General features: G+C 64.3%; 100 protein-coding genes and 4 pseudogenes (2 of these 104 only partly in view). 46 read left to right on the top strand and 58 right to left on the bottom strand.

The annotated features are described in order from the left end of the window. The 4 genes and pseudogenes from O7A60_RS02480 to O7A60_RS02465 form a co-directional block, all read right to left on the bottom strand. A protein-coding gene (locus O7A60_RS02480; RefSeq protein WP_337104851.1) for a hypothetical protein crosses the window boundary here: on the bottom strand, positions 1-1,469 show its 5' portion. The gene continues 874 nt to the left of window position 1, outside the view; only the first 1,469 of its 2,343 coding nucleotides appear in the window; its start codon is at positions 1,467-1,469; its stop codon lies off the left edge, out of view. A 215-nt stretch (positions 1,470-1,684) separates the two neighbouring features. After that, a pseudogene (locus tag O7A60_RS02475) lies at positions 1,685-2,326 on the bottom strand (magnesium chelatase domain-containing protein); the annotation flags it as partial. 252 nt (positions 2,327-2,578) lie between these two features. Further along, entirely contained in the window at positions 2,579-3,187 is a 609-nt protein-coding gene (locus O7A60_RS02470; protein ID WP_337104850.1) for a class I SAM-dependent DNA methyltransferase, read from the bottom strand. Between the two features lie 33 nt (positions 3,188-3,220). Then, on the bottom strand, positions 3,221-3,391 hold the full coding sequence (locus O7A60_RS02465) for a hypothetical protein (protein WP_337104849.1): 171 nt from the start codon (positions 3,389-3,391) through the stop codon (positions 3,221-3,223). 103 nt (positions 3,392-3,494) lie between these two features. On the opposite strand from O7A60_RS02465, the gene O7A60_RS02460 reads away from it, so the two are divergent. Beyond that, complete coding sequence (locus O7A60_RS02460; protein ID WP_337104890.1) at positions 3,495-4,406, top strand: LysR substrate-binding domain-containing protein; 912 nt, start codon at positions 3,495-3,497, stop codon at positions 4,404-4,406. Between the two features lie 110 nt (positions 4,407-4,516). Here the strand turns inward: O7A60_RS02460 and gshB are convergent, their stop codons facing one another. From gshB to O7A60_RS02445, 3 genes are all read right to left on the bottom strand, one after another. Continuing rightward, on the bottom strand, positions 4,517-5,458 hold the full coding sequence (gene gshB / locus O7A60_RS02455; RefSeq protein WP_337104848.1) for a glutathione synthase: 942 nt from the start codon (positions 5,456-5,458) through the stop codon (positions 4,517-4,519). Positions 5,459-5,529: 71 nt separating this feature from the next. After that, entirely contained in the window at positions 5,530-5,904 is a 375-nt protein-coding gene (locus O7A60_RS02450; RefSeq protein ID WP_337104847.1) for a GtrA family protein, read from the bottom strand. 3 nt (positions 5,905-5,907) lie between these two features. Next, on the bottom strand, positions 5,908-6,909 hold the full coding sequence (locus O7A60_RS02445; protein WP_140715629.1) for a glycosyltransferase: 1,002 nt from the start codon (positions 6,907-6,909) through the stop codon (positions 5,908-5,910). A gap of 122 nt (positions 6,910-7,031) precedes the next feature. Here O7A60_RS02445 and O7A60_RS02440 point away from each other — a divergent pair, with 122 nt between their 5' ends. Then, positions 7,032-8,867, top strand: coding sequence for a GtrA family protein (locus O7A60_RS02440; RefSeq protein WP_337104846.1), 1,836 nt, complete (start codon positions 7,032-7,034; stop codon positions 8,865-8,867). A 15-nt stretch (positions 8,868-8,882) separates the two neighbouring features. Here O7A60_RS02440 and O7A60_RS02435 read toward each other — a convergent pair. Next, positions 8,883-9,192 (bottom strand): annotated as a pseudogene (locus O7A60_RS02435) (Atu4866 domain-containing protein); the annotation flags it as partial. A 157-nt stretch (positions 9,193-9,349) separates the two neighbouring features. Here O7A60_RS02435 and O7A60_RS02430 point away from each other — a divergent pair. The 6 genes from O7A60_RS02430 to O7A60_RS02405 all read left to right on the top strand — a co-directional run bounded on the left by O7A60_RS02430 (position 9,350) and on the right by O7A60_RS02405 (position 15,296). After that, the gene (locus O7A60_RS02430) at positions 9,350-10,699 is read left to right on the top strand and encodes a putative bifunctional diguanylate cyclase/phosphodiesterase (RefSeq protein ID WP_337104845.1); all 1,350 of its coding nucleotides are present in this window, start codon (positions 9,350-9,352) and stop codon (positions 10,697-10,699) included. Positions 10,700-10,867: 168 nt separating this feature from the next. Continuing rightward, positions 10,868-11,635, top strand: coding sequence for an SDR family NAD(P)-dependent oxidoreductase (locus O7A60_RS02425; RefSeq protein WP_337104844.1), 768 nt, complete (start codon positions 10,868-10,870; stop codon positions 11,633-11,635). After that, positions 11,632-12,591: a 2-dehydro-3-deoxygalactonokinase gene (locus tag O7A60_RS02420; protein ID WP_337104843.1), complete on the top strand. Its 960-nt coding sequence runs from the start codon at positions 11,632-11,634 to the stop codon at positions 12,589-12,591. The genes O7A60_RS02425 and O7A60_RS02420 overlap by 4 nt, the downstream gene beginning before the upstream one ends. After that, positions 12,588-13,226, top strand: coding sequence for a 2-dehydro-3-deoxy-6-phosphogalactonate aldolase (locus tag O7A60_RS02415; RefSeq protein ID WP_337104842.1), 639 nt, complete (start codon positions 12,588-12,590; stop codon positions 13,224-13,226). The genes O7A60_RS02420 and O7A60_RS02415 overlap by 4 nt, the downstream gene beginning before the upstream one ends. Then, positions 13,226-14,101 carry an SMP-30/gluconolactonase/LRE family protein gene (locus O7A60_RS02410; protein ID WP_337104841.1) on the top strand — a complete coding sequence of 292 codons (876 nt, stop codon included), beginning with the start codon at positions 13,226-13,228 and terminating at the stop codon, positions 14,099-14,101. Before O7A60_RS02415 ends, O7A60_RS02410 begins: the two co-directional genes overlap by 1 nt. 136 nt (positions 14,102-14,237) lie before the next feature. After that, positions 14,238-15,296: a D-alanine--D-alanine ligase family protein gene (locus O7A60_RS02405; protein ID WP_337104840.1), complete on the top strand. Its 1,059-nt coding sequence runs from the start codon at positions 14,238-14,240 to the stop codon at positions 15,294-15,296. Here the strand turns inward: O7A60_RS02405 and O7A60_RS02400 are convergent. The 6 genes from O7A60_RS02400 to dnaK all read right to left on the bottom strand — a co-directional run bounded on the left by O7A60_RS02400 (position 15,293) and on the right by dnaK (position 21,239). After that, positions 15,293-15,580: a DUF1330 domain-containing protein gene (locus O7A60_RS02400; protein WP_027142512.1), complete on the bottom strand. Its 288-nt coding sequence runs from the start codon at positions 15,578-15,580 to the stop codon at positions 15,293-15,295. The genes O7A60_RS02405 and O7A60_RS02400 overlap by 4 nt on opposite strands. 18 nt (positions 15,581-15,598) lie before the next feature. Then, positions 15,599-16,312: an orotidine-5'-phosphate decarboxylase gene (pyrF, locus tag O7A60_RS02395; protein WP_181165994.1), complete on the bottom strand. Its 714-nt coding sequence runs from the start codon at positions 16,310-16,312 to the stop codon at positions 15,599-15,601. An 11-nt stretch (positions 16,313-16,323) separates the two neighbouring features. Further along, positions 16,324-16,920 carry an NADPH-dependent FMN reductase gene (locus O7A60_RS02390; protein ID WP_337104839.1) on the bottom strand — a complete coding sequence of 199 codons (597 nt, stop codon included), beginning with the start codon at positions 16,918-16,920 and terminating at the stop codon, positions 16,324-16,326. 343 nt (positions 16,921-17,263) lie between these two features. Further along, positions 17,264-17,869 carry a phospholipid N-methyltransferase PmtA gene (gene pmtA / locus O7A60_RS02385; RefSeq protein ID WP_140506955.1) on the bottom strand — a complete coding sequence of 202 codons (606 nt, stop codon included), beginning with the start codon at positions 17,867-17,869 and terminating at the stop codon, positions 17,264-17,266. Positions 17,870-17,974: 105 nt separating this feature from the next. After that, positions 17,975-19,102, bottom strand: coding sequence for a molecular chaperone DnaJ (gene dnaJ / locus O7A60_RS02380; RefSeq protein ID WP_140715790.1), 1,128 nt, complete (start codon positions 19,100-19,102; stop codon positions 17,975-17,977). A 220-nt stretch (positions 19,103-19,322) separates the two neighbouring features. Further along, the gene (gene dnaK, locus O7A60_RS02375; protein ID WP_140506953.1) at positions 19,323-21,239 is read right to left on the bottom strand and encodes a molecular chaperone DnaK; all 1,917 of its coding nucleotides are present in this window, start codon (positions 21,237-21,239) and stop codon (positions 19,323-19,325) included. A 489-nt stretch (positions 21,240-21,728) separates the two neighbouring features. Here dnaK and O7A60_RS02370 point away from each other — a divergent pair, with 489 nt between their 5' ends. The 5 genes from O7A60_RS02370 to O7A60_RS02350 all read left to right on the top strand — a co-directional run bounded on the left by O7A60_RS02370 (position 21,729) and on the right by O7A60_RS02350 (position 31,416). Next, positions 21,729-23,708, top strand: coding sequence for an NHL repeat-containing protein (locus O7A60_RS02370; protein ID WP_415926794.1), 1,980 nt, complete (start codon positions 21,729-21,731; stop codon positions 23,706-23,708). Between the two features lie 199 nt (positions 23,709-23,907). Further along, a complete protein-coding gene (locus O7A60_RS02365) occupies positions 23,908-27,687 on the top strand; it encodes a DUF7929 domain-containing protein (protein ID WP_463146303.1) in 3,780 nt (1,259 codons plus the stop codon). A gap of 218 nt (positions 27,688-27,905) precedes the next feature. After that, positions 27,906-28,583: a ribulose-phosphate 3-epimerase gene (rpe, locus tag O7A60_RS02360; protein WP_337104836.1), complete on the top strand. Its 678-nt coding sequence runs from the start codon at positions 27,906-27,908 to the stop codon at positions 28,581-28,583. 390 nt (positions 28,584-28,973) lie between these two features. Continuing rightward, positions 28,974-29,720, top strand: coding sequence for a GntR family transcriptional regulator (locus tag O7A60_RS02355; protein WP_337104889.1), 747 nt, complete (start codon positions 28,974-28,976; stop codon positions 29,718-29,720). 169 nt (positions 29,721-29,889) lie between these two features. Beyond that, entirely contained in the window at positions 29,890-31,416 is a 1,527-nt protein-coding gene (locus tag O7A60_RS02350; RefSeq protein WP_337104835.1) for a malonate--CoA ligase, read from the top strand. A gap of 37 nt (positions 31,417-31,453) precedes the next feature. On the opposite strand, the gene O7A60_RS02345 is transcribed toward O7A60_RS02350, so the two are convergent. Genes O7A60_RS02345 through O7A60_RS02325 form a run of 5 tightly spaced genes read right to left on the bottom strand, consistent with a single transcriptional unit; the run spans position 31,454 to position 36,434 of the window. Then, positions 31,454-32,566 (bottom strand): NAD(P)/FAD-dependent oxidoreductase, encoded by a 1,113-nt coding sequence (locus O7A60_RS02345; protein WP_337104834.1) that lies wholly within the window; start codon positions 32,564-32,566, stop codon positions 31,454-31,456. A gap of 10 nt (positions 32,567-32,576) precedes the next feature. Further along, on the bottom strand, positions 32,577-33,749 hold the full coding sequence (nagA, locus tag O7A60_RS02340; protein ID WP_337104833.1) for an N-acetylglucosamine-6-phosphate deacetylase: 1,173 nt from the start codon (positions 33,747-33,749) through the stop codon (positions 32,577-32,579). Further along, a complete protein-coding gene (locus O7A60_RS02335; RefSeq protein WP_337104832.1) occupies positions 33,746-34,780 on the bottom strand; it encodes an SIS domain-containing protein in 1,035 nt (344 codons plus the stop codon). Before O7A60_RS02335 ends, nagA begins: the two co-directional genes overlap by 4 nt. Then, a complete protein-coding gene (locus tag O7A60_RS02330) occupies positions 34,777-35,559 on the bottom strand; it encodes a GntR family transcriptional regulator (protein ID WP_027142499.1) in 783 nt (260 codons plus the stop codon). Before O7A60_RS02330 ends, O7A60_RS02335 begins: the two co-directional genes overlap by 4 nt. Beyond that, complete coding sequence (locus tag O7A60_RS02325; protein ID WP_337104831.1) at positions 35,556-36,434, bottom strand: glucosamine kinase nucleotide-binding domain-containing protein; 879 nt, start codon at positions 36,432-36,434, stop codon at positions 35,556-35,558. The genes O7A60_RS02330 and O7A60_RS02325 overlap by 4 nt, the downstream gene beginning before the upstream one ends. Positions 36,435-36,633: 199 nt before the next feature. Between O7A60_RS02325 and O7A60_RS02320 the strand changes: the two genes are divergently transcribed. From O7A60_RS02320 to O7A60_RS02295, 6 genes are all read left to right on the top strand, one after another. Next, on the top strand, positions 36,634-37,548 hold the full coding sequence (locus O7A60_RS02320) for an N-acetylmuramic acid 6-phosphate etherase (RefSeq protein WP_337104830.1): 915 nt from the start codon (positions 36,634-36,636) through the stop codon (positions 37,546-37,548). 47 nt (positions 37,549-37,595) lie between these two features. Further along, a complete protein-coding gene (locus O7A60_RS02315) occupies positions 37,596-38,855 on the top strand; it encodes an ABC transporter substrate-binding protein (RefSeq protein ID WP_337104829.1) in 1,260 nt (419 codons plus the stop codon). Between the two features lie 229 nt (positions 38,856-39,084). Continuing rightward, positions 39,085-40,014, top strand: a complete 930-nt coding sequence (locus O7A60_RS02310) for a carbohydrate ABC transporter permease (RefSeq protein ID WP_337104828.1) — start codon at positions 39,085-39,087, stop codon at positions 40,012-40,014. Positions 40,015-40,234: 220 nt separating this feature from the next. Further along, the gene (locus O7A60_RS02305) at positions 40,235-41,074 is read left to right on the top strand and encodes a carbohydrate ABC transporter permease (protein ID WP_027142496.1); all 840 of its coding nucleotides are present in this window, start codon (positions 40,235-40,237) and stop codon (positions 41,072-41,074) included. Then, positions 41,071-42,132, top strand: a complete 1,062-nt coding sequence (locus O7A60_RS02300) for a Gfo/Idh/MocA family protein (protein WP_337104827.1) — start codon at positions 41,071-41,073, stop codon at positions 42,130-42,132. The genes O7A60_RS02305 and O7A60_RS02300 overlap by 4 nt, the downstream gene beginning before the upstream one ends. Positions 42,133-42,352: 220 nt before the next feature. Further along, on the top strand, positions 42,353-43,351 hold the full coding sequence (locus O7A60_RS02295) for an ABC transporter ATP-binding protein (protein ID WP_337104826.1): 999 nt from the start codon (positions 42,353-42,355) through the stop codon (positions 43,349-43,351). A 259-nt stretch (positions 43,352-43,610) separates the two neighbouring features. On the opposite strand, the gene O7A60_RS02290 is transcribed toward O7A60_RS02295, so the two are convergent. The 5 genes from O7A60_RS02290 to O7A60_RS02270 form a co-directional block, all read right to left on the bottom strand. Continuing rightward, the gene (locus tag O7A60_RS02290; protein WP_337104825.1) at positions 43,611-44,456 is read right to left on the bottom strand and encodes a fumarylacetoacetate hydrolase family protein; all 846 of its coding nucleotides are present in this window, start codon (positions 44,454-44,456) and stop codon (positions 43,611-43,613) included. A 200-nt stretch (positions 44,457-44,656) separates the two neighbouring features. Next, entirely contained in the window at positions 44,657-45,388 is a 732-nt protein-coding gene (locus tag O7A60_RS02285) for an SDR family oxidoreductase (protein WP_337104824.1), read from the bottom strand. A gap of 226 nt (positions 45,389-45,614) precedes the next feature. After that, positions 45,615-47,987: an aldehyde dehydrogenase family protein gene (locus O7A60_RS02280; RefSeq protein WP_337104823.1), complete on the bottom strand. Its 2,373-nt coding sequence runs from the start codon at positions 47,985-47,987 to the stop codon at positions 45,615-45,617. Between the two features lie 237 nt (positions 47,988-48,224). Further along, positions 48,225-49,271, bottom strand: coding sequence for a deoxyribose-phosphate aldolase (deoC, locus tag O7A60_RS02275; RefSeq protein ID WP_337104822.1), 1,047 nt, complete (start codon positions 49,269-49,271; stop codon positions 48,225-48,227). A 203-nt stretch (positions 49,272-49,474) separates the two neighbouring features. Continuing rightward, a complete protein-coding gene (locus tag O7A60_RS02270) occupies positions 49,475-50,302 on the bottom strand; it encodes a ferredoxin--NADP reductase (protein ID WP_337104821.1) in 828 nt (275 codons plus the stop codon). Positions 50,303-50,521: 219 nt separating this feature from the next. On the opposite strand from O7A60_RS02270, the gene O7A60_RS02265 reads away from it, so the two are divergent. Next, positions 50,522-52,606, top strand: coding sequence for a hydantoinase/oxoprolinase family protein (locus O7A60_RS02265; protein ID WP_337104820.1), 2,085 nt, complete (start codon positions 50,522-50,524; stop codon positions 52,604-52,606). A gap of 1 nt (position 52,607) precedes the next feature. Further along, entirely contained in the window at positions 52,608-54,341 is a 1,734-nt protein-coding gene (locus tag O7A60_RS02260) for a hydantoinase B/oxoprolinase family protein (protein WP_337104819.1), read from the top strand. Between the two features lie 144 nt (positions 54,342-54,485). On the opposite strand, the gene O7A60_RS02255 is transcribed toward O7A60_RS02260, so the two are convergent. The 3 genes from O7A60_RS02255 to O7A60_RS02245 form a co-directional block, all read right to left on the bottom strand. Beyond that, entirely contained in the window at positions 54,486-55,142 is a 657-nt protein-coding gene (locus tag O7A60_RS02255) for a methionine ABC transporter permease (protein WP_140715543.1), read from the bottom strand. Further along, positions 55,123-56,205, bottom strand: a complete 1,083-nt coding sequence (locus O7A60_RS02250) for a methionine ABC transporter ATP-binding protein (protein WP_337104818.1) — start codon at positions 56,203-56,205, stop codon at positions 55,123-55,125. Before O7A60_RS02250 ends, O7A60_RS02255 begins: the two co-directional genes overlap by 20 nt. An 84-nt stretch (positions 56,206-56,289) precedes the next feature. Beyond that, positions 56,290-57,144 (bottom strand): MetQ/NlpA family lipoprotein, encoded by an 855-nt coding sequence (locus O7A60_RS02245; RefSeq protein ID WP_337104817.1) that lies wholly within the window; start codon positions 57,142-57,144, stop codon positions 56,290-56,292. Between the two features lie 351 nt (positions 57,145-57,495). Here O7A60_RS02245 and O7A60_RS02240 point away from each other — a divergent pair, with 351 nt between their 5' ends. The 13 genes and pseudogenes from O7A60_RS02240 to O7A60_RS02180 all read left to right on the top strand — a co-directional run bounded on the left by O7A60_RS02240 (position 57,496) and on the right by O7A60_RS02180 (position 71,112). Further along, positions 57,496-57,978, top strand: a complete 483-nt coding sequence (locus O7A60_RS02240) for a hypothetical protein (RefSeq protein WP_337104816.1) — start codon at positions 57,496-57,498, stop codon at positions 57,976-57,978. A gap of 197 nt (positions 57,979-58,175) precedes the next feature. Beyond that, on the top strand, positions 58,176-59,270 hold the full coding sequence (locus tag O7A60_RS02235; protein ID WP_337104815.1) for a transporter substrate-binding protein: 1,095 nt from the start codon (positions 58,176-58,178) through the stop codon (positions 59,268-59,270). Continuing rightward, positions 59,267-59,894 (top strand): annotated as a pseudogene (locus tag O7A60_RS02230) (ANTAR domain-containing response regulator). The gene O7A60_RS02235 and the pseudogene O7A60_RS02230 overlap by 4 nt, the downstream one beginning before the upstream one ends. Continuing rightward, positions 59,872-60,777: an ABC transporter permease gene (locus O7A60_RS02225; protein WP_337104813.1), complete on the top strand. Its 906-nt coding sequence runs from the start codon at positions 59,872-59,874 to the stop codon at positions 60,775-60,777. The pseudogene O7A60_RS02230 and the gene O7A60_RS02225 overlap by 23 nt, the downstream one beginning before the upstream one ends. Next, a complete protein-coding gene (locus O7A60_RS02220) occupies positions 60,774-61,694 on the top strand; it encodes an ABC transporter permease (protein WP_337104812.1) in 921 nt (306 codons plus the stop codon). The genes O7A60_RS02225 and O7A60_RS02220 overlap by 4 nt, the downstream gene beginning before the upstream one ends. A gap of 52 nt (positions 61,695-61,746) precedes the next feature. After that, positions 61,747-63,390, top strand: coding sequence for an ABC transporter substrate-binding protein (locus tag O7A60_RS02215; RefSeq protein ID WP_337104811.1), 1,644 nt, complete (start codon positions 61,747-61,749; stop codon positions 63,388-63,390). Next, positions 63,380-64,324 carry an acetamidase/formamidase family protein gene (locus O7A60_RS02210; RefSeq protein ID WP_337104810.1) on the top strand — a complete coding sequence of 315 codons (945 nt, stop codon included), beginning with the start codon at positions 63,380-63,382 and terminating at the stop codon, positions 64,322-64,324. Before O7A60_RS02215 ends, O7A60_RS02210 begins: the two co-directional genes overlap by 11 nt. Positions 64,325-64,532: 208 nt before the next feature. After that, positions 64,533-66,293 (top strand): ABC transporter ATP-binding protein, encoded by a 1,761-nt coding sequence (locus O7A60_RS02205; protein WP_337104809.1) that lies wholly within the window; start codon positions 64,533-64,535, stop codon positions 66,291-66,293. 233 nt (positions 66,294-66,526) lie between these two features. Beyond that, positions 66,527-67,729, top strand: a complete 1,203-nt coding sequence (locus O7A60_RS02200; protein ID WP_337104808.1) for an ABC transporter substrate-binding protein — start codon at positions 66,527-66,529, stop codon at positions 67,727-67,729. A gap of 11 nt (positions 67,730-67,740) precedes the next feature. After that, positions 67,741-68,520 carry an ABC transporter ATP-binding protein gene (locus O7A60_RS02195; protein ID WP_337104888.1) on the top strand — a complete coding sequence of 260 codons (780 nt, stop codon included), beginning with the start codon at positions 67,741-67,743 and terminating at the stop codon, positions 68,518-68,520. Then, a complete protein-coding gene (locus O7A60_RS02190) occupies positions 68,513-69,223 on the top strand; it encodes an ABC transporter ATP-binding protein (RefSeq protein WP_015314622.1) in 711 nt (236 codons plus the stop codon). Before O7A60_RS02195 ends, O7A60_RS02190 begins: the two co-directional genes overlap by 8 nt. Before the next feature lie 7 nt (positions 69,224-69,230). Next, on the top strand, positions 69,231-70,118 hold the full coding sequence (locus tag O7A60_RS02185) for a branched-chain amino acid ABC transporter permease (RefSeq protein WP_337104807.1): 888 nt from the start codon (positions 69,231-69,233) through the stop codon (positions 70,116-70,118). A gap of 22 nt (positions 70,119-70,140) precedes the next feature. Further along, complete coding sequence (locus O7A60_RS02180; protein WP_337104887.1) at positions 70,141-71,112, top strand: branched-chain amino acid ABC transporter permease; 972 nt, start codon at positions 70,141-70,143, stop codon at positions 71,110-71,112. 337 nt (positions 71,113-71,449) lie between these two features. Here O7A60_RS02180 and O7A60_RS02175 read toward each other — a convergent pair whose 3' ends face one another. The 10 genes from O7A60_RS02175 to O7A60_RS02130 all read right to left on the bottom strand — a co-directional run bounded on the left by O7A60_RS02175 (position 71,450) and on the right by O7A60_RS02130 (position 82,585). Further along, complete coding sequence (locus O7A60_RS02175; RefSeq protein WP_337104806.1) at positions 71,450-72,565, bottom strand: glycosyltransferase family 9 protein; 1,116 nt, start codon at positions 72,563-72,565, stop codon at positions 71,450-71,452. Positions 72,566-72,714: 149 nt separating this feature from the next. Next, on the bottom strand, positions 72,715-73,413 hold the full coding sequence (locus tag O7A60_RS02170; protein WP_337104805.1) for a hypothetical protein: 699 nt from the start codon (positions 73,411-73,413) through the stop codon (positions 72,715-72,717). Further along, positions 73,410-74,048 carry a hypothetical protein gene (locus O7A60_RS02165; RefSeq protein ID WP_337104886.1) on the bottom strand — a complete coding sequence of 213 codons (639 nt, stop codon included), beginning with the start codon at positions 74,046-74,048 and terminating at the stop codon, positions 73,410-73,412. The genes O7A60_RS02170 and O7A60_RS02165 overlap by 4 nt, the downstream gene beginning before the upstream one ends. Before the next feature lie 310 nt (positions 74,049-74,358). Continuing rightward, a complete protein-coding gene (locus O7A60_RS02160) occupies positions 74,359-75,339 on the bottom strand; it encodes a 2-dehydropantoate 2-reductase (protein WP_337104804.1) in 981 nt (326 codons plus the stop codon). Between the two features lie 67 nt (positions 75,340-75,406). Then, the gene (locus O7A60_RS02155) at positions 75,407-76,927 is read right to left on the bottom strand and encodes an acyl--CoA ligase (protein WP_337104803.1); all 1,521 of its coding nucleotides are present in this window, start codon (positions 76,925-76,927) and stop codon (positions 75,407-75,409) included. A gap of 107 nt (positions 76,928-77,034) precedes the next feature. After that, positions 77,035-78,621, bottom strand: a complete 1,587-nt coding sequence (gene ggt / locus O7A60_RS02150) for a gamma-glutamyltransferase (RefSeq protein ID WP_337104802.1) — start codon at positions 78,619-78,621, stop codon at positions 77,035-77,037. Between the two features lie 49 nt (positions 78,622-78,670). After that, positions 78,671-79,471 (bottom strand): ABC transporter permease, encoded by an 801-nt coding sequence (locus tag O7A60_RS02145; RefSeq protein WP_337104801.1) that lies wholly within the window; start codon positions 79,469-79,471, stop codon positions 78,671-78,673. Next, positions 79,468-80,394, bottom strand: a complete 927-nt coding sequence (locus O7A60_RS02140; RefSeq protein ID WP_337104800.1) for an ABC transporter permease — start codon at positions 80,392-80,394, stop codon at positions 79,468-79,470. Before O7A60_RS02140 ends, O7A60_RS02145 begins: the two co-directional genes overlap by 4 nt. After that, a complete protein-coding gene (locus O7A60_RS02135) occupies positions 80,391-81,476 on the bottom strand; it encodes an ABC transporter ATP-binding protein (protein ID WP_337104799.1) in 1,086 nt (361 codons plus the stop codon). Before O7A60_RS02135 ends, O7A60_RS02140 begins: the two co-directional genes overlap by 4 nt. A 74-nt stretch (positions 81,477-81,550) precedes the next feature. Next, the gene (locus O7A60_RS02130; RefSeq protein ID WP_027142460.1) at positions 81,551-82,585 is read right to left on the bottom strand and encodes an ABC transporter substrate-binding protein; all 1,035 of its coding nucleotides are present in this window, start codon (positions 82,583-82,585) and stop codon (positions 81,551-81,553) included. A gap of 216 nt (positions 82,586-82,801) precedes the next feature. Here O7A60_RS02130 and O7A60_RS02125 point away from each other — a divergent pair, with 216 nt between their 5' ends. Next, complete coding sequence (locus O7A60_RS02125) at positions 82,802-83,503, top strand: GntR family transcriptional regulator (protein WP_027142459.1); 702 nt, start codon at positions 82,802-82,804, stop codon at positions 83,501-83,503. A 20-nt stretch (positions 83,504-83,523) separates the two neighbouring features. On the opposite strand, the gene O7A60_RS02120 is transcribed toward O7A60_RS02125, so the two are convergent. The 7 genes from O7A60_RS02120 to bcoG form a co-directional block, all read right to left on the bottom strand. Then, positions 83,524-84,465, bottom strand: coding sequence for an alpha/beta hydrolase (locus O7A60_RS02120; RefSeq protein ID WP_337104798.1), 942 nt, complete (start codon positions 84,463-84,465; stop codon positions 83,524-83,526). A gap of 213 nt (positions 84,466-84,678) precedes the next feature. After that, entirely contained in the window at positions 84,679-85,461 is a 783-nt protein-coding gene (locus O7A60_RS02115) for a carnitinyl-CoA dehydratase (RefSeq protein WP_027142457.1), read from the bottom strand. Next, positions 85,454-87,532, bottom strand: coding sequence for an acetate--CoA ligase family protein (locus tag O7A60_RS02110; protein WP_337104797.1), 2,079 nt, complete (start codon positions 87,530-87,532; stop codon positions 85,454-85,456). The genes O7A60_RS02115 and O7A60_RS02110 overlap by 8 nt, the downstream gene beginning before the upstream one ends. 86 nt (positions 87,533-87,618) lie before the next feature. After that, entirely contained in the window at positions 87,619-88,782 is a 1,164-nt protein-coding gene (locus O7A60_RS02105; RefSeq protein ID WP_337104796.1) for an acyl-CoA dehydrogenase family protein, read from the bottom strand. Positions 88,783-88,786: 4 nt separating this feature from the next. After that, positions 88,787-89,881, bottom strand: a complete 1,095-nt coding sequence (locus O7A60_RS02100) for a carnitine 3-dehydrogenase (protein WP_337104795.1) — start codon at positions 89,879-89,881, stop codon at positions 88,787-88,789. Next, complete coding sequence (locus O7A60_RS02095; RefSeq protein WP_337104794.1) at positions 89,878-90,507, bottom strand: HD domain-containing protein; 630 nt, start codon at positions 90,505-90,507, stop codon at positions 89,878-89,880. Before O7A60_RS02095 ends, O7A60_RS02100 begins: the two co-directional genes overlap by 4 nt. A 22-nt stretch (positions 90,508-90,529) precedes the next feature. Beyond that, positions 90,530-91,447, bottom strand: coding sequence for a 3-dehydrocarnitine:acetyl-CoA trimethylamine transferase BcoG (gene bcoG, locus O7A60_RS02090; protein ID WP_091586279.1), 918 nt, complete (start codon positions 91,445-91,447; stop codon positions 90,530-90,532). Between the two features lie 79 nt (positions 91,448-91,526). Here bcoG and O7A60_RS02085 point away from each other — a divergent pair, with 79 nt between their 5' ends. Further along, positions 91,527-92,507 (top strand): GlxA family transcriptional regulator, encoded by a 981-nt coding sequence (locus O7A60_RS02085; RefSeq protein WP_337104793.1) that lies wholly within the window; start codon positions 91,527-91,529, stop codon positions 92,505-92,507. Positions 92,508-92,568: 61 nt separating this feature from the next. On the opposite strand, the gene O7A60_RS02080 is transcribed toward O7A60_RS02085, so the two are convergent. Together O7A60_RS02080 and xylA are read right to left on the bottom strand one after the other, a co-directional pair. Further along, positions 92,569-92,778: a hypothetical protein gene (locus tag O7A60_RS02080; protein WP_027142450.1), complete on the bottom strand. Its 210-nt coding sequence runs from the start codon at positions 92,776-92,778 to the stop codon at positions 92,569-92,571. Positions 92,779-92,986: 208 nt separating this feature from the next. Beyond that, positions 92,987-94,312 carry a xylose isomerase gene (gene xylA, locus O7A60_RS02075; RefSeq protein ID WP_337104792.1) on the bottom strand — a complete coding sequence of 442 codons (1,326 nt, stop codon included), beginning with the start codon at positions 94,310-94,312 and terminating at the stop codon, positions 92,987-92,989. Positions 94,313-94,425: 113 nt separating this feature from the next. Here xylA and O7A60_RS02070 point away from each other — a divergent pair, with 113 nt between their 5' ends. Continuing rightward, a complete protein-coding gene (locus tag O7A60_RS02070) occupies positions 94,426-94,788 on the top strand; it encodes a nuclear transport factor 2 family protein (protein ID WP_337104791.1) in 363 nt (120 codons plus the stop codon). Between the two features lie 197 nt (positions 94,789-94,985). Here O7A60_RS02070 and xylB read toward each other — a convergent pair whose 3' ends face one another. Together xylB and O7A60_RS02060 are read right to left on the bottom strand one after the other, a co-directional pair. After that, the gene (xylB, locus tag O7A60_RS02065) at positions 94,986-96,440 is read right to left on the bottom strand and encodes a xylulokinase (protein WP_337104790.1); all 1,455 of its coding nucleotides are present in this window, start codon (positions 96,438-96,440) and stop codon (positions 94,986-94,988) included. A gap of 80 nt (positions 96,441-96,520) precedes the next feature. Beyond that, positions 96,521-97,846, bottom strand: a complete 1,326-nt coding sequence (locus O7A60_RS02060) for a tetratricopeptide repeat protein (RefSeq protein ID WP_337104789.1) — start codon at positions 97,844-97,846, stop codon at positions 96,521-96,523. Between the two features lie 227 nt (positions 97,847-98,073). Between O7A60_RS02060 and O7A60_RS02055 the strand changes: the two are divergent. Then, positions 98,074-100,858: pseudogene (locus O7A60_RS02055) on the top strand (autotransporter family protein). A 72-nt stretch (positions 100,859-100,930) separates the two neighbouring features. Here the strand turns inward: O7A60_RS02055 and O7A60_RS02050 are convergent. Next, positions 100,931-101,554, bottom strand: coding sequence for a LysE family translocator (locus tag O7A60_RS02050; RefSeq protein ID WP_140752627.1), 624 nt, complete (start codon positions 101,552-101,554; stop codon positions 100,931-100,933). Between the two features lie 247 nt (positions 101,555-101,801). Between O7A60_RS02050 and O7A60_RS02045 the strand changes: the two genes are divergently transcribed. The 4 genes from O7A60_RS02045 to O7A60_RS02030 all read left to right on the top strand — a co-directional run bounded on the left by O7A60_RS02045 (position 101,802) and on the right by O7A60_RS02030 (position 106,489). After that, positions 101,802-102,569: a L,D-transpeptidase gene (locus tag O7A60_RS02045; protein WP_337104788.1), complete on the top strand. Its 768-nt coding sequence runs from the start codon at positions 101,802-101,804 to the stop codon at positions 102,567-102,569. A gap of 213 nt (positions 102,570-102,782) precedes the next feature. Next, positions 102,783-103,949: a diphosphate--fructose-6-phosphate 1-phosphotransferase gene (locus O7A60_RS02040; RefSeq protein WP_337104787.1), complete on the top strand. Its 1,167-nt coding sequence runs from the start codon at positions 102,783-102,785 to the stop codon at positions 103,947-103,949. A 117-nt stretch (positions 103,950-104,066) separates the two neighbouring features. Then, complete coding sequence (locus O7A60_RS02035) at positions 104,067-104,741, top strand: MBL fold metallo-hydrolase (RefSeq protein ID WP_337104885.1); 675 nt, start codon at positions 104,067-104,069, stop codon at positions 104,739-104,741. Between the two features lie 188 nt (positions 104,742-104,929). Then, positions 104,930-106,489 (top strand): DegQ family serine endoprotease, encoded by a 1,560-nt coding sequence (locus O7A60_RS02030; protein ID WP_337104786.1) that lies wholly within the window; start codon positions 104,930-104,932, stop codon positions 106,487-106,489. Between the two features lie 57 nt (positions 106,490-106,546). Here the strand turns inward: O7A60_RS02030 and coaA are convergent, their stop codons facing one another. From coaA to hisB, 9 genes are read right to left on the bottom strand one after another with little or no spacing between them, the layout of a single operon-like run. After that, positions 106,547-107,506 carry a type I pantothenate kinase gene (gene coaA / locus O7A60_RS02025; RefSeq protein WP_337104785.1) on the bottom strand — a complete coding sequence of 320 codons (960 nt, stop codon included), beginning with the start codon at positions 107,504-107,506 and terminating at the stop codon, positions 106,547-106,549. Between the two features lie 24 nt (positions 107,507-107,530). After that, complete coding sequence (locus O7A60_RS02020) at positions 107,531-107,854, bottom strand: phosphoribosyl-ATP diphosphatase (protein ID WP_337104784.1); 324 nt, start codon at positions 107,852-107,854, stop codon at positions 107,531-107,533. A 60-nt stretch (positions 107,855-107,914) separates the two neighbouring features. After that, a complete protein-coding gene (gene hisF, locus O7A60_RS02015; protein ID WP_337104884.1) occupies positions 107,915-108,709 on the bottom strand; it encodes an imidazole glycerol phosphate synthase subunit HisF in 795 nt (264 codons plus the stop codon). After that, the gene (locus O7A60_RS02010; protein WP_337104783.1) at positions 108,706-109,542 is read right to left on the bottom strand and encodes an arginase family protein; all 837 of its coding nucleotides are present in this window, start codon (positions 109,540-109,542) and stop codon (positions 108,706-108,708) included. The genes hisF and O7A60_RS02010 overlap by 4 nt, the downstream gene beginning before the upstream one ends. After that, positions 109,539-110,288: a 1-(5-phosphoribosyl)-5-[(5-phosphoribosylamino)methylideneamino]imidazole-4-carboxamide isomerase gene (gene hisA / locus O7A60_RS02005; RefSeq protein ID WP_337104781.1), complete on the bottom strand. Its 750-nt coding sequence runs from the start codon at positions 110,286-110,288 to the stop codon at positions 109,539-109,541. Before hisA ends, O7A60_RS02010 begins: the two co-directional genes overlap by 4 nt. Positions 110,289-110,292: 4 nt before the next feature. Then, a complete protein-coding gene (locus tag O7A60_RS02000) occupies positions 110,293-110,583 on the bottom strand; it encodes a DUF1330 domain-containing protein (protein WP_027142434.1) in 291 nt (96 codons plus the stop codon). Positions 110,584-110,588: 5 nt separating this feature from the next. Then, on the bottom strand, positions 110,589-111,239 hold the full coding sequence (hisH, locus tag O7A60_RS01995) for an imidazole glycerol phosphate synthase subunit HisH (protein ID WP_337104780.1): 651 nt from the start codon (positions 111,237-111,239) through the stop codon (positions 110,589-110,591). Between the two features lies 1 nt (position 111,240). After that, complete coding sequence (locus O7A60_RS01990; RefSeq protein WP_337104779.1) at positions 111,241-111,717, bottom strand: DUF2628 domain-containing protein; 477 nt, start codon at positions 111,715-111,717, stop codon at positions 111,241-111,243. Between the two features lie 4 nt (positions 111,718-111,721). Beyond that, positions 111,722-112,321 (bottom strand): imidazoleglycerol-phosphate dehydratase HisB, encoded by a 600-nt coding sequence (gene hisB, locus O7A60_RS01985; RefSeq protein WP_027142431.1) that lies wholly within the window; start codon positions 112,319-112,321, stop codon positions 111,722-111,724. Between the two features lie 232 nt (positions 112,322-112,553). On the opposite strand from hisB, the gene hslV reads away from it, so the two are divergent. The 4 genes from hslV to hslU form a co-directional block, all read left to right on the top strand. Beyond that, on the top strand, positions 112,554-113,105 hold the full coding sequence (gene hslV / locus O7A60_RS01980; protein ID WP_027142430.1) for an ATP-dependent protease subunit HslV: 552 nt from the start codon (positions 112,554-112,556) through the stop codon (positions 113,103-113,105). Between the two features lie 63 nt (positions 113,106-113,168). Continuing rightward, positions 113,169-113,684: a GNAT family N-acetyltransferase gene (locus O7A60_RS01975; protein WP_337104778.1), complete on the top strand. Its 516-nt coding sequence runs from the start codon at positions 113,169-113,171 to the stop codon at positions 113,682-113,684. A gap of 8 nt (positions 113,685-113,692) precedes the next feature. After that, a complete protein-coding gene (locus O7A60_RS01970) occupies positions 113,693-114,292 on the top strand; it encodes a DUF2585 domain-containing protein (RefSeq protein ID WP_337104777.1) in 600 nt (199 codons plus the stop codon). A gap of 4 nt (positions 114,293-114,296) precedes the next feature. Beyond that, positions 114,297-115,019: the 5' portion of an ATP-dependent protease ATPase subunit HslU gene (hslU, locus tag O7A60_RS01965; RefSeq protein ID WP_140758809.1), read on the top strand. The gene runs 588 nt beyond the window's last position; only the first 723 of its 1,311 coding nucleotides appear in the window; it begins with the start codon at positions 114,297-114,299; the stop codon falls past the right edge of the window.

The following is a 115,019-nucleotide window of genomic DNA, read 5'->3' as shown; positions in this document are numbered from 1 at the left end:
CAGTCCCCTAGAGCCCGATCGATGTCGTTTTGTGAGATCAAGCCAGGGACCGGCCGAACCCTCGCACCCAACTTCGGATGTTGCCGCAGCCAGCCCGTGTCCCTACGGGTCAGGGCCAGCGAAATGCGAAGCATATCCACCTCCCAGCTCGTATAGAAACCGCGCCGCCGCTCTCGCCATTGCACGTACCAGTCCCAGACCGACGGAAATACCAGCATGCCGAATGAAAGGTGCTGAGAAGGGATGCCATACCCACGCACCGGTCCCTTTGGATGGGCTGCAAGGGCGCCGAACATCAGTCCGAGGTGTTCGATCTTCTGGGATGTCGTCTCCTCTCCCCAGACCCCCTGACGCTGCAGGCCAAAGGCCGTTAGCGTAGCGGTCTTAAAACGGATGAGTTCTGCCATTTCAATGGCAAGCGTGGGCGGAGCGTCAATCACACCACAAAATAGATCCGGATCAGTGAACGACCCCTGACCCTGCTCGTCGTCCGCATCATTCGCTTCGGCTAAGTCAGTTCTGCCGTACGAAACGCCTGGGAACCGGATGGCGTAGCGCTGTTTCATCGCCGCCCGTTGGAAACGTCGATAGTCAGTTGAACCAGCAATGATCACACGCCGAACCCATTCTAGGATTTCTTCTTGTTCGGACGCTGGACGGGAATTGAAGTCGTCCGGGAGATGCCATGCAAGACGGCGACGTTCCGCCGGACCTACGTCGTCGAGAATATGCCCCGATGCCGACCGTGCTCGATGCGGAAGCTTGCCCTTGAAATACCCTTCTGGGAGCCGATACCGCCGCTCAATGCGGCTCAGCAACTCGATACTCGCCACGCTGCGCGGCACTTTGTCTCCCGATAGCCAATGTCGGATCGTGGAGCGATCGATGGTCTCATCGTCTTTTACGATCGCACGGTGCAAATGCCAGTAGCTGTCGCCATGACGCAGCATCTGCAGTTGCAGAGCTTCTTGGAACGTTTCGGGGTCAACCCATGCTGAGGACGTCGGCGCTGGAAACTCCTCGACGTCGCGGGGCCTGATACCAGGTTTCCGATGCTCGGACTGACGAGATAGATCGGTCTTTGCGGGCTGAACCGGTCTCGTCTTTTCCTTCGGGACTTGCGGCAAAGTCCGCGTAGCGATTTCGGCTATCGTCGTCGGGCGAACGGGCCGCAGAATTGGCGTTTTCTGGGGGAGATTGCGAATTGCACGAACAATAGCATCAAGGCCCGGCTCAATGACCTTTCTTGCCACGTCGAATTGTTCGATTGGGATCCCGCACTGATGGGCTATCGCCTGCCAGTCGTATCCTCGGCTTAAGGTCGGCGGACGGGTGCGGGAATTGAATAGACTTATCAAATACACTCGAACCCGTTCTGCCTCATGGGGAGGCAGTACGGGCGCAACGCGGATTTGGCAAAAGTCCGACAGTTTTCGGACCATCACCTTTGGATTCAACGTCTTAGGCATGTCGAGTCAGGAGGCAAGAAGGATGAGTAGGGCCAGCGGTCTATTAGACGATTCGCTGCTTTCGAAAATCCGTTTCTCAACTGCTGATAAGACCTCCACAAGCTGGGATGCCGAATGCGCCAGGGCGGCCTCTTGCCGGCAAGAGGTTGTCCAAAATCTCAGTGATGGGCTCCGGCGGTAATGATCCCTACTCGCCGTTTAATTAGCCACAATGTTAGGAGGTTGTGGCCGCCGGCTGCCGCCACTTCCAGCGCCCGTTTCGCCGTCTCCTGGCCCTTGATGTCGGCGAGGTCGGGCAGGTCGCGCGCCGAGGCGTGGATGCCGGCCTCGGGGCGCGACAGCACCTGCGTACCGCGGAAATGGTTGGCTATGGCAATCAGGCTGCGCGGCGCCAGAATGTCGAATTCCCGCCCCGCCCAAGCCGCTTCCGGGCCGCAGGCGAACGGGCAGATCAGGCCCTTGCCCTCGGCATTGGCGCCGATCGCCGCCGGCAGCGCACCGGCGACCGCCGTGATCGTCCCGTCAAGCGACAGTTCGCCGAGCACGACATAGCCGGCCAGCATGTCGCCCGGAATGGCGCCGAGGGCCGCCATCAGGCCGAGCGCGATCGGCAGATCGTAGTGGCTGCCTTCCTTCGGCAAGTCGGCCGGAGCCAGATTGATCGTTACTTTCTTTGACGGCATCGACAGGCCGGAAGCATGAAGGGCCGCCTGGACCCGCTCGCGGCTCTCGGCCACCGCCTTGTCCGGCAGGCCGACGATGTGCATGTTGACCTTGCCGGGTGCGATCATCACCTGCACGTCGACCGGCACGGCCTCGATGCCCTGGAAAGCGACCGTACGAACCCGCGCCACCATATTCTGCCCCCGATGCCGACTCGCCCCCAGCCCTTGTGAACAATCCACGAGCGACGTCAGCTCAAGACAACCACAGATTTCAGGCTTAGGCAAGAACAATACAAGAACAAAGGCAAACGGGTGCATACCGTCGGATGGGCTCACTTGTCGTCCGCCTCAACCTGTTGCCTTGTGTGAGGGTCTTCCGGTGTTCGCAACGTCCCGGATTGAGCGGCACAGGATGAGGGCGAACGCGCGGCAACCCGCGCCGGATCACGACGGCCTCACCGCCAGGAAGGTGTTCCATCCTCGCTGCTTCCTGCCGATGCGGAAACTGTGACTGAGAAGCTCCATGCCGGCGGCCTCGATGCGCGCGGCGAAGGCGTCCTTGCGCCAGTCGACCGTAAGATATCTGCCGCCCGTTTCGCCGTCGCCGTCGCGCATCGAGACGACAAAGGCACCGCCGGGCCGCAATGAACGCGCAATCTTCGCCAGGACCTGGTCGATCTGGTCGCGAGGCACATGGATCAGCACTGCCAGCGCCACAACCGCGTCGTAGGGACCGCCAAGCTCGTCGGTGATCACGTCGAGGAGTTCGCCGGTCTTGCCGCGCGCCGCCTGCAGGTCGAGAAAGCGCCGCGTGGCGTCGGTTCGGCGCACCTTGACGCCAAGGCCCTCCAGGAAATCCGCATCGCGGCCCGGTCCGGACCCGATCTCCAGGACTTGGCCGCCCGGCCCGGCGATCGCTGCGGCGCGCTCGAGCGCGGCCCGGTCGTTCGGATGCGGAATATGCCCGACAATCTCGTCGTAACGGACCGCGTAGTCCTCATACGACTCGATCGTCCGGCGGCTCTTCGCCAGGGCCTCTGCAGGTACCTTCATCGTTCCCTCCTGTCCCTGTCCGCCAAATCGCGCCTAGCGGATATTGCCATAAGGCGCGTGGCCGTCGAGCAGGCCGATATCGCGCTTGAAATGGTCGCACAGCGCGCGCTGGTCGAGCAGGCGGCGCGACCGCGATCTGAAGGGAGCGACGAAGAGGTCGAGGATCGGATGACGGACCGTGACGTGCTGAGCCGAGGTGTTCATTGCCATGTCCTTTCGGATTAGTTTGATGGTTTGAGTGTGCGCCGGTGCGCCCTTGGTTTCCAATCGAACGTCGCGTATCATGCATCAACAGGATTGATGCATGATGAGCTGGGACCTGCCGCCCTTGGGCGCCATCAGGGTGTTTGAAGCCGCATCGCGGCTGGGCAGCTTTACCAAGGCGGCCGAAGAACTCGGCATGACCCAGTCGGCGGCCAGCTATCAGATCAAGGTGCTGGAAGAACGCGCTGGAACGCCACTTTTCATAAGAAAAACAAGGCAGATTGCCTTGACCGAGGCCGGCGAGCAGCTGGCGCCGCACGCATCGGGCGCGTTCTCGGCGCTGGCCGACGCATGGGTTGCGACCAAGGGCGGCACCACCGGTGTGCTCTCCGTCACCACGGTCCAGACTTTCGCCTCGACCTGGCTCGCCGTGCGCCTTGGAGCATTCCAGCTGATGCATCCGGACCTTGCCGTGAAAATCGATACATCGTCCCGGCTGGCCAATTTTGGGCGCGACGGCATGGATATCGGCATTCGCACCGGCACCGGAAAATGGCCGGGCCTGGGAGCCCACTACCTGTTCAAGGCAGACTACACGCCGATGCTCAGCCCAAGGCTGATGCAGAGCGTGGGAGGCATCCGCCACCCGCAGGATCTCTACAAGCTGCCACTATGCTGTTCGAGCGATCCCTGGTGGAAGATCTGGTTCGAGGCAGCCGGTGCCCGCTTCGAGCCGGAACGCATCATAGCCGGTCCGGAGCTCGGCACACAGGCCTATGACGCGATGGCGGCGCTGACGGATCAGGGTGTCGCCATCCTCACCCGCAATCTCTACTCCTCATTGCTGACGACAGGACAGCTGATCCAGCCGTTCGAGGCGCTGGGGTCCGACGGCGACGGCTATTGGCTCGTGCATTCCGAAGGCCGCCGCAACATCCCGAAGATCCGGCTGTTCAGGGACTGGGTGCTGGCCGAGACCGCTGATGTCAGGGAGCGCGAACAGCGCGGGGCCTGAGAGGTCCTTGGTCAAATCAGGAACATCAGGGGAACCGGTAGCCGCGCAGGTTGCGCCCCGGTTGTGCCTGGCTGCAAAAGCGGAACATGGTTAACACAAAGTGGAAACGGTCATGTCCGCTTGCCTTCCACCGCGTCCCAGAACAGGCTGGCGATGTCGGCGCCGCCGAAGCGTTGCACTTCCCGCACGCCGGTCGGCGAGGTGACGTTGATCTCGGTCATGTAGTCGCCGATGACGTCGATGCCGACCAGGATGAAGCCGCGCTCTTTCAGCGACGGTCCGATGCGGGCGCAGATTTCGCGCTCACGTTCGGTCAGCTCGGTCTTCTCCGCGCGGCCGCCGACATGCATGTTGGAGCGGGAATCGTGCTCGGCCGGCACCCGGTTGATGGCGCCGACCGGCTCGCCGTCGATCAGGATGATGCGTTTGTCACCCTTGCGCACATCCTTCAGGTAGCGCTGCACGATATAGGGCTCGCGGAACAGCTGGCCGAACATTTCGAGCAGCGAGGCGAGGTTGCGGTCGGCTTCCAAGAGATGGAAGATGCCGGCGCCGCCATTGCCGTAGAGCGGCTTGACGATGATGTCGCCGAACTCCTTGCGGAAGGCGGCCACCTCGAGCGGATCCTTGGTGATCAGCGTGTCCGGCATCAGGTCGGGAAACTCGGTGACGAAGATCTTTTCCGGGCTGTTGCGCACCCAGGCCGGGTCGTTGACGACCAGCGTCTTCGGATGGATGCGCTCGAGGATGTGGGTCGTGGTGATGTAGTTCATGTCGAAGGGCGGGTCCTGGCGCAGCAGGATGACGTCCATCTCCGACAGGTCGGTGCGCACCTTTTCGCCCAGCGAGTAGTGGCTGCCCTTCTCATCGCGCACCTGCATCTCCTCGATGCGGGCAAACACCTTGCCGTCGCGCAGCGACAGCCGGTCCGGCGTGTAGTGGAACAATTGATGGCCGCGCCGCTGCGCTTCCAGCGACAGCGCGAACGAGGTGTCGCCGACGATCGACACGGTGGAGACATGGTCCATCTGGACGGCGATTTTCAGCTTCATGGTGGATCCCCAACGCAGTCAACGCATGCGATATAAGGGTCGCGGCGCCGTCTGCCAATCGGGCCACGCCGCTAACGGTCGAAGACCAGCCGCGAGTAACCCACGAAGGACAGCGTCATGGCCACCAGCGAAGCGATGGCAAGCGCGCCCAATGGTGGCGCCGCCGGCAGCACCAGCAGGATGGCCGAGTAGACGGCGTAGTTGACGATGCTGGTGGCGACGCCGACACCGCCATAGCGGGCGCCTTCCTGTGTCAATCCCCTGCTCGACGGCGAGAAGGTCAGATGCCGGTTGATCTGCCATGTGACGCAGAGCGCAAAGCCGATCGAGACCATGCGGCTGACGAACGGCCCGAGCGGCGTGACGGCGAGCAGCAGCCAGAGTGCCGCCGCGTCGGCGACGAAACCGATGCCGCCTGCGAAGACAAAGCGGACGACACGTTGCATCGTTCAGGCCGCGCGCGAGGCCTTGCCCCGTTCCGGCTTCTGAACCACGTCACCCGTGCGGCGCTCGACTCGGCCAGAAGGCATGGAGAGATAGAAGATCCGCTTCTGTTCGGCGCGCCCGCGCGAGACCGAATCGAGGATCAGTCCGGTCACCGCCGCCAGCATGGACAGAAGCAGCAGCCCGACCGACAGCACCCATGTCGGCATGCGCGGAACGAGACCGGTTTCGGCGAATTCGACCAGCACCGGCGCCATCAGGAACAGGCTCGAAGCCAGGAAGAACAGCGAAAAGGCGCCGAAGAAGCGCAGCGGCTGCGTCTCCTTCATCAGCATGGCGAACATCCACAGGATCCTGGCGCCGTCGCGGAAGGTCGACAGTTTCGACGACGAGCCTTCCGGCCGGCGTCCGTAGTCTAGCGCGATTTCGCTGACCGGCAATTTGAGCTGCGAGGCGTGCACCGACATTTCGGTCTCGATCTCGAAGCCGCCGGACACGGCGGGAAAGCTCTTGACGAAACGCCTGGTGAAGACGCGGTAGCCGGAGAAGATGTCGGTGAAATCGTCGCCGAACAGCCATTTGTAGAGGCTGTTGAAGACGCGGTTGCCAAAGGCATGGCCGGCGCGGCCGGCATCGTCGTTGACGCCGCGCCGGGTGCCCACCACCATGTCGCAACGTTCGGTCAAGAGCGTGTTGATCAGTTGCGGCGCGTCCTCGGGCGCGTAGGTGCCGTCGCCATCGGCCATCAGATAGATGTCGGCGTCAATGTCGGCGAACATGCGCCGCACCACATTGCCCTTGCCCTGGCGCGGCTCGCGAACCACGATGGCGCCGGCCGCGCGGGCGCGCAGGGCGGTCAGATCCTTCGAATTGTTGTCGTAGACATAGATGGTTGCCGCAGGCAGCGTCTCGCGGAACCGCCGTACCACCTCGGCGATGGTCAGCTCCTCATTGTAGCAAGGCAGGAGCACGGCGATGGTGGGTTCACGGCTGATGTCTTGCGGCATTTTCGTCTCCGAATGCCTTGTCGACCATGCGGCCGCGCTCCGGAAACCGGCCGCGTTCAGGCGGTTTTACTATTTATTGAAGCCGTTAAGGCTAGGTTTAAGACCGACTTCACGAGTGTCGATTGGCCTGGAAAGGCCCGGCATTCACGCCAAGGGCGATCGGGATGGGCACGGCAAGGGGAACTTCCACCTGGAAGTCCGATATCGCATTTGCGTTGTTTGCAGCCTTGCTGCTGCTGGCGCTCGAGGCCCAGCAGGGATTCCCGCAACTGGCCAATCCGGCGGGCGACAATGACAGCCTGCTGCAATTGGTCGAAGTCCGCGACCTGCTGACGGGCCAGGGCTGGTTCGACCTGCACCAGTACAGGATGGGTCTCGAAGGCGGCTTCGTCATGCACTGGTCGCGGCTGCTCGACGCGCCGCTGGCGCTGAGCATCCTTGCCGTTTCGGCCGTGACGGGCAGCACCGCCTTGGCCGAACAAATCGTGCAAATACTTTGGCCCGCCCTGCAGTTCTGGCTGGCGGTCTTCTTCACCATCCGCGCCGCGCGCGCTTTCGCCGGCCCGTCCGCTGTGCTGCCCGCCGCCGTCGTCGGCGGGGCGGCCTTGTATTACATCGGGATTTTTTCTCCCGGCGCGCTCGATCATCACAATGTCCAGTTGATGCTGACGCTGGCGAGCCTCGCCTTGCTGCTCGAGGCGCCAACGCATCGGCCGGCTGCCCTCGTCGCGGGCCTCTGCGCCACGCTGACCCTGGCCATCGGCATGGAAAGCGCGCCCTATGCCGGATCCCTCGGCGCCGTCGTCGCGCTGCTGTTTCTCGGCAATCGGGAGGGTGAAAGGCTGATCGCCAGGGATTTCGGCCTCGGCGTCGCCGGCGCCTCGCATCTCGTCTTTGCCGCAACCATCCCCGTCTCGTCCTGGGGCCAGGCCCAATGCGACACGTTCTCGGTCGTGCAGTTCGCCGTCACCGGGCTTGCCGGCGCCGGTTTGGCAATCATTGCATCATGGAAGGCCGCCAACGCGACGGCCGCCCGGCGCCTGATGTCGCTTGGCCTGCTTGCCGTCGCTCTCGCTCTCGTCGTGGTGCTCCTGTTTCCGCAATGCCTGGCAGCCCCCTACGCCCATCTCGACCCGCGCCTGCAGCAGATGTGGCTCGGCTATATCGAGGAGGCGCAGTCGATCGTTCAGCTTGTCGCCGACGATCCGGCCAGGGCGGTGGCGCGTTTTGCCACGCCATTGGTGGCGATCGTCCTGATGGCGCTCCGCTTCAGCCATGGCGGCTGGCGGCGGCAGGACAGCCTCGTCGCCGCACTGCTGGTGATGGCGCTTCTGGTCAGTGCCTGGGAAGTGCGCGGCTCGACCTTCTCCATCGTCTTCGCGGTGATCCCGCTTTCGGCCTGGATCGCCAAATGGCGGCAGCGGGCAGAAGCGAGCCCGTCCAGTGGTTCCGTGCTCAGGATGGCCGCGGCCTGGCTGATCTCGGTCAACGCCATCTGGTCGGGCGCCGCTCAAGCGGCATCGAGCGCTTTCGCAACCGCTGCTCCCGCCAGGGACGCCGGCATCGATGCGCCCTGCAACAGCAAGGCTTCGTTCGTCGTGCTTGGCGCAATGCCCCCCACCACGGTGCTTGCCATCTCCAATCTTGGCTCGCCGATCCTCGCCTTTACCGGTCATCGCGTGTTCGCCGGACCCTACCATCGCAACGTCGCCGGTAACCTGCTCGTGTTCGACGCCTTGCTGGGCTCGGCCACCGACGCGAAAGCCGTCGTCGAAAGCCACCATGTCGGCCTTGTCGCGCTCTGCCGCGGCAACCCGGAAAGCCGGCTGTTCGCGGCCAGGTCGCCGGACGGTTTTCTGGCCGGTCTGATGCGCGGCAGCGTGCCGGAATGGCTGGAGCCGGTGGCGGAGACCAGGGGCAGCCCCCTGGAACTCTACCGCGTCCGGCTCGGCGGCTGATCCAACCGGCAGCCGCTACTCCTTCCGATACAAGATCATGCCGCCGTGATGCAGCACGCCGTCGACGAACGTGCCATCGGCGGTGAATCCGGTATCGTCCCAATAGTCGATGTGATTGCCCCCGAACTTCGTAACGCCCCCGATATGCGCTTTCCCGGGTCCCACGCGCTTCGTCGGAGCGGCCGTTTGGAAGCAGCTTGTGACGGACATGGCCATCGGCCATGCCTGCATAGCGTTGCGCTGGTTGAGCCATGATTTTCTGGTCGGTGTTCTGGTGCCCATCCTGGAGACCTACTGCCCACGCTTTGCCGGCTGGCGCCGAAGCTGCGCGCCCTTGTCGATCACCTGCAGCGCTTCAGATAGCGTCATGGGATCGTTCGCGAGTCTCGAAAAATCGATTCAAGCGATACGTTTCCTAAAGGGTTTACTGCCAGTCTCGAAATAAATTCCGACGACAAAAGCAGGGACGAGCAGGGACACCGATGCAAACTCCGTTTGGCACCGGTCAGGCAAACAGGGAAAGCACGGATTTGGCGTTCACCGATCCGTTGACCGGGCTTGGCAATCATCGCCGCTTCTTCGACAAGGTCGACCGCCTGATCAGCGACCGCGCCGACGACCCCGCGCCCTTCACCGTCGGCATTCTCGACCTTGACGGCTTCAAGCCGATCAACGACCTGTTCGGCCACAAGGCCGGCGACGACATCCTGATCCAGGTCGCGATGCGGCTGCGCGCCTCGATGGACGGCCATTCGACGGTCTGCCGCATCGGCGCCGACGAATTCGCCTTCCTCTATCCCCTGGTATTCTCGGAAGAGGCGGCAGCGGAAAAATCCCGCATGCTGATCGAGATCCTGTCGGCGCCCTATGATGTCGGCGAACGCACCGCCAGGCTTTCCGCCTCTGTCGGCTGCTCGCTGTTCTATTCCGGCGACGAGACCACCGAAATCCTCATCAACAAGGCCGAAACGGCTCTTTACCATGCCAAGCGCTCCGGCCGTGGCCGCGTCGTCGTCTACACCCGCGAGATGGAAGAGGCCGCCAAGCGCGTCACCCGCATCGAGCAGGCGCTGCGCCGCGCCGTCTCCGCCGGCGAGGTGGAGCCGCATTTCCAGCCGATCGTCGACCTCACCACGCGCCGCACCATCGGCTTCGAGACGCTGGCGCGCTGGACCGACCGCGACCTCGGCGCGGTGCCGCCGACCGTCTTCATTCCGATCGCCGAGGAGCGCGGCATCATCGGCCCGCTGTCGCAGCTGGTGCTGCGCAAGGCGACGGAAGCCGCCAAGAGCTGGCCGAAGGACTTGTTCCTGTCCTTCAACCTGTCGCCCTCGCAGCTCGTCGACCAGAACACCGGCCTGCACATACTGGCGATCCTCGACCGCACTGGGTTCGATCCGCGCCGGCTGGAGATCGAGATCACCGAGACCGGCCTGATGAACGACCCTGCCTCGGCCGCGCAGATCGTCGAGGATCTGCGCCGTGTCGGCATCCGTGTCTCGCTCGACGATTTCGGCACCGGTCAGTCCTCGCTCGGCCGCTTGCGTGAGTTCCATTTCGACAAGCTCAAGATCGACCGCGCCTTCGTTTCCTCCATTCTCGACGACCGGCCGTCCGAACACATCATCCGCGCCATTCTCGCCATGTGCGAAGGGCTCGGCATGGACGTGGTTGCCGAAGGCATCGAAGAGGAAGCGCAGGCCGACCGGCTGGTCCAGTTCGGTTGCGCCGGCGGGCAGGGCTATCTCTTCGGCAAACCGGTCGATGCCGACGCCACATTGGGCTACCTCCGCGATTCCTTTCGTGGCGCCTTGCGCGCCAAGGCGATCTGAGCGGCTAAATTCGACGCTGCCCGCCATGTGGCGCCGCCGCCTGGCGGGTCTCGCGCGGGCGCCATTGCCTTTTTTGTCCGACATAAGCCCGAAATAGCGTCTTTTCGCCCTTGCCCGCCGGACGTGTCTGGCTAGGATGCGCGCCGGTTGACCCGGGAGACGAAAATCATGATGCCATCGGCGCGTTTTGCCGACCTCGAAGGCGCTTCGGTGCTGATCACCGGCGGCGGCTCCGGCATCGGCGCGGCGTTGACCGAAGGGTTCATGCGCCAGGGCGCCAAGGTCGCCTTCCTCGACATCGCCGACGCGCCGAGCACCGCGCTCGCCGGTCGCATCGAGAAGGAGCTCGGCCACCGACCGCTCTACCTCAAGACCGATCTGCGCGACGTCGAGGCGCTGCGCGCCTCTGCGGCAAGGGCCGCCGACGCGCATGGCGACGTCACCGTGCTGGTCAACAATGCCGCCTGGGACGAACGCCATGCCGTCGAGGACGTTACCGTCGAGTTCTGGGACAACAACCTCGCCATCAACCTGCGACCGCATTTCTTCACCGCGCAGGCCGTGGCACCAGGCATGAAGCGGGCCGGCGGCGGCTCGATCATCAATTTCACCTCGACTTCCTACCTGATCAACCATCCAGACATGCCGGCCTATACCGCCGCCAAGGCCGGCATACTCGGCCTCACCAAGGGGTTGGCCGGCAAGCTTGGTCCCGACCGCATCCGCGTCAACGCCGTCGCGCCCGGCTGGGTGATCACCGAGCGGCAGCAGGAACGCTGGGTGACGGAAGAGGCACTTGCCGCCCATGTCGCCAAGCAATGCATCAGGGATGTCATGCGGCCGGACGACATGGTCGGCACGGTGCTGTTCCTGGCCTCGGATGCCTCGTGCATGCTGACCGCGCAAATGCTGATCGTCGATGGAGGCTTCCTGTGAGCCCAGCGTTTGCCAGCAACGTTCCGGCAGTCGCCGCACTCGATTGGGGCACGACCCGGCTTCGGGCCTGGCTGATCGACGGCGGCGGCAAGGTGCTTGCCGAACGTCGCGGCGACGATGGCCTGATCACCGCGCGCGAAAAGGGCTTCGCCAACGTCCTGGAGGGCCATCTGGCAGCGATGGGCGCGCCGGAGGCATTGCCCGTCATCATCTGCGGCATGGCCGGTTCCCGCCAGGGCTGGCTGGAGGCGCCCTATGTCAGCGTGCCGTCGCCGCTCGGCGCCATTCTTGGCGGCGCCGCCCGGGTGCCAGATCAGAAACGCGACATCCGCATCGTTCCCGGCCTTGCCCAGCGCCTGGCCGACGCGCCCGACGTCATGCGCGGCGAGGAGACGCAGCTTGCCGGCGCTGGCCTGCCGGCCAGAGGCCGCGAACTGGTCTGCATGCCCGGCACCCATTCGAAATGGGTGCTGGTCGAGGACGGCGCCGTCGCCGGCTTCGGCACCTGGCCGACGGGCGAGCTGTTTTCCGTGTTTGCCGCGCACTCGATCCTGCGCCATTCGCTGGGCGAACATCCCAGCCCGGTTGCCCCCGACAATCCGTTCTTCCGCCGCTGGTGCGAAACAGCACTGGGCGAGGGTGGTGATGTCACCTCGCGGCTGTTTGCCATCCGCGCTGCCGGCCTGCTCCAGGATCTCAAGGCCGATGATGCGGCCGCCTGCCTGTCCGGCCTGCTGATCGGCGGCGAGATCGCCTCTGCCCGGCGCCGCCATGGCGCCTGCGCGATATCGGTCGTGCTGGTTGCCTCGGGGGCTCTGGCGGTGCTTTACCAGACTGCGCTCGGCCTTGCCGGGCTCGGTGTGCGGACAGTCGATGCGGACGAGGCTGTACGCGCCGGCCTGATCGAGGCCGCGCGGGAGAATGGCATGATTGCCGGAAGTGGAGCCGCCATATGAGCCAGACCGCACCCTTTCCAAAACTCAAGCGCGGCCTGGTCGCTATCCTGCGCGGCCTCAAGCCGGCCGAAGCGATAGCCATGGGCCAGGCGCTGTTCGACGCCGGCATCGAGGCCATAGAGGTGCCGCTGAACTCGCCCGAGCCGTTCTCGTCGATCGCCAGGATTGTCGAAGTGCTGCCGAAAACCGCCCTGGTCGGCGCCGGCACGGTGCTTACGGGGGCCGACGTCGACAATCTTCACCAGGCCGGCGGCCGGCTGCTGGTCAGCCCCAACATCGATGCCGAGGTCATGAGCCGTGCCAGGACATACGGCATGGTCACCATGCCCGGCGTGTTTACCCCCACGGAAGCCTTCCAGGCGATCCGGCTCGGCGCCTCGGCGCTGAAATTCTTTCCCGCCAGCGTGCTCGGCGCATCGGGCATTTCCGCGATCCGGGCCGTGCTGCCGGCGCAGACGCTGGTCGGCGCGGTCGGCGGCGTTTCGGACAAGGACTTTGCCGGTTACAAGGCGGTTGGTGTGACGGTCTTCGGGCTTGGCTCCAGCCTGTTCAAGCCAGGCATGAGCGTCGATGACGTGGCGGCGCGCGCTCACGCCGCCGTCGCTGCCTGGGACGCAGCATTCGGAGACGCATGATGAACAAGGTTTCGGTTTTTTCCGATCATGTCTGCGAGCTCGGCGAAGGGCCAAGCTACGATCCCGCCACCGACGCGCTGTTCTGGTTCGATATCGTCAACGGCCAGCTCCTGGAAAAGCCCGTGGCCGGTGGTGCGCTGAAGATCCATGAGCTTGGCCGGATGGCGAGCGCCATCGCCATCATCGATGACAAGCGCCAGCTGATCGCCACCGAGACCGGCCTCTTCGTCCGCGACGTCGCGACCGGCCAGATGACGCTGCATACGCCTGTCGAGGCGGACAACCCCCTTACCCGGTCCAACGATTCCCGTGTCCATCCCTGCGGCGCCTTGTGGATGGGGACGATGGGCAAGAGCGAGGCAAAGGGCGCCGGTGCGATCTACTGGTTCTTCAGGGGTGAACTGCGCAAGCTGTTCTCCGGCATCACCGTGTCGAACTCGATTTGTTTCTCCGGGGATGGCGCGCTCGCCTATTACACCGACACCTCGACCGGCCTGCTGATGCGCGTCGCCTGCGATCCGGCGAGCGGCCTGCCCTCTGGAGAGCCAAAAGTGTTCGTCGACCATCGCTCGTCCAAGGGCTATGTCGACGGATCGGTCGTCGACCGCGACGGCGTGCTGTGGAACGCCGTCTGGAGCGGCAAGGCGGTCAAGGCCTATTCGCCCGACGGAACATTGCTGCGCGAAGTTGCGATGCCGGTGACGCAGCCCTCGTGCCCGGCCTTTGTCGGCAGGAACGCCGACCGGCTGGCGGTGACGTCGGCCTGGAAAGGCAAGGACGACAAGCAGCGCCAGCTCGATCCGCAGGCCGGCATGACGTTCGTCCTCGATATTCCCGTCAACGGCCGCTTCGAACCGCGCGTGCTGATCGCCTGAACAGGCCGGGCGATCGGCTCCGCGCCTATCTATCGTGGTGCTGTCACGCAGGCGTCCGGCTTGAGTCGGTTTCGCGAAAGCCGTTTGCGTCGGCCGTGCGATGCTGGGTGATCGCACCGCCGGGAATGTTCGTCTCATGTCGAGTCACAAGCCAAAGCTGATCCTCGTCCACGAGCCGGAGAAGGCCTGCTTCGACCGCCTGGTCGCCGACGGTCACGCACCGCAGCGCGCGGCCGAGATATCGTCCTACCTGGCGCAATCGACCGACCTCGCCCCCGAATTCGATGCGCTGGCCGCCGCCTGTGACAGGCGTGGCCTCACCTTCGCGGCGGTGGAGCTGGACCATGCCGCGAGCGCGCTTCCCGAAGCCAATCCTTCCACGACGCTGGTCTGGACGCTGACCGACGGCATCGCCTATTTCCGTGGCGGCGCCGCACCCGCCCTGGCGAGGCTCAACGGAATGAGGACGATAGGTGCGGACGATGCGCTGTTCGCACTCTGCCAGGACAAGTTCCGTTCCGGCGCCGTGCTTGGCGCGCTCGGCCTGCCAGTGCCGCCGGCGGGTTTTGCGCGCAATGGCGAATGGCTGGTCGAGCCGCCGGCCTCATCCGCCGGCTGGTTCGTCAAGCCCAACAGGCTCGGCGCCAAGGTCGGCATCTGGCCGGATTCGCGCGTAACCGATCTCGGTCACGCGCTGGAGCTTAGCCGGCGTGTTTTCACGGCCTATCGCGATGATGTCGTCGTCCAGCCCTATGTCGCCGGCCGCAATGTGCGCGCCAGCTTCCTCGGGCTGACGCCGCAAACCGGTGCCGAGGCGCTTGGCATCGCCTTTGTCGAGTCAGGCGCGGATTTCCAGACGATGGCCGACAGCCTGGCGCTTTATGGCGACACCGGCGAGGCCGCGAAGGCCGCCGGGCATTATGCCGAACCCGAACTCGCTCCGGTCGCAAACAGTCAGCCGGTGGCCGATGCCAGAATCCGCACGATTGCCAAACGGTTGAGGGACGGGCTCGGCCTGCGCGACGTGTTTTCCGTCGACCTGCGCGTCGAGGCAGACGATACGGTTCATCTCATCGAGTTCGAGGTCTGCCCCGGCCTGCCGTGCTTCGATTTCCGCGCTTATTGCCGCCAGCAATGGGGGCTGGAACTCGTCGACGCGATGGCAGAAACCGCAGCGAACAGGCTCTTTCGCTAGACCCCTTCCACCAGTACGATCTCGCCGTCGGCCACCTTCTGGCGGATCGCCACTGCCCGTTGATATTCCGGCGAATGGTAGCAGTCACGCGCCGCAGCGAGCGATTCGAACTCGATGAGCACATTGCGCGCGCGCCCTGGGCCCTCGGCTTTCTCATGCTCGCCGCCACGGGCCAGGAATTTCGCGCCGAAGCGCTCGAAAGCCGGCTTCGCCGCCGCGACGTAATCCTTGTAGCCTTCCGCGTCACGCACATCGACGCGGGCAATCCAGTATCCCTTGGGCATTCTTCTTCTCCCTATTCCTTACGCCGAGCGCATTTCGTCGAGGATGGCTTCAGCCGCCGCGCGTCTGTCCGCCGCAGCGACGATCGGGCGCCCGACGACCAGGTGGCTGGAGCCGCTGCGAATGGCTTGCGCAGGTGTCATCACGCGCTTCTGGTCGCCATGATCGCTGCCCACGGGGCGTATGCCGGGTGTCACCACCGCCATGTCGGGGCCGACGAGGCGGCGCACCGCTTCGGCCTCCGCGGCCGAGCAGACGATGCCGCCCATGCCGGCATGCAGCGCCTGTTCCGAGCGCCTCAGCACCAGCGTGTGCGGGTCATATTCATAGCCGGCATCGATCATGTCCTGCTCATCCATCGAGGTCAGGACGCTGACGGCAAGCAGGCAAAGCTCGCTGCCGCGCGCTGCCTCCACCGCCGCCTGCATCGCCTTGGGATAAGCATGTATGGTCAGCATGGTCATGCCCATCTTGACGATGTTCTCGACGCCTTTGGCCACCGTGTGGTCGATGTCGAGCAGCTTCATGTCGAGGAAGATTTTCGTTCCGCCGCTGGCCAGCTCCCTGGCGAAGTCGAGCCCGCCGGCAAAGGCCAGCTGATAGCCGATCTTGTAGAAGGAGACGACACCGTCGAGCTCGCGCACCGCCTGCTCGGCCTCCGTCACGGTCGGCACGTCGAGGCCGACGATCAATCTTTCCTGCATGGATTTGGCCTGCATGGGGTGAGCCTGCATGGTAGCGGCAGTCACGCCTCGACCCTGGTCGACAGCATGCGTGAGGTTTCGATCAGCGTGCGGCATAGGTGCTCCATCGATTTGTGCAGTCTTTCGTCACGGAAATGGCCGTCCCCGTCGAAGGCGTCGCCACCCTCCGGCACCGAGCATTCCGGCGTCACCACCTCCATCTGGCAGCGCACCAGCACGGCGCGCAGATGATTGATGCAGCGGATGCCGGCAAAATGGCCTTTGGAGGACGAGCAGAGGCCGGCGACCTTGCCGGCAAGCGGCCTGACCGACCGGCCGCCATCCCGTCGCACCCGGCTCACCCAGTCGATCGTGTTCTTGAGCAACGGCGGGATGGAGCCGTTATATTCAGGCGTCGCGATCAGCAGCCCGTCATGGACGGCGATCAATCGCGCCAGCTTCTGGGCGTTTTCAGGGATGCCATTTTCCTTTTCCAGGTCCTCGTCGAGGATCGGCAAGGGATAATCGGCGAGCGAAATGCGGGTCACCTCGGCGCCTTGCACCGAAAGTTCCTTCTGCGCCACGTCGGCGGTCCTGCCGCTATAGGCGCCGCTGCGCACCGAGCCGGCGAAGACGAGGATTTTCGGGATCACTGCCATTGGCCACCCTTGTTCCCGGACACGTACAGCCAAGGTTCGATCAAATCAACGCATCAAACGGAAACCGCAACTCCAAACTTCGTCATCCTAGGGCGAAGCAGGAGCGAAGCTCCGTCGCGGAGACCCTGGGATCCATGCCGCGACATTTGCCGAAGGACGCAACGGAGCAGAACTCCACACCGCAGCAGCGTTCGGAAGTCGCGGCATGGATCCTCGGGTCTGCGCTGCGTCGCTTCGCTCCTTGCTCCGCCCGTGGATGACGAAGCAGTGGGCGGGTCCATAACGACCAAGGCAGCTTCTGTTTGTGCTAACCGGGCGCTCGCGAGCGCCCCGCGACGCGAACCTAATGGGCTTCGCGCCTATAGATCCAGAGCTGCGTCGGCGGGATATTGCGGAAGATGAAATCGAAATGCTTGACCGTGTAGTCGCCGCGGCCGGCCGGGATCGGCGACATCGGACCATAGGTCAGCTGCACGATCGGCCGTCCGGCCGGGATGCGGTCGAGCAGGCTTTCGATATAGGCGATGCGCTGGGCGACCGGGAAGTTGAGCAGCGGCACTCCGGAAACGACGCTATCGAAGATCATCCCGCTTCTCTCGCCAAGCGTGGCGTTGAGGTTGAAGGCATCGCCCTCGATGACGTTGACGCCGGGATAGAGCTGGCGCAGATGGCGCACGAAATCGGTGGAATATTCGACCGCGTAGAGGTTTTCAGGTCGCACGCCCTGGGCGAGGATGGCGCGGGTGATGACCCCGGTGCCGGGACCGACCTCGAGCACCGGCAGGCCGGACTTCGGGTTGACGATCGAAGCCATCTTGCGGGCGGTGATCGAGCTGGTCGGAACAATGGAGCCGACCGTCTTCGGCTTGTCGATCCAGCCCTTGAAGAATTTGAGTTCGTCGTCGAACTTCTCGGCAAACGCCTTCCGCAGTCCGTGACCACGTGCCATGCAAGCTCTCCTCAGCGCTCCCCTTGGAAGCTACTTAACACCTGGGTGACGCAAGGCAAGGCGCTGCCCTGCCTGTGTCGTGGATAAGATAGCTCTGGTCGCGTCTCAACGCTCGCCGAAAGATTCGAAAAAGTCCTTCATGCGGGCGAAAAAGCCGCTCGATTGGGGCGAATTGTCCTGCGAGGACAGTTGTTCGAACTCCTCCAGCAATTCGCGCTGGCGGCGCGACAGGTTCTGCGGCGTCTCGACCGCGGTCTGGATGTAGAGGTCGCCGACATTGGGCTGGCGCAACACCGGCATGCCCTTGCCCTTGAGGCGGAACTGGCGTCCGTTCTGCGTGCCTTCGGTCACCTTCACCTTGGTCTGTGTGCCGTCGAGCGTCGTCACCTCGAACGAGCCGCCAAGGGCCGCCGTCGTCATCGAGATCGGCACCTTGCAATAGAGATCGGCGCCGTCACGCTGGAAGAATTCGTGTGGCTTGACGGCCAGGAAGATATAGAGGTCGCCCGACGGCCCGCCGCGCAGCCCGGCCTCGCCCTCATTGGCAAGGCGGATGCGGGTGCCGTCCTCGATGCCGGCCGGGATGTTGACCGACAGCGAGCGTTCCTCGGTGACGCGGCCTTGGCCGGCGCATTTCGGGCACGGATCCTTGATCGTCTGGCCGCGCCCCTGGCATTGCGGGCAGGTCCGCTCGATCGAGAAAAACCCTTGCGTGGCGCGCACCTTGCCGTGGCCGTTGCACATCGAGCAGGTGACCGGCTGGGTGCCGGGCTTCGCGCCGCTGCCCGAGCATTCCGTGCAGGATATCGAAGCCGGCACGCGGATCTGCGCGGTCTTGCCCGCGAAGGCTTCCTCCAGCGAGATTTCCATGTTGTAGCGCAGGTCGGCGCCGCGCTCGCGGCCACCGGAAGAGCGGCGCTGGCGGCCGCCCATCATGTCGCCGAAAATATCCTCGAAGATATCGGCAAAGCCGCCCGCACCAAAGCCCTGCGCGCCATTCATGCCGCCCTGCTCGAAGGCGGCGTGGCCGAAACGGTCATAGGCCGCGCGCTTCTGCGGGTCCTTCAGCGTCTCGTAGGCTTCATTGATTTCCTTGAACTTGTGCTCGCAGGAATGATCGCCGGGATTACGGTCGGGATGGAACTGCATGGCGAGCTTGCGAAAAGCGCTCTTGAGCTCCTTGTCGTCGGCGCCCTTTTGCACGCCCAGCGTTTCGTAGAAATCAGCTTTCATTTTTTCCCGCAGTTCCGGATCAACGTCTTGATGCATGGTGTGCGTCGTTTGCCGGCACGTTGTTCGATTTAGGAGCGGTGCTGCCCGTATGCTAGGGCCGGCGCGAACTTGTCCGTGGTTTTCAGTGATTTTTTCGGCAGCGCGCGCATTTTTTCAGCGAGGGTTGCAAAAAAGCCCGGCCTTGCGCCGGGCTTTTCGCATTATCTTGCCGTCAGACCGTTCAGGCCGACTTCTTCTTGTCGTCGTCCTCGTCGATTTCCTCGAAATCGGCGTCGACCACATCGGAGTCCTTGGCGGCATCCGCCTTGGCATCGGCTTCCGCCGCTTCCTTCTGCGAGGCCTCGTACATGGCCTGGCCAAGCTTCATGGAGGCTTCGGCAAGCACCTGGCTCTTGGCTTCGATGTCGGCCGGATCGTCGCCCTCGGCAGCGGTCTTCAGCGCCGCGATCGCATCGGATATAGCGGTGCGCTCGGCCTCGGAGACCTTGTCGCCATATTCCTTCAGCGACTTCTCCGACGAATGCACCAGGGCTTCGGCCTGGTTGCGGGCCTCGACCACGGCGCGACGCTTCTTGTCGGTGTCGGCGTTGGCCTCGGCGTCCTTGACCATCTTCTCGATGTCGGCGTCCGAAAGACCACCCGACGCCTGGATGCGGATCTGGTGCTCCTTGCCGGTGCCCTTGTCCTTGGCCGAGACATTGACAATGCCGTTGGCGTCGATGTCGAAGGTGACTTCGATCTGCGGCACGCCACGCGGCGCCGGCGGGATGCCGACCAGGTCGAACTGGCCGAGCGCCTTGTTGTCGGCGGCCATTTCACGCTCGCCCTGGAAGACGCGGATGGTCACGGCCGACTGCGAATCCTCGGCCGTCGAGAACACCTGGCTCTTCTTGGTCGGGATCGTCGTGTTGCGTTCGATCAGCCGGGTGAACACGCCGCCCAGCGTCTCGATACCGAGCGACAGCGGGGTCACGTCGAGCAGCAGCACGTCCTTGACGTCGCCCTGCAGCACGCCGGCCTGGATGGCGGCGCCGAGTGCGACGACCTCATCCGGGTTGACGCCCTTGTGCGGCTCCTTGCCGAAGAACTGCTTCACGATCTCCTGGATCTTGGGCATGCGGGTCATGCCGCCGACCAGGACCACTTCGTCGATCTCAGCGGCCTTCAGGCCGGCGTCCTTGAGCGCCGCCTTGCACGGCTCGATGGTGCGCTGGACGAGATCCTCGACCAGGCTTTCGAACTTGGCGCGCGTCAGCTTCAGCGTCAGGTGCTTCGGTCCGGTCGCGTCGGCCGTGATGAAGGGCAGGTTGATTTCGGTCTGCGTCGTCGACGACAGCTCGATCTTGGCCTTCTCGGCCGCCTCCTTGAGGCGCTGCAGGGCGAGCTTGTCGTTCTTCAGGTCTATGCCCTGTTCCTTCTTGAATTCGGCCGCCAGATACTCGACCAGGCGCATGTCGAAATCCTCGCCGCCGAGGAAGGTGTCGCCATTGGTCGACTTCACCTCGAACACGCCGTCGCCGATCTCGAGCACCGAAATGTCGAACGTGCCGCCGCCAAGGTCATAGACGGCAATGGTCTTGCCTTCCTTCTTGTCGAGGCCATAGGCAAGCGCTGCCGCGGTCGGCTCGTTGATGATGCGCAGCACTTCGAGGCCGGCGATCTTGCCGGCGTCCTTGGTCGCCTGACGCTGGGCGTCGTTGAAATAGGCCGGAACGGTGATGACCGCCTTCTCGACCTTCTCGCCGAGATAGGCCTCCGCCGTTTCCTTCATCTTCTGCAGGATCATGGCCGAGATCTGCGAGGGCGACTGCTTCTTGCCGCCGGCCTCGACCCAGGCATCGCCATTGTCGCCCTTGACGATCTTGTAGGGGACGAGCTTCTTGTCCTTCTCCGTCACCGGATCGTCATAGCGGCGGCCGATCAGGCGCTTGACCGCGAAGATGGTGTTTTCAGGATTGGTGACCGCCTGGCGCTTGGCCGGCTGGCCGACGAGACGTTCGCCGTCGCCCGAGATGGCGACAATGGAAGGCGTCGTGCGCGCGCCTTCCGCATTCTCGATTACCTTCGGCTCCTTGCCATCCATGATGGCGATACAGGAGTTGGTGGTGCCGAGATCGATACCGATTACTTTTGCCATTTTTCTAGTCTCTCCGCTAAGCAGGCTCTCAGGACCCGGTAAGGCGTTCCGACGAAAGCCCCTGTTCACAAGAAATCCCGTCCGGCTACCGGTTCTCCGGCGCCGCACGGCTTGGCGCGTATATAAGAACAGGCGGCATCGCGCGCAAGCATTCTGCGCAAGGCTTCCATGAACCTTTCCACCTCCCCCCGCGACTGATGTCCAGGTGCCGCATGGTGCGGCCCCGGAAAGGAAGCCCCCATGACCAGCAACCCAGAGACTCCATGGTCTCCGGGACCAACAGGAGCTCGGCGCGACCACCGCCTTCGGGACGGGGCCGATGCGCTGGGCTTTCCGCTGATTCCGTTGACCCTGCGCAGGAGCAGGCGTATCGTGACTACGAGGAAAGCAGACAATTCGATCAGGGAAGAACGTGCCGGACCACCGCGCCTTGCCCTGATTTGCGCGGCGATGCCGGGTGTTTCTCCCGTGGCTAACGGGGGTAGCTTCATGTCTCGCGTCCAAGGCACGTTTGTGTCTTCTCTCCATTTTGATCTCCATTTTGCCGGCGGCTTGCGACGAGCCGCGCATGCAGGCAGCGGCTTGCTGGTGCTGGCACTTGCCGCCAGCCTGTGGCTTGGAGGCGCCGCCCAGGCGCAGGAAACCCAGATCATTTATCCCGGCTCGATGGCGGTCACCGGCTTTCCCGGCACCATCATCCCGAATTTCGATGAGGGCCTGCCGCCCGGCGTCGATCCGGTCGACGAGACCTTCATCGACACTTCGCGCGCCAGCTTGCGCGTGTTCGATGTTTCGCATCTGGGGGGCCCGGCCTCCGGCCAGCTCGTCTTCACGCCGCCGCCTTTCGAGGTGACATCAGGCCAGATCGGCGAGGTGTTCGGCCTCGCCTACGATGACGGCGTGCGCGGCGGTGTGCCATCGGGCATTCCCAACCTCTATGCCGCCGCCACCTCGCTGCATGGCGTCGAAATCGTCACCCCGGACGCCGACAAGGACGGCAGGCCGGAGCGGCAGCGCCGCGGCACGGCGGGCGCCACTTTCATGGAGGGCCAGTTCGGCACCGAAAACGGCGGCGGACCAGGCACCATCTGGAAGATCGACGGCATCACCGGCCAGGTCGCCAAATTCGCCGACATCGACACCAACAGCGGTCCCGGCATCGGCAACCTCGCCTTCGATCCCGTCCATCGCCAGTTCTTCGCCTCCGACCTCGACACCGGCCTGATCCATCGCATCGACGCCGACGGCGGACCGATCGACACCTTCGACCATGGCGTCGCAGGGCGACCGGCGCATGGGCTGGCTCCCGTCGCCGACGATGGCGCGGTGATGGACATACAAGGCGCCGCCTTCGACACCGAAGACGCCGAGACCTGGGGCTACACCCAGGACGAGCGCCGCGTCTGGGCCGTCTCCTATCACGGCGGCCGGCTCTACTATTCGGTCGGCGAAAAGTCCGAAATCTGGTCGGTGGGCATTGCCCGCGACGGCACCTTCGCCGGCGATCCGCGTTGGGAACTGACGGTCAAGGCCGACAAGGACTACGCCGTCACCGACATCGCCTTCGACAACAGCGGCTTCATGTACCTTGCGCAACGCGGCCCGACCGAAAACCGCTACGACTACAGCCGCTTCGCCGATTCCGGCAAGGGCGAGGTCATCCGCTATTTCAGAGAAAACCCGGACGATCCCACGACGGAATCGCTCTGGGTGGAAGCGCCGCAGGAATATGCGGTCGGCTTCCCGCAAGGCAACAGGCAGTCGGCCGGCGGCCTCGACCTGCAATATGGCTACGACGCCGATGGCAATCTCGACACCTCGGTCTGCACCCAGACCTTGGTCAACACCGGCGACAAATTGCGCGACAACCCCGAGCTTGCCGAAAAGCTCGCTGCCGGCGGGCCGCTTGCCGTCCATGGCGTGCAGATCACGCCCAAGGACCTCGTCAAGCCGGCCAACGTGCCGCCCTTCGGCTCCTGGTTCGTCGATTTCGACGGCTATTTCGAGGATCCTGAAGTGGAAGGCCATGTCGGCGACGTCGCCGTCTGGCGCCCCTGCGAGGGCCGTGCCGGCTATTATGAGGAAATACCGGGCGGCTATGAGCCCCCCTTCTACCCGCCGGACTTCCCACCGCCCGGCAATCTGCCTCCGTGTCTCGATGTTGAGGACGTGCGGTATTTCTGCACGCCGCATGGCCTCGAGGCCGATCTCTATCTCCATGACCATGCCGGCTTCGGCGGCGATTCGATCAAGGCCCAGTCCAGGACGCCAGGCGTCGGGGTGACCTCACCCATGTCGCATGCGCCAGGCAAGCCGTACACGATCGACATCACCGGCCACTATCCGGGCGACAGAGTGGATGTTGGACTTTGCTTCTACAGGAAGTCCGACAAGGACAAGGGTGGCTACTACCCTTGCTGCAAGATGACCTTGCCGCTCCGGACCCCAGCCGTCAGCTGCGAACGTTGAGGAGGCGAAGATGAACAGTCTTGCCCGATCCCCGCTCGCGACCCAAACGCAAAAAACCGTCATGGAGACGATCATGAAACCCCTGTCATATGCCAGGCGCGGTGCGCGCTGGCTGATGGCGGCCGGTATCGCGGTCGCCCTTGCGCCCGCACTGCCGGCATCCGCCGCCCAGACCGTCCAGGCTGTCACCAGCCCAGATGTGCAGCCGTTGCAGCTCGACAATCCGCGCATCATCAATCCGGAGCCCGGACGTGTCGTGCCGTTCTTCACCAAGACCGGCGGCCAGCGCAGCTGCGACTATGTCTTCTACACCTTGACCTTCGGCCTGCGCGGCAATCCGCAGGGCTTTGCCGATCCGGGCCTCGAGGCGGCGCTGAAGAAAGCCCAGCTCGAGTTCAAGGATCAGCTTCCGCACGGTCTTTCCATCGTCAACGTGACGGTCTCCGGCGACGGCACCGATGCATCGGGTGGGCCTTTGCCTGCCGCCGCCATCAGCAATTCGGCCGGACCCAACGATACGGCAACGGTTTCCGATTTCCGGATGTCCGCCAGCGATCTGGATGGCTCAGGGGCACTGAACGAACGCGTCATCACCTTCCGCATCACGGCCAAGATCGACCAGGCCGCGTTTCCAGCGCCGCTCAATGTCGACAATCAGGGCCTGATCAAGGTCACCGGCGGCATCGGCACGGGAACCATCATCCCCTCGCAGGATCCGGGCAAGCCGGACGATGGCAACATCGCGACCGGCGAAAAGACCTCGATCCGGATCGACCTCACCAAATGCGACAAGCAACCTCCGCCCCCAACCGACCATGAGTGCTTCAAGGTCGAGCGCGGCACGGTCGACTGCGTGCCCGGCGGTGGTGCCTTCATCTATCACATGCCTGTCGGCCCGGAGATGGGCGGCAAGTGGGTGCAGGTGTCGACGACCTCATCAGGCATCACCATCATCCCCGACACCCAGAAGGTGCCGGCGGGCGGCGGGGTGCTCGACTGGAAGATCGTCGGCGCGTCACCCGGCGACGTCATCCACCTCATCGTGACCGGCATCGAGACCTATGCCGGACCGAAGGAGGGTTGGGGCCTGTGCTGCACGCAAACCATCGACATCGTCATCCCGCGTGACCAGAGGTGCCCGCCCAGGGACAAGGAGCCGGATCTCAAGGTTGAAAAGCATGCCGACGTCACACGCTGCACCATGGCCGGCGGCTGCGACTTCACCATCCGGGTCACCAATGTCGGCACGGGGCCGTATAACGGCAAGATCGTGCTCGACGAGGTGACGCTGCCGGCCGGCTCGACGCTGAGTTCAGGGCCCAATCCGCCCTGGGCCTGCGCGCCGGGAACCACCCCGATGACGTGCACCTACCCGGTGACCACGCTCAATCCGGGGGCCTTTGTCGACCTCAAGCTCGGCTTCAGGCCGGCCGGAGGCTGGCAAGGCAGCGTGCTGCGCAACTGCGCCACCTATAATTACGGCGCCAGCGGCAAGCCGCTGTTCGGCAGCCAGGCCAATGACCGGGGCTGCGCGTCGATCCCGATCTGCCGCCGCGGCGACCGCAACCCGGATTGCCAGCCGCCGGTCGAAAAGAAGGTCGACCTGATCCTCAAGAAGCGTGCCCGCACCGAAGTCTGCACCGCCGATGGCGTCTGCACCTTCATCATCGACATCATCAACAACGGCACATCGACCTATAACGGACCGCTGACGGTGATCGACAACTACCCAAGCGGCGCGCCGACATCCTCGACCTTCGGGCCGAGCCCGCCCTGGACCTGCGGCCCGAACGGCCCCGGCCAGTTCCGCTGCGACAATGCCGGCATCTCGCTGCCTGCGGGCGCCTCGACGCCGATCTTCGTCAAGGCGGTCGTGCCGGCCAGCTATCGGTCGGACATGGTCGAGAACTGCGCCGAGGTGAGGGCCATCCCCGGTGAGGTCGATCTCACCAACAACAGGGCCTGCGCCAAGGAACGCATCCGCCATCCCAATGGCGGCCAGCCGACCTTGCGGATCACCAAGGTGTGCAACGGCTCGCTGGCTGGTGCGGCGCTGGTTTCCTGCCGCATCACCGTCAGCAGCGTCGGCACGGCTGCCCCCACCGGTCCGGTGCGGGTCAACGATGCCGCCACGCTGGTGTCGGGCGGAGCGCCCGTGCAGATCCAGACCGTCACCCCCGACGGCGCGGAATGGGCGTGCGGGCCGGTCCCGGCCAACACGCTGTCGTGCCAGATTCCCGGCGCCGTCATGACACCCGGAACCTCCAGGCACTTCGACGTGACGGTCTCGGCCAATGGCGAGTTCGAGAACTGCGCGCGCGGCTCCTATGGCCCGGCGCAGGGCGACGACGTCGTCTATCCGATCGGCCAGGCCTGCGCCAAGGGCGGCGGCTCCTCGACCATCCGTGTCGAGAAGACCGGCGACCGCGAATGCAGGCTCGGCCGGCCCTGCTCGTTCGACATCACCATCACAAATGACGGGACGAGCCCCTTCTCGGGTCCGGTCCGCATCGGCGATGCGATCGGCGTGGAGGGGCTTGGCCGACTGGAAGGCGTTGCGATCACCTCGATCGACCCGCCTTTCGGCTGCTCGCCGGAGCCGACGACCTTGCCGGCCTCCTGCATCGCCAACCTGACCCTCGGCGCCGGCGAAAGCCAGTCGCACCGTGTGACAGTGGTCATCCCCGACGACGGGCGTCTTGCCAATCTGCAGGGTAACGTCAATGGCCAGAACTGCGTTGGCGTGCTCTCTCCCGACACACGGGTACAGGGCGGCGCCGACGTCCTGTCCAAGGATGCGCCCAACGTCCAGGGCGATCGCGGCAAGGCCTATGCGTGCCATCCGTTCATCATCACGCATGAGGTGAAGAATGAGTGCTCGCCGGGCTTTGTCATGAACGACGCCGGCCGCTGCGTCTGCCCGGAAGGCACCACCTTCCGCAACGGCCAGTGCACGGGCGGCGGCACCAATGTTCTGCCGTTGCCACCGCCGCCGCGCTGCGTGCTGCTCGAAGGCCAAATCCGCACCGAGGACGGACGTTGCGTCTGCCCACGCGGCACGGAGCTGGAGAACGGAAAATGCGTCAGGACCGACAAGCCCGAGCAGTGCACCATCCGTGGTCAGGTTCACGACGCCGACGGCGACTGTGTCTGCCCGCGCGGCACCGAGGTGCGAGACGGCGCCTGCCGTCAGATCCGGCCAAAACCACAGCAGTGCCGCATCCCTGGCCAGTTCCGCAATGCCGACGGCGATTGTGTCTGCCCGCAAGGCACCGAGGTGCGCAACGGCGCCTGCCGCCCAACTCGGCCGAAGCCCGAGCAGTGCAGCATCCGTGGCCAGGTCCACAATGCGGACGGGGACTGCGTCTGCCCGCAAGGCACCGAGGTGCGCGACGGCGCCTGTCGCCCGGTCAGGCCGAAGCCCGAGCAGTGCAGCATCCGTGGCCAGGTCCACAACGCGGACGGGGACTGCGTCTGCCCGCAAGGGACCGAGGTGCGAGACCGGGCCTGCCGTCCGATCCGGCCGCGGCCTGACCAGTGCACCATTCGTGGCCAGGTCCATGACTCCGATGGCAATTGCGTCTGCCCGAGGGGTACGGAGGTGCAAGGCAATGCCTGCCGGCGCAAGCAGCCTGACATGCAGCAGTGCGACATACGCGGCCAGGTCCACAACAAGCGCGGCGAATGCGTCTGTCCGCGTGGGACCGAGGTGATCGACGGCGCATGCCGCAAGCCCAGGCAAGAGAGCGAATGCGCGCCGGGCTCGCAGATGGTCAACGGCCAGTGCCAGCCGATCTTCAGGCGACACTGCCCGGAGGGTACGATCGGACGGTATCCGAACTGCAGGCCGATGCGCGGGCAGCCGTCGCTGGAAATCGATCCGGGTCGGTTGCTGCAATTGCTGCCGCGGCGCAGGCAGCAGATCGACCAGCAACAGGATCCGGTTCCAAACAGGGTCCTGAAACTCCAGCAGCAGTAACCATCCGCGTGACGCCAAACGAGAACCCGCCGGAGCAATCCGGCGGGTTTTCTTTATGATCAGGGCAGGCGGTGAGCGGCGGCAACAGGATCGGCAACGTCGCGACGTTGCCCCTGCCGGTGGAACCACTATACGTGCGCCCTCGACAAGTCGCCGGGAGCGCTTTAGGCAGTCGATTTGGGTGATCGTACGAAAAGATCGCCGGGAAAGGCCGCGAGATGAGCAAAAAAACCTTGATCGCACCTTCGGTGCTGGCATCGGATTTCTCGAAGCTCGGTGACGAGGTCGAGGCGGTAGCGGCGGCCGGTGCCGACTGGATCCATCTCGACGTGATGGACGGGCATTTCGTGCCGAACATCACCTTCGGCCCGCCTGTCATCAAGGCGATCCGCAACCGCACCAAGGCCTTTTTCGACTGCCACCTGATGATCGCGCCCGCCGATCCCTATCTCGCCGCCTTCGCCGAGGCCGGCTGCGACGGCATGACGGTGCATGCCGAGGCCGGACCGCATCTCGACCGCTCGCTGCAGACCATCAGGAATCTCGGCAAGAAGGCCGGCGTCTCGCTCAATCCGGCGACGCCGGAAAGCGCCGTCGAATATGTGCTCGACCGGCTCGACCTGATCCTGATCATGACCGTCAATCCGGGTTTCGGCGGGCAGGCCTTCATCCCGGCGATGGTCGACAAGGTGAAAAGGGTCAAGGCATTGATCGGCGACCGGCCGATCCGCATCGAGATCGACGGCGGCGTCTCGTCGGAAACCGCGCCGCTGGTCACATCTGCCGGCGCCGACGTGCTGGTGGCCGGTGCCGCCATCTTCAGGGGCGGCGGCGTCGAAGCGTACCGCGCCAACATCGAGGCGATCAGGACCGCGGCCGACAAGGCCGCCGGCTAACGCAGCCGATCGACCGGTTTTCAATTTCGGTCGGCCAAGAACGTGGTGCCGAGAGTGGCCCCTCAGCGTCCGGGCCGGATCAAATCCGTGCAGAAGGCCTGATTCGACCAAACCGCGACTGTCTTTGCGCGCGGCAGAAAAGATGCTCGCATGGGGACACAGGAAACAGATGGCCATGCGTGCATACAAAACGCTTTAAGGTTCTGCTGGTTGTAGAGATATTCGAATTCCCGCGATCGGCGCGCCGATTGGGTATATTTCTTTGTTCTAAAGTACAATAGCGCGATCTTCTGCTTGAGCGGCGGAAGCGTGGCGCTGTATGGTACATGTACAGAGGGGAATTTTCTGACTCGAATTGCCCAACACGACAGTTGGGGACAAGGAGTCGCTTTGACATATGGAGCTGCCAATCTGAACGACGACGGCACGGGCGCCAAGAGTACGCTTGCCAGCACGGTCTATCATCAATTGCGTGATGATCTTCTCGGCGGCGCTCTGGAAGCCGAAAGCAAGCTGCGCGTCGAGTGGGTCGTTTCCAAATATGGCGCCGGTGCCTCTCCGGTTCGCGAAGCTCTCAATCGTCTTGCCTCGGAAGGCCTCCTCGGCCGCCATGACCAGCGTGGCTTCTTCATCATGCCGGTCAGTGCGGCCGAACTCGAGGAGCTGACGCGCACCCGCTGCTGGCTCGAGGAGCGGGCATTGCGCGAATCGATCGCCCACCGCACCGCCGAATGGGAAGAACAATTGGTGCTGGCGCTGCATCGCCTGGGGCGCGCCTCACGGCTTTCGCCGCAAAGTACCTCGTCGCTCAATCCGGACTGGGAGAAATTGCATCGCACTTTCCATCGGGTGCTGATCTCGGCCTGCCGGTCGCACTGGCTGGTGGGCTTCTGCGACCAGCTGTCCGATCACGCCTACCGCTATCGCCAGATGGCCAATGACGGCGAGAGCATCCAGCGCGACGATTTCGCCGAACACCGACTAATTGCCGAAAATGCGCTGGACGGAAACGCGGATGGCGCCGTCCAGGCCCTGATCGCTCACTACGAACTGACCGCCGCCATGTGCATGGAACGCTTCAAGCAAGGCGAGGCACCACAGGTCGCCGCCGGTCCGGGCCAGCGCGCCCACCGTTGACGGCTGCGCTCTCTGCTGTCGCATCCCTCGAATCTTTTCGGTAGACGCCGGGCAGCCGTTTGCGGCCTTGACGGCCGGACCGAGAAACGCGAACGCTTCGCCGCGTGCCGACCCATCGCCGGCGTCGACATTGCCGACACCCTCAATTGCCGTCATCCAGGAAGATTTCATGAGCAATCATCTGTTCGATGCGTTCCGGTCCCGGATGCCGGCGCCTGGTCATCTGTTGATGGAAACCGATGATGGGCGCTCGTTCACCTATGGCGACATGCTGGCAAGGTCGGCGCAGTTCGCGCATGCGCTTCTGCAAATGGATGTCGCGCCCGGCGACCGGGTCGCCGTGCAGGTCGAGAAGAGCCCGGAGATGGTTTTGCTCTACCTCGCCTGCGTGCGCGCGGGCGCCGTCTTCCTGCCGCTCAACACCGCCTATACGCTGGCCGAGCTCGGCTATTTCTTCGACGATGCGGCACCCCGGGTCATCGTCTGCGATCCGGCACGGTCGGCGGATATCCGTGGGATGGTCGAGCCGTCCGGTGCCGTGGTGGTCACGCTCGACCGCAATGGCCGGGGATCCCTTGCGGGCCAGGCGTCGCGCCAGTCCTCCGATTTCCACGATGTCGAGCGCGGCGGCGACGACCTTGCGGCGATCCTCTACACGTCGGGAACGACCGGCCGCTCGAAAGGCGCCATGCTCAGCCACGAGAACCTCGCCTCGAACGCGCGGGTCCTAGTCGAGCAATGGCGCTTCACCAGGGATGACGTGCTGATCCACGCGCTGCCGATCTTCCACACGCACGGCCTGTTCGTCGCCACCAATGTCGTCCTGATGGCCGGCGCCTCGATGCTGTTCGAGCAGAAATTCGATGCGGGTCGCGTCGTCTCGCTGCTGCCGCGCGCCACCGCGCTGATGGGCGTACCGACCTTCTACACCAGGCTGCTGCAACAGGAGGGGCTGGATCGCAAGGTGGCGAAAAACATCCGGCTGTTCGTATCCGGTTCCGCGCCGCTGCTGGCCGAAACGCACAAGGCCTGGAGCGAGCGTACCGGCCACGCCATCCTCGAGCGCTATGGTATGACCGAGACCAACATGAACACTTCCAACCCCTATGAGGGCGAGCGGCGCGCCGGCACGGTCGGCTTCCCCTTGCCTGGCGTATCGCTGCGCATCGCCGATCCCGATTCCGGCAAGCCTCTTGGCCAGGGCGAGGTCGGCATGATCGAGGTCAAGGGTCCCAACGTGTTCGGCGGCTACTGGCGCATGCCGGAAAAGACCAAGGCGGAATTCCGCGCCGACGGCTTCTTCATCACCGGCGATCTCGGCATGATCGATGCCGACGGCTATGTCCACATCGTCGGTCGCGGCAAGGACTTGATTATTTCAGGCGGTTACAACGTCTATCCGAAGGAGCTCGAAAGCGAGATCGACGCGCTCGACGGCGTCCTGGAGAGCGCCGTCATTGGCCTTGCCCATCCGGACTTCGGCGAAGGCGTCACAGCTGTCGTCGTGCGCTCGCCCGCGTCGCGGATCACCGCGGCCGAAATCCTCGACGCCATCACCGGCCGTATGGCGAAGTACAAGCACCCGAAACGGGTGATCTTCGTCGACGAACTGCCGCGCAACACGATGGGCAAGGTGCAGAAGAACTTGCTTCGCGACAGCTACAAGGATCTCTACGCCTCAACCAAAGTCGGCTAAGCAGATATCCCGCTCCGGCCCGGCGCGACGTGCCGGTTCAGGTCGGGTACAAAAGTTCGACGACATGGTCGGCGATCGCCAGGCTCGCCGTCAGGCCGGGGCTCTCGATGCCGAACAGATTGACGATCTGGCTCGCGCCATGATCGGCTGGACCCTGGATCATGAAATCGGCTGAAGCTTGACCCGGGCCGGACAGCTTCGGCCTGATGCCGGCATAGGCCGGCTGCAGCGCGTCACCCGCAAGATCAGGCCAATAGCGGCGGATCGCCTCGTAGAAGACAGCGCTTCGGCCGGGTTCGACCGTGTAATCCACGCTGTCGATCCATTCGACGTCGGGGCCAAAGCGCGCATTGCCGGCGAGGTCGAGCGTCAGGTGGATGCCGAGGCCGCCTTCGACCGGAACCGGATAGATCAGGCGCGAAAACGGCGACCGCCCCGGAAGCGCGAAATAATTGCCGCGCGCCAGCCACTGCCGGGGGACGAGCCCCCTTGGGAAACCGTCGATCCGGCTGGCCACCGCCTGCGCGTCGAGGCCCGTGGCGTTGACGAAAGCGCCGGCCTCCAAGGCGAAGGTCTCGCCATTGGCATCGCGCGTGTCGATCCGGATCGCGTCGGCTTCGATCGCCGCTCCGGCAACGCAAGTGAGGAACGCGAAGGACGCGCCGGCCACTTCGGCGTCGCCGCGCAGCGACAACATCAGCGCATGGCTGTCTATGATGCCGGTCGATGGCGACAGCAACGCGGAGGCACAGCTCAGCGCCGGTTCCAGGCGCTCGGCCTCGCCAGGTGTCAAAAGCTCGAGATCGTCGACCCCGCAGCGTTTCGCATTGGTCTCGATCGCCCGCAACCCGCCCGCCTGGCCGGGCTCGCTGGCGACGATCAGCTTGCCGGCGCGGCGATGGCCGATATTGTGTTCGGCGCAGTAGGCGTAGAGAAGCCGGCGGCCTTCGACGCAGAGCCGGGCCTTGAGGCTGCCAGGCGCATAATAGAGCCCGGCATGGATGACTTCCGAATTGCGTGAACTGGTGACCGTACCGATCGCGTCGGCCTTTTCGATCACCACCACCTCGCGGCCCGACAAGGCAAGCGCCCTGGCAATGGCCAGCCCGACGACGCCTGCTCCGGCGACGACACAATCGATTGTCCGCATGGCCTCGCTCTCAGCGGGGAGCGACAGCCTCGAACACCTTGTCGCCGCCGATCCAGACGCTTCCTATGCCAAGATCGTCCGACAGCGCAACGATGTCCGCCGCCGTGCCATTGGCGAAGCGGCCAAGCCGGTGCGACTGGCCGATTGCCTGCGCCGGATAGAGCGAGGCCATGCGCAGGGCTTCGGACAGCTCGAGCCCAACGGTGCGGTGCATGAACCGGATTGCAGAGATCATGTCGAGGTCGGCGCCAGCCAGCGTGCCGTCGGCAAGCCTGAGGCTCCCGTCCTTGCGGTAGATGGTGCGGCCGTTGAGCGTGAACGAGCTCATATCGGTGCCGATGGTCGCCATCGCGTCGGTGACCAGCACGATCCTGCCCGGTCCCCGCTTGGCATTGAGCGCGATCCTGATCGTGGCCGGATGGACATGGATGCCGTCGGCGATCAGGCCGGCCGACAAGGTACCAATGTCGATGGCCGCGCCCGCCAGTCCGGGCTCGCGATTGCCGATCTGGCTCATCGCGTTGAAGAGGTGGGTAACGACGCTGGCGCCGGCCTCGGCGAAGGCTTTTGCCGTGGCATGGCCCGTGTCCGAATGGCCGAGGCTGACGATGATCCCGGCCTTGGCCAACGCCCTGACGCGGGCCGCGTCGACGGATTCCGGCGCGATCGTGGTCAGCAGCACCGGCAACTTGTCGCGTGCCGCGATCAGCATGGCCTGGTCGGCGTCCGTCATCGGCCGGATCAGCGCCGGATCGTGCGCGCCCTTACGGGCGATCGACAGATGCGGACCTTCCAGATGCAGGCCGAGAAAACCCGGCACTTTCTGCAGCGCTGCCGCTTCGCCGGCGGCGATCGCGGCGGCGGTGATTGCGGGCGTGTCGGTGATCAGCGTCGGCAGCAGCGCCGTCGTGCCGAACGGCGCGTGCGCGCGGCAGATGGTTTCGATCGAGGCGACGTCGGGATGGTCGTTGAGCATCACCCCGCCGCCGCCATTGACCTGGATATCGACAAAGCCCGGGACCAGCATGCCGCCACCGGTGTCGATGGCGCGGATATCCCCGGGAAGCGCGGCTTGCGGCAGCATGGCTTCGACGAGGCCGTCGCGCACGACAAGTGCTGCGCCTTCATGCCAGTCGTCGCCGTCGAAAATACGGGCGCCGGTCAGGGCAAAACGATCGCTCATACGGTCTCCGTCACCTTGCGAAGGTTGCGTGGTGCGTCCGGATCGAGGCCGCGATGCCGGGCAAAGGCCTCGACGAACATGTAGAAGGAGACGATCAGCGTCAGCGGATCGGTCAGCGGGTGACCGGTGGCGACATGCGGCAGGCGCGTGGCACGATTGGCGAGTGCCGAGGTGACGAACACCGGCGCGCCCTTGGCCGCCAGGCTGTCGGCGGCTTCGGCGACGGAGGGCTCGGAGGCGTCGCGCGCGGCCAGCGCCAGCACCGGAAAGTCGGGGCCGATCAGCGCCAGCGGGCCGTGCATGACTTCGGCCGCGCTGTAGGCCTCGGCATGCATGCCGCAGGTCTCCTTGAACTTCAGCGCCGCTTCGTTGGCCATTGCCGCCGACGGCCCTCGGCCAAGGATGAACAGCGACTTCTGCTTCTCGATCGTTTCGGCCAGCACGCTCATCCAGTCGCAGGCGATCGCCTTGCCGAAATGCTCGGGCAGGCGGGCCAGTGCCGCGAGAAGCGCTTCGTCGCCGGTCGAATGCGCCATCAGGGCGAGCCCAGCAACGGCGGAGTTGATGAAGGTTTTGGTTGCCGCGACGCTGCGCTCGGGGCCGGCCAGGATGTCGATGGCGAAATCCGAGACCCGTGCGAGCGGCGAATCGGCGGTGTTGGTTACGGCGATGGTCAGCGCGCCGCCGGCCCGGGCGGTTTCGGCCATGGCGACGATGTCGGGGCTCTTGCCCGACTGCGAGATCGCCAGGCAGGCCGAGCCGCCGAGCCGCAGCTTGCGGCCATAGATCGAGGCGATGGAGGGGCCGACCGAGGCGACGGCAAGTCCCGCGGTCAGCTCGACGGCATATTTCATGAAGGTGGCGGCATGGTCGGACGAGCCGCGCGCCACGGTGACGACGAAATGCGGGTCGCGTTCCCTGATGCCGCGCCCGGCTTCGGCCAGCACCGCTCCCGAGCCGTCGAGCAGGCGGGCGACGGCCTGCGGGATCTCCTCGATCTCGCGCTGCATATGAGTGGTGTTGGCAATCATGGTCGGCCCTCTTCGCTTGGCCCTGTCAGCCGCAGTTCGGCGACGAAATCATAGGCGTCGCCTCGGTAGATGGAGCGGGTGAACTCGATCACCTTGCCGCTCGCCAGATAAGAAATACGCTCGATGTGCAGGCCGGCAATGCCTGGCGGCACTTCGAGCAGGCGCGCGTCGCCATCGCCGAGATTGGCGGCGGAGATGCGCTGCACGGCGCGCACCGGCCGGTTGCCGGTCAGTTCCAGTGCCGCGTAGAGCGAGGAGCCAATGCCGGCCGGGTCGGGCAGCACGCTGGCCGACAGCGAGGCGCGTTCGATCGCCAGCGGCGTGTCGTTGGCGATGCGCAGGCGCGCCACGCGCGCCACCAGTTCGTTCGACGACAGGCCGAGCACCATCATCTCGTCGGGCGACGGCGCGTAGAGGCCGCGGTCGAGCCAAGCCGAGCGCACGGCCATGCCGCGCCGCGCCATGTCCTCGGTGAAGGAGGTCAGCCGCGACAGCGATTGTTCGACGCGTTCCATGCGCGGCGCCACGAAGGTGCCGGAGCCGTGCCGCTGCACCAATATGCCGCCCTTGACCAGGTCCTGCACCGCCTTGCGCACGGTGACGCGCGAAATGTCGGCCTTGGTGGCGATGTCGCGCTCGGAAGGCAGCGCGTCGCCCGGGCCGATCAGGCCACGATTGACGGCGTCCTCGATGCTTTTGCGCAGCTGCAGATAAAGCGGCGCACCGCTTTGCGAGGATTGTTTGAGCGCGGCGAAGATCTGGTCGGCGGCATCGCTCATCGTGTGGCCTCCGGCCTGGCGAACAGACGCGCCGCCATCTGCACCGCGCCGCCAAGCGCGTCGTCGAGCGGTTCCTTCAGCAGGGCACGGTAGCGCGCCGACAGGCGCGGCGCATAGAGCGGCGCCAGCCCGCCGAGCAGGCAGAGCGGCGCTCCGGCCGCGAGGTCGAGCGCGCCGAGCGAGGCCTCGACATCGGCGACCGCTCTGTCGAGGATCCAGTTGGCGACGATGTCGCCTTTTTGCGCGTGTTCGAACACTTTCGGCGCGAAGCCGCCGAAATCGCCTGGTTTGGCGTTGGTGGTGAATTCGACCACGTCCTCGGGATTGTTGCGGAAAACGGCCATCATGCTGTCGGTCAGCGGCGAGGCCTGGCGCACGCCGTCATGCGCGAGCAATGTCTGTTCCAGTAGGTCGCGGCCGATGCGGGCGCCGCTGCCCTGGTCGCCGACCTGGAACCCCCAGCCGCCGATGGCGCGCGATTTGCCATCCTTGCGCGCCATATAGGCTGTGCCGGTGCCAAGAATCGCCATCGCGCCGTCACCGGAACCGACCGCGCCTTCGAGCGCGATTTCGGCATCGGTCTCGACACGGCTGGTGCTGAACGGCAGGATCGCCTCGAGCTGCTGCCGGTAGGTGCCGACATTGGCGCCGGCAAGCCCGAGAATGGCCGGTGTTTGCGGGATTAGCTCGGGATCTTGCCCGGCGGCGATGAAAGCCTGCCGCGCCGCATCGACGATGTTCGAGCGGGCGCCGGTGAGGTCGGTGCGGATGTTGGCGGCGCCGCTTTTGGCGCGGCCGACGACAACGCCGTCCACTGTAGCCAGCGCGGCCCTGCAGCTGGTGCCGCCGCCATCGATTCCGAGCACGAATTTCACGCGATTTCTCCTCCGGGCGAATAATACCAATAAAATACCAATAGCCAAGGGTTAATTTCCGTTTCAAAAAGATTACGCCGCAGTTCATTGAGAAAACTGGGCAATTCGTCGGCTCAGTGATTTCCCGTCCACGAATTCGTTAATGCGTGTGGACAAGTGGTATTTTTTTGGTATTGTTTTGTGGATTGGAGGAACTGGGATGGTCGAAACGCGCACCGAAGCGCTGCATGGGAATGCCGAGGGGCTGGATATCCAGGCTCCCGAAGCGATCCTCCGCTCGCTGGCCGATGCGCAGGTCGAGGCCGCGAAGGCCGTCCGCAATGCCATTCCCTCTATCGCCAGGGCAGCCGAGATCATTGCCGGCTGCCTGAGCAGCGGCGGCAAGCTTGCCTATGCCGCGGCCGGCAGTTCCGGCCTGATGGCGCTGGCCGATGCCCTGGAACTGCCCGGCACGTTCGGCATCCAGCGCGACCGCATCGCCATCCTGATCGCCGGCGGCGACGAAGCCTTCAGGACGCTGGCCGGCGGGCCCGAGGATGATACCGAGGAGGCCTCGACCGCGGTCGCCAATGCCGGCGTCGGCGCGGGCGATTGCCTGATCGCTCTTTCCGCCAGCGGCACGACGCCCTATGCGGTGCGCGCCATCGAGGACGCGCGGCGCCGGGGTGCCGCCACCATCGGCATCGCCAACAACAGGGACTCGGCTCTGCTCCGGCAAGCCGACACCGCCATCCTGCTCGAAACACCGCCGGAAGTCATCGCCGGCTCGACCCGCATGGGCGCCGGCACGGCGCAGAAAATCGCACTCAACATGCTGTCGACGCTGACCGCCATTCATCTTGGTCATGTCCATGACGGCTACATGGTCAACCTCATGGCCGACAATATGAAGCTGCGCGACCGCGCGGCGCGCATCGTTGCCGCTGTCACCGGCCGCGGGCACGAAGAGGCCGCTAGCCTGCTCGAAAAGAGCGGCGGCGCGGTCAAGACCGCCATTCTGCTCGCCGCCGGCGCCGACAGCGCCGACGCGGCGCAGAAGATACTGGAACGGACAGGCCATAAGCTGCGGCCAGCCCTTTCCGCGATCGAGGGGAACAAGGGCTCCAAAGCCTAGGTTCTCATCAAAACCGAACCTGAAAAAGGTCAACAGGGAGACTGAGCATGACAACGAAACTACTGACGGCACTGCTTTTGGGCACCAGCATTCTCGGCTCGGCCGGATTGGCTCACGCCGAGGACGTAACGCTCAACATCGAAAGCTGGCGCGGCGACGACCTTGCCATCTGGAAGGACAAGCTGATCCCGGCCTTCGAAGCCAAGAACCCCGGCATCAAGGTGGTGTTCGCCCCCTCGGCTCCGACCGAATATGACGCCGCGCTCGGCGCCAAGCTCGCCGCCGGTTCGGCGGGCGACCTGATCACCTGCCGCCCGTTCGACAAGTCGCTCGAACTGTTCAAGAAGGGCAACCTTGCCGATCTCTCCGCACTGCCCGGCATGGAAAACTTCTCGCCCGTCGCCAAGTCCGCCTGGCAGACCGATGACGGCAAGGCGAGCTTCTGCGTGCCGATGGCATCCGTCATCCACGGCTTCATTTACAACAAGGACGCCTTCGACAAGCTCGGCATCAAGGTGCCTCAGACCCGCGATGAGTTCTTCGCCGCGCTCGACAAGATCAAGGCCGACGGCACCTATATCCCGATGGCGATGGGCACCAAGGACCTCTGGGAAGCCGCGACCATGGGCTACCAGAACATCGGCCCCAACTACTGGAAGGGCGAGGACGGCCGCAAGGCGCTGATCAAGGGCGATCAGAAGCTGACCGACAAGGATTGGGTCGCTCCCTACGAGGAACTGGCCAAGTGGAAGCCATATCTCGGCGACGGCTTCGAAGCCCAAACCTATCCGGACAGCCAGAACCTGTTCACGCTCGGCCGCGCCGCCATCTACCCGGCCGGCTCGTGGGAAATCGGCCTGTTCAACACGCAGGCCCAGTTCAAGATGGGCGCCTTCCCGCCGCCGGTCGAGAAGGCAGGCGACACCTGCTACATCTCCGACCATACCGATATCGGCATGGGCCTGAACGCAGCCTCCAAGCATGCGGACGCGGCCAAGACCTTCCTGTCCTGGGTGGCCTCGCCTGATTTCGCCACCATCTACGCCAACGCGCTGCCGGGCTTCTTCAGCCTGAACTCCGCACCGGTGAAGATGCAGGACCCGCTGGCGCAGGAATTCGTCTCCTGGCGCGGCAAGTGCAAGTCGACGATTCGCTCGACTTACCAGATCCTGTCGCGCGGCACGCCGAACCTCGAAAACGAGACCTGGGTTGAATCGGCCAACGTCATCAACGGCACCGATACGCCCGAAGCCGCGGCCAAGAAGCTGCAGACCGGCCTCGACAGCTGGTACAAGCCGGCGAAGTAAGAGCCCAGCAACGGAGCCGGCTGGGCGCATGTCCGGCCGGTTCCGGATTATCCTGTTTCATATTGCGATTGTCGGCTCTGCCTCACGGCTTTACCCTGCTCTTGTCGGGGAAGGCTAGCTGATCAGTCGCAGGCCTTTGTCTTGCCGCGCCGGGCAAGGTTGGGCCATGCATCGAGGCATCATCTAGCATCACATCGTCTGGAACCGAGAGACGGCGGGGACCGAACTCATGGCCGCACAAACACGACCGAAAAGACCGTTCCGCTGGCATATCGCCGTCTTCCTGGCGCCGGCGGTGCTGGTCTATACGGCGATCATGATCCTGCCGCTGGCCGGCACGCTGCAGCTTTCGCTGTTCCGCAACGTCGACCAATCCCAGGTCTTCGTCGGCCTGGACAATTTCCGCGCCCTGTTCGGCGACCCCAACTGGTCGGTGAATTTCTGGAACGCGCTGCGCAACAATGTCTGGTTCTTCATCATCCACATGCTGGTGCAGAACCCGGTCGGCGTGCTTTTGGCCGCCATCCTGTCCAGCCCGAAGCTGCGGTTCTCGGCCTTCTACCGCACGGCGATCTTCGTGCCGACCATCCTGTCCTTCGTCATCGTCGGCTTCGCCTGGAAGCTGATCCTGTCGCCGCTGTGGGGGGTGGCGCCGCATCTGCTCGACTTCGTCGGCCTGAAAAGCCTGTTCACGCCGTGGCTCGGCAAGGAGCAATACGCGCTGACCGCGCTCAGCCTGATCTCGGTGTGGCAGTTCATCGGCATTCCGATGATGCTGATCTATGCCGCGCTGCTGTCGATCCCCGAAGAGGTGATCGAAGCGGCCGAATGCGATGGCATCACCGGCCTGTCGCAGTTCTGGAAGATCAAGCTGCCGCTGATCCTGCCGTCGATCGGCATCATCTCGATCCTCACCTTCGTCGGCAATTTCAACGCCTTCGACCTGATCTACACCGCACAGGGCGCGCTCGCCGGGCCGAACTATTCGACCGATATTCTCGGCACCTTCCTCTACCGCGCCTTCTTCGGCTTCCAGCTGCAGGTCGGCGACCCCAACATGGGCGCGACCATCGCCACGATCATGTTCCTGATCATCCTCGGCGGTGTCTGCGTCTACCTCTTCCTCATCCAGACGCGCCTGCGTCGCTACCAGTTCTGAGGGCGGAGATGTCACGGCTGAACACCCCCCTCTGGCCTGCCGGCCATCTCCCCCTCAGGGGGGGAGATCAGATGTCACTACTGCTTTCGCCAATCGCCAACGTTGCAAAGTGGGCGGCAAGGCCAACGCTGCCGATCTCCCCCCTTGAGGGGGAGATGGCCGGCAGGCCAGAGGGGGGCGCCTTGGAACCAGCCTCTCTGTGCGCTTGGGAGTTTTTCCAATGAGCATCGCCACCCGATCACTGCCCCGCACCATTGGCGCTCACGCGATTCTGCTGACCTACACGGCGATCGCGCTTTTCCCGGTGGTTCTGGTCATCATGAATTCGTTCAAGTCGCGCGCCGGCATCTTCGGCGCGCCGCTGACGCCGCCGACGCCGAAAACCTTCGACATGATCGGCTACACCACCGTGATCGGCCAGGGTGACTTCATCCACTATTTCCAGAACAGCCTCGTCGTCACCGTCGGCTCACTGTTCTTCGTGCTTCTGTTCGGCGCCATGGCGGCGTTCGCGCTGTCGGAGTACCGCTTTCGCGGCAACACGCTGATGGGGCTGTACCTGGCGCTCGGCATCATGATCCCGATCCGCCTCGCCACCGTCGCCATCCTGCAATTGATGGTGGCGAGCGGGCTGGTCAACACGCTGACGGCGCTGATCCTGGTCTACACCGCGCAAGGCCTGCCGCTGGCCGTCTTCATCCTGTCCGAATTCATGAAGCAGGTCTCCGACGACCTGAAGAATGCCGGCCGCATCGACGGCCTGTCGGAATACACCATCTTCTTCCGCTTGGTGGTGCCGCTGGTGCGGCCGTCGATGGCGACCGTCGCCGTCTTCACCATGATCCCGATCTGGAACGATCTGTGGTTCCCGCTGATCCTGGCGCCGTCGGAAGAGACCAAGACGGTGACGCTCGGCGCCCAGCTTTTCCTCGGCCAGTTCGTCACCAACTGGAACGCCATCCTGGCCGCGCTCTCGCTGGCGATCCTGCCGGTGCTGATCCTCTACGTCATCTTCTCGCGGCAACTGATCCGCGGCATTACCTCCGGAGCCGTCAAGTGAGTTCGCAAAAACCCCTCCGTGTCGTCGTCGCCGGCCTCGGCAATATGGGCCGCAGCCATGCGCTGGCCTATCACACCAATCCGGGTTTTCAGATCGCGGCGCTGGTCAACCGCTCCGACGTGCCGTTGCCTGACGGGCTGTCCGGCTATGGCATCAGGCGCTCCTTCGACGACGCGCTGCGCGAGGAAAAACCCGACGTCGCTTGCGTCGCCACCTATTCCGACAGCCACGCCGATTATGCGGTGAAAGCGTTCGAGGCCGGCTGCCATGTCTTCGTCGAAAAGCCTCTGGCAACGACGGTTGCGGACGCCAAGCGCGTGGTCGCCGCCGCCAAAGCCAACGGCCGAAAACTGGTGATCGGCTATATCCTGCGCCATCACCCGTCCTGGATCCGATTGATCGCCGAGGCGCGCAAACTCGGCGGTCCCTACGTCTTCCGCATGAACCTCAACCAGCAATCCTCGGGGCATACCTGGGAGACGCACAAGCAGTTGATGCGGACGACATCGCCGATCGTCGATTGCGGCGTGCACTATCTCGACGTCATGCTGCAGATCACCGACGCGAAACCAGTCGAGGTGCGCGGCATGGGGGTGCGGCTGACCGAGGAGGTGGCGCCCTCCATGTACAACTACGGCCATCTGCAGGTGCTGTTCGATGACGGCTCGGTCGGCTGGTACGAGGCCGGCTGGGGTCCAATGATTTCCGAGACGGCCTTCTTCGTGAAGGATGTCATGTCGCCCAAGGGCTGCGTGTCGATTGTCATGAAGGAGGGCGTGAGGTCCGACGATATCGACACCCACACCAAGACTTCGACCATCCGTCTGCACAGCGCCGCGACCGGGCCGGAAGGCAAATTCGCCAGGCCGGACGAGATGCTGTCGATGGAAGGCGAACCCGGTCATCAGGATCTCTGCGATCTCGAACAGGCTTTTGTCCTCAAGGCAATCCGCGAGGACATCGATCTCACCAGACACATGGACGACGCGGTGCGGTCGCTCGCCGTCTGCCTTGCCGCCGACGAGAGCGTGCGCAGCGGCAAGGCGGTGCGACTGTGACTAGGCTGTCGTCGTCAGCGCTCTACGGCGCCCCCCTCTGTCCTACCGGACATCTCCCCCTCAAGGGGGGAGATCGACTGTCTCGGTTGCCTTCGCCGATCACCAACATTGCAAGAAGAAAGCCTGGGTCGACGCTGCCAATCTCCCTCCTTGAGGGGGAGATGGCCGGCAGGCCAGAGGGGGGTGCTTTCGCGCCCACGCATCAATTTGGAGGACTGCCGTGGGCTCGTTGAAGATCGAGAACGTGAAGAAGGCCTTTGGGCCGGTCGAGGTGCTGAAGGGCATCGACCTAGAAGTGACGGATGGCGAGTTCGTCGTCTTTGTCGGGCCTTCGGGCTGCGGCAAGTCGACTTTGCTCCGCGTCATCGCCGGGCTGGAGGATTCGACCTCGGGCCGGGTGCTGATCGATGGCGGCGACGTCTCCGTCACGCCGCCGGCAAAACGCGGCATCGCCATGGTGTTCCAGACCTATGCGCTTTATCCGCATCTGACGGTGAAGAAAAATATGGGCCTCGGCCTCAAGCAGGCGAACACGCCGGCGGCGGAGATCGATCGCCGCATCGGCGTCGCCTCGTCCATGCTGTCGCTGGAGCCCTATCTCGAAAGGCGGCCGGCGGAGCTCTCCGGCGGCCAGCGCCAGCGCGTCGCCATCGGCCGCGCCGTGGTGCGCGAGCCAAAGCTGTTCCTGTTCGACGAGCCGCTGTCGAACCTCGATGCGGCACTGCGCGTCAACACGCGGCTGGAAATCGCGCAGCTGCATCGCCGGCTCAAGGCGACGATGATCTACGTCACCCACGACCAGGTCGAGGCGATGACGCTCGCCGACAAAATCGTTGTGCTCAATGCGGGCCGAATCGAGCAGATCGGCGGCCCGATGGAGCTCTACAATTCGCCGGCAAACGAGTTTGTCGCCGGCTTCATCGGTTCGCCGAAGATGAATTTCGTCGACGGCGCCCGGCTCGGCGAGACGGCCAAGACCATCGGCGTGCGGCCCGAGCACCTGACCGTCGATCCCAAATCCGGCGCCTGGAAGGGCACGGTCGTCCATGCCGAGCATCTCGGCGCCGACACCAATCTTTACCTGGATTGCGAGAAGGCCGGCCTGATCACCGTGCGGATTTTCGGCGTCTACGACGCCGAACCCGGCGCCACGCTCTATGCGACGCCGGATGCGGCGAAGACGTATCGGTTCGGGGCGGATGGGAAGGTGCTGAAGTAGGGCGCGCCGGTACTTCTTCCCTTCTCCCCCTGTGGGGTGAGCAGCCGGTTCGCGAAGCGAATTCATCGTGCCAGTGGCACGATGAAAGGCCGGCGAACGCCGGGACGCTGCGGAGCAGCGGGGACCCGGCTGGTGGATCGGCCACCACCCGGCCCTTCGCAGGCTCAGGGCGTTCGAAGCTCGAAAAGCCAAGCAGTTGGCTTTTCGTCCGCTGCGCGGACCGCTTCTCACCCCACAGGGGGAGAAGGGAAGGGCGCGCTTAAACGTCGGCCTTGAACGTCTGCTTCTGCTGGCCGAGCCCCTCGATACCCAGCTCCACCACATCGCCGGCCTTCAAGAACACTGGCGGCTTCATGCCGAGGCCGACGCCGGGCGGGGTGCCTGTCGAAATAATGTCGCCGGGGTGCAGCGACATGAACTGGCTGAGATAGGAGACGAGATAGGCAACGCCATAGACCATGGTCCTGGTCGAGCCGTTCTGCATCGTCTTGCCGTTGACCGTCAGCCACATTTTGAGGTTGTGCGGGTCGGCCACTTCGTCCTTGGTCACCAGCCACGGGCCGGTCGGGCCGAACGTGTCGCAGCTCTTGCCCTTCGTCCACTGGCCCTGGCGCTCGGCCTGGAAGGCGCGTTCCGACACGTCGTGCGCGACGCAATAGCCGGCGACGTAGTCGAGCGCATCGGCTTCGCTGACATATTTGGCTTTTCTGCCGATGATCACGCCGAGCTCGACTTCCCAGTCGGTCTTCTCGGAACCACGCGGGATCAGCACGTCGTCGTCCGGGCCGACGATGGCCGAGCTTGCCTTCATGAAGATGATGGGCTCAGGCGGCACGGTGGCGCCCGTTTCTGCGGCATGGTCGGAATAGTTGAGGCCGATGCAGATGAACTTGCCGGTGCCGGCAACGCAGGCGCCAAGGCGCGGCTTGCCGGAAACCACCGGCAGCGACTTCGCGTCGAGCTTCGACAGCATATCCAGCGAGGCCGGATGAAGCGTGGTGCCGGCAATATCGGCGACATGGGCGGAGAGATCACGGATCGTTCCATCCGCATCGAGCAGGCCGGGACGTTCGCTCCCCATCTCGCCATAGCGCAGCAGTTTCATGCATCTTCTCCTGATTGCGGCCTCATGGCCGTTCTACAACTCTCCGCCGAGGCATCAGCCCTTCTGGAACCGGGCGGACCGTAGCCACCGGCCTGCTTCACGACAAGCGCGGACAGCCTGTTTTGACGGCCGGCGAGCGGGATTTTCAGACTTCGCGATCCCTCGTCAAACCCGATCTTCCCGTTGTCCGCGGGCGGCGCTCAGATCGACCAGCCGCCGTCGATATTGTAGGCCTGCCCCGATGTGTAGGTGGCGCCGGCCAGGTAGACGGCGAGATCGGCGATTTCCTCCGGCGTGCCGAGCCGGCCCATCGGCTGGCGGGCGATGAAGGCGGCGCGGGCGGCGTCGTAATCGCCCTGGGCGTGCATGCGGTCCTGCAGCGACGGGCTTTCGACGGTGCCGGGGCAAATGGCGTTGCAGCGTATGCCCTTGCCGACATAGTCGGCGGCGACCGCCTTGGTCAGGCCGATGACCGCCGCCTTGGTGACGCCATAGGCGAAGCGGTTCGGCACGCCCTTGGTCGAACTGGCGAGCGAAGCCATGTTGATGATCGATCCGTCGCCGCGCTCCAGCATGCCGGGCAGCACCGCCCGGATGGTGCGGATCATGGCGCGTACATTGAGATTGAAGGCGAAATCGAGATCGGTGTCCTTCATCTCCAGGATCGAGCCCGAATGGACGAAACCGGCGCAGTTGAACAGCACATCGACGGCGCCGATCTCGGCGAAGGCGGTATTGACCGCCTCGTCGTTGAGCACGTCGACCTTGCGGGTCTTGATGCCGGAGGCCTTGGCGAGTTCCGCCAGCAGCGTCTCGTTGATGTCGGTGGCATGGACGGTGGCGCCGGCCTTGGCAAAGGCCAGCGCGCTTGCCTTGCCGATGCCTTGCGCCGCCGCCGTGATGACAACGACCTTGCCTCCCAGATCCGCCATATCTTTTCCTCGCCTGCTTGGGTCAATTGCCTTTTATCGGCGGCCGGCGAAGGCGTCATGTGCCAGTCAGGCGCGATCGTCCGGCCTGTGCCAGTTCACTGATAAAGATGTTTTTTCTCGTTAAAGAACATATGTTCGGGCGTCAAGCCCGAACGATCACCAACCGCAACAGAGCTCCAGGCATGTCGTTGTCCCAAAACCGCTGCGCACTTTTGGGCGACATGCCTTAGTCCCCGTAAGGCACCCAGACATTCTTCACCTCGATGGCGCGGCGCAGCAAGGCATCGCCGGCGGCTTCTTCCGAGGTCCAGTCGAGGCTGCGGCCATTGCCGCTCCAGACGCGCTTGAGGTTGCCGATGGAGTCGGCTTCCGCCTTGGCGCAGGTCTCGGCGTCAGTGAACAGCCAGAGCCCGTCGACGTCGTCGTGCTTGGCCAGCACGCCGGCAAGTTCGGCGCTGCGGCCGGTTACGATGTTGATGGCGCCGGCCGGCACGTCGGAATATTCGATGACCTGATAGAGATCGGTGGCGAGCAGCGGATAGCGCTCGGATGGCACGGCGATCACCGTGTTGCCCATGGCCAGCGCCGGCGCGACCAGCGAGATGAAGCCGAGCAGGGGCTGATTGTCCGGCGCGACGATGCCGACGACACCGACCGGCTCATGCAGCGCCAGCGTCACGGCTCGGGCCGGCGGCTGGTGGATGCGGCCCTCGAACTTGTCGGCGAGGCCGGCATAGAGAAACAGCCGTTCGATCGAGAGCTCCACCTCGTCGCGCGCGGCCTTGGCATTGGCCCCGGTCAGTTCGGTGAGGCGGGCGGCAAACTCGCTTGCGCGGCCGGAAAGGTTCTCGGCCAGGTAATAAAGCACCTGGGACCTGTTGTAGGCGGTCGCCTCCGGCCAGCTCTTGCAGGCGCGGGCGGCCGAAACCGCATCGCGGATATCCTTGCGGCTGCCGAGCCCGACTTCGCCGGCGAGTTTGCCCTTGGCCGTCGCGACGGCAATCGAGTAATTGCCGTCGGGGCGCACTTGCTTGCCGCCAATGAACAGCTTTGCCGTGCGGTCGATTGCCACGCCATCGGCCTGCTCGACGGGCTGCGCGGAGGATGTCGCCGGTTTGATGACCGGGCCGAGCGGCAGTTTCGCCGCGAGATATTCGAACATGCCCTCGCGCCCGCCTTCGCGGCCGAAGCCGCTTTCGCGATAGCCGCCGAAGCCGCAGGCGGCGTCGAACATGTTGGTGCCGTTGACCCAGACCACGCCGGCCTTCAGCTGCGGCGCCACATGGAGGGCAAGATTGACGTTCTCGCTCCACACCGAGGCGGCCAGGCCATAGCGCGTGTTGTTGGCGAGCTCGATCGCTTCCTCGGTGTTGCGGAAGGTCATGGTGGCGAGCACAGGCCCGAACACTTCTTCCTGCGCCAGGATATTAGCCGGCGAAACGCCAGTGGCGAGCGTCGGCAGATGATAGTAACCCGACGACGGCAGCGTCGCATCCGGCTGCCAGCAGACGGCGCCCTGCCTGGCGCCCTCGGCGATCAGTCCCTTGACGCGGTCGAGCTGGGTCAGGTCGACCAGCGGGCCGATATCGGAGTTCTTGTCGAGCGGGCTGCCGACACGCAGTCGGCTCATCCTGACCTTGACCTTGGCGATCAAGGCGTCGGCGATGCCTTCCTGCACCAGCAGGCGCGAACCGGCGCAGCAGACCTGGCCCTGATTGAACCAGATGCCGTCGACCAGCCCTTCCACGGCGCTGTCGAGATCGGCGTCCTCGAAGACGATGAAGGCGGACTTGCCGCCGAGCTCCAGCGACAGTTTTTTCCCTGACCCCGCCGTGGCCTTGCGGATGATCTTGCCGACCTCGGACGAGCCGGTGAAGGCGATCTTCTGGATGCCGGGGTGGTTGACAATCGCAGCACCGGCTTCCGGACCGCCCTGGACGATATTGACGACGCCCTTCGGCACACCGGCGCGTTCGCATATCTCGGCGAACAAGATGGCGGTGAGTGGCGTGAATTCGGCGGGCTTCAGCACCACGGTACAGCCCGCCGCAAGCGCCGGCGCGATCTTCCAGGCCAGCATCAGCAGCGGAAAGTTCCACGGGATGATCTGGCCGACGACGCCGACACCCTTGTGGCCGGGAAAATCCCGGTCCAGCGCCTGCGCCCAGCCGGCATGATGGATGAAATGGCGGATCGCCAGCGGCACGTCGATGTCGCGGCTTTCGCGGATCGGCTTGCCGTTGTCGATTGTCTCCAGCACCGCGAACAGGCGCTGGTGGCGCTGCATGGCGCGGCCGATGGCGTAGAGCGCTTTCGCGCGCTGGTAGCCGGTGCTGGCGCTCCATTTCGGCAGCGCCTTGGCTGCTGCGGAGACCGCGGCGTCAATATCGGCGGCATTGGCGTCGGAGACTTTGGCCAGCAGCTTGCCGGAAGATGGCTCGCTGGTGTCGAAGGTCTTGCCGCCGCTCGCCGCCTTCCAATCGCCGCCGATGAACAGCGCCTTGCCGAAATCGCGCGCCGCGAGCCAGGCATCCGCCTCGTTACGAGCCTCCGGCGCCGGGCCGTATTCCATGGCGTGATAGCGTTCGAGAATGTTCATGGATTTGTTCCTTGCAGGCTGATCCGAAGCCTAGCACCCCTCATCCGACCGAGCTTCGCTCGGCCACCTTCTCCCACAAGGGGAGAAGGGAAAGCGCACGTCTGCGGGCCAGCGAGTTGCTCACGATAGTACTTGATCGACAGGCCGAGGCAGAACTTTTCCTTCTCCCCTTGTGGGAGAAGGTGTCGCCGAAGGCGACGGATGAGGGGTGTTCCAGCCATCACCGCGTCGATCAGCTCAAGCCATCGCGTGGCGATGATTGGCCGAATAATGCCCGGTCAGATGGTGCTCGAGCTGACGCTCGATGTCGGTCAAAAGACTCGAGGCGCCGAAGCGGAACAGGTCGGGCTCCAGCCACGGCCGGCCGAGTTCTTCCTTCATCAGCACCAGCCAGTCGAGCGACACTTTCGCGGTGGAAATGCCGCCGGCCGGCTTGAAACCGATGAGATAGCCGGTTTCCTCGAAATAGGCCCTGATGGCGCGCACCATGGCAAGCCCGACGGGCAATGTGGCGTTGACACTTTCCTTGCCGGTCGAGGTCTTGATGAAATCGGCGCCCGCCATCATCGCCACCATCGAGGCAAGCATGACGTTGCGCAGCGTGGCGAGATCGCCGGTTCCCAAAATGACCTTCAGATGCGCGTCACCGCAGGCGGCGCGCATCGAAACGATTTCGTTGTAAAGCTCGCGCCACCTGGCGCCGAACACCAGGCCGCGCGGAATGACGACATCGATCTCGTCGGCTCCGTCCTTCACCGAGGCCTCGATCTCCTGCAGCCGGGTCGACAGCGGCGCCAGACCATGTGGGAATGCGGTGGAGACGGCGGCGACGTGGATGCCGGTGCCGCGCACGGCGTCGACCGCCGTGGCGACGAAGGGATGGTAGACGCAGACGGCGGCCGGCCGGATGGTTTCGCCCGCAATGCCGAGGCCTTCCATGATGTCGCGGCGCAGCGGGTTGATCGCCTTGGCGCAGAGCCGGCGCACGCGCTCCTCGGTGTCGTTGGAGTTGAGCGTCGTCAGGTCCATGCAGGCGATCGCCCGCAGCAGCCAGGCGGCCTGGTTGTCGGCCTTGATCGAGCGCCGCTTGGTCAGGCTGGCGACGCGGCGCTCCAGCGCCGAGCGGTTGACGCTACGCACCGATTCCAGAAAACCGAGGTCGAGTTTCAGGCCCGGATTGCGCGCGATGTGATGGTCCAGCGGCACCGGCGTATTGGCGGCTGCGCGTGCCGGCAGCGGCGTCACCTTGGTGCCAAGATCGGCTTCGCGGATTGTGCTGCTCATCTCCTGCCCTTTCGTTCAGCGGCGTGCGCTCTTGGTGCGCATCGTTCTCCCAAAACCTAGACACTTTTGGGCGACACGCACGACGATAACCCGCGAAGCCGCGCTTCACGAGTCCTCAGGCGAGGGATAGCTGAAAAAGGCCGCGAAAGCAGCTGATTTTTGACCGGAAGGTCAAAATCAGGTTTCCGGGAGACGCGCCGGCCTCAGCCGACGAAGGCGCGTTCGACGACGAAGCTCGCGGGATGGCTGAGCGAACCTTCCTGGAAACCGAGGCTTTCGGCCAGCTCCTTGACGTCCTTCAGCATGTGCATCGAGCCGCAGATCATGATGCGGTCGGTCTCGGGATCGAGCTTCTCGATGCCGAGATCACTGTAGAATTTGCCGGAGCCGATCAGCGCGGTGATGCGGCCCATGCGTGCCGAATCCTCGCGGGTCGTTGAATTGTACAGCGTGACGCGGCCGGCGGTCAGTTCGCCAATCAGAGGGTCGCTTTCCAGTGCCGCCACCAACTCCTGGCCGTAGATCAGCTCGGCATTGTCGCGGCAGGTGTGGGTCAGGATCAGCTGATCGAATTTCTCGTAGGTGTCGGGGTCGCGCAGCAGGCTGGCAAAGGGCGCGATGCCGGTGCCGGTCGAGATCATGAACAGGCGCTTGGCCGGGGTCAGCGCGTCGACAACCAGCGTGCCGGTCGACTTCTGGCGCATGATGACCGTGTCGCCGACCTGGATCTTCTGCAGTTCCGAGGTCAGCGGGCCGTCCGGCACCTTGATCGAGAAGAATTCCAGCTCTTCGTCCCAGGCCGGGCTGGCGACGGAGTAGGCGCGATATACCGGCTTCTCGGCATTAGGCAGGCCGATCATCACGAACTCGCCCGAGCGGAAGCGCAGCGACTGCGGGCGCGTGATGCGAAACGAGAACAGCCGGTCGGTGTAGTGCTTCACCGAGACCACGGTTTCGGCGTAGACATTGGCCGGAATCGGAAACTGCAGCGGGCGGGCTTCAGCGGTGTTGAACGCGGGCGTGGTGTTCATCAATTCCAACCTTCTCGCCCAGTTACAGACGCGGGCGCCAAACTTTCCCGTGCGCGCCCGAACCATTCAGGTTCCGGCGTGCCATGCACGCTACCGAAGCGGTAAGCTCTTGTGTCCGGAATTTATTAGTATACAAACGATATTTGCGTCAAGATGCCGCCGTAAAACACCTTTCCAAACTGTGGCATATCCGTAGTCCCAGCATTTCGGGTTTCGACAATGAAAGAGAATTTTTCGGTGCAGCCGCCGGATTCCCTGGGCAGCGTCGTCGCCGGCATCGACGTCGGCGGAACCTTCACCGACCTGCTCCTGATCGACGGCAAGGACGGTGGCAAGGTGTATCTGGCCAAGACCCCGACCACGGTCGACAACCAGGCCTTTGGCGTGGTTTCGGCGCTTGGCGCCACCGGCTTTCCGATCGACGGCATCGACCTCATCGTGCATGGCACGACCACCACCACCAATGCGGTGCTGGAGCGCCGGCTGGCCAAGACCGGCATGATCACCACGCGCGGTTTTCGCGACGTGATCGAGCTTGGCCGGCGCACGCGGCCGCAGCCCTACGGCATGACGGGCACGTTCGTCCCGGTCATCCCGCGCAATCTGCGCCTCGAAGTGTCCGAGCGCGTCGAGGCATCAGGCGCCATCCGCACGCCGCTTGACGAGGACGAGATGCGCGAGGCGGTGAAGACGCTGATCGCGGCCGGCTGCGAATCCCTCGTCATCCATTTTCTGCATTCCTACGCCAACCCTTTGCATGAGCGCCGCGCCGCCGAAATCGCCGCCGAGCTTTGGCCGAATGGCTACATCACCACCGGCCATGCGCTGCTGTCGGAAGCGCGCGAATTCGAGCGCGGGGTGACGGCATCGATCAACGCCTCGGTGCAGCCGATCCTGGAGCGCTATGTCGAACGCCTGCGCACGGAATTGGCCGACAAGGGCTATGCCCGCGATTTTCTCATCATGAACGGCAATGGCGGCATGATTTCGGCCCGCTTCGTCACACGTGAATCGGCCAAGACGGTCATGTCGGGCCCCGCCTCCGGCGTCATCGCCGCCGCCTATACGGGCAAGCGCGCCGGCTTCGAAAACCTCGTCACCTACGACATGGGCGGCACCTCGACCGACGTGGCGCTGATCCGCAACGCCGAACCGGCTGTCTCGAACGAGATCGAGATCGAATATGCCATGCCGATCCATGTGCCGATGGTGGCGGTGCATACGGTGGGCGCCGGCGGCGGCTCGATCGCCCGCGTCGATGCGGCCGGCCTGATCCAGATCGGCCCGGAAAGTGCGGGCGCCAATCCCGGCCCGATCTGCTACGGGCGCGGCGGCACCGAGCCGACGATCACCGACGCCAATCTGGTGCTCGGCCGGTTGGCGCCGAAGAAGCTGCTCGCCGTCGACAATCCGGTCACATCAGAGCGCGTCACCGGTATCTTCGAGGACAGGATCGGCAAGGCGACGGGCCTGTCGGGTGTCGAGGCGGCGGGCGCGGTGCTCAGGCTCGGCAACATGAAGATGGCCGGCGCCATCCGCATGGTCTCGGTATCGCGTGGCCATGATCCCCGCGATTTCGCGCTGTTCGCCTTCGGCGGCGCCGGGCCGCTGCATGCGACGGCGCTCGCGCGCGAACTCGGCCTGCCCAAAGTGCTGGTGCCAGCGCGTCCCGGCATCACCAATGCGCTCGGCTGCGTCGTCGCCGATCTGCGCCATGACTTCGTCAACACCGTCAACCAACCCGTGGCCGTGCTTGATGAAAGCCAGCTCCACCGAGTATTGGAACGGCATCGTAACGAAGGCGAGGCGCTGATCGCCAAGGAAGCGGTGAGGCCGGAAACGATCCGCGTCACCCACTCCACCGACATGCAATTCGTCGGCCAGACCCACATCATCAACGTGCCGTTGCCGTCCTCGTCGGTTACCCGGCACGAATTGCAGTCCCTGTTCGAAAAAGCCTATTTCGCCCGCTTCAAGGTGGAGCTGCCGGAAATCCGCGCCAATCTCGTCAACCTCAACACCTCGGTCACCGGCGTGCGTCCGGCGATCGACTTGTCACGCCTGATCGATCCGGTCGGGCGGGCAAAGACGCTCGACGAGGCGCGGCGCGAGATCAGGCCGGTCTGGTATGGCGGGCGCTGGCATGACACGCCGGTGTATATCAGGGAAAAGCTGCCGCTCGACGCGGTCATCGAAGGCCCGGCGATCCTCGAACAGATGGACGCGACGACCGTGCTCGAACCCGGCGACCGCGCGCGATCGGACGCCGACGGGAACATCATCATCGATATTGGCGAGGCCTGAAATGAAGCTCGACGCCATTACCCTTTCGGTTCTCCAGGCCGCGTTGCAGCAGGTCTGCGACGAGATGGACCTGACCTTTTCGCGCGCCGCTTTCTCGCCGGTGATCGCCGAGGCCAATGACCGCTCGGACGGCATCTATTCGGCCGTCGATGGCTCGCTGATCGCACAAGGCAGCCAGGGCCTGCCGGTGTTTGTCGGCGTCATGCAATATTCGACCAGGACGGTGATCGAGATGATCGCCGATGGCCGCTGCCTGCCGCCTGAGCCGGGCGACATCTATATCGTCAACGACCCCTATCTCGGCGGCACGCATCTGATGGACGTGCGCTTCGTCATGCCGGTCTACCGCGACGAAAAGATCTTCTGCTGGTTGTCGAACACAGGCCATTGGCCCGATATCGGCGGTTCGGTGCCGGGCGGCTTTTCGGCCTCCGCCACCGCGGTCGAGCAGGAAGGCCTGCGGCTGCCGCCGGTAAAGCTGTTCAAGAAGGGCGTGCTCGATCCCGAAATCTACGCCATCATCTGCTCCAACATCCGGGTTGCCGACCAGCGCATCGGCGACATCCGGGCCCAGGCCGCCGCGCTGCTGATCGGCCAGGACAGGCTCAATGGAATCCTGGATCGTTACAGGGATGAAACGGTTGTCGAAGCGATCGCCGAACTGCGCCGCCGTGCCGCCGAACAGATGCGCGCCAACATAGCGGCCATTCCCGACGGCACCTACCGCTCCAAGGCCTTTGTCGATTCCGACGGGGTGGTCAACGAGCCGCTGACCATCGCGCTCGCCGTCGACAAGAAGGGCGACACGCTGATCTTCGATTTTTCAGGGTCGTCAAAGCCCTGTGCGGGGCCGATGAACAGCGTGCTGGCGACGACCCTGTCCTCGGTCTATCTCGCCATGCGCCACATCTTCCCCGATGTGCCGATCAGCGCCGGCGCTTTCGAGCCCCTGATCGTCAAGCGGCCGGAAGGCACCTTCCTCGACGCGAAGTATCCGCGCCCCGTGTCGGGCTGTGCGGCCGAAGTGTCGCAGCGCATCGCCGAGGCGGTGTTCGCGGCCATGGTGCAGGCATTGCCGGACAAGGTGACGGCCGCACCTGCCGGCTCCAGCGGTAATTTCGCGCTCGGCGGCAACGATCCCGCGCGCGGCCGCGATTACGTCATGTACCAGATCTCCGGCGGCGGCTATGGCGGCAATTCAGGCCATGACGGCCTCACCAATGGCTGCTCGACCATCGGCATCTCCAAGTCGCCGCCGGTCGAGATCATGGAGCAGGCCTTTCCGGTGCTTTACCGGCACTATGCCTTGCGCGAAGGCTCGGGCGGCGCCGGCAAGCATCGCGGCGGTTTTGGTCTCGCCTACGAGGTCGAGATCCTGCGCGGCGAGGCGCGTGCCTCCTTCGTCATGGACCATGGCCGCTTCGGCCCGCAGGGCGCCCTTGGTGGTGGGAATGGCGAGCCCAACAGCGTGATCGTCTTCCGCAATGGAGAGGAACACGTACCGCCGCACCTCTCCAAGGAGCAGGACATCTCGCTAAAGGCGGGCGACCGCGTCCGCGTCGGCACGCCGGGCGGTGGCGGCTATGGCGATCCGCGTGAGCGCGATGCCGATCAGGTGCTGCGCGATGTGGCCCTGGGGTACTATACCCCGCGGCAAGCTCGGGAAAAATTCGGCGTCGTGCTGTCGGCAGGAACCGTTGATCGCGAAGCAACGGAAAAGCAACGCGCCGGCTAAAACTGTCGATCCTTGTGCCGTTTCTCACCGCGCCGTGATCGCCGCGGCACATGTCGTTTCCGTCTCCGACGACGATCGAAAAGACAGCGCATTTGCGGTTGCCGTTCACCTCGGGGAGGCTCCGGTCAACGTTCAGCCGGCTCATCACCCCCGCCGATCCAGTCTCGCCACCAGCCGGTCACCTACCCACTGGATGCCGCAGACCAGGATGATCAGCACGATCACCACGGCGATCATCACCGACGTCTCGAACCGCTGATAGCCGTAGCGGATGGCGAGGTCGCCCAGCCCGCCGGCGCCGATGGCGCCCGCCATCGCCGAGGCGCCGATGAGTGTGACCAGCGTCACCGTGAAGCCGGCGACGATGCCAGGCAGCGCTTCCGGCACCAGCACCTCGCGGATGATCGTCCAGCGGTTGCCGCCCATGGCGCGCGCCGCCTCGATCAGGCCGTGGTCGACCTCGCGCAGCGACACTTCGGCGATGCGCGCATAGTAGGGCGTGGCGGCGATCGACAGCGGCACGATCGCCGCCCATGTGCCGATCGACGTGCCGACGATCAGCCGTGTCACCGGGATCAGCGCCACCAGAAGGATTATGAAGGGCACCGAGCGGAAGCCGTTGATGACGGCGCCGAGCACGCGGTTCACCCACGGGCTTTCGGCAATGCCGCCGCGTTCGGTGGCAATCAGCGCCAGCCCGAGCGGCAGGCCGCAGACCAGGGAAATCAGGCCGGAGGCGGCCGTCATCAGCACCGTCTCCCAGATCGATCGCAACAGAAGCTCAAACAGGATCGGCGACATGGCCAAGTACCTCCACCCGCGCCTGGCGGGACTTCAGGAATGTGATCACTTCTGCGAGGTGGCTTGCGTGATTGCCGGGGATGGAGAGGAACAGCGTTCCCACCGGCTGTTGCTGGATATGGTCGATGCCGCCATGGATGAGGCGAAAAGCACCGGGCACGGCGGCGGCGAGGTCGGACAGCAGCGGCGCCCGCGCGGCCTCGCCTGCCACGTCGACGCGCAAGATCGTTTCGGTGCCGCCCGCCGGCAGCAGCCGCGCCGCCAGCTCCGGCGGAAGCTGCGGGCGGATGGCGCCGAGCAGGCTGCGGGTGATCTCGGAACGTGGATCGGCGAACACCGACCAGACTGGCCCTTCCTCGACAATGCGCCCGGCGTCGATCACCGCCACGCGGTCGGCGATCGAGCGGATCACCTCCATCTCATGGGTGATCAGCAGGATGGTCAGGCCGAGCCGCCGGTTGATGTCTTTCAGCAAGGCAAGGATGGAGCGGGTCGTCTCCGGGTCGAGCGCCGAGGTCGCCTCGTCCGACAGAAGCAGCGCTGGCCGCGCGGCAAGCGCCCTGGCAATGCCGACACGCTGCTTCTGGCCGCCGGACAGCGACGCCGGATAGGCTTTCGCCTTCTCCGACAGGCCGACGAGATCGAGCAGTTCTGCCGCTCGCTTCAGCCGCTCCGCCTTCGGCCGGCCCTCGATCTTGAGCGGCAGCGCCACATTGTCCTCGACCGTCTTGGCCGACAGCAGGTTGAAATGCTGGAAGATCATGCCGATGCGCCGCCGCAGCGGCTGCAGGTCGCGTTCGCCAAGCCGGCTGATCTCGCGGCCCTCGATGAAGACCTCGCCGGAATCGGGACGCTCCAGCCCGTTCAGGCAGCGGATCAGCGTCGATTTGCCGGCGCCGCTGCGGCCGATAATGCCGAGGATCTCCCCCTTGCGCACCGTCAAGGAAATGCCGTCGAGTGCCGCCGTCGCGCCGAAACGGCGCTTCAGGTCGACAAGCCGCACCACGTCCTGTGTAGCGGCCTGATCCCCGGGCTCGGTGGTTGCGGTGAAATGCTGGTTCATAGGCGGATCCTGAAAATACGATCGCGGCCCGCGCATTGCGCGGACCGCTGTCCCGGTCAAAGGCACATCAGTGCCCGGATGGTCTTAATAGGCGCTGAGGCCTGTGCCTTTGTAGACCTTGTCGAACTCGGCCTTGACCGCGTCGTTCTGGTAGGACGCCACCAGCGTCTTCACCCAGGCCTCGTTTTCGTTGCCGGCCTTCACCGCGATGAAGTTACGGTAGGGATTGTCTGCGATAGGCTCCTGGGCGATGCGGCTTTCCGGCGTCAGGCCGCTTTTCAGCGCCCAGTCGGTGTTGACCACGGCGGCGTCGAGGTCCTCGACCGAACGGCCGACGATGCCGGCGTCGAGTTCCTTGATCTCGACCTTCTTGGGATTTTCGGCGATGTCGGCGGTGGTGGCGAGAATGCCGGTGCCGTCCTTTAACTTGATCACGCCCTCATTCTGCAGCACGCGCAGCGCCCGGCCTTCGTTGGACGGGTCGTTCGGCAGGCCGATCACCGCGCCCTCCGGCAGGTCCGCGACCTTTTTGTACTTCTTTGAGTAGAGGCCGATTGGCCACACGCCGGTATAGCCGACGCGCACGATGTGATAGCCCTGCGTCTTGATCTGGTTGTCGAGATAAGGCTGGTGCTGGAAGGCGTTGGCGTCGATCTCGCCGCGCTCCAGCGCCTCGTTGGGCTGGGTGTAGTCGTTGAACACCACGGTCTCGATGCTCAGGCCCTTCTCGGCGGCTTTAGCGACCACGACGCGCCAGACATCCTCGTCCTCGCCGCTGATGATGCCGACCTTGATCGCCTTCTTGTCCTCGGCGAACGACGCATGCGGTGCCATCAGGCTGCCGATCGCAACAGCCGAGGCGAATAGCAGAGCCAGGCCGCTGCGGCGGTTCAGGGTTGACCTAAGGGAAAAAGACGAAGTGTTGGTGAGGTCGGACATGATTGATCTCTGCGGTTGTGAAGTCATGGCAGCAAGGCGGATTGCCCAAGCTTGGTCACATCGTCAGAAATTCTATCGATTTTATCAAAGAACATGTTTCGCCGTTCTCGGCAAAGCCGGGAATATTCTCTCAAAAATTCCGGGGAAGGGAGCACGAGACGCGCTTCGAGGACATCGCCCGGAAATGATGGACGTCCTTCGTCCGGCGGGTTCATCCATGGCGAGCGGAAGTGCAAAAAAGCTCCGCGGCTTGCCCAGCCACCTTTTCGTGAAGGCGTGCGGGTTGATCCGGCGGTCTGCTTGCCTAGGTAGAGAGGGCGGCCGGGCGCCACGCGATCTCAACCAATCGGTATGACATTTCCCTGTATTCGAAAGCTTGCCCTTTCTGGCCTCATCGTCGTCGTCCAGTCTTCCTGCGTCGTTCCCGACGACACGTCGCGCATGACCAAGGTCGATCCCACCGCGGCGGCGGCTCGCAAGGAGATGGTCGGCCTCAGCGAAGCCGACGTTCGAATGTGCGCGGGGTTTCCGACCGCCACCGCGGATGTCGGCCAGTCCGGGCAGATCTGGACCTATAAGCGCGTCGTTCAGCGCGGCAATCTCAGCGTCGTCGTTCCTGCCTTGGCCTTGGGGGCCATCCCGACGGTCGGCGGTTCCGTCAATGTCGCTCCCGGCGGCTACTGCGACACGCAGGTTCGCATGGTCGGCGGCCGCGTCGCCGAAGTTGCCTACGCCGGCGACAACAACCTGCCGAACAAGCGCGACGCGCTTTGTGTCAGCACCGTGGATGCTTGCGTGGCCTATGCCCGCCAACACAGGCCGGCGGCCAAATAGCGGCAGCGGATTTCGCGGGAATCAGCGAGGGCCGGACACTCGGTGTTTGACGCGGATAGCGTTGAGGGCTTGACTGAGCCGCCGGACCGAATACGCTAAGGTAAATACCGGCTCTGATCGCCGGGCGGCAAACATGCCTCGTATGCCTCGCCTTTCCCGGCGCTGGCTGCGGGGCATTGTCATTTCTGGGGTTCTGTTTGAAACGGCGCATCGAGATCGGCATCCTCTATTCTCGCTCCGGGAGCTATCAGCTCGTTTCCGATGCGTGCCGCATCGGCGCCATGCGCGCCATCGCCGACATCAATGCCGACAGGAGCTCGGGCATCGAGTTGGTGCCGGTTGAGCGCGATCCGCAAAGCAATGCCGACCGCTACGCGACGCTGTGCGAGGACATTTTCAGGACCAGCAGCGCGCGCCACGTCGTCGGCTGCGTCACCTCCTGGAGCCGCAAGGAGACGATTCCGGTGCTGGAAAAGGCCGGCGGCATGCTCTGGTACGCCTGCCCCTATGAAGGCTTCGAGGCCAACGAGCATGTCGTCTACATGCATGCCTGCCCCAACCAGCATCTGGTGCCGCTGCTGGCCCATGTCGTGCCGCGCTTCGGCGCCAACGGTTTTCTGCTCGGTTCGAACTATATCTGGGGCTGGGAGATGAACCGCGTCGCGCGCGACCTGATCGCCGACGCCGGCGGCAAGGTTTTGGGCGAGCGCTATCTGCGCATCGGCGAGACCGACGTGTCGCGGCTGATCGCCGAGATCCGGGCGACGCGGCCGAATTTCATCCTCAACAATCTGATCGGCACCTCGTCCTATGCCTTCCTGGCGGCCTATCGCGATCTGGCGGACGAGGATGCGGCTTTCAGTCCCGACTCCTGCCCAGTGATCTCCTGCAACCTCACCGAGGGTGAACTGCCGGCGATCGGCGAAACGGGCAAGGGCCATCTATCGGTCGGGCCTTATTTCGCGCCAAGGCCGGCCGCCTTCGCCTCCTCATTCGAAGCCTCCGCCTATGCCTCGGTGCAAGTGATGGCCGACGTGCTGTCGCGCGACCCCGACGCCGGTCCGGCGGAATTTTCAAAAGCCTTCGCCGAACGGCGCTTCTCCACCCGGCTCGGCCCGATCGCCATCGATGCGCACTCCCAGCACGCCACGCTGCCTGTCATCATCGGCCGGATCGCGGATGGCTACTTCGAAGTCGTCAGCCGCGACGACGAGGTCGCGCCGGACCCCTATCTGTCGCGCTACGACCCCGCAAAAACATTCGGCCGGCCGCGCTTGCGGGTGGTGTCGTGAGCCGGACCCCGCGCATCCCCAATCTCGGCGGCGCCAGGGCCTTTGTCCTGCATCGTCCGCACTCGACGGTGCAGGCGATCACCAGGCAATTGTCGGCTATCGGCCTGGTCACCGTCGACTGCTGGCCGGAACTGGCGCCGGAAGCGCTGGCTGCCGACTTCGTCTTCTTCGACGCCGATCTCGGTTTCGACGAGCAATTCCCCTGGAAGCCGGGCGAGGCGCCGATGCCACTGGTGGCGTTGATCGGCTCCGAGGCGCCCGGCCGCATAGAATGGGCGCTGTCGCACAAGGCCGACGCCCAGCTCCTGAAGCCGGTCGGCAATGCCGGCGTCTACAGCGCGCTGCTCATCGCGCGCCAGGGGTTCGAGGCGAGAAAACATTTAGCCGGCGAGATCGCCGCGCTGCGCCAGCGCGTCGCCGAACGCCAGACCATCGTGCGGGCTGTCTCGGCTTTGTCGAAAGGCAGCGACGACGACCGCGCCTATGCGCAGCTGCGCTCGCTGGCGATGAGCTGGCAGATCAGCGTCGAGGACGCCGCACGACGTATCGTGGCGATGACCGAAGGCTTAACGGGAGAGGCCAAGATCGGGGAAGAGCGGCGATGACCAGTCCCATCGCGCCTGATCTCATGGCCGGGCGCATGCCGGCCAAGCCGCGCGCCGGCATCTGGCGCCGGCTGGTCAAGCGCCGCCTTGCGCTGCTCGGCCTGGTCATCGTCGCCGTCGTCGTCGCGGGCGCGATCCTGGCGCCGTGGCTGACCGGCTATGATCCCAACGAGCAGATGTTCGACGGCCTGACCATCGAGGGCTCGCCTTTGCCGCCGAACGCGAAATTCTGGCTAGGCACCGACCTGCTCGGGCGCGACCTGTTGACCCGCATCCTCTATGGCGCGCGCACCTCGCTGATCATCGGCATCGTCGCCAATGGCGTGGCGCTGTTCATCGGCACGCTTGTCGGCGTCACCGCGGGCTATTTCCGCGGCTGGATCGGCAGCGCGCTGATGCGCTTCACCGATCTGATGATGGCCTTTCCCGCGCTTCTGCTCGCCATCTGCCTGGCGGCGGTATTCCAGCCCAGCCTGTGGATCGTTGCCATGGTCATCGCCCTGGTCAACTGGGTGCAGACCGCCCGCGTCATCTACACCGAGACGTCTTCGCTCGCCGAACGCGAGTTCATCGATGCCGAGCGCACCATCGGGGCGAGCGCGCCGCGCATCCTGTTTCGCCACGTCCTGCCGCATCTCCTGCCCACCATCATCGTCTGGGGCACGCTCGGCATCTCGACCACCGTGCTGCTCGAAGCCACGCTCTCCTTCCTCGGTATCGGCGTGCAGCCGCCGACGGCGTCCTGGGGCAACATCATCTTTGAGAACCAGACCTACTTTCAGGCCGCGCCCTGGCTGGTGTTCTTCCCCGGCGCCGCGATCCTGGCGCTGGCGCTGGCCTTCAACCTGATCGGCGATGCGCTGCGCGACATCCTCGACCCGACGCAGAGGGGCCGGGCATGATCGCCTATCTCGGCCGCCGCCTGATCCAGTCGCTGCTGATCCTGCTCGGCGTCTCGCTGATCACTTTCGCGCTGCTCTATCTCCTGCCCGCCGATCCGGTGCGCCAGATCGCCGGCCGCAGCGCCACACCGCAGACGGTCGAGAACATCCGCCAGCAGCTCGGCCTCGACCAGCCCTTCGTCGTCCAGTACTGGCATTACCTGACCAAGCTCGTCAGCGGCGATCTCGGCCGCTCCTATATCCAGCGCTCCGAGGTGACCGAGCTCATCGTCTCGCGGCTGCCGGCCAGCCTGCTTCTGATGCTCGGCGCCATTTTGTGCGAATTGCTGATCGGCCTCTCCATGGGCCTGATCGCCGCCGTCAAGCGCGGCACCGCCACCGACCAGACCTTGATGGTCGCCTCTTTCGTCGGCGTCTCGGCGCCGCAATTCGTCGTCGGTCTGCTGCTGCTCTATGTCTTTGCCGTACGGCTCAGCTGGTTCCCGATCGGCGGCTACGGCACCTGGCGCCACCTCGTGCTGCCCTCGCTGACCATGGGCATCCTCGGTGCCGGCTGGTACGCGCGCATGATGCGCTCGTCGATGATCGACGTGCTGCGCCAGGATTATGTGCGCACCGCGCGTGCGAAAGGCATCGCGCGCGGCGCCATCATCTTCCGCCATGCGCTGCCCAACGCTATCCTGCCGGTCATCGCCATGATCGGCATCGACATCGGCATCTTCATGGGCGGCATCGTCGTCGTCGAAAGCGTGTTCGGCTGGCCAGGCATCGGCCAGCTCGCATGGCAAGCCATCCAGCGCGTCGACATCCCGATCATCATGGGCGTCACCCTGGCCTCGGCCTTCGCCATCGTGCTCGGCAACCTCTTGGCCGACATCATCGCGCCCTTCATCGATCCCCGTATCAAACTGAGATGAGCGTCAAGCTCGGATGAAACCAAGAACACAAACAGAGAAAGGGAACATAACAATGAAAAAGTTTCTCGCATCGACCGTGGCCGCATCGGCGCTGGCGCTGATGCTTGGCATGACGAGCGCCCGGGCCGAGGACACGATCGATCCCAACGCCAAGCAGGGCGGCGCCATCACCATCACCTACAAGGACGACGTCGCGACCCTCGATCCGGCGATCGGCTATGACTGGCAGAACTGGTCGATGATCAAGAGCCTGTTCGACGGGCTGATGGACTACGAGCCCGGCACCACCAACCTCAAGCCCGACCTCGCCGAGAGCTACGAGATTTCGCCCGACGGCAAGACCTTCACCTTCAAGCTGCGCCATGGCGTGAAGTTCCACAATGGCCGCGAGATGACCGCCGACGACGTCAAATATTCGCTCGACCGCGTCACCAATCCGAAGACGCAGAGCCCCGGCGCCGGCTTCTTCGGCTCGATCAAGGGCTATGAGGATGTCGCCGCCGGCAAGGCCGAAAGCTTAGCCGGTGTCACCGTCGTCGACCCCTACACGGTGAAGTTCGAACTGACCCGCCCGGACGCCACCTTCCTGCATGTCATGGCCATCAACTTTTCGCATGTCGTGCCGAAGGAGGAGGTCGAGAAATACGGCGCCGATTTCGGCAAGCACCCGGTCGGCACCGGCGCCTTCAAGCTGGCCGAGTGGACGCTCGGCCAGCGCATCGTCTTCGAGCGCAACCCGGACTACTGGCACAAGGGCCTGCCGCATCTCGACAAGATCACCTTCGAGATCGGCCAGGAACCGATCGTTGCGCTGCTGCGCCTGCAGAAGGGCGAGATCGACGTGCCCGGCGACGGCATTCCGCCGGCAAAATTCCAGGAGGTGATGGCCGATCCCGAGCAGAAGGCGCGCGTCGTCGAAGGCGGCCAGCTGCACACCGGCTACGTCACCATGAACACCACCATGGCACCGTTCGACAATGTGAAGGTGCGCCAGGCCGTCAACATGGCGCTCAACAAGGCGCGCATCATCCAGATCATCAACGGTCGCGCCGTGCCGGCCAACCAGCCGCTGCCGCCGTCGATGCCGGGCTACGACAAGGAGTACAAGGGCTATCCCTATGACGTCGCCAAGGCCAAGGCGCTGCTGGCCGAGGCCGGCCATCCCGATGGCTTCGAGACGCAATTGTTCGCCATGAACACCGACCCCAACCCGCGCATCGCCCAGGCGATCCAGCAGGACCTGGCGGCGATCGGCATCAAGGCCAGCATCCAGTCGCTGGCGCAGGCCAACGTCATTGCCGCCGGCGGCGACAAGGCCGGCGCGCCGATGATCTGGTCGGGCGGCATGGCCTGGATCGCCGACTTCCCCGATCCGTCCAACTTCTACGGCCCGATCCTTGGCTGCGCCGGCGCGGTTCCCGGCGGCTGGAACTGGTCGTGGTATTGCAACAAGGATCTCGATGCCAAGGCGGCCGAGGCCGACTCGGTGGTCGACCCGGCCAAGGCCCCCGAGCGCGACAAGATGTGGAGCGCCATCTACGACAAGGTGATGGAGGACGCGCCCTGGGCGCCGGTCTTCAACGAGCAGCGCTTCACCATGAAATCGGCCCGCATGGGCGGCGCCGACAATCTCTATGTCGACCCGGTCCATATCCCGATCAACTACGACAATGTGTACGTAAAAGATGTGCAATAACTGCGACTACACCATCCACGGGCGCCATCACCATTTCGGCTGGGACAATTCGTTTGTCCCGGCTGAGCGTGTGGCGCCCGGCTCGACCATCGAGTTCCAGTGCCTGGATGCCGGCGGTGGCCAGCTGAAGCCGGATAGCACCGCCGCCGACATTGCCAAGCTCGACTTTGGCCAGATCAATCCGGTCACCGGGCCGATCTTCGTCGAGGGTGCCGAGCCGGGCGACGCGCTGAAGGTGACGATCGAGATGTTCAAACCGTCCGGCTTCGGCTGGACGGCGAACATTCCGGGTTTCGGCCTGCTCGCCGACGACTTCAAGGAGCCGGCGCTGAACATCTGGAAATACGACGCCGTCTCGCTCGAACCGGCATTGTTCGGCAAAAACGCGCGCGTGCCGCTGAAACCATTCGCCGGCACGATCGGCAACGCGTTGGCCGAGATGGGCCACCACTCGGTGGTGCCGCCGCGCCGCGTCGGCGGCAATCTCGACATTCGCGATCTCGCCGCCGGCACCACGCTCTATCTGCCGGTGGAGGTGGCGGGCGCGCTGTTCTCGGTCGGCGACACCCACGCCGCGCAAGGCGACGGCGAGGTCTGCGGCACGGCGATCGAAAGCCCGATGGATGTCGTGCTGAAACTCGATTTGGTGAAAGATGCGCGGCTGAAGACGCCGCGCTTCACCACGCCGGGGCCGGTGACCAGGCATCTCGATGCCAAGGGTTATGAGGTGACGACGGGGATCGGTCCGGACCTGATGAGTGGCGCGAAGCAAGCGGTTACCCAGATGGTCGACCTGCTCGCCGGCCGCTACCAGATCGACCCGGTCGAAGCCTACATGCTGGCCTCGGTCTGCGGCGATCTCCGCATCAGCGAGATCGTCGACATGCCGAACTGGGTGGTGTCGTTCTATTTTCCCCGTTGCGTGTTTGAATGAAGTTGGGTCAGCGCCGCACCCCCCTCTGCCCTGCCGGGCATCTCCCCCTCAAGGGGGGAGATCGGATGTCACCTCGGTCTTCGCCAACCATCATCATCATCAAGAAGGCGAGTCGGCGAAGCTGCCAATCTCCCCCCTTGAGGGGGAGATGTCCGGCAGGACAGAGGGGGGCGTGCCGCAACAAACTTCTCAGAATCCTGTCCTCGCAATGACCCCAGACCGCATCCTCACCATAACCAACCTCTCCGTCTCCGTACGCGGCGAGGAGGGCTCCCGCGAGGTCGTCTCCAACCTCTCCCTGACGCTCTCCCGCGGCGAGACGCTGTGCATCGCCGGCGAGTCCGGCTCCGGCAAATCCATGACCGCGCTGGGCATCATGCAGCTCCTGCCGCAGCCCGCCGCGCGCATCTCCGCCGGCACGGTCCATTTGGGCGAGACCGAGCTGACCGCCCTCGACGAACGCCGGATGCGGCGCATTCGCGGCGACCGCATCGCCATGATCTTCCAGGAGCCGATGACCTCGCTCAACCCGGTGCTGTCGATCGGCCGCCAGCTCACCGAATCCATCGAGGCGCATACCAGCCTGTCGCCCAGCCAGGCCCGCCAGCGTGCCGTCGAGGCGCTGAAGGCGGTGCGCATTTCGGAAGCCGAAAGCCGGCTAAGACAATTTCCGCATGAACTGTCGGGCGGCATGCGCCAGCGCGTGATGATCGCCATGGCGCTGGCGCTGGAACCGGACGTGCTGATCGCCGACGAGCCGACCACGGCGCTCGACGTTACCGTACAGGGCGAGGTGCTGGAACTGCTGCGCGACCTGCAGCATAAGCATGGCACCAGCGTCATCCTGATCACCCATGACATGGGCGTGGTCGCCGAAATGGCCGATCGCGTCATCATCATGCGGCATGGGCGCATGGTCGAGGAAGGCAAGACATCGGACATTTTCGCCCGCCCGCAAGCCGACTACACGCGCGAGCTGCTGGCCGCCGTGCCGCGCATCGGCAGTGGCGCCGGCCGCCAGCAATCGAAGGAGATCGCCGAAGCCGCAATGCCGGCCAATGTCGCGGAGGTGAACGACCTCCACGTCCGCTTCGACCTGCGCGGCGGCATTCTCGGCCGGGTCACCCGCCGCGTGCACGCCGTCGAGGGCGTCAGCTTCTCGATCGCGCCCAACGAGACGCTGGCGCTGGTCGGCGAATCCGGTTGCGGCAAGTCGACCACCGCCAAGGCGCTGGCCGGGCTGGTGCCGTATAGCGGCGACATCGTTGTCGGCGGCCGCAATTTGTCCGGTCTCGGCCGCGACGAGCGCAAGGCCGTGCGTCGCGACGTGCAGATGATCTTCCAGGATCCTTTCGCCTCGCTCGACCCGCGCATGCGCGTCGGCGACCTCGTCGCCGAACCGCTGGTTATCCACGGCATCGCCTCGAAGGAAGAGCGTCGCGAGCGGGTGGCGGCCCTGTTCGACCGCGTCGGCCTGTCATCGGACCAGATGGAGCTCTATCCGCACGAATTCTCCGGCGGCCAGCGCCAGCGCGTCTGCATCGCCCGGGCATTGGCGCTCAGGCCAAAACTGATCATCGCCGATGAAAGCGTCTCGGCCCTCGATGTCTCGGTGCAGGCGCGCGTGCTTGACCTGTTGAAGGAATTGCAGCGCGAATTCGGCGTCGCCTATCTCTTCATTTCGCACGACATGGCCGTGGTCGAGAACATCTCCGACCGTGTCGCCGTCATGTATCTCGGCCAGATCGTCGAGATGGGCACGCGCGACCAGGTTTTTTCGAACCCGCGCCACCCCTACACGAAGCGCCTGATCGAAGCCGTGCCGGTGCCCGATCCCGCGCAGCGCAGAAGCCGTTTTGCCCGCCTCGATCAGGAGATACCCAGCGCCACCCGCCGGATCGGCGAGGCACCGCTGAAACTGGCGCTGAGCGATGTCGGCAACGGCCATCTCGTCGCCCCCGAGGGCTGAAGCTGCCCGGGATGTGGTTCAAACAAGCTCGGTGTGCTCCCGATCGAGCTTCACATGTTCGTGTCCCGTCCTGAGCTTTCCCGCTGGCGTCACGCTATCGGGTCGGCCTTGCCGTCATGAAATCCGCGGCCGCCCCTTGCCCTTCCGCCTGATTTTCCTAATGTTCCTTGGTGCTTGCGGATGACGACCGTAGAGGGCGGCCGGATTCATCCACACTGGGAGGAAGTAGACTCATGAAGCTATGCTATGTCGTTTCCGCCGCGCTCCTTGCGGCCACCACCGCCTCGGCCGCCGAGATTTCCGATGGCAAGGTCAAGATCGGCATCCTCAACGACCAATCCGGCGTCTATGCCGATTTCGGCGGCAAATGGTCGGTCGAGGCGGCCAAGATGGCGGTCGAGGATTTCGGCGGCAAGGTCCAGGGCGCGCCGGTCGAGATCATCAGCGCCGACCACCAGAACAAGCCCGATATCGCCTCCAACATTGCACGGCAGTGGTATGACACCGAACAGGTCGATGCCATCATGGAGCTGACGACCTCTTCGGTCGCGCTCGCCGTGCAGGGGATTTCCAAGGAAAAGAAGAAGATCGACATCGTCACCGGTGCGGCGACCACCGACCTCACCGGCAAGCAGTGCTCGCCCTACGGCTTCCACTGGGCCTATGACACCCATTCGCAGGCGGTGGGCACCGGCGGCTCACTCGTGCAGCAGGGCGGCGACAGCTGGTTCTTCGTCACCGTCGACTATGCCTTCGGCTATTCGCTGAAGGAGCAGACCGCCAAATTCGTCGAGAGCCATGGCGGCAAGGTGCTGGGCGAGGTGCGTTATCCCCTCGGCGCGACCGATTATTCGTCCTTCCTGCTGCAGGCGCAATCGTCGGGCGCCAAGGTCATCGGGCTCGCCAATGCCGGCCTCGACACTTCCAATTCCATCAAGCAGGCGGCCGAGTTCGGCATCGTGCAGGGCGGCCAGCGCCTGGCCGCGCTCCTGTTCACGCTGGCCGAAGTGCATGGGCTCGGCCTGCAGGCAGCGCAAGGCGTCGTGCTGACCGAGGGCTATTACTGGGACCGCGACGACAAGAGCCGCGAATTCGGGCAGCGCTTCTTCAAGCGCACCAACCGCATGCCGAACATGATCCAGGCCGCGACCTATTCGGCGGTGACGCAGTATTTGAAGGCGATCGACAAGGCCGGCACCGACGAGACCGAAGCGGTCGCCAAGCAGCTCCATTCGCTGCCGGTGGACGACGCCGTCATCACCGGCGGCAAGGTCCAGGCCGACGGCAACATGGTCCACGACATGTATCTCTACCAGGTCAAGGCGCCCAGCGAGAGCACCAAGGATTGGGACTATTACAAATACCTCGCCACCATTCCCGGCAAGGAGGCCTTCCTCAGCGAGAAGGAAAGCGGCTGTCCGACGGCCGCCCAGTGACCGGCGCGGCCATGGTGCCGCCCGACCTGAGCGCGGAAGCACCGCGGGTGGTGCTTTCCGCCCGCGGCCTGCGACGTGACTTTGCCGGCTTCGTCGCGGTCAAGAATGTCGACCTCGATGTCCGCCATGGCAACATCCATGCCTTGATCGGACCCAACGGCGCCGGCAAGACGACCGTTTTCAACCTGCTGACCAAATTCCTGGCGCCGACCAGCGGCAGGATCGAGCTGCTCGGGCACGACATCACCCGCACCTCGCCGGCCAGGGTGGCGCGGATGGGTCTGGTGCGCTCGTTCCAGATATCGGCGATCTTTCCGCACCTCAGCGTGCTCGACAATGTGCGCGTCGCGCTGCAGCGACCGGCGGGGCTCGGCGTCCAGTTCTGGCGCTCGCTGGCGGCGCTCGACCGATTGACGCCGCGCGCCATGGAGCTGCTGCGTTCCGTCGGCCTCGACGATGCCACGAACAGGCTGGCCGGCGATCTTTCCTACGGCAGGAAGCGCGTGCTCGAGATCGCCACGACGCTGGCGCTGGATCCCAAAGTGCTGCTGCTGGACGAGCCGATGGCCGGCATGGGTCATGAGGACGTGGCCACGGTGTCCGCCCTCATCCGGTCGGTGGCGAGCGACCGCGCGGTTATGATGGTCGAGCACAATCTGACCGTGGTGGCCGATCTCTGCGACTGGATAACGGTGATGCAGCGCGGCGAGGTGCTCGCGGCCGGCGACTACGCCACCGTCAGCCGCGACGAACGCGTCAAGGTTGCCTATATGGGCACCGCCGATGACTAGTGCTTCGCCCCTGCTCGCGGTCCGCGGTCTCAACGCCTGGTATGGCGAGGGCCATGCGCTGCACGGCGTCGATCTCGAAGTGTTTGCCGGCGAAACGGTCACCTTGCTCGGCCGCAACGGCGTCGGCAAGACGACGACGCTGCGCGCCATCATGGGCCTGATCCGGCGGCGCACCGGGAAGGTCGTTTTCGATGGCGCCGACCTGATGCGGCTGCCGCTGCACCGCACCGCGCACCAGGGCATCGGCTTCGTGCCGGAGGAACGCGGCATCTTCTCGACGCTGACCGTCGATGAGAACCTGGTCCTGCCGCCTGTCGTTGCCCCGGGCGGCATGAGCGTCGAGGAAATCTTCGATCTCTTCCCCAATCTGAAGGAGCGGCGCAACAGCCCGGGCACGCGGCTGTCCGGCGGCGAACAGCAGATGCTGGCGATAGCGCGCATGCTGCGGACCGGCGTCAAGATGCTGCTCCTGGACGAACCGACCGAGGGCCTCGCGCCTGTCATCGTCCAGCGCATCGGCGAGCTGCTGGCGACGTTGAAGCAGCGCGGCATGACCATCCTGCTGGTCGAGCAGAATTTCCGCTTCGCCAGCCGTGTCGCCGACCGTTTCTACCTGATGGAGCACGGCAAGGTCGTGGCCGGTTTTCCCACCGGCGAACTCGCGGACCGCATGACGCTGCTCCACGAAATTCTGGGTGTATGATGACGCCATGACGATGATCTTCGGCATCCCCGTCCAGGCATTGCTTGGCCAGTTGCTGGTCGGCCTGATCAATGGCTCCTTCTACGCCATGCTGAGCCTCGGCCTGGCCGTGATTTTCGGCCTGCTGCGCGTCATCAATTTCGCCCATGGCGCGCAATATATGCTGGGCGCCTTCATCGGCTATCTCCTGTTCACCCATCTCGGCATCGGCTATTGGCCGGCGCTGATCCTGGCGCCGCTGATCGTCGGCCTGTTCGGCGTCATGGTCGAACGCCTGGCGCTGTCGCGGCTCTACGACACCGATCCGCTCTACGGCCTGCTCTTCACCTTCGGCCTAGCGCTCGTGCTCGAAGGCATCTTCCGCTACTATTACGGCGTGTCGGGAAACCCCTACGCCGTGCCGCCGCTGCTGGCCGGCGGCACCAATCTCGGCTTCATGTTCCTGCCCATTTATCGCGGCTGGGTGGTGGTCGCCTCGCTGGTCGTCTGCTTCGGCACCTGGGCGCTGATCGAGAAGACCAGGCTCGGCTCCTATCTGCGCGCGGCAACCGAGAACCCTCGTCTCGTCCAGGCCTTCGGCGTCAACGTGCCGTTGCTTTTGACCCTCACCTACGGCCTCGGCTCAGCGCTCGCCGGCCTCGCCGGCATCCTGGCAGCACCCATCTATCAGGTCAGCCCGCTGATGGGATCGGATCTCATCATCGTCGTCTTCGCGGTGGTCGTGGTCGGCGGCATGGGATCGATCCTCGGCGCCATCGTCACCGGCTACATGCTTGGGCTCGCCGAAGGACTGACCAAGGTCTTCTACCCCGAGGCCTCCAACTTGGTGGTCTTCGTCATCATGGCGATCGTGCTTTTGGTCCGGCCGGCCGGCCTGTTCGGAAGGGACGCCTGACATGGCGGAACAGACATCCGACATGGCCGAGCTGACACTTCGCGAGGCATCGGCCAATCCGTCGGCAAGGCTCGAATGGGTGCTGGTCGGGCTCGGTATACTGGCGCTGCTGGCAGCCCCGTTCTTCGTCTACCCGATCTTCCTGATGAAGATGCTGTGTTTCGCGCTGTTTGCCTGCGCCTTCAATCTCCTGCTCGGCTACACCGGCCTCCTGTCCTTCGGCCACGCCACCTTCTTCGGCGGCGCCGCCTACTTCACCGCGCATGCCGTCAAGGTCTGGGGCTGGCCGCCGGAAGCCGGCATCCTGCTCGGCATGGCGGGCGCCGCACTGCTCGGCCTCGTCATGGGTTTCTTCGCCATTCGCCGGCAAGGCATCTATTTCGCCATGATTACGCTGGCGCTGTCGCAGATGTTCTTCTTCTTCTGCGTGCAGGCGCCGTTCACGCAAGGCGAGGACGGCATCCAGGGCGTGCCGCGCGGCGTCCTGTTCGGCATCCTCGACCTCAATGCCCCGATGAACATCTATTATTTCGTGCTTGCCGTGGTCCTGGCCGGCATCTTCGCCATCTGGCGCATCGTCAATTCGCCCTTCGGCATGATCCTGCGCTCGATCCGCGAAAACGAGAACCGCGCCATTTCGCTCGGCTATTCCGTAGCCAGCTACAAACTCGGCGCCTTCGTCATGTCGGCGGCGCTGGCCGGGCTCGCCGGCTCGCTCAAGGCGATCGTCTTCCAGTTCGCCACGCTCACCGACGTCACTTGGCAGATGTCGGGCGAGGTCATCCTGATGACGCTTCTGGGCGGCATCGGCACCATGGTCGGTCCGATCATCGGCGCCAGCCTCGTCGTCGGCCTGGAAAACACCCTGGCCACCTCAGGCTTCCCGGTGACCATCGCCACCGGCCTGATCTTCATGGTCTGCGTGCTGGTGTTTCGGCGCGGGATTGTCGGGGAGGTTTACGCGCGGGTGCTCGGGCGGGCGGGGAAGGGTTGACTGAGGATTTGCATCGCTACCGGCGATCCGGCACTTGCGAGGTAAGTGACCGTGTTGGGGCCGGAACCCGGTTGTCCGATATCACGATGAAACGGCAGTACCGCCCGAGCGCCGCAGCAAGGCAGGTTGGATGTGCACATTTGGGATACGATGAATGTTATTGAGAGCCAGCAGCGTTCAAAATGCTTTCGCGACTGAGCGCGTCGTCGCGCGGACTGGTGAAGTTTTACCGCCTGCCTATCACCGATTTGATGATCGCACGATCTCGTCGAAATAGGTCCGCAGTGCCTTCTTCACGGTTTCACGCGGGCCGGTCGTGGCTGTTTCTACCGGAGGTTCAATTGGCCGTTTCATTCGCCTGTTGCCTCACGGCATCTATCAGGTCTCGTGTCGCCTGGGCGACCTTGGCGACTGGTAGTCGATGAACGCAGTACACGCCGCCCGGATTGCCGGGTTTGCACAAATCGGGCGCAATGCACTGGCAAGGCAACGGCGGCTCAACGGTGCGGTGAAGCACCCCAAGAGGCCCCCAGATGTCGGGTGGCGTGAGGCCATAAAGGCCCACAACCGGGGTTCCGACTGACGCAGCCAGGTGCATTGGGCCGCTCTCGTTTCCCAGAAAAGTAAATGCATCCGCAAGCAAAGCAGTTAATGTCTCAAGCGAGATCTTACCAACAACGCTCGCCAATGGTGACATTGCCATGTTCAAGATTGCCTGCGCGGTTGCGCCTTCACCAGGTCCACCAACCAGTAGTGACCGCAGGCCCGTCGCTGCATAAACCTCGTCGATTACTGCAGCGAACCGTTCAGCTTGCCAACACCGCCCTTCGAACCTTGCTCCAGCGTGCACAGCGACGAAAGCTTTTACGGCCAGCTTGCTTTGCGCCAGAACCTGGGTAGACGCGCTTCGCCCGACCGGTGTGGGTTCAAGCCTCGGTGTCACTTCGCGTAATTCTATCCCAAGGGCTTCAAGCGGGGACAAATATCGGTACAAATAATGCGCGCCTCCACGACCGAAGGTTTCAGCAAATATATTAGCAGGCTGACCTTCCCAAAATTTCAGGGGCTTTTCCGGGGGGTTGTACCCAACGCGCAGCGGAGCGCCGAATGACCTGTGCAATATCCTTGACGTCTTCGAGTCAGTTACATCAATGGTGAGATCGAATTTTCGGCGACGGAGGTCAGCGACCAAGCTTGAATATTCCTTCACCCGCTGAAGCAGACTTCTACCAGCACTTCGACCGTCGAACCCGATGGCCACGTCCGCGATATTCTGGCTGATTACGAAGTCTCGCGAGCCAGGAGCGCAAAGCATGGCTATCGCAGCGTTTGGGTAAGCGAGGCGCAGATTTCGCACGAGCACCGAGGTCAGAATGATGTCCCCGATGTACTTCGTCTGAATAACGAGAATGGACTTGATAGTCTGCCGATCAACCATCGAGATATTCAGCACACCAACCTCCTGAAGGGCGGGTGATGTTGGTCGTTGGTCGGCTCGCATCTCCGAGAAATGGATATCTCTCTTTTCACCATCGGAGCTAGATCATCTTTGCTATAGCGTTCGGGACAGCCCATGTTGCAAACTTCCCTAAGAAGCACTCGTCATGGCATCTGTCCCTGCCACAAGGGCAATCCAGTTTCCGCAGCGAAGTCCCTATCCTCTGCGTAGATTGGCTCGCCTCTACTCACTACCAGGCGAAGCAAATCCGCATCTTCGTCGGCATGATATCGAAAGGCATTTCGGGTGTCGTATCCATGCCCAGCCTGGGACAGGGAAAACCCGCTGACTACAACAGGAGCGAAACCGGCGAAACGCGTCAACATGATCGCGAAGGCTCCGGTGGAGATTTTCCGGTGCCAGCCGCGGGACACATGATATTTGCCGCTAAGCCGCCAGACGATGTTGGCAAGTTGCCATTTGGTGAGCGCCTGCAAGGTATCAAAACGATAATTGAAGGTGCGACAACCAGCTTTCAGCTTGTCCTCAACGTCCGGCCAAACCGGTATGATCAGATGTTTTGCCTGCCGTCCCTTTAACAAATCGCGCTTGTAGAAGTCCTGTTCGCTCGCGCCGACTAAAATGCCGCGGCGGATGACGGCGATATCAGGAAGGCGGAGGCCGAACGTTTCCGCCAAAAGCTGGGAAGCATTGACGGTCACAAGTGCCCAATCGGCACCATGTCCCTCCGGGAGGCGAAAATTCGGCGCCGACCCCATCACCAAGGCGGGACCCGTGACCCTGGGCAAGCGAAGAGTTGGCATTGAGAAGATTGGCAAGAAATCCAAAAGCCGAGTTTTCATGCGGGAACCTGAACAGCATGTTCCTCAAACGCGCGCAGAATGCTCTCTTCTCGCCTCCACAATTCGTCCCATTGCGTGGTGCCGGACCAGCCCGCAAACCAAGGGCCGCCGAGCGTGTAGTGCGCCAGCGAGACATCGGCGGGATCGAGTTCCGAAGCCGAAGCCCCTACGAGGTAGTTCCATGCCAGAGGCAATTCCCCGATCTCGTGGTCCTCAAGCCATTTGAAGGCGTGGAGGTCACGTCCAGGCCACGTATTGAGCATCTCGTTGGTCAGCCGTTTGTTGGACGGATGATCTAGATTCCACAAAACGACCGACGACCAGTTTTTGCGGCGATAGAACGTCTGCATTTGTCCGTCCATCTTGACCGCCTCGGATTCGCGTTGCTCGTGCTTAACCGCCATAATCGCGTAGGAAGGATCGACTAGATCGAGCAGCTTGGCTGGATCCTTCAGAAACAGGACATCGCAATCGCAGAACATGGCCCAGCCGCCTTGCCTTATAAACGGAACGGCAAAGCGCGATATGGCAAACTCGGTCGCCATCGGTGCCTCGGAAATCGGGCACCAGAGCTTACCATCCCGTACCACCATCGGTCGCTTCATAATTCCTTGGGCTTCAAGGTCTTTGAGCACCAATGGTAATATCTGCAACGGCGTGCTTGTCCGCCGATAAGCGCTCCATCGCGCTACATCTAGAACGCGGGATTCCCGTGGATCATACCCAATGTAGATCGGAATCATGTCGCAACCCTATAATTGTGCAAATTTACACGAATTAAGCAGGGAAGCACTGCAAGCGAAAGACCCGAAGTACAGCGGATCACTTGGTCACGGTAACGACCGTGCACGGTGAGGCGCAAAGCGGCCGTCCAACGGTAGAGTTATGGACATCTCTCTTGGGTCATTCGCGACGGCAGGCCCTAACCGATGCCGGTTTCCCTATTCACCCGTAACACCCCCGCTCCACCGCCAGCCTCCTGACCAGCGCCAGCACCCCATCGATAGCCGGCGTCGGCTTGCCCACCAGCCGCCCGAGCTCCTGCACCGCGCCCACCAGCGCGTCGATTTCCATCGGGCGGCCGCGTTCCAGATCCTGCAGCATCGAGGTCTTGTGTTCGCCGACGTCGCCGGCGCCCTTGATGCGGCGGTCGACGTCGATGGGGAAGCGTACGCCCAGGCTTTCGCCGATCGCCTGGGCTTCCAGCATCATCGTGCGGGCGAGGGTTCGGGTGCCTTCGTCGGCGACGATCGCGGCCAGCGTGCTGCCGGTCAGCGCCGAGATCGGGTTGAAGGAGAGGTTGCCCCACAGTTTTACCCAGATCTCGCCGCGGATGTCGTCGCGGACAGGCGCCTGCAGCCCGGCCTTGACCATCTCCCCGGCCAGAAGTGTGGCCCGTTCGCTCTTCTCGCCCGAAGGTTCGCCAAGCGAGAAGCGCTTGCCCTCGACATGGCGGATCAAGCCGGGTGCATCGACCTCGACGGCGGGGTAGACCACCGAGCCGATGACGCGCTGCGGGCCGAGCCGCTCCCAGATCGTGCCGCCGGGGTCGACCTGATGCAGCCGGGTGCCTTCGAGCGCGTCGCCGGCCTTGTAGAAATACCACCAGGGAACGCCGTTCTGCATGGTGACGACCGATGTATGGCCTCCAAGCAGCGGTGCGATCTGGTCGAGCGCGGGCGCGACGGAATGCGCCTTCAGCGCCAGCACGACATAATCCTGCGCGCCGAGATCTTCCGCCTTGGCGGCGGCGCGGACCGGGGCGGTCGTCTCCTTGCCGTCCTCGATCAGGCGCAGGCCATTTGCCCTGATTGCTTCGAGATGGGCGCCGCGGGCGACGATCGACAGGTCGGTGCGGCCGGCGATCGCCAGCTTGGCGGCAAGATAGCCGCCGATGGCGCCGGCGCCGAATATGGTGATCTTCATCGTAGTGAGCCTTTGATTCTATGCATGTCGTTATCTCGGAACCGAGGACACTTCCAAGCGACATGCATTAGAGCCCGAGTTTGGCGGCGAGCCCAATGCGCTGCAGCTTGCCGGTCGCGCCCTTTGGGATCTCGTCCAGGATCAGCACCTTGCGCGGCACCTTGAAGCCGGCGAGCCGCATCGCGGCGTGGGCGCGGATTTCGCCCTCGGTTGCGCTCATGCCTTCGCGCAGCACCACGGCCGCCGCCACCTCCTCGCCAAGCTTGTCATGCGGCATGGCGAAGGTGACGACCTGCGCTACCGCCGGGTGGTCCATCAGCACATTGTCGACCTCGAGCGGCGAGATCTTCTCGCCGCCGCGATTGATGATCTCCTTCAGCCGGCCGGTGACCCTGAGATAGCCGTCAGTGTCGAGCACGCCCTGGTCGCCGGTGTGGAACCAGCCATGCGCGAAGGCAGTGGCGTTGGCGTCCGGGTTCTTCTCATAGCCTGAGGTGACGTTGGGGCCGCGAATGACGATCTCGCCGGTCTCGCCGGCTTGCACCAGCCGACCGTCCGGCGTCATCACGGCCACTTCGGGGCCGCCGGCCGCACCGACGCTGCCCGGCTTGCGCAAGCCCGGCGGCAGCCGGTTCGACGCCATCTGGTGCGCGGCCTCGGTCATGCCGTAGGATTCGATGACAGGGCAGCCGAAGGTCGCCTCGAGTTCGGCCATCACCTGCGCCGGCAGCGACGCCGAGGACGAGCGAATGAAGCGCGGGCGTGCCGCCGCCAGCGCTTCGGCATTGCGCGCCGCGCGCGCCAGGATCGCCTGGTGCATGGTCGGCACGGCGGTGTACCAGCTCGGTTTGGCGTCGCTCAGCCACTGGAAGAAGCGCAGCGCGTTGAACCCCGGCGTGCAGTAGATGCTGCCGCCCGATGCCAGCGACGACAGCACCGCCGCGATCAGGCCGTGGATGTGGAACAGCGGCATGATGTTGAGGCAGCGGTCATCCGCCGTCAGGCCAAGCGTCGCGCCAATATGGCGGGCGGAGGCCGCGACATTGGCATGGCTGAGCGGCACCAGCTTGGGGCGTGAGGTGGTGCCCGACGTATGCAGCAGCAGGGCGATGTCTTGGTCCCCAGCCATGGCGGGCGCCGCTTGCTGGCCGACCGCCGCGCCCTTGATGGCAAAACTGCCGGCCGGCGCGTCTGGCGGCACGATGAGCCGCAGCACGCCGATGCCGAGGCGCCCGGCCACCGTCACGGCAGGGCCAGTCTCGTTCTCGGCGACGAGGATCGCCTTGGCACCGATGTCGGTCAGGTAGAAATCGAGCTCGTCGGCCCGGTAGGCGGGATTGAGCGGCGCCGTCGCGGCGGTGGCCGCCACGGCGACGAAGGCCGTTGCCATCTCAGGCCCGTTCGGCAGCACGATCGCCACCCTGTCGCCCCGGCCGATGCCGAGCGCGTGCAGCTGTGTGGCAGTGGCTTTGATCAGCGCGCGCAGGCCGCCATGGGTGAGCGTGGGCCTGTCGGGTGCCAGGATGGCCGGCGCGTCGTCGGCGCCGGCCACGAGGCGGCGGGAGAGGTCTGTGTGGGTTTGGGTCATGGTCACCGGCTATGTTTCAAAGATCGTGAAAGTCCAGCGGAGGTTGGCGCCGCCCCCTCATTGCCCTGCCGGGCATTTCTCCTTGTAAACGGGCGAAAGAGCTAATCTCAATACCCCAGCGCCATCCCGTCCTTGCGCGGATCCGACGCGCCGGTCAGCGTTCCCTTTTCCCAGTCGATCAGCACCGCCTGGCCGCCGCCGAGCGGATGGTGCGGCTCGGTGATGGCGTGGCCGCGCCGGCGCAGGCCTTCGATCGCCTCGGTGGGCACGTTGCGCTCCGCTTCCACCATGCCGTCATTGTAGAACACCCGGGGGGCATCGAGCGCCTGCTGCGGGTCCATGCCGAAATCGATCATGTTGGTCAAAAGATGGACATGGCCGAAGGGCTGGTAGCCGCCGCCCATGACGCCGAACGGCATCACCACGCAGCCGTTTTTGGTCGCCATGCCGGGCATGATCGTGTGCATCGGCCGCTTGCCGGGTGCGATGGTGTTGGGGTGCGCCGGATCGAGGCGGAAGCTCGAGCCGCGGTTCTGCAGCACCACGCCGGTCTTCGGACCGACGACGCCGCTGCCGAAGGAATAATAGGTCGAGTTGATGAAGGAGACCGCGTTGCGGTCGCGGTCGACGATCGAGATATAGACCGTATCGCTGCCCGGCAACTGGATGTCAGGCAGATGGGTCATGGCGCGGTCGCGGTCGATCTCGGCGCGCAGCCGCTCGGCATGGGCGGCCGACAGAAGCTCCTTCACGGGCACCGGGACACGGTCCTGGTCGCCGACGAAACGGTCGCGGTCGCGATAGGCCAGCCGCCCGGCCTCGATCTCCAGATGCAGGCGCTCGGCGCCGTTGGGGTCGAGCCCGCCGAGCTTGAAGCCCGACAGCACGTTCAGCATCAAAAGCGCCGTCAGCCCCTGGTTGTTCGGCGGCATCTGGTGAATCTCATGGCCGCCATAGCTGACGCTGACCGGCGCCACATAGTCGCCTCGGGTCGTGGCGAAATCTTCGGCCGTGTGCAGTCCGCCCAATTCCTTGAGCCGGCGCACCATGTCGTCGGCGACCGCACCTTCGTAGAACCCGGCGCGGCCGTGCTTTGCGATTATCCGCAAAGTGGCGCCGAGTTCCGGCTGGCGGTGCACGTCGCCGGCCTTCGGCGCGGCGCCGCCGGGCAGGAAGATGCGCGCGGCGTGCTCGTCGGCGGAAAGATCGGTCTCCGGGTCGGCCCAGTCGAAGGCGACGCGGTCGTGCACGACATAGCCGTTCTCGGCATAGTGGATCGCCGGCGCCAGCACTTCGGCCAGGCTCTTGCTGCCATGATCCTCAAGCAGCCGGCACCAGGCGTCGATGGCGCCCGGCACGGTCACCGCGTGCGGCCCCTGCTTCGGAAGCTCGTTAAAACCCTTGTCGCGATACCAGTCGACGGTCGCGGCCGCCGGCGCCCGGCCGGAGCCGTTGAAAGCCAGCACCTCGCTTTGTCCCTTGGGGCAGTAGAGGACAAAGCAATCGCCGCCTATCCCGGTCGATTGCGGCTCGACCACGCCCTGCACGGCGGCCGCACAGATAGCGGCATCCATGGCATTGCCGCCGGCGCGCAGCATCTCGATGGCCGCAAGCGTCGAGAGCGGATGCGATGTCGCGGCAATCGCTTCCGTGGCACGAACCGGCGAGCGGCCGGGAAACTGGAAATCACGCATCTGGTCTGGATATCCCTAGGGTCACTTGAAGCGAATGGGTCCGATGAAATCAATCCCGGCGGCCGAAGATCTGCGCCAGCGACAACAGCAGCACCGAGAGCACGATCAGGCAGGTCGAGATGGCGGCGATGATCGGGTCGATCTGGTCGCGCAGCGCGTTGAACATGCGGCGCGTCAAGGTGGTGGTCTCGCCGCCCGAGATGAACAGCGAGACGACAACTTCGTCGAAGGAGGTGATGAAGGCAAACAGCGCCCCCGAGACGATCGAGAAGCGGATCTGCGGCATCGTCACCTGCCAGAAGGCAGCGATGCGTCCCGCGCCCAGGCTGCGCGCCACGCGTTCCTGGTTCATGTCGTAGGAGCGCAGGCCCGACAGCACCGTCAGCACCACCAGCGGCAGCGCCTGCACCGTATGCGCGATGACAAGGCCGGTCAGCGTGTTGTTGAGGCCGATGCGCGCATAGAGGAAGAAGGTGCCGATGCCGACCAGGATCACCGGGATGATCAGCGACGCCGTGAGCAGCGCGTTGATGGTGCCGTTGAAGCGCAGCGTACCCCTGTTGATGGCGTAGGCCGCCGCGGTGCCGAGCGGCGTTGCCACCAGCGCGGTCATGACAGCGACCTTCACCGACACGATGGTGGCGTCACGCCATTCCAGCGACTGGAAATAGCTTTCGTACCAGCGCAGCGACCATTGCTGCGGCGGGAATTGCAGCAGCGTCGAATCCGAAAACGACATGATGACGATGATGACCGACGGCGCGATCAGGAACAACAGCACGAGGCCGCTGAGGCCGTAGAGCCACAGGCGTTGCCGGTGCGAGATCGGCAGGCCGATATCTCCGCTCATCGTGAACTCCATACGCCGGTGGCGCGCGCGCCGAGCAGCCACTGGAACAGACCCAGAAGCGCGAGCGTGACCACCAGCAGCACCACGCCGAGTGCCGCACCCGCGCCCCAGTTGGAATAGAGGCTGGTGGTCTGTTCCATGCGCATCGCCCACATCACCACCTTGCCGCCGCCCATCAGCGCCGGCGTGACGAAGAAGCCGAGGCACAGCACGAAGACGATGACCACGCCCGAGGCGAGGCCGGGCAGCGACAGCGGAAAGAAGATCTGCCTAAAGGTCGCGGCCGGGCCGGCGCCGAGATTCATGCCGGCGCGCAGGCAGTCGGTGTCGATGGTCTTCATCGAGGCGTAGAGCGGCAAAACGAGAAACGGGAGCAATATGTGCGTCATGCCGATGACCACGCCTGAAAAATTATTGGCCAGCGACAGCGGCTGGCTGATCACGCCGAGGTCGATCAGCCAGCTGTTGATCAGGCCCTTGCGCTGCAGGATCACCAGCCAGGCATAGGTGCGCACCAGAACCGATGTCCAGAACGGCAGGATGACGAAGATCAGGCAGATCGAGGCGGCCCGGCGCGGCAGTTGCGACAGCATGTAGGCCAGGGGATAGCCCAGCAGCACGCAGGCGCCGGTAACGATGAAGGCGACCTTGAAGGTGGTGATGAAGGTCCTGATGTAGGAGGCCTGCTCGAAGAAGCGTGCGTAGTTGGCGGCGCTGAAGGCGCCGGTCTCGTCGAACAGCGACAGCCAGAACAGCCAGCCGATCGGCACGATGATGATGGCACAGACAAGGAACAGGCCCGGCGCCAGCAACGCCAGCAGCCGCAGTGACTCCCGCCGCGCATCGGCGCGTAGCTCTTGCGCGTTCAGATCCTGCCTCGCCGGGCCGGCGATCTCTTTCAGCAGGGCGGATTGCGCGCTCATCCCTCGGCCGCCACCAGGATCGTGTCCTTGGCATCGAGGCCGAGCGTGATCGGCTGGCCGGGCGCCGGCATTCTGGCCAGCACATCGCTGCGGCAATAATCGCGCAGCGTCAGCTGGCGGCCGTCGCTCAGGCTGGCGTAGCAGACGAAGCTGTCGCCCTGGTAGATGATGTCGCTGACCCTGGCATCGAGCACATTGATGCCGGTCGACGGCTCGTCCGCGGTGACCAGCCGCAACTTCTCCGGTCGCACCACCATCAGATGCCGACCCGCCGGCGGTGTCGGTGCGCCGGTCTGGATTCGCCTGTCCTGATACCAGACCGACCCGTTGCGGCACTCGACGGGAATGAAATTCGATTCGCCGATGAAACCGGCCACGAATTGCGTCTTCGGCGCGGCATAGAGGGTTTCGGGCTTGTCGAGCTGTTCGATGCGGCCAGCGTTCATCACGGCAATACGGTCCGACATGGTGATGGCTTCGCGCTGGTCGTGCGTGACATAGACCGTCGTCATGCCAAGACGGCGGTGAAGCGCGCGCAATTCGATCTGCATATGCTCGCGCAGGCCCTTGTCGAGCGCCGACAGCGGTTCGTCCATCAAGACGATGCGCGGCTCGAAGACGATGGCGCGCGCCAGGGCCACGCGCTGGCGCTGACCGCCGGAGAGCTGGTCGACGCGGCGCTCGCCCAAGCCCTGCAGCTTCACCAGCTCCAGCGCCTTCTTCACGCGCTGCGCCGTCTCGGCTGCCGCGACGCCGCGCTGCTTCAGCGGGAAGGCGATGTTGTGGAAGACATTCATATGCGGAAACAGCGCATAGTTCTGGAACACCATGCCGATATTGCGCCTGTGCGGCGGCGTGGTGATGATCTCGTCGCCGCCGACCTTGATGCTCCCCCCATTGGCTCTGACGAAACCGGCCAGGATCATCAGCAGCGTCGTCTTTCCCGATCCGGAAGGCCCGAGCAGCGTCAGGAACTCGCCGGCCTCGACATCGAGATTCAGGTCGCGCAGCACCGGCACGCTGCCAAACCGTTTCTCGATCCGGCGCATGCTGATCGGCAGCGCGGATGGTGCAATGGACAAGATCGTTTTCTCCTGGGCAGAGACTGAAGGAGCGGGGCGGCGTTTGCGCCGCCCCGCAATGTCAGGGTTCCGGCCTATTGCTGGATCAGATTGTTGAACTTCTCCGTCGCCTCGACGAGGGTGTCGCGCCAGAACTCGGCATCCTGCAACACCTGCTTCTTGACGTTTTCGGGCGCCGAGTTGATGTCCTTGATCCGCTCGGGCGGAATCTTGCCGGTCTCGAAAGCCTTCTCGTTGACCGGCCCATTGTCGACATAGAGCGGCAGATTGGCCTGCAGCTGCGGGCTGACGAACATCGCCAGCGCCTTCATCGCCGCTTCCTTGTTCTTGGCGCCCTTGGGGATGACCATGCAGTCGGCGGTGAGCACGCCCTGGTCGAACGAGAAGCTGACCGGCGCGCCTGCCTTCTTCAGCGTGCCGGCACGGCCGTTCCAGATGCTCGCCATGTCGACTTCGCCATCCTTCACCAGTTGCATGGCCTGGGCGCCGGAGGTCCACCAGGCATCGACATGGCCACGGATCTTGTCGACCGATTTCAGCGCGCCGTCGATGTCGACGGGATAGACCTTGTCGATCGGCAAGCCCGAGGCGAGTGCGGCGACGCTCAGCGTCTCCGTCGCCTGGCTGCTGCTCAGCGCGCGCCGTCCCGGAAACTTCTCCACGTTCCAGAAGTCGGCCCAGGTCTTCGGGCCCTTGTCGCCGAAGACGTCGGTCCGATAGATCAGCACGACGGAGGTGTAGGAAATGCCGACCCAGTCGTCATGCACCAGCTTGGGGTTGATGCCGCTCTTGTCGATGATGCCGTAATCCAGCTTTTCGAACAGCCCTTCCTTGGAGCCGCGCGCGCATTCGTCGGCGCCCAGCTCGGTGATGTCCCATTTGACGGCATTGCCTGTCACCTGCAGGCGCACGTCGTCGAGGCCGTTGGTGGTGTCTTCCTTGATGGTGATGCCGAGCGCATCGGCGGTCGGCTTGAAGAAGGCCTTGGTTTCCGCTTCCTGATAGGTGCCGCCCCACGAGGCGACGGTGATGGTGTCGGCGGCGAGGGCAGGCACTGCCACGGAGGCAATGAGGCCGGCTATCGCGAAAGTTCTAAAGTTCCTGTTCATTTCGGTTCTCCGACCGGTGTTCCCATTTGTTTTTGATTTGGCATGCGGTTTTGTATACAATTTCAAATGTAGCCGAGAGATCGGTGTTGTCAACTCCGGCGGGCACGATCAGTTCAACGCGATGGGACGGTGCCGCAGGGCGTGGCAAATTGCGCCGACTGCGACTACAAACGAGGCAATGTTCGGCTAAAGCAGCCGGAGAACTGGGAACGGACCTTGGCCAAGGAAACAAAAAACACGCTGCGCGACTCGGTCTATTCCGCGCTCAAGGCGATGATCGTGACCGGCCAGATTCCGCCGGGCTCGCGCGTCACCGAAAGCGACATCGCGGCCAAACTCAATGTCAGCCGCACGCCGGTGCGCGAGGCCTTCAACCGGCTGGAGCGCGACGGGCTGGTCACCGGCCGGCCGCGCCAGGGCTATGCCGTCACCGAGTTCGACATCAACATGTTCCGCGAGGCCTTCGACATCCGCGAACTGCTCGACGGCCATGCGACCGAACTGGCGGCGGCCGCGGCGACCGAGAAGGATAAGGCGCGTCTGCGCGCCATGCTGGCCGAGTGCGAGCGGCTGGCCGCCATTCCCGATCGCACGACGCGCGAAAAATTCCAGGAACTGGAGGTCGGCATCGATCTGCACCGCGTCATTGCCGAAATCAGCGGCAACGCGATGCTGCACGGCATGCTGTGCGGCATCCTCGACAAGTGCCAGCACTATGTCTGGACGGAACTCTTGTGGCTCGACGAATGGAAGATCGCCCGCGACGAGCATGCCGAGATCGTCGAGGCGATCTGCGCAAACGACGCTCGTCGCGCCGGAACGCTGGCGCGCGCCCATGTACGCGGTTCGCGCGAGAACGTGTTGCGCCTGCTGCAGGCGAAATCGGACTATCAGAGTTTTCTGGCCAAGGCCTCCTGAACGAGACAGCCCATTGGCGCCTACCAGGTCCAGCCGCCCTTTCCGAGCGTCGCCACCGCGTCGACGATGCGGGTGAAGCTCGCGCGGGCACGGCCGACGCTGTGCCGGGCCCTGAGATAGCCGTGCACCAGGCCGGCTTCCTCGAACCAGGTGGCGCGCCCGCCTGCCGCGACCATGCGGTCACGATAGGCCTCGCCATCGGATGACAGCGGGTCGCACTCGGCGGTCATCAGCACGGTCGGCGGCAGGTTGGCGAAATCGGCATCGGCCAGCGGCGACAGCGTGATGTCACCGGTCTGGTCCACGCCCCCGGTGCGGATGTGCTTGTAGAACTCGAGATCGCGCACCGTCAGCATCGGCGCTTCGGCGTGTGTCACATAGGATCCGCGCGAGCGATCGCCGCCGAGGCCGGGATAGATCAGCACCTGGCCGACCGGCTTCTTCGCATGGCCACGCGTCGCGTGTGCAACGGCGGCGCAAAGGGTGCCGCCGGCGCTGTCGCCGCACAGCACCACCGGGCGGTCGGAACTCCCCGCGGCCCATTCGAAGGCGGTCATCACATCGTCGAAAGCGGCTGGGTGTAGATGCTCCGGCGCCAGCCGGTAATCGACCGAGACCACCTCATAACCGGTGCGGCCGCAAAGCTCGGCGCAGACATCGTCGTGGCTGTCCAGCCCGCCGAGGATGAAGCCTCCGCCATGGATGTAGAGCACCATGGCGGCACGGTCCGGCGTCGCGTTGCGATAGATGCGGATTGGGATGTTGTTGGCAGGTGTGGCGATGGCGGTCGTCTCGGCCGTCACGGCTTGCGGATAGCCGGCAAAGAACTCGCGGCACATGCGATCATAGATCTCGCGCTGCCGCGCGATCGTGTAGTCGATCGTGTCGGGCGGATAATAGGAATTGGTCCGCTCGATGAAGGCCCAGGTCTCGGCGTCGATGAGTTTGGCGTAGTCGGTCATGAACGGAGACCGGACAGCAATGAACGCGCCCAGGCGCCCCCCTCTGGCCTGCCGGCCATCTCCCCCTCAAGGGGGGAGATCGGATGTCGTCTCGGCTTTCGCCAACCGCCAACGTTTCCGGAAGAGCGCTGTTGGCAAGACCGCCGATCTCCTCCCTTGAGGGGGAGATGCCTGGCAGGGCAGAGGGGGGTGCCTGGCGCCATCATCTCCGAGTTATTTCCCCTTCCACACAGGCTCGCGCTTCTCCGCGAAAGCGCGAAAACCTTCCATACCGTCCTCCGAGCCGTAAAGCGCATCGACGGTCGGCAACTGCCGGCGCGTCACCTTGTTCATCGCATCCTGGAAGGTCAGCGATTCCGCCACCCGCGCCGTCTCCTTGATCGCTGCGAACACCAGCGGTGGGCCGCTGGCGAGGAGGCGGGCGATCTCCCAGACGCGGTCCTCGAGTTTTTCCTTGGGCAGCACCTCGTTGACCAGGCCCCAGCGATGAGCCTCGGCGACATCCATCCAGCGGCCGGTGAGCAGCAGGTCCATGGCGACATGGTAGGGGATGCGCTTCGGCAGCTTGATCGTCGCCGCGTCGGCGAGCGTGCCGGCGCGGATTTCGGGCAGGGCGAAGGAGGAATGATCGGACGCATAGATGAGGTCGCAGGACAGCGCCAGCTCGAAGCCGCCGCCCACCGCCATGCCGTTGACGCAAGCGAGGACCGGCTTGTTCAGATCGCGCAATTCCTGCAAGCCGGCAAAGCCGCCGACGCCATAGTCGCCGTCGACCGCGTCGCCGCCGGCGGCAGCCTTCAAGTCCCAGCCAGCACAGAAGAACTTGTCGCCCGCGGTCTTGACGATGGCGACGCGCAGTTCCGGATCGTCGCGGAACGCCTTGAACGTCTCGCCCATCAGCCGCGAGGTCTTCAGGTCGATGGCGTTGGCCTTGGGGCGGTCGAGCGTGACCTCGAGGATGGTGCCTTCGCGGCGGGTCGAAATGACGTCAGACATTCTTGTTCTCTCCCAGCACCAGCAGCGCGTCGGCGATCCAGGCGCCCTTGCCTTTCGTGCAGACGATCAGCGGATTGATGTCGAGTTCCTCGATCTCGCCGGCATTCTGCTGCACGAAGCCGGCAATGCCCGCGATGGCGTCGATGGCGGCCTGGACGTCGGCCTTCGGCCGGCCGCGATAGCCTTCGAGCAGCGGGAACAGTTTCAGCCCGCGCAGCGCGGCTTCTATGTCGTCGCGGGTCGCCGGCAGCATCAGCGTGACGCTGTCGCGCAGCAACTCGACCAGCACGCCGCCGGTGCCCAGCGTCATGACAGCGCCGAACATCGGATCGCGGGTGAAGCCGACGATCAGTTCGGCGACGCCGTCGCGCACCATGCGTTCGACATAGAGCCCGGTGCCGAGCGGCAGCAAGTCATGCGCTGCCGTGCTGACCGATTCGGCGTCCTTGAGGTTTAGCCTGACGGCGCCGACCTCGGACTTGTGGGTGACGCCAAGAGCCTTCAGGGCAACCGGAAAGCCGAGCGCCATGGACGAGATCACGGCCTCGACCGCATTGCCGGCCCGCTCGCCCTTGGGCACGGAAAGGCCGGCCTCGATCAGCCGCGCCTTGGCTTCGGCCTCGTCAGGTGTGACGCGCGGCACGTCGGATGCGCCGGCAGCCCTCGTGTCGACCGGCTGTGCCTGCGGCTCGCGCCAGGCCCAGCCGATAAAGGCCGCCGCCTGCGCGGCGTCCATCGCCTCGGAAATGCCGAACAGCGGCACCATGCCCCGCGCCATCAGCTCGGCCGTGTATTCCTCAGGCAGGTTCTCCGGCAGCGAGGAGACGATGGCGCCATGCGCCTTGTTGGTCTTCAGCGCCGATTCGAAGGCGCGCAGCGTCGCCCACCAGTCGGTCACCGAGCAACGGTCGGGGCGCGGGAAGTCGAGCACCAGCATGTTGAGGTCGAAGCCGCCCGACATCATGGCGGTGAAGGTGGCCGTCATTGCCGGCTCGTTGTTCCAGATGAAGGTGTGGTAGTCCAACGGATTGGCCACCGCGACCAGCGGCCCGAGCGTCGATTTGACATGGGCGCGATGGCTGTCGGTCAGCACCGGGAAGTTGACCCAGCGCCCTTCGGCGCTGTCGGCCATGACCGACGCCTCGCCGCCCGAACAGCTCATCGATGAGAGCCTGTACCCAGGCAACGGGCCGGTGATGTGCAGCAGCTTCAGCGCCTCGATGAAGGCGGGGATGGAATCGACACGCGCGATGCCGAGCCGCTTCAGGAAGGCACCGGAAGCAGCGTCCGACCCGGCAAGCGAGGCGGTGTGCGAGACGGTTGCCTGCCGCGCCTGTTCGGAACGGCCGACTTTCATGGCGATGATCGGTTTTTTGAGCTCTCTCGCCCTGGCCGCCAGCCGCTCGAAGCCGGCTACCGAATCAAAAGCCTCGATGTGCAGGCCGAGGGACGTCACCCGCTCGTCCTCGATCAGGCCAAGCGCCATTTCCGACAGGCCGGTCTGCGCCTGGTTGCCGGCGGTCATCAGGAAGGCGATCGGCAGGCCACGCTTCTGCATTGTCATGTTGATGGCGATGTTGGAGGACTGGGTGATGATGGCGACACCCTTGCCGCCCTCGTCCAGCCTGATGCCGCCATGCTGGTCGGGCCACAAAAGCGCACCATCGGCATAGTTGATCAGGCCATAGCAATTCGGCCCGATGATCGGCATCTGACCGGCGGCGGCAACCAGTTCGGCCTGCAGCCGTTCGCCATCCTCGTCATAGGCCTCGGTTTCGAGGAAACCGGCGGCAAAGCAGACGGCGCCGCCGGCGCCGCGCTCGGCGAGCGCCTTGATCACCTCGATGGTCAGGTGCCGATTGACACCGACAAAGGCCGCGTCCGGCGCGCCGGGCAGATCCGCGACTGACCGGTAGGCCTTGCGCCCGGCAACCTCGTCCTTGGTCGGATGCACCGGCCAGATCTCACCGGCAAACCCCATCTTGATCGATTGCGCCACGACGGCGGCGGCCTGCACGCCACCGAACACGGCGATCGATTTCGGGCGCAGAAGGCGTTCGAGTTTATGCATGGTCATCTTTTCGTTTTGAGCACGATCTCAGGACAAACCATCCCGTTTGCCCGACAAAACCGGATGCCGGTCTTGGCTATCATGCTCTAAGCACCGAAGGGACGCAGCAGCGCCCGCGAAATAATATGTCGCTGAATCTCCGATGTGCCTTCCCAGATGCGCTCGACGCGGGCGTCGCGCCAGATGCGTTCCAGCGGAAGGTCATCCATCAGCCCCATGCCGCCATGGATCTGGATTGCCTCATCGGCGACGAAGGCAAGCATTTCGGTGGCCTTCAGTTTGGCCATGGCCATGTCCTGGTCGGTGACGATGCCCTGATCGTACTTCCAGCCGGCTTCGAACACCATCAGGTTGGCGGCCTTCAGTTCCGTCGCCATGTCGGCAAGCTTGAACGACACGCCCTGGAACTTGCCGATCTGCTGGCCGAACTGCTGGCGCTGCGCGGCATATTCGACCGCATGGCCAAGCGCCCGCTCGGCGCGGCCCAGGCACGTGGCGCCGACCTGCAGGCGCGTCGCGCCGAGCCAGGAATTGGCGACATCGAAGCCCTTGTGCACCTCGCCCAGAACCTGGGATGCCGGCAGGCGGCAGTCATCGAATTCGAGAATGGCGTTGGTGTAGCCGCGATGCGAGACGTTGCGATAACCGTCGCGCACCATAAAACCCTTGGTGCCCTTGTCGACGAAGAAGGCGGTGATCTTCTTGCGTTTTCCACGCGGTGAATCCTCCTCGCCCGAGGCCATGAAGACGATGGCGAAATCGGCGAGATCGGCGTGGGAGATAAAATGCTTGGTGCCGTTCAGCACCCAGTCGTCGCCATCCTGCACGGCGGTCGCCTTCATGCCGCGCAGGTCGGAGCCCGCGCCGGGCTCCGTCATCGCCAGGCAATCCCATTTCTCGCCGCGGATGCAGGGGAAAAGGTACTTTTCACGCTGTTCCGGCGTGCCGGCGAGCAGGATGTTGGAGGGGCGCGCAACGCAGGTCCAGTGCAGCGCGTAATTGGCGCGGCCAAGCTCCTTCTCGTAGAGCAGCCAGGTCACCGTATCGAGACCCGCGCCGCCGACATCGGCCGGCATGTTCGCCGCATAGAGCCCGGCCTCGATCGCCTTGGCTTTGATCTCTTCGATCAGCTCGCGGCGCAGCACGCCGGTGCGCTCGACCTCGCGTTCATGCGGATAAAGCTCGTTCTCGACGAAGGCGCGCGTCGTCTCGACAATGAGTTTCTGCTCTTCCGAAAGACCGAAATCCATGGTCTCAGCCCTTCTTCTTTTTCTTCGGCTTTTCGGCCCGCTTCACCGGCTTGGCGGCCTTGGCCCTTTCGGCCGCCTTGGAAGCCACGGGCTTCTTCGCCGCCAGCTTGGCGAGTTGCTTGGTATAGTCCTTGTGCAGCGCGCCGGCGCCCCAGCCCTTGCCCTTGTTCTGCTTCGACAGCGCGTCCATGATCGCGACCAGATTGTCGTCACGGATCTTTTCCAGCTCGCGAATCGACAGGCCGTGCGCCTGGTCGTCCGACTGGGTGGCGATCAGGTCGACCAGCTCGTCGTTGAACTCCGGCACGTCCATCAGCTTGGTCCACGGCCATTTCAGGCACGGTCCGAACTGCGCCATGAAGTGGCGCATGCCGGCTTCGCCGCCGGCGACACGATAGACCTGGAACATGCCCATCTGCGCCCAGCGCAGGCCGAAGCCATAGCGCATGATGTCGTCGAGTTCCTCGACCGTGCAGATGCCGTCCTTGATCAGCCACAGCGCCTCGCGCCATGCGGCTTCGAGCAGGCGATCGCCGACAAAGGCCTCGATCTCCTTGCGGATGACAACCGGCTTCATGCCGATCGAGGCGTAGATTTCCTTGGCGACCTCGATCGCTTCCGGAAAGGTCTGGTCGCCGCCGACGATCTCGACCAGCGGTAGCAGATAGACCGGGTTGAACGGATGGCCGACGACCAGCCGCTCCGGATGCTTCTTCATCGCCACCTGCATGTCGGTCGGCTTGATGCCGGAGGTCGACGAACCGACAATGGCGTTGGCGGGCGCATGGGTGTCGATCTCGGCCAGCACCTTGTGCTTGAGGTCGAGCCGTTCCGGAACGCTTTCCTGGACGAAGTCGGCGTCGGCGACGGCCTCGGCAATCGTCTTGGCGAAGGTCAGCTTGCCTTCCTTGGGCAGGCCGCCGGGAACCATCTGCTTGTAGGCGCGGCGCGCGCCCTTCATCACTTCCGAGACCTTGCGCGAGGCCTCCGGATCAGGATCGAAGATCGAGACGTCGATGCCGTTCAAGAGCAGGCGCGCCACCCAGCCGGCGCCGATGACGCCGCCGCCAATCGCGGCCGCCTTGTTGATGATGCTCATTGAGAGGCTCCGGTTCTTGTCCTGGCGGTTTCGGGATCGGTGAGAGGCACGCGCTCGCCAGCGCGAATGACTGATGGGTCGTAGGCCTTGCGGGCGAAAACTTCGAGGACGAAGGGCCGGAAGAATTCGATCGGCAGCGTCTCATAGTCGGGGTCGAAGCTCGACTGGTCCCAGCGCTCGCAGAACTGGTCGCAATCGTCGAAATAGGCATGGCCGGCGAAGCGGTCGCGCGCATGGCGATTGCCGCCGAGATGGTGGGCGTAGTAGAGGCGCTGGAAATCGCCGTGCTTCTCCACCACCCACGTACATTGTTCGCGCACGAAAGGCTTCAGGATCGACGCGGCGTATTCGTCGTGATTGTAGGGCGCATAGATGTCGCCGATGTCGTGCAGCAGCGCGCAGGCGATCCAGTCGGTGTCGGCGCCGTCGCGCCAGGCGCGCGTCGCCGCCTGCAGCGAATGGCCGAGCCGGGTGATCTTGTAGCCGGAAAGGCCCTCGTCGAGCTGCACCAGCGCGTCGAGCAGCCGCTCGCCGGTCTTGGCCGCATAGTCGGTTTCGTGGGCGGTCAGGAACTCGTAGTCTTGCCTGTCGCCATCCTTCATCGCGGTGAATTTTACGGTAGCCATATCGACCCTCCCTGCGAATAATTTATGCCGCTATCGGCGCTCGCTTGGTCAGGTTGAGCTTCTTGCGGACTTCCTCCGGCCCCAGGATCCTGGCGCCCAGATTGGTGACGATCGAGGCGGCGCGCTCGACCAACTGCGCATTGGTCGCCAGCACGCCCTTGTCGAGCCACAGATTGTCCTCGAGCCCGACGCGGACATTGCCGCCGGCAAGCACCGCCGCCGCTGCATAGGCCATCTGGTTGCGGCCGATGGCGAAGGCCGACCAGTTCCATGTCGACGGCACGTTGTTGACCATCGCCATGAAGGTGTTGAGGTCGTCGGGCGCACCCCACGGCACACCCATGCAAAGCTGCACCAGCGCGTCGGGGTTGAGCACCTTTTCCTCGACCAGCTGCTTGGCGAACCAGAGATGCCCGGTGTCGAAGGCCTCGATCTCGGGCTTGACGCCGAGCGCCGTCATCATGCCGCCCATGGCGCGCAGCATGCCGGGCGTGTTGGTCATGACATAGTCGGCTTCGGCGAAATTCATGGTGCCGCAGTCCAGCGTGCAGATTTCCGGCAGGCATTGGCGCACATGTTCCATGCGGTTGGTGGCGCCGCCCATGTCGGTGCCCTTTTCGTTGAGCGGCAGCGGCGCTTCCGGCGAGCCGAACACCATGTCGCCGCCCATGCCGGCGGTCAGGTTCAGGATGACGTCGACGTCCGCCGCGCGGATGCGCTCTGTCACTTCGCGGTAGAGATGCACGTCGCGCCTGGGCTTGCCGGTTTCGGGGTCGCGCACATGGCAGTGGACGATGGCAGCGCCTGCCTTGGCCGCATCGATCGCCGAATCGGCGATCTGCTTGGGCGAGCGCGGCACATGCGGCGAGCGGTCCTGCGAGCCGCCGGAACCCGTCACGGCGCAGGTAATGAAGACCTCACGGTTCATTGCAAGCGGCATCGAAACTCTCCTCCCATTCGAAACAGCCGCTAGCATCGCTCGACTTGATCAAAGCTGCTTTGCGTTTTACGAAGGCGATATGATCAAAAGCGAAAAACCGGATATCTTTCGCGCCGAGCGCACGCCGCTCAAGGTGACGTTGCTGGTGTTTTCCGGCTCGTCGATCATGTGCGTGGCCTCCGCCGTCGACCCGCTGCGCGCCGCCAATCGCATTTCCGGCGAGACCCTGTTCGATTTCAAGCTGGTCTCGGTGACAGGCGAGGCGCCGGTCACCACATGCGGCCTGCCGGTGGCGGTCAGCGGCCGTTTCGACGCCAATGAGGCAACCGACGTGCTTGTCGTCGTCGCCGGTTTCGGCACCCAAAACTATGCCACATCGGCTCTCCTCTCAGCTTTGCGGCGGGCGGCGCGAGCGGCCCGTGCGTGCGGCGGCGTCGAGGCCGGCACCTGGCTGGTGGCGCGCGCCGGCCTGCTGGAAGGCCGCAGCGCCACCACCCACTGGGAGGACATGGAGGACTTTTCCTCGGCATTCCCCGGCATCGATGTCCGGCCGGACCGCTACGTCATCGACGGGCCGGTGTTCACGTCGGGCGGAGCCTCGCCGACCTTCGACCTGATGCTGCATCTCATTCGCACGCGCCTCGGCATGGCGGTGGCGCTCGATGTCGCCAGCGTCTTCATCTACGACCAGGCGCGGGCCGCGACCGATGCCCAGCCGCTGGTCTCGCTCGGCCGGCTCGACGGCTATGATCCGCGGCTGGCGCAGGCGATCCGGCTGATGGAATCGCATGTCGATCAGCCGCTGACCATAGAGGCGGTTGCCAGGCGCGCCGGGGTGACGGCACGGACGCTGGAAAGCATCTTTCGCAAGTCGATCGGCGAGACACCGGGCGCCTATTATCTCAGGCTGCGCCTGGGTGCCGCGCGCCGGCTTGTGGTCGACACGCGGATCGCCATGGCGGATATCGCCGGGCGGACGGGGTTCTCGTCTGCCGCGGCCTTTTCAAGAGCATTTTCAAGAGCTTTTGGCGAAGCCCCTGTCAGGCTTCGCCGGGGGTAGTGCAGGTCGCCCAAAACTGTGTAGCGGTTTTGGGGCAACGACATGCACAGGTAAAGAGAGCTTATGCCGCATTCTGGCGGTCGCTGCCGCCATCGATCTGCGAGCGCATCTGCCGCGCGAGATGGGTCTCGAAGCGGCTGGCAACGGCGCGGTCCCATTCATTGGTGCTGCGTGCGCCCTGCTTTGGATGCGGCATTGCCATCAGCCGGTCGATGATCGATCCGGCCTCGCCAGGTGAGAGCAGGGCGTCGATTTCACGTTCGTTCTGCATATCGGTTCGCCTCCTTCTTCCTCTCCCGCCACGAGCAATATCTATACGAGATTCGTGACGGCAGTTTGAAGGCAAGAGCTGGGCGATTGAGGGGCGCTTAGGGGCAAAACCTTGTCGTCGGTTTCAGCATGGCGCGCAAAAGGTTTCCGCGCGCCAAGCTTTCGAATCGCATAGTGCGCCGGCTTGGATTGCCGGCGGTCAGGCAGCGTCAGACGTAGCGGTTGACGATGTTTTCGAGCAGTTCCTGGCGGCCGGAGCGCGGCTGCGGTTCGATCTTCTTCTTCACCACGCGCTCGGCGATCTCTTCCAGCGTGCGCTTGCCCGACAGCATCGCCTTGGCCTCGGCGCCGTTCCAGCCGGCGTAACGTTCGGCGAGCGGACCCGACAGCGCCTTGTCCTCGACCATGCGGGCCGCAGCCTTCAGGCCGCGCGCGCAAGAATCCATGCCGCCGATATGACCGATCAGCAGATCCTGCGGGTCGAGCGACTGGCGGCGCAGCTTGGCATCGAAATTGGTGCCGCCGGTCTTGAAGCCGCCGGCCTGGAGGACTTGGTAATAGGCCAGCGCCATCTCCGGCACATTGTTGGGGAACTGGTCGGTGTCCCAGCCCGACTGGTAATCGTTGCGGTTCATGTCGATCGACCCGAAGACGCCGAGCGCATTGGCCAGCGCCAGCTCATGCTCGAAGGAATGGCCGGCCAGGAAGGCGTGGCCCTGCTCGATGTTGAGCTTGACCTCCTTCTCCAGGCCGAAGCGCTTGAGGAAGCCGTAGACGGTCGCGACGTCGTAGTCATACTGGTGTTTTGTCGGCTCCTGCGGCTTCGGCTCGATCAGGATCGTGCCCTTGAAGCCGATCTTGTGCTTGTAGTCGACGACGAGGTTCAGGAAACGGCCGGCCTGTTCCTGCTCGCGGGCAAGGTCGGTATTGAGCAGCGTCTCATAGCCCTCGCGCCCGCCCCACAGCACGTAGTTCTCGCCCTTCAGCCGCTTGGTGACGTCGATGCAGCTCTTCACCGTCGCGGCGGCGTAGGCGAATACATCCGGATCGGGATTGGTCGCGGCACCCGACATGAAACGGCGATTGGAAAACAGGTTCGCCGTACCCCAGAGAAGCTTGACGCCGGTCTGCTTCATCTTGGTGGCGAAATAATCCGCGATTTCATCGAGGCGGGCCGCACTTTCGGAGAAATCCTTGCCCTCTGGCCGCACATCGGCGTCGTGGAAACAGAAATAAGGCGCGCCGAGCAGCGAGAACATCTCGAAGGCGACATCCGCCTTCAGTTTCGCCAGCTCCATCGTGTCGACGCCGCCGGCCTTGGGGAACCAGGGACGGTCGAAGGTCTGGCCGCCGAACGGGTCGCCGCCGGGCCAGGCGAAGGAATGCCAGTAGGCGACGGCAAAGCGCAGATGGTCTTCCATCCGCTTGCCGGCCACCACTTCGTCGGGATTGTAGAAACGATAGGCCAGCGGATTGGTCGAATCCGGGCCTTCATATTTGATTTTCTGGATGTCGCCGAAAAAGCCGCTGCTCATGGTTCTCTTCCTCTCCAAGATAGGTTTGCCTGATTACCTCAGGCGTAATTGGTTTCACGCCGGCGCTGGTCGAAAACGGTCATGTCAAAACCGTCAAACGAAGGAGACAGACCATGATCGACCTCAACAGGATCGCCCAGAACTACATCATCGCCTGGAACGAAGCCGACGCCGACCGCCGGGCGGCCTTGCTCAGGGCTGTTTTCACCGAAGACGTCAGCTATCGCGATCCGCTTATGCAGGGCGACGGCCATGAAGGCGTCGCGGCGCTGATCGACGGTGTGCAGCAGCGCTTTGCCGGCTTCCGCTTCTCGCTGAAGGGCACGCCGGATGGCTTTGCCGACAAAATCCGCTTCTCTTGGAACCTCGGGCCCGAGGGCACCCCTTCCGTCATCGAAGGCACCGATATCGGAACCATCGAGAACGGCCGCCTGAAGAGCGTCACCGGTTTCCTCGACAAGGTGCCGGCTCAGTGAGGGCAACTTGGAAAGGGGGATGCGAGGCGCCCCCCTCTGGCCTGCCGGCCATCTCCCCCTCAAGGGGGGAGATTGTCTGTTTTGGCTGCTTTCGCCAATAACCAACGTTGCAGAATTGTCGCCTACGGTGAAACTGCCGATCTCCCCCCTTGAGGGGGAGATGCCCGGCAGGGCAGAGGGGGGTGCCTGGCGCCAACTCACGCGGTTACTGCTTTGATCGCCGGATACAGTGCCCGGTAACGCTGGTAAGCATCCGCGTAGGCACCGGCCAGACCGGAATCTGGTTCGATCGTGGCGTCGGTCTTCGGCGCGGAGCACACAGCCAGCGGATCGGCGCCCGTCGCGGCTATCAGGCCGAGCCGGGCGGCACCAAAGGCGGCGCCGAAATCGCCATCGGCGGGGATGTCGACCGGCAGTTGCAGCGCGGTGGCGATCGCCTTCAGCCAGTAGCGCGAGCGTGAGCCGCCGCCGATCGCGGTCACGCGCGTCAAGGTCGTGCCGGCTGTCTTCAACGCTTCGAGGCTGTCGCGGAAGGCAAACGCGACGCCTTCGAGCACGGCCTGGGTCAGCACGGCGCGGCCCGATTCATGCGCGAGGCCCGTGAAGGAACCGCGAACGGCCGAATCATTGTGTGGCGTACGCTCGCCTGAGAGATAGGGCAGGAAGGACACGCCGGTCGGCGCCTTCAGCGCCTCCCCGAGTTCCGATGTCAGCTCGCCGGCGCCCTTGCCCGTGATCTCGCACAGCCAGTTGAGTGAATCGGTTGCCGACAGGATGACGCCCATCTGGTGCCAGGTGTCGGGCAGCGCATGGCAGAAGGTGTGCACCGCGCTTGCCGGGTTCGGCAGGTAGGACGCGTTTGCGGCAAACAGCACGCCCGACGTGCCGAGCGAGACAAAAGCCTGGCCGGCGCCGACCGTGCCCATGCCGCAAGCGGAAGCCGCATTGTCGCCGGCGCCGCCGGCGATCGGGATGCCAGTCTGGATACCCCATTGCGATGCGAGTTCGGCGCGCAGACCGCCGGCCTTCGCGGTGCCCTCGACCAGCGCTGGCATATGGCTCTCGTCAAGCGATGTCGCGGCGAGCAGGTCCGCGGACCAGCACCGCTTGCCGACGTCGAGCCAGGACGTGCCGGCCGAGTCGGACATTTCGGAAAAATGTTCGCCGGTCAGCCAAAGCCGCAGGAAATCCTTCGGCAAAAGCACCTTTGCCACCTTGGCGAAGACAGCGGGCTCGTTGTTCTTCACCCAGGCGAGTTTCGGCGCGGTGAAACCGGGAAATACAATGTTGCCGGTGAGCGCGCGGAAGCGCGGATCGGCATCGAGGGCCGCTGCCTCGAGATGACTGCGCGTATCGTTCCACAGGATGCAGGGGCGCAGCACATGATCGGCCGCATCGAGCAAGGTCGCGCCATGCATCTGGCCGGACAGGCCGATGCCCTTCACCGCGGCGAACTGCTTGGGATAGGACGCCTTCAGTTCGGCGATCGCGTCCTCGCAGGCGCGTATCCAATGCAGCGGATCCTGTTCGGACCAGCCAGGATGTGGCCGAGAGACATCAAGCGTGCCATGGCCGGAGCCGATGACGCCCTGTCCGGCATCGATCAGCAGCGCCTTGACGCCCGATGTGCCCAGGTCGAGGCCGAGATACATGGTTTCCTCCCACGTCCTTATTTTTTTCGGAGCCCGAAAAAATATACTTGAGCAGTTTTTAAGGCAAGATCCGCTCCGGGTCAATTCTCTGACAAATCGGCGGCCCGTCGCGAAAACAGCGCCGACAGCGGACTGTCCGGCCGCGCCGTCGAGCGCTCCGTCGTCAGTGCCTGGGCGAGCGCGCCGTCGCCGGCGCGCAGGGCTGCCTCGATCAGCGTGAGATCGATGACGTCCCGCTGCGCGTGGCTGCCGCCAAAGCGATGGGCGATGGCCCGGATCGGACCGATCAGCCGGATGGTTTCGGCGTAGTTGCCCTCTCCGAACGCCTTGATCGCAAGCGTCAGGGGATGGCCGACATCCCTGGTGAATGCGGCGTTGTCGTCACTGCCGCGCATCGCCTCGCGCTGGGCTTCGAGCAAGATCCGGGTCGGGGCGCCGAGCCCGGCGCCGACAAAGGCCATCATCGCATGGGCGTCGTTGAAGGCATAGTTGCCGGCGCGGGCCTTGGGCACCCAATTGGCGGCCAGTGTTGCCCAGCGGTCACCGACATCGACACCGCCAAGATGGAGCCGCCACAGGATCGCCGACGCATCGACCATGTTGAGCGCCAGCGTCGATCTGGCGCCGTAGATCGGCCCGTCATAGAGCTGCAGCACCTCGCCGGTCTCGCCGAGATCGTAGTGGAACAGCGCCAGATGCCACCAATTGTGGACCTGGAGGAAGCTCTCCTTCGTCCAGGCTTCGGGATCGGCTCGCATCCAGGCGATGCCATCCCTTTGCCGGCTTTGCATCTCCATCACGTGGGCGACCGCATGTTGCGCCCAGCCGTCGCGCGGTTCGATCTCGACCGCTGTACGACCGAGCCTTTCTGCCTGCGTATATTCGCCCATCTCTTCGAGCCCAAAAGCCTGCATGCCGAGGATGGCGTGGTAACCCGGCATGTCGGTCCGCCATGAGGACAGGGCACGGGCGATGCGGTCGCGCAGCATGCGGGTGTTGCCGGTGAAGAAATCGACCTGGTGTCCGACCTGGAGCGCCACGGCGTCGAGCGGGAAATCGATCGCTATGTCCTGCAGGATGCCGGAGGCCTGATGCCAGCGCCCGTTGGCGAGGTGGCCGAGGGCCGAGACATGCGCCCGCTCGCGCGTTGTCGCGGCAAGCGGCAGTGCCGCCCCGTGGCAGGTCTTGGCCATGGCCGTCGCCTCCGGTTCGGTGGCAAGGCCGAAAAGGTAGCCCTTGAAGACATGCGCCATGACGAAACCGGGGTCCTGCGCGATGGCGCGGTCGACGGAGTTCACCGGATCGCCAACGAAACACTGCAATTCGCGCACGGCCTGGCTGTAGGGTGCGAATCCCGCCTCCGTCGCGCCCGAAAATGCCAAGCCGAATGCGTCCCGGATAGTCATGCGAGAGTCCTTGGTCGGCGCCCGATGGGCATGATGCCCCTCGGTCCAACATGATCTTAAAGCATGGGCCACGGCGACGCCAAATCACGGGCACATCTGCACCATGTCAGCTATTTTTGCAGTTCATCAACCATGAGAGGCAGATTAGGCTTTGTAAAAGCGAACGAATTGTGGCTTCATTGCGGCGCGGGTAAGAGGCTTGAAATCGCGATCTGAGAGGGGACGCGATGCGGCACTTTGAAATACAGCTTCCGAACAGCGGCTCGGAGCACATCGGCAAGGCTATTTCTTCGGCGCGGCGAAGGCCCAGGCGAATCAATCCTGGGTTTATTAGCTTACTTGCAACTACATCGCTGATGTTGCTGCCTGGCTCCGCGGCCTTCGCGGCATGCGTGCTGGTTCCGTCTCCGGGCAATGACACCTTCACTTGCGATAGTGGCGATTCGGGCGGCAGTCTCAACGACATCAACGGCAACAACACGCTGACCTTTCCCGCCGGCGGTACCGGCCAGGTGAGCGGCAACGTCACTTTCGGCGCCGGCACGGACCGCATCGACATGCAATCCGGCACCATCACCGGCACGGTCGATTAGGGTGACGGCACGGATTTCTTCACCATCGGCGGCGGCATCGTCTCCGGCAATGTCCAGCAGGGCGCCGGCATCGACGACTTCAACATGAGCGGCGGCCTGGTCGGTTCGCTGAACCAGGGCGACGGGCTGGACACCTTCACCATGACCGGCGGGCGCGTCATCGATTTCTTCGACGACGGCGACCGTGCCGTGATGACCGGCGGCCGCATCGGCCGTGTCAACATGAAGCTCGACAAGAACTATTTCAACATGTCGGGCGGCATCATCGACCGCAACCTCGTCACCGGCTTCGATCAGGACACCATCATTCTCTCCGGGGGCACGATCGGCGGCAACATCAGCGTCAGCGGTGGCAACGACAGCGTGACGATAACAGGCGGCACGGTAGGCGGCGATGTGCTGATGAGCTTCGGCGCCGACAATTTCGTCTGGAACGGCGGCGGCATCATCTATGGCTCGGTCGACCTCGGCGCCGACAACGATACCGCCAAGCTCAGCAATCTCACCAAGGCCAATCTTGGCGGAGCCGATGCGCTGAATGGCGGCCTGGGCACCGATGCGCTCACTTTCGACAACGTCAAGCTGGACGGCATCGCCAGGGTCCAGAACTGGGAAACCATCGACGCCACCAACGACACCCAGCTGATCCTGGACGGCAATCTCGTGCTGGGCGACAGCGGCACGGGCACCGGAAAGCTCAGCGTCGACCAGGCAAGCACGCTCTATGGCGGCGGCTTCAACAGCTCCATCCAGGCCTTTACCGCGGGACAGCTGGCCGAAGTGGTCAATGCCGGCCGCATCGACCTGACCAATGGCAGCACCGGCGCCACCGATCGCCTGACCATATCGGGCAATTATGTCGGGATGGGCGGGTTGCTCCTCCTCCAGACCGAGCTTGGCGACGACAGCTCCGCTTCCGACCGGCTGGTGCTGTCCGGCGGCACGGCCTCGGGCTCGACCGGCATTGCCGTGGTCAATGTCGGCGGCGCCGGGGCGCAGACCACGTCCGACGGCATCATGCTCGTCCAGGCGGTCAACGGCGCCACGTCGAGCGCAGGCGCCTTTGCCCTTGACGCGCCGGTCGCTGCCGGCGCCTTCGAATATTATCTCTTCAAGGGCGGCGTCAGCGCCGGGAGCGAGCAGAACTGGTATCTGCGATCGACCCTGAACACACCGGCAACACCGGCCGCTGGGCCGTCGGCGCTCGAACCGCCGCCGCAGCCAGAGCCGGAGGCGCCGCGGACCGAGCCGCCGCCACCACCGTCCGAGCTGCCGCCGGTGCCGGTGCCGACCGATGGCGACATCAACAACCCGCCGGTCGATTCGACACCGCCGGTGCAGGCGAGCGACCCCGAGCCCGAGGCGCCACCGGCACCGCCGCCAGCACCGCCAGCGGATCCGCCACCGCCACCGCCGGTGGTGCCGACCGCCGTGCCGGACCTGCCGACGCCGGCAGCCGGCGAGACGATCCTGCTCTACCGCGTCGAGGTGCCCACCTACTCGGCCTTGCCGCCGGTGGCCGAGCATCTGGCGATGACGACACTCGGCACCTTCCACGAGCGGCGCGGCGAACAGAGCCTGTTGTCGAACGCGGAGCTGTCGCCGGTGTGGGGCCGCATCTACGGCCAGGACGCCAAGATGGGCCGGTCGGGAACGGTCGCCGTCCTTCGACGGCACCTTGTTTGGCCTGCAGGCGGGCTTCGACGTCTTCGAACGCGAAACCGCGTCGGGGGCGATCGATCGCGCCGGCCTGTTCGTCGCCTATGCCAGCATGAAGGGCGATGTGCGCGGCCAGGCACTGGGGCAGAATGATCTGTCCGTCGGCAAGCTCGACGCCAACGGCACCAGTGTCGGCGGCTACTGGACCCGCCTCGGCCAAGGCGGCTGGTACCTCGACGGCGTCCTCATGGCCACCTTCTTCGGCGGCGACGCCACGTCGTCGCGCGACGTCGGTATCGATATTGGCGGAACAGGTGTCACCGCCTCACTGGAGGGCGGCTATCCCATAGCGCTGGCGCAGGGCTGGACGCTCGAACCGCAGGCGCAACTGATCTGGCAGCATCTGTCGCTCGACGATACCAAGGATCGTTTCTCGTCGGTTTCCTTCGACAGCGACGGCAGCGTCACCGGCCGGCTGGGCGCTCGCCTGCAAGGCGAGACCACTGTCAACGGCATAGCGCTGCAGCCTTACCTCAAGGCCAATATCTGGCATGATTTCGGCGGCACCGACCGTGTCAGCTTCGACACCACCGACATCTCGACCGAGGGCAGGTCGACCTCGTTCGAGTTCGGCGGCGGCATCGTCGCCAAAGTGACGGACAAGGTCAGCATCTTCGCCACCGGCGATTACACCACCAACCTCGGCGGCGACAAACGCCGCATCCTCGAGGGCAATCTGGGCTTCAGCGTCAAATGGTGACGCAAGCAGCCGTGACGAGGTTCAGCCTGCCTGCAAATGGCCTGACCTGAATCTCAACACACCTTGGATGTGTTAATTGCTGGACCGCATCGCCACCGTGGCGATGCCGGCGCCGACCAGCAGCGTGCCGCCGGTGCGGTTGAAGATGCGGATCGCCTTGGGGTTGCGCACCACGTTGCGGGCGCGCGCCGCGATCAGCGCGTAACCGAAGGCGTTGGCGAAGGCGAGCGCCAGGAACGTCGTCTCGAAAATCAGCATCTGCGTCCAGAAATTGGCATGCCGGTCGAGAAACTGCGGCAGGAAGGCGACGAAGAAGGTGATGCTCTTCGGGTTGAGCGCGGTGACCAGCCAGGCATGCGCCATCATCTTGGCCGACGACACCGTGTCGGTGCGCGGTTCGGCCTTCAGCGTACCGCCGGCGCGGAACAGTTTCACGCCGAGATAGATCAGATAGCCGGCGCCGATCAGCTTCAGGATGGTGAAGACAGTGGCGGAAGCCGCAAGCAGCGCGCCGATGCCCAGCATCGACAGGGTCATGGCGGTGAAGTCGCCGAGCGCCACGCCGACGGCCATCGGCAAGGCGGTGCGCCAGCCTTGGCCCAGCGCATAGGACACGACCAGAAGGATGGTCGGACCCGGGATGATGAGAAGGATGCTCGACGCGGCAGCGAAGGCGGCCCAGTTTTCGAAGGACATGCTCGTCTCCCTTGAGCTTAAAGAAGAGGATAAATCCTTGGGTCCCGAAGAATGTAAAGGGCCGAATCTTTGTTTTCGCGCATTCCGGCCGCCAACCGGCACAATTGCGCCAGCGGCAACTCGGTGTCAGTTCGCGTCAGCAAACGCAAGCAGCACAAGGCATTCACGCTTTATCAACCATGAATGATGAAAATGCCCGCTATCCGGCCGGACCGTGCTTCCCGCCGAAAGCGTAGGGTTTGGGTATATGCGTGAGTTGCCGCAAGGTCCGATGCCGCCACGAAACGGCGACGCAATCGAAACCGATTTTCTTCTCTCTCGCCGCGCTGTCCTGTCCGGGGCCGGCGCTTTGGCGCTGCTTGGCGTCGCCGGCTGCTCGACTTCGGGTGGTGGCGACCTGCCGGCGCTCCAGCTCGACGATACGGTTACGGGTTCGGTGCCGATCCGGCCCTCGATCAGCGTCGACAAGAACATCACCGGTCCTGATGTCATGTATGCCTCCTTGACGGACAACGGCTTCAACGTGCCCGAGGTGCCCTATCTCAAGGTCAAGCCGGAATTCCGCCGCCAGATCGTCGTCGACACCACTGGCGAGGCGCCCGGCACCATCGTCGTGCATCTCAAGGAACGCATGCTCTATCTCGTCCAGCCGGGCGGCGACGCCATCCGCTACGGCGTCGGCATCGGCAAGGACGGCTTCCGCTGGTCCGGCCGCGCCAACATCCAGTACGGCCGGGAATGGCCGACCTGGACGCCGCCGCCCGAAATGATCCAGCGCAAGCCCGAACTGGTGAAGTGGCAGGGCGGCCAGCCCGGCGGCCTCACCAATCCGCTCGGCGCCCGCGCGCTCTACATCTACCAGGACGGCAAGGACACCGGCTACCGCATCCATGGCTCGCCCGAATGGTGGAGCATCGGCCAGGCGATGTCGTCGGGCTGCGTGCGCCTGATCAACCAGGACATCATCGACCTCTACAGCCGGGTGTCGAAGAAAAACCCCGTCGTCGTCATGTGATCGTGGCCGCGGTTTCCCGCCGCCAGACTCTTCCGTTGCGCGAGGCGACAAGACAGGCCAAGGTGCCTTGAAAACCATCGCCGAGAGCCGGATGATTTCCGGTCCGTTCGGACCTGAAATCTGAATCCGTCTCTAAATCTAAGAATTAGAGCATGATGTCGTCCGAAAACCGCTTCACACTTTTCGGCATCATGCTCTAGGGAGACGTCAGGAATGGCCGGAACTTTTGTCATCGCGCAGGGCGGCGGCCCGACCGCCGTCATCAACCAGACGGTGGTGGGCGCCACGCTGGAGATACGAAAGCGTCATCCCGGCGCCAGGGTGCTGGGCTCCATCCACGGCGTGCGCGGCATCCGTGACGGCAACTATGTCGACCTTTCCGCCATCCCGGAGGACCGGCTGCGGCTGATAGCCGGAACGCCGAGCGCCGCCCTCGGCTCGACGCGCGACAAGCCGGATGCCGCCTATTGCGAGGTCATCCTGAAGGGCCTGCGGAAGGCTGGCGCCGACGCCTTCATCTATATCGGCGGCAACGACACCTCGGGCACGCAGCAAATCCTGACCGATGCCGCCGGCGGCAAGATCGCCTTCGTCCACGCGCCGAAGACGATCGACAACGATCTCGAGGAAAACGACCATACGCCGGGCTTCATTTCGGCGGCCGAATTCGTCGCCGGCGCCTTCCTGTCCGTCGATCTCGATTTCCGCGCGCTGCCCGGCATCTATGTCGGCATCGTCATGGGCCGGCATGCCGGTTTCCTGACCGCGGCGGCGGCTGCCTGGCAGCTCGACGCCGACAGCGGCCCGCATCTCGTCTACGTGCCGGAGCGGCCGTTCTCCGCCGCCGGTTTCATCGACGACGTGCGCGCCACGCTCGACCGCCACAAGCGCTGCATCGTCGCCGTGTCGGAGGGCGTCAGCACCGCCGACGGCAAGGCGCTGGTCGAAAGCCTGGTGCCGGCGGACAAGCTCGAGCGCGACCAGCACGGCAACGTCAAACTATCGGGCAGCGACCTGCCGGCGGCGCTCGAACGGGCATTGGCCGAGGGGCTGCCGGGCAAGCGGGCACGCGTCGACGCGCTCGGCTACATGCCGCGCGACTATGTCGGCGCCATCAGCGCGGTCGACGCGCAGGAGGCCTTCGATGCCGGCGCCTTCGCCGTCGGCGTCGCCGAACAGGGCGGCGGCTCGGTGGCGTTGCAATATGATGGCAGCAAGATAGTGCTGAAGAAGGTGCCGCTGAAAAACGTCGCCGGCAAGACCCGCCACATGCCCGACGATTTCATGAAGCCCGACGCCAACCAGCTGTCCGAGACCGGCATGGCCTATCTCAAGCGGCTGGTGCCGGAAAAATACAAGGTCGGAAAGCCGTTCGTCTGATGCCCCGGCTCATACCTGATGCCCTGGCTCATACCTGATGCCCGGCCTGCACATTATCCGGATTCTCACGTGAACTCAGGCTGGTTCTCCAGGCGCATCGTCGACGACAGAACGACGATGCTGACCGAGCCGTTCGTGCACGACTATGTTCGCGCCAACATCTGGCATCTGACCGGGCGCGACGCCGACCTTCTGGTCGATACCGGCATGGGCATCTGTCCGCTGGCGCCGCAGATAAGGACGCCCGAAGGCAAGCCGCTTCTGGTCGTCGCCACCCATATCCACCTCGACCATGTCGGCTCGCTGCACGAATTCCCGCTGCGGGCCGGGCCAAGGATGAGCGCGGCGCAATTCGAGAGCATGGATGAGGCCGCGACCTACGCCTACATGTTCCATGATCTCGAGGGCGCGGTCTCGAAACTGCCGGCGCCAGGCTGGAAATCGGCCGACTATGCGATACCGCCGGCGCCGTTGACGCGCACGCTCGACGAAGGCGACGTGGTCGATCTCGGCGATCGCCGGTTTCGGGTGCTGCACCTTCCTGGACATTCACCGGATTCGATCGCGCTGTTCGACGAGGCCGATGGCCTGTTCTTCAGCGGCGACGCCATTTATGACGACACGCTGATCGACGATTTGCCGGATTCCGACCGGGAAGCCTATCGCAACACGATGCGGCGCCTGCTCGACCTGCAGATCCGCATCGGCCATGGCGGCCACGGCCCGAGTTTCGACGGCAAGCGCATGCGCGAAATCGCGTCGGCCTATCTGCGGTCCGTGAGCGCGCTCTGAATTAAATCTTCGTAAGGTCGGGCAAAAACCCTAAATTGGGCCATTCCGGACCCTAAATACCGGATTGTCGATCCGGCCGGCCGCCATGTACGGCGAGACAGGCCACCCGGTCGTCGACACGCTGACGGGTGCTTTCTCCCACGAGCTGCCCGCGGCGCCGGATCAACTCTCGCCCGGACAGAACGACCATGTCACCCCTAGGTATTCTTCGTAGGCATCGCGTCGCCGCCCTGCTGGGCGCCGCGCTGATCATCTCCCCCGCCGTCGTCTCCCTCGCTCAAAATGCCGGCAATGGCGGCTTGAGCAATGTCGCCGCGACGACCCAGACTCCCGTCGCCGGAATAACGGCTCCGAACGGATCGTTCGCGCCAACCGTGGCCGCGGCCAAGCCCGCTGTCGTCACCGTTACGACAGTCATGAAAGCGCAGCCGGAAGTCATGAGCGAAGGTTCGCCTGACGGTTCGCCCTTTGGCGGCAACTCGCCTTTCGATGACTATTTCCACCAGTTCTTCGGCGATCAGGGCATGCCTGCTCCCAAGACGCCTCCGCAACAGCAGTCGCCGCGCGCCGAGGCGCTCGGTTCGGGCTTCATCGTCAGTGCCGACGGCACCATCGTCACCAACAACCACGTCGTCGACGGCGCGACCTCGATCAAGGTGACGCTCGACGACGGCACGGAGCTTCCGGCCAAGCTGGTCGGTCACGATGCCAAGAACGATCTCGCCGTGCTGAAGATCAAGGCCAACAAGGCCTTGCCGACCATCAAATGGGGCGACTCCGACAAGCTCATGACAGGCGACCAGGTGCTGGCGATCGGCAATCCGTTCGGCATCGGCACCACGGTAACGGCCGGCATCGTCTCGGCGCGTGGCCGCGACCTGCATAGCGGGCCGTTCGACGATTTCATCCAGATCGACGCGCCGATCAATCACGGCAATTCCGGCGGCCCGCTGGTGGATGTCAGCGGAAATGTCGTCGGCATCAACACCGCGATCTATTCGCCGAACGGCGGCAGCGTCGGGGTCGGCTTCGCCATTCCGTCGGATCAGGCCGAGAAGGTGGTCGCCAAGCTGATGAAGGGTGGCGACATCGAATACGGCTACCTCGGCGTCGAGATCCAGCCCGTCACCCCGGACGTGGCCAACGCAATCGGGCTCGACCATCCCGGCGGTGCCTTGGTCTCGCAGGTCAATGACGGGTCGCCCGCGGCCAAGGCCGGCATCGAAAGCGGCGATGTCATCACCGGCTTCGCCGGGCAGGACGTCAAGGATCCCAAGGATCTTTCGCGGGCTGTCGCCGACGTCGCGCCGGGTGCCAGGGAGACACTGGATGTCTGGCGCAAGGGCAAGGCCGCACAGATTTCCGTCGATGTCGGACGCAACAGCGACGATGTGAAGACGGCATCGACCGGCAACTCCAGCGCGCCGGGCACCGAGCAGGGGTCCCGCGCGCCGGCCATCGGCCTCGGCCTGATGGACATCACGTCCGACATCCGCCGGCAGATGAACCTCCCCGAGACCGAACACGGCGCGGTGGTTGCCAGCGTCAATCCCGACAAGCCGGCAGCGACTGCCGGCATCCAGCCGGGCGATGTCATCGTCGCCGTCAACCAGGCCCCGGTGAAGAGCGCGAAACAGGTGACCCAAGCGATTTCCCAAGCCGGCAAATCCGGACGCAAGTCGGTGCTGCTTCTGGTGGAGCGTGGCGACACGCAGATTTATGTCGCCGTGCCGTTCGCCAATGGCTGACACGTAACACCGGCGTGGCGGGCTTGTGGACGAGCCCGCCACGCCGGGTTCTATCGGCTATAATTTGCGCAGCGCCACTTCCTGGACCAGGTGGTCGGCGCCCTTGCGCAGGATCAAGTCGGCGCGGGCGCGCGTCGGCAGGATGTTTTCGCGCAGGTTCTTCAGGTTGATGTTGGTCCACAGGCCTTCGGCGATCGCCTTGGCCGCATCCGCCGACAGCTGCGAATAGCGGTGGAAGAAGGAGTCCGGATTGCGGAAGGCGGTCTCGCGCAGCCGCATGAAGCGGGAAATATACCAATTGTGGATCAACTTCTCGTCGGCATCGATATAGATGGCGAAGTCGAAGAAGTCCGACAGAAAAGGCACGATCTTGCCGTCCTGCGGCAGCTTGCCCGGCTGCAGCACGTTGATGCCTTCGAAGATCAGGATGTCGGGCCGGTCGATGGTGACGAACTCGCCGGGGATGACGTCATAGGTCAGGTGCGAATAGACCGGCGCGCGGACATCGGGCAACGCCGACTTGATGCCCGACAGGAAACGCAGCAGCGCGCCGACATCGTAGCTGTCGGGGAAACCCTTGCGCTCCATCAGGTTTTCGCGGCGCAGCACCTCGTTGGGCAGCAGGAAGCCATCCGTGGTGATGAGGTCGACCTTGGGGCTCGACGGCCAGCGCGCCAGAAGTTCCTTGAGCACGCGCGCCGTGGTCGATTTACCGACCGCGACCGAACCGGCGATGCCGATGATGAACGGCGTCTTGGCCACGTCGACGGCGTTGAAGAAGGCCTGGCGCTGCCTGAACAGAAGCTGGCTCGCCTCGACATGCGCCGACAAAAGCCGCGACAGCGACAGATAGATGCGCTTGACCTCCTCGAGGTCGACGGGGTCGTTGAGCGAACGCAGGCGCCGGAACTCGTCCTCGCTCAGCGTCAGCGGCGTATCGGCGCGGAACCGCGACCATTGCTCGGCCGAGAAGAAGCGAAACGGGGAATATTTCTCGGTTGGCGCGAGCTGATCCATCGAGATACCTGCCCTCCCTCCCGATCAGCCCTTGGGCCGTGACGCCTTCTCGGCGATGCCCGAACGCCGGGTGCGGCCTTCGAGCTCCTTGAGCACGTCATCCAGCGGAACGCCCGCTATGCTGAGGACGACGAGCCAATGATATATAAGATCGGCGCTTTCCGAAACGAGGCCCTGTTTGTCGCCCTTGACGGCGGCGATGACCGTCTCGACCGCCTCTTCGCCGAGCTTCTGCGCCGCCTTGTCGATGCCGCGCGCGAACAATTTGGCCGTCCACGAGTCCGGATCGCCGGAATGGGCGCGGTCGCTGACGATTTTTTGGAGGTCGGAGAGCGAAAATTCGGCCATATCAGTCTATCTTCTTGTTTAAGCCGGATTTTTCCCAGAAGCCGGCTTCGGGAACATGCTCTAGGACCTGTTACCGAGCGAGTCTAGCCGCATCGGCAGGCCGGCCTCGGCCATATGCACCTTGGCTTGCGCGATGGTGTAGGTGCCGAAATGGAAGATGGAGGCCGCCAGCACAGCACTTGCATGGCCGTCGCGAATGCCTTCGACCATGTGGTCGAGCGTGCCGACGCCCCCCGATGCGATGACTGGCGCGCGCACCGCGTCCGATACCGCGCGGGTCAGCGCGACGTCGTAGCCGGCCTTGGTGCCGTCGCGGTCCATCGAGGTCAACAGGATCTCGCCGGCGCCGCGATCGACCATTTGGCGCGCGAATTCGACGGCGTCGATGCCGGTCTTTTCGCGCCCGCCATGGGTGAAGATCTCCCAGCGCTCGGCCTCACCGGGGCCGGACACTCTCTTGGCATCGATGGCGACGACGATGCATTGGTTGCCGAATTTGTCGGCGGCTTCGGCGACGAAATCCGGGTTCTTCACCGCGGCCGTGTTGATCGACACCTTGTCGGCGCCGGCCAGCAGCAATTTCCTGATGTCGGAGACCTGGCGCACGCCGCCGCCGACGGTCAGCGGCATGAAGCATTGTTCGGCGGTGCGGGCGATGACGTCGAAGATGGTCTCGCGATTGTCCGACGAAGCGGTGATGTCGAGAAAGCAGAGTTCGTCGGCGCCGGCGGCATCATAGGCCTTGGCTGCCTCCACCGGGTCGCCGGCGTCGATGAGATCGACGAAATTGACGCCCTTGACGACACGGCCGTCCTTGACGTCGAGGCAAGGGATGACGCGGGCTTTCAGCATCAGCGGCCCTCTATCGTGGCAAGCAGATCGTTGAGCAGTTGGCCGACCAGCGGCGGCACATCGGCCTGGGCATCGAAGGCCGGATCGTAAGCGGAAACGGTGATGCCGACGACCGGCACCGCAAGCGCCATGGCGCAGGCCGCGTCGCGCAGCTGCTCCGGGTTCGGTCCGCCTGATGTGACGTAGCGGTTGGCCTGCAGCGCCTTGGGATCATGCACGTCGAGATCGAGATGCATGTGCACGCTGTTGGCGCCGGCTGCTTTCAGTCTTTCCGTCGCTTGCGCCACGCCCGGACATTCCGTCCGGATGACCGGCAACGTTTCGAGAAGCTTTTCCTCCGCCGGATCGAGATCGCGGGCGTTGACGAGCACGCAGCGCGCGGGATCGATCGGCCTGAAGCCGGGAATGGCCGTCGCCATCGGGCGCCAGCACAGGCCGAGCACCGTCGCCAGCGCCATGCCATCCAGAAAGCCGTATACGGACGTCTCGGGCGTGTTGAGGTCGCCGTGCTGGTCGGCCCAGATGATCGCATCGGCGCCGTCGCCGGCGACCGCGCCGGCACTGGTCAGGCAGTTTCCGGCCAGCACGATGGGAAACCGCCCCCTGTCGCGGGCAATGCGGACCTCGCCCGAGACGGCGTTGCAGACGGCAAAACCGGTGGCGATCTCGCGCTCCTGGTCGGCGCCGACCCTGCCGATGTCCTCGACCGTGACGTCGTGACCGGCAAAGGTCAGGGCATCGACGAGCCCGCCTGACATCAGCGCGTCGGGCCCCTGGCCCATGCCGCCGTGATAGTGGCCGCTGTCATAGGAGGCCAGGATGAGCGAAACCTTCACGATCGCGCCTCCTTCGCCGGCCGGCCCTGCAGGATCGCCAGCGCCTCGGCCGGGTCGATGCGGCCATCATAGAGGGCGCGGCCCGAGATCGCGCCTTCGAGCTTTTGCGCGTCGGGCATGGTCATGCGCACGATGTCGGCGATCGAGGCCAGCCCGCCGGAAGCAATGACCGGGATCGACACGGCGTCGGCGAGGTCGATGGTGGCGTCCCAGTTGATGCCGGTCAGCACGCCGTCGCGGTCGATGTCGGTGTAGATGATGGCGGCGACGCCGGCGCCTTCGAATTTCCTGGCCAGTTCGATGACGCCGAGGCTCGAGGCCTCGGCCCAGCCTTCGACGGCTACCTTGCCGCCCTTTGCGTCGATGCCGACGGCAACCTTGCCCGGAAACGCCTTGCAGGCCTGCCTGACCAGATCGGGATCGCGCACCGCCACCGTGCCGAGGATGACGCGGGCCAATCCACGGTCGAGCCAATCCTCGATCTGCTCCAGCGTGCGGATGCCGCCGCCGAGCTGCACGGGATTCTTTGTCGCTTTCAGGATGGCGCCGACCGCGGCGCTGTTGACGCTCTGACCCTGGAAGGCGCCGTTCAAGTCGACGACGTGCAGCCACTCAAAACCCTGCTCTTCAAAGGCTTTGGCCTGTGCGGCGGGGTCGTCATTGTAGATGGTCGCGGTCGCCATGTCGCCGTGCTTAAGGCGCACGCACTGGCCGTCCTTGAGATCGATGGCTGGAAACAGGATCATACGTTCAGGCGCCTTCAACGATGACGAAATGACCTGATGAAGCGGCAAGCCGGAATTTGGAGGCATGCTGATATTCAGGCGAATGATAGCATTCGACCGCCTTGTCGAAAGACTCGAACTCGACCAGCACATGGCGGTTGCCGGTAGGTCCTTCCGGATTTTCGTGGCGGCCGGCCCGCACGGCGAATTTCGCGCCATACTTCGCGAACGCCACAGCATTGGCCTCGATGTACTGTTTATATATCTCGGGGTCGCGGACATCGATCATCGCCATCCAGTAGCCCTTCTTGCTCATGGTGTTCAGGGCCTCCAGCGCAGGAAATTCGTGATCAGCGTCAGGCCCAGCGCCTGACTCTTCTCCGGATGGAACTGCGTGCCGGCGAGATTGTCGCGGGCGACGGTGGCCGTCACCGGGCCGCCATAGTCGGCGACCGCAGCGACCTCGTCCGGGTTCTTTGCATCGAGATGGTAGGAGTGGACGAAATACGCATGCAGGCCTCTCGCGCCGGTCGGAATGCCGGAAAATAGCGGGTGCTGGCGCCTCAAGTCGATCGTGTTCCAGCCGATCTGCGGGATCTTCAGCGCCGGATCGGAAGGCGTGATCTCCTTGACGTCGCCCGATATCCAGCCGAAGCCGTTGGTGATGGTCTTTTCGAGGCCGCGCTGCGACATCAGCTGCATGCCGACGCAAATGCCCAGGAAAGGCCGGCCCTTGGCGATGGCGACGTCCTCGACCGCCTCCCACATGCCCTCGACGGCACGCAGGCCGGCCGCGCAGTCGGCGTAAGCGCCGACGCCGGGCAGGACGATGCGGTCCGCGGTGCGTACACGGTCGGCATCGGCCGTCAGGTCGATCCGCGCCGATATGCCGGCCTCGCGCGCGGCGCGCTCGAAAGCCTTCGTTGCCGAGCGCAGATTGCCCGAACCGTAATCGATGATCGCAACCCGCATCTCAGCGCCGTCCCGGAATGTGGGTCAGCCCCAGCGCTATGCCGGGTTGCGCCGGGCGCGCCAAAGCGGCATCCGGAACGATGCGCGGCGCGGGGGCTTCTTCGTCCGAAAGGCCTTCGATTTCCAGGACATAGCGCATATCGGCGTCCGCGAGCCAACCGGCCTCGACGACGCCCCATTCATGCCAGCCGCGGCGGCGCAGCGCCGCGATGCGCAATCCCTGGCCCTCCAGCCCGACATAGAGGGAGACGAGCAGCGACAGCAGCGAGCCGGCGACACCGAGGCCAAGTTTCTGGCCAAGCATCGAAAGCACGCCCATGACGACAAAGGCGAGCGCCGCTTCGACCCACAGCCGGTGCCAGGCAAGCCACAGCGGCGGCACGAGCAGCCCGAGCCAGGTGAAGCCGTCGCGGACCAACGTCATCGTGTCGACTTTCTCGCTACGGCCAGGTGGCTCCATCACGACATAGGCGGTCATGAGGCTATCCCTTCAAAGAACCCTTGGTGGAGGGAACCGCGTCAGGCTGGCGCGGATCACGCTCGAGCGCGGCGCGCAGCGCGCGCGCCACCGCCTTGAAGCAGGTCTCGGCGATATGATGGTTGTTGGCGCCATAATGGTTGGTGACATGGAGCGTGATGCCGGCATTCTGCGCCAGCGCCTGGAAGAATTCGCGCACCAGTTCGGTGTCGAAGGTGCCGATCTTGGGCGACGAGAACGAAACGTTCCAGACCAGGAAGGGCCGGCCCGACACGTCGATCGCCGCACGCGTCAGCGTCTCGTCCATGGCAAGGTCGATCGAAGCGTAGCGCATGATGCCGCGCCGCTCGCCCAGCGCCTTGGTCAAGGCCTGGCCGAGCGCAATGCCGGTGTCCTCGACCGTGTGGTGGTCGTCTATGTGCAGGTCGCCATTGGCCTTGACGGTCATGTCGATCAGCGAATGGCGGGAAAGCTGATCCAGCATATGGTCGAAGAAGCCGACGCCCGTGGCGATGTCCGATTTGCCGGAGCCGTCGACATGGATCGAGACCGAGATGTCGGTTTCCGCAGTCTTTCGGCTTGCATCGGCGGAACGAGGCGCCATCACTCTATCCTTGTGCCAGTGGTTCAGATCGTGACCGGTTCACGGGCCTCAAGCGCTCGCTGGCTTGAAAACGAGAGCCTTCTAGCAGCATGATCCGGCGATTGCCAGTTGCGATCCCGGCCGCTATCGAGCCGTTTGCAATCATTGGCCCCGTGCATACATATGGCCGATCAAAGTTACTCGTACCGCGCCAATCGCCTTTTTTTGGGATGGCGCTGCTCGGAGCCAGGAAATGTCTGATAATCTGACCATGCACGCCACGACGATCGTGACCGTGCGCAAGGGCAACAAGGTGGTGATCGCCGGCGATGGCCAGGTCAGCCTTGGCCAGACCATCATGAAGGGCAATGCCCGCAAAGTGCGCCGCATCGGCAAGGGCGGCAATGTGATTGCCGGTTTCGCGGGTGCCACAGCCGACGCCTTCACGCTTTTGGAACGCCTCGAAGCCAAGCTCGAACAATATCCCGACCAACTGACGCGCGCCTGCGTCGAGCTTGCCAAGGACTGGCGCACGGACCGTTATCTGCGCCGGCTGGAGGCGATGATGCTGGTTGCCGACAAATCGGTCTCGCTGGCGCTGACCGGCAACGGCGACGTGCTGGAGCCCGAACATGGCGTCATGGCCATCGGTTCGGGCGGCAATTACGCGCTGGCCGCGGCGCGCGCGCTGATGGACAGCGACAAGGACGCCGAGGAGATCGCCCGCAAGGCGATGCAGATCGCGTCCGACATCTGCGTCTACACCAACAATAATTTCGTTGTCGAAACGCTCGATGCGGCTTGATCAGGCCGACCATGGTCCCGAACCGCGTAAGCGAAAAGTGGACGCCGGTTTTCGGAAAAGACCATGATCCAACCAGAAAATAGCTACGATTTTCGTCCGGTGACCAAAAAGGACCTGCCGATGATCGCAGGCTGGCTGGCCGAGCCGCATGTTGCAGAGTGGTGGGGCGATCCCGAGGCGGAAATCGCGGAGATTGCCGATCATATAGACTCGATTTCCGTCGAGCCGCTGATTGTTGAGCTCGACGGCAAGCCGATCGCCTATCTGCAGAGCTACGATCCGCATCTGGAAGACGGCCATCCCTATGCCGATCAGCCGTTCGGCACGCTCGGCATCGATATCTCGATCGGCCGGCCGGAACTGGTCGGCATCGGCCATGGCTCGGCGATCGTGCGCCAGTTCGTCGAAGACCTGTTCGAGGAAGGCGTGCCGCGTGTCATTATCGACCCCGACCCTGCCAACATCAGGGCCATCCGGGCCTATGAAAAGGCGGGATTTCGGGCCATTGATCGCAGACAGTCGATCTATGGCGACGCCGTGCTGATGGCGATCGATGCGGAAGACGCGCAAGAGGGGTAATTCAGGACATGGTCACGGCCAGCGAGGACAAGAGCCTTTCCGCTTACGAGGATAGCTGGCGGATGGGGCTGCTGATCGTCGCCGGCCTGCTCGTCGTCCAGGCCGTCACGCTCTACCTGATGGGCCATCCGCCGATCTGTACCTGCGGCTATGTCAAGCTGTGGCATGGCGTGGTGAACAGTTCGGAGAATTCCCAGCACATTTCGGACTGGTACACCTTTTCGCACATCATCCACGGCTTCCTGTTCTACGCGCTGGCCCGGTTCCTGTTCCCGCGCTCGCCGATCGGCTTGCGGCTGGCATTCGCCGTCCTCGTCGAGGGAGGCTGGGAAATCCTCGAAAATAGCCCGTTCATCATCGAGCGCTACCGCGCCGGCACCATTTCGCTCGATTATTACGGCGACAGCATCATCAATTCGGTGTCCGACACACTGGCCATGGTGCTGGGATTTGTCATGGCGCGAAGGCTACCTATATGGGTGATCGTCAGCCTCGCCCTCCTCTTCGAACTGGGTACCGGCTATCTCATCCGGGACAATCTTACACTCAACGTGATCATGCTGCTGCATCCGTTCGAGACCATCAAGCAGTGGCAAAGTGGAATTTAGTGACATGAGCACATTTTCTCCCCGCGAAATCGTTTCGGAACTCGACCGCTTCATCATCGGCCAGAAGGACGCCAAGCGCGCCGTGGCCATCGCTCTGCGCAACCGCTGGCGCCGCCAGCAGCTCGAAGGCCAGATGCGCGAAGAGGTGATGCCGAAGAACATCCTGATGATCGGCCCGACCGGCGTCGGCAAGACCGAGATTTCGCGCCGCCTGGCACGGCTCGCCGGCGCGCCGTTCGTCAAGGTCGAGGCGACCAAGTTCACGGAGGTCGGCTATGTCGGCCGCGACGTCGAACAGATCATCCGCGATCTGGTCGAGATCGCCATCGGCCTGATGCGCGAGAAGATGCGCGAGGACGTGAAAGCGCGCGCCCATGTCAACGCCGAGGAACGGGTGCTGGAAGCACTGGTCGGCAAGACGGCGAGCCCGGCGACGCGCGATAGCTTCCGCAAGAAGCTGCGCGAGGGTGAGCTCGACGACAAGGAAATCGAGATCGAAGTGGCCGACACCGGCAATGGCGGCATGCCCGGCTTCGAAATCCCCGGCATGCCGGGCGCCAATATCGGCGTGCTCAACATCAACGACATGCTGTCGAAGGCGATGGGCGGCAAGAAGACCAAGCTGCGCAAGACCACGGTGAAGGAGTCCTACGACCTGTTGGTCGGCGACGAGTCCGACAAGCTGCTCGACCAGGACGAGGTGGTGCGCCGGGCGCTCGACGCAACG

The sequence above is a fragment of the Mesorhizobium salmacidum (SeqCode) genome (genome assembly GCF_037179605.1).
GTDB classification, from domain to species: domain Bacteria; phylum Pseudomonadota; class Alphaproteobacteria; order Rhizobiales; family Rhizobiaceae; genus Mesorhizobium; species Mesorhizobium salmacidum.
The sequence above is the reverse complement of the archived record's forward strand: the minus strand, read 5'-3'. Positions and strand labels throughout refer to the sequence as shown.

Excerpts from the sequence above, each read along its gene's own strand:
- O7A60_RS02470 (WP_337104850.1), bottom strand. The coding sequence starts at position 3,187 with ATGAAGGTACCTGCAGAGGCCCTGGCGAAGAGCCGCCGGACGATCGAG.
- O7A60_RS02465 (WP_337104849.1), bottom strand. The coding sequence starts at position 3,391 with ATGAACACCTCGGCTCAGCACGTCACGGTCCGTCATCCGATCCTCGAC.
- O7A60_RS02460 (WP_337104890.1), top strand. The coding sequence starts at position 3,495 with ATGAGCTGGGACCTGCCGCCCTTGGGCGCCATCAGGGTGTTTGAAGCC.
- gshB (WP_337104848.1), bottom strand. The coding sequence starts at position 5,458 with ATGAAGCTGAAAATCGCCGTCCAGATGGACCATGTCTCCACCGTGTCG.
- O7A60_RS02450 (WP_337104847.1), bottom strand. The coding sequence starts at position 5,904 with ATGCAACGTGTCGTCCGCTTTGTCTTCGCAGGCGGCATCGGTTTCGTC.
- O7A60_RS02445 (WP_140715629.1), bottom strand. The coding sequence starts at position 6,909 with ATGCCGCAAGACATCAGCCGTGAACCCACCATCGCCGTGCTCCTGCCT.
- O7A60_RS02430 (WP_337104845.1), top strand. The coding sequence starts at position 9,350 with ATGCAAACTCCGTTTGGCACCGGTCAGGCAAACAGGGAAAGCACGGAT.
- O7A60_RS02425 (WP_337104844.1), top strand. The coding sequence starts at position 10,868 with ATGATGCCATCGGCGCGTTTTGCCGACCTCGAAGGCGCTTCGGTGCTG.
- O7A60_RS02415 (WP_337104842.1), top strand. The coding sequence starts at position 12,588 with ATGAGCCAGACCGCACCCTTTCCAAAACTCAAGCGCGGCCTGGTCGCT.
- O7A60_RS02410 (WP_337104841.1), top strand. The coding sequence starts at position 13,226 with ATGAACAAGGTTTCGGTTTTTTCCGATCATGTCTGCGAGCTCGGCGAA.
- O7A60_RS02405 (WP_337104840.1), top strand. The coding sequence starts at position 14,238 with ATGTCGAGTCACAAGCCAAAGCTGATCCTCGTCCACGAGCCGGAGAAG.
- O7A60_RS02400 (WP_027142512.1), bottom strand. The coding sequence starts at position 15,580 with ATGCCCAAGGGATACTGGATTGCCCGCGTCGATGTGCGTGACGCGGAA.
- pyrF (WP_181165994.1), bottom strand. The coding sequence starts at position 16,312 with ATGCAGGCTCACCCCATGCAGGCCAAATCCATGCAGGAAAGATTGATC.
- O7A60_RS02390 (WP_337104839.1), bottom strand. The coding sequence starts at position 16,920 with ATGGCAGTGATCCCGAAAATCCTCGTCTTCGCCGGCTCGGTGCGCAGC.
- pmtA (WP_140506955.1), bottom strand. The coding sequence starts at position 17,869 with ATGGCACGTGGTCACGGACTGCGGAAGGCGTTTGCCGAGAAGTTCGAC.
- dnaJ (WP_140715790.1), bottom strand. The coding sequence starts at position 19,102 with ATGAAAGCTGATTTCTACGAAACGCTGGGCGTGCAAAAGGGCGCCGAC.
- dnaK (WP_140506953.1), bottom strand. The coding sequence starts at position 21,239 with ATGGCAAAAGTAATCGGTATCGATCTCGGCACCACCAACTCCTGTATC.
- O7A60_RS02370 (WP_415926794.1), top strand. The coding sequence starts at position 21,729 with ATGTCTCGCGTCCAAGGCACGTTTGTGTCTTCTCTCCATTTTGATCTC.
- rpe (WP_337104836.1), top strand. The coding sequence starts at position 27,906 with ATGAGCAAAAAAACCTTGATCGCACCTTCGGTGCTGGCATCGGATTTC.
- O7A60_RS02350 (WP_337104835.1), top strand. The coding sequence starts at position 29,890 with ATGAGCAATCATCTGTTCGATGCGTTCCGGTCCCGGATGCCGGCGCCT.
- O7A60_RS02345 (WP_337104834.1), bottom strand. The coding sequence starts at position 32,566 with ATGCGGACAATCGATTGTGTCGTCGCCGGAGCAGGCGTCGTCGGGCTG.
- nagA (WP_337104833.1), bottom strand. The coding sequence starts at position 33,749 with ATGAGCGATCGTTTTGCCCTGACCGGCGCCCGTATTTTCGACGGCGAC.
- O7A60_RS02335 (WP_337104832.1), bottom strand. The coding sequence starts at position 34,780 with ATGATTGCCAACACCACTCATATGCAGCGCGAGATCGAGGAGATCCCG.
- O7A60_RS02330 (WP_027142499.1), bottom strand. The coding sequence starts at position 35,559 with ATGAGCGATGCCGCCGACCAGATCTTCGCCGCGCTCAAACAATCCTCG.
- O7A60_RS02320 (WP_337104830.1), top strand. The coding sequence starts at position 36,634 with ATGGTCGAAACGCGCACCGAAGCGCTGCATGGGAATGCCGAGGGGCTG.
- O7A60_RS02315 (WP_337104829.1), top strand. The coding sequence starts at position 37,596 with ATGACAACGAAACTACTGACGGCACTGCTTTTGGGCACCAGCATTCTC.
- O7A60_RS02310 (WP_337104828.1), top strand. The coding sequence starts at position 39,085 with ATGGCCGCACAAACACGACCGAAAAGACCGTTCCGCTGGCATATCGCC.
- O7A60_RS02305 (WP_027142496.1), top strand. The coding sequence starts at position 40,235 with ATGAGCATCGCCACCCGATCACTGCCCCGCACCATTGGCGCTCACGCG.
- O7A60_RS02290 (WP_337104825.1), bottom strand. The coding sequence starts at position 44,456 with ATGAAACTGCTGCGCTATGGCGAGATGGGGAGCGAACGTCCCGGCCTG.
- O7A60_RS02285 (WP_337104824.1), bottom strand. The coding sequence starts at position 45,388 with ATGGCGGATCTGGGAGGCAAGGTCGTTGTCATCACGGCGGCGGCGCAA.
- O7A60_RS02280 (WP_337104823.1), bottom strand. The coding sequence starts at position 47,987 with ATGAACATTCTCGAACGCTATCACGCCATGGAATACGGCCCGGCGCCG.
- deoC (WP_337104822.1), bottom strand. The coding sequence starts at position 49,271 with ATGAGCAGCACAATCCGCGAAGCCGATCTTGGCACCAAGGTGACGCCG.
- O7A60_RS02270 (WP_337104821.1), bottom strand. The coding sequence starts at position 50,302 with ATGAACACCACGCCCGCGTTCAACACCGCTGAAGCCCGCCCGCTGCAG.
- O7A60_RS02265 (WP_337104820.1), top strand. The coding sequence starts at position 50,522 with ATGAAAGAGAATTTTTCGGTGCAGCCGCCGGATTCCCTGGGCAGCGTC.
- O7A60_RS02260 (WP_337104819.1), top strand. The coding sequence starts at position 52,608 with ATGAAGCTCGACGCCATTACCCTTTCGGTTCTCCAGGCCGCGTTGCAG.
- O7A60_RS02255 (WP_140715543.1), bottom strand. The coding sequence starts at position 55,142 with ATGTCGCCGATCCTGTTTGAGCTTCTGTTGCGATCGATCTGGGAGACG.
- O7A60_RS02250 (WP_337104818.1), bottom strand. The coding sequence starts at position 56,205 with ATGAACCAGCATTTCACCGCAACCACCGAGCCCGGGGATCAGGCCGCT.
- O7A60_RS02245 (WP_337104817.1), bottom strand. The coding sequence starts at position 57,144 with ATGTCCGACCTCACCAACACTTCGTCTTTTTCCCTTAGGTCAACCCTG.
- O7A60_RS02240 (WP_337104816.1), top strand. The coding sequence starts at position 57,496 with ATGACATTTCCCTGTATTCGAAAGCTTGCCCTTTCTGGCCTCATCGTC.
- O7A60_RS02225 (WP_337104813.1), top strand. The coding sequence starts at position 59,872 with ATGACCAGTCCCATCGCGCCTGATCTCATGGCCGGGCGCATGCCGGCC.
- O7A60_RS02220 (WP_337104812.1), top strand. The coding sequence starts at position 60,774 with ATGATCGCCTATCTCGGCCGCCGCCTGATCCAGTCGCTGCTGATCCTG.
- O7A60_RS02215 (WP_337104811.1), top strand. The coding sequence starts at position 61,747 with ATGAAAAAGTTTCTCGCATCGACCGTGGCCGCATCGGCGCTGGCGCTG.
- O7A60_RS02210 (WP_337104810.1), top strand. The coding sequence starts at position 63,380 with ATGTGCAATAACTGCGACTACACCATCCACGGGCGCCATCACCATTTC.
- O7A60_RS02205 (WP_337104809.1), top strand. The coding sequence starts at position 64,533 with ATGACCCCAGACCGCATCCTCACCATAACCAACCTCTCCGTCTCCGTA.
- O7A60_RS02200 (WP_337104808.1), top strand. The coding sequence starts at position 66,527 with ATGAAGCTATGCTATGTCGTTTCCGCCGCGCTCCTTGCGGCCACCACC.
- O7A60_RS02195 (WP_337104888.1), top strand. The coding sequence starts at position 67,741 with ATGGTGCCGCCCGACCTGAGCGCGGAAGCACCGCGGGTGGTGCTTTCC.
- O7A60_RS02190 (WP_015314622.1), top strand. The coding sequence starts at position 68,513 with ATGACTAGTGCTTCGCCCCTGCTCGCGGTCCGCGGTCTCAACGCCTGG.
- O7A60_RS02185 (WP_337104807.1), top strand. The coding sequence starts at position 69,231 with ATGACGATGATCTTCGGCATCCCCGTCCAGGCATTGCTTGGCCAGTTG.
- O7A60_RS02180 (WP_337104887.1), top strand. The coding sequence starts at position 70,141 with ATGGCCGAGCTGACACTTCGCGAGGCATCGGCCAATCCGTCGGCAAGG.
- O7A60_RS02170 (WP_337104805.1), bottom strand. The coding sequence starts at position 73,413 with ATGAAAACTCGGCTTTTGGATTTCTTGCCAATCTTCTCAATGCCAACT.
- O7A60_RS02160 (WP_337104804.1), bottom strand. The coding sequence starts at position 75,339 with ATGAAGATCACCATATTCGGCGCCGGCGCCATCGGCGGCTATCTTGCC.
- O7A60_RS02155 (WP_337104803.1), bottom strand. The coding sequence starts at position 76,927 with ATGACCCAAACCCACACAGACCTCTCCCGCCGCCTCGTGGCCGGCGCC.
- ggt (WP_337104802.1), bottom strand. The coding sequence starts at position 78,621 with ATGCGTGATTTCCAGTTTCCCGGCCGCTCGCCGGTTCGTGCCACGGAA.
- O7A60_RS02145 (WP_337104801.1), bottom strand. The coding sequence starts at position 79,471 with ATGAGCGGAGATATCGGCCTGCCGATCTCGCACCGGCAACGCCTGTGG.
- O7A60_RS02140 (WP_337104800.1), bottom strand. The coding sequence starts at position 80,394 with ATGAGCGCGCAATCCGCCCTGCTGAAAGAGATCGCCGGCCCGGCGAGG.
- O7A60_RS02130 (WP_027142460.1), bottom strand. The coding sequence starts at position 82,585 with ATGAACAGGAACTTTAGAACTTTCGCGATAGCCGGCCTCATTGCCTCC.
- O7A60_RS02120 (WP_337104798.1), bottom strand. The coding sequence starts at position 84,465 with ATGACCGACTACGCCAAACTCATCGACGCCGAGACCTGGGCCTTCATC.
- O7A60_RS02115 (WP_027142457.1), bottom strand. The coding sequence starts at position 85,461 with ATGTCTGACGTCATTTCGACCCGCCGCGAAGGCACCATCCTCGAGGTC.
- O7A60_RS02110 (WP_337104797.1), bottom strand. The coding sequence starts at position 87,532 with ATGCATAAACTCGAACGCCTTCTGCGCCCGAAATCGATCGCCGTGTTC.
- O7A60_RS02105 (WP_337104796.1), bottom strand. The coding sequence starts at position 88,782 with ATGGATTTCGGTCTTTCGGAAGAGCAGAAACTCATTGTCGAGACGACG.
- O7A60_RS02100 (WP_337104795.1), bottom strand. The coding sequence starts at position 89,881 with ATGAGCATCATCAACAAGGCGGCCGCGATTGGCGGCGGCGTCATCGGC.
- O7A60_RS02095 (WP_337104794.1), bottom strand. The coding sequence starts at position 90,507 with ATGGCTACCGTAAAATTCACCGCGATGAAGGATGGCGACAGGCAAGAC.
- bcoG (WP_091586279.1), bottom strand. The coding sequence starts at position 91,447 with ATGCCGCTTGCAATGAACCGTGAGGTCTTCATTACCTGCGCCGTGACG.
- O7A60_RS02085 (WP_337104793.1), top strand. The coding sequence starts at position 91,527 with ATGATCAAAAGCGAAAAACCGGATATCTTTCGCGCCGAGCGCACGCCG.
- O7A60_RS02080 (WP_027142450.1), bottom strand. The coding sequence starts at position 92,778 with ATGCAGAACGAACGTGAAATCGACGCCCTGCTCTCACCTGGCGAGGCC.
- xylA (WP_337104792.1), bottom strand. The coding sequence starts at position 94,312 with ATGAGCAGCGGCTTTTTCGGCGACATCCAGAAAATCAAATATGAAGGC.
- O7A60_RS02070 (WP_337104791.1), top strand. The coding sequence starts at position 94,426 with ATGATCGACCTCAACAGGATCGCCCAGAACTACATCATCGCCTGGAAC.
- xylB (WP_337104790.1), bottom strand. The coding sequence starts at position 96,440 with ATGTATCTCGGCCTCGACCTGGGCACATCGGGCGTCAAGGCGCTGCTG.
- O7A60_RS02060 (WP_337104789.1), bottom strand. The coding sequence starts at position 97,846 with ATGACTATCCGGGACGCATTCGGCTTGGCATTTTCGGGCGCGACGGAG.
- O7A60_RS02050 (WP_140752627.1), bottom strand. The coding sequence starts at position 101,554 with ATGTCCTTCGAAAACTGGGCCGCCTTCGCTGCCGCGTCGAGCATCCTT.
- O7A60_RS02045 (WP_337104788.1), top strand. The coding sequence starts at position 101,802 with ATGCGTGAGTTGCCGCAAGGTCCGATGCCGCCACGAAACGGCGACGCA.
- O7A60_RS02040 (WP_337104787.1), top strand. The coding sequence starts at position 102,783 with ATGGCCGGAACTTTTGTCATCGCGCAGGGCGGCGGCCCGACCGCCGTC.
- O7A60_RS02035 (WP_337104885.1), top strand. The coding sequence starts at position 104,067 with ATGCTGACCGAGCCGTTCGTGCACGACTATGTTCGCGCCAACATCTGG.
- O7A60_RS02030 (WP_337104786.1), top strand. The coding sequence starts at position 104,930 with ATGTCACCCCTAGGTATTCTTCGTAGGCATCGCGTCGCCGCCCTGCTG.
- coaA (WP_337104785.1), bottom strand. The coding sequence starts at position 107,506 with ATGGATCAGCTCGCGCCAACCGAGAAATATTCCCCGTTTCGCTTCTTC.
- O7A60_RS02020 (WP_337104784.1), bottom strand. The coding sequence starts at position 107,854 with ATGGCCGAATTTTCGCTCTCCGACCTCCAAAAAATCGTCAGCGACCGC.
- hisA (WP_337104781.1), bottom strand. The coding sequence starts at position 110,288 with ATGATCCTGTTTCCAGCCATCGATCTCAAGGACGGCCAGTGCGTGCGC.
- O7A60_RS02000 (WP_027142434.1), bottom strand. The coding sequence starts at position 110,583 with ATGAGCAAGAAGGGCTACTGGATGGCGATGATCGATGTCCGCGACCCC.
- hisH (WP_337104780.1), bottom strand. The coding sequence starts at position 111,239 with ATGCGGGTTGCGATCATCGATTACGGTTCGGGCAATCTGCGCTCGGCA.
- O7A60_RS01990 (WP_337104779.1), bottom strand. The coding sequence starts at position 111,717 with ATGACCGCCTATGTCGTGATGGAGCCACCTGGCCGTAGCGAGAAAGTC.
- hisB (WP_027142431.1), bottom strand. The coding sequence starts at position 112,321 with ATGGCGCCTCGTTCCGCCGATGCAAGCCGAAAGACTGCGGAAACCGAC.
- hslV (WP_027142430.1), top strand. The coding sequence starts at position 112,554 with ATGTCTGATAATCTGACCATGCACGCCACGACGATCGTGACCGTGCGC.
- O7A60_RS01975 (WP_337104778.1), top strand. The coding sequence starts at position 113,169 with ATGATCCAACCAGAAAATAGCTACGATTTTCGTCCGGTGACCAAAAAG.
- O7A60_RS01970 (WP_337104777.1), top strand. The coding sequence starts at position 113,693 with ATGGTCACGGCCAGCGAGGACAAGAGCCTTTCCGCTTACGAGGATAGC.